The sequence below is a fragment of the Candidatus Binatia bacterium genome, assembly GCA_023150935.1.
Lineage (GTDB): Bacteria > Desulfobacterota > Binatia > HRBIN30 > HRBIN30 > JAKLJW01.
The window spans coordinates 1-107767 of sequence record JAKLJW010000013.1; the positions used below are offsets into that span (position 1 = coordinate 1).

Genomic DNA, 107767 nt, shown 5'->3' on the forward strand with positions numbered 1-107767 from the left:
AGTGCGTGTTACGAGGAGAGCGTGCTGAAGTGGCTGGCGAACCCCGAGCGACCCGAAGGGCCGCAGGGGACGATCGGATTTACGATCAGCGCCGACATGAGCCCGGAGCTGCGGACCGTGTGCGAGCAAGTCCGTGAGCCGCGATGGGAGGTCGTGGAGGAGCGTGCCGAGGAGACCGTGTGCTGGGCCGATGTGGAGTTCACGCCGGGGGACTGGCCGAAGGATGCCAGGCCGTTGCGGTATGTGGCGGTGCGCATTCGCAAGAAGCAGGGGCGGCTGTTTGCGGCCGGGAACGACACGAAGTATCTGGCCGTGGTCAGCAATCGCCGCGAGATGGCGGGGGCGCAGTTGCTGCGCTGGCACTGGGGGAAGGCCGGCACGATCGAGCACGTTCACGACGTGACGAAGAACGAGCTGGGCGGGGCGGTGCCGCCCTGCGGGCGGTTTGGGGCTAATGCGGCGTGGTACCGGCTGTGTCTGCTGACCTACAATGTGCTCAGTGCCATGAAGTCGCTGGTGTTGCCGGGGGAACTGAGCGCGGCGCGCCCGAAGCGGCTGCGGTTTCGGCTGTTCACGATCGCGGGGAGACTGATTTCGCACGCGGACAAGGTCATCGTGCGGATCAGTGCGGCGGCCGAGCGGTTTGCGGGTCTGGTCACGGCCCGCCTGCGGCTGGTGTCCCTGATGTCCGTGCCCGCGCCCGCCAGCTGAGCCGGCGCCTACCCAACCTCGCTACACTCGCCGGCTGCGGAACGCGGCAGGGCGCACGTACGCCCGAGGCGTGCACGCACCGCTCGGCAAAGTCGTTGGAACGTAGCGGTGGAGCGCCGGGAGGCGTTGTGGCCCCCCGGGCGAGATCCGTGGGCGACAATCTGGCAGGTGAATTCGCTTGCCCGCGGGGTTTATTGGCGCCCGTCGGTGGGCTTACCGCCGGATTAGGGGCGAACGTATTTTCTTGACGCCCGACTCCGGGACGCGCTACTGTCCCGCTATTCCACAGGGGGAGGACGGCATGGCACGCACGACCCCGGTCCGATTCGCCATTGCGTTTTCGATCGTCGTTGCGGTTGCTGCTCTGAGCTTTGCCGGGCCGGCTGGCGGCCAGTGTACGGAGCGCGATCAGGCCAGTGACGTCCGCGCCAGTATCAGCCGGGCAGTCCGCTGCAACGACCGCATCTTTCGCAGCGGGCCCGGTGTAACCTGCAGGCAGAGTGCGCCACCGGCTTGCGCCGGGACCCTCGTGACCGACGCCGTTGCGCTCGCCTACGGCGCCAACAACCCGCCGAGCGCCGAGGTGGATACGCGCACGCTTCGCACGCAGCTTGCCTGCCAGAGACAGATCGGGCGCGCGGTGTCGTACTACGTCAGCACCATGCTGCGCGATCGCATCAACGGACGCACGATCGCGGAAGCGGATGCCCGTGCGGTGCGGCAGCTCGATCGCCTTCCCGACCGCTGCGCGGTGACCGTCGCGCTCGATCCAACCAGCGTTGTCGTGCCCGCAGTCGGTCCACAGTGCGCCGCCGCAGTGGGTGCACCGGCGTCGCCAGTCAACGCTACCGACCTGCGCAACTGCCTGCACACGCTACTGCGGCTGTGGGCGGAACGCTTCGGCCCTGACCCGCAGCCGTTGCGACCAAACATTCTCTTCATTCTCAGTGACGATCAGCGCTGGGACACGACCGACGACACTCACTCGCCGGTGCCGGGGGAGGACATCATGCCCGGTTTACGCCGCGAGATTGGCGGCTCGGGCGTCGAACTCGTCAACGCCTTCATGAGCACCCCGCTGTGCTGCCCGAGCCGCGCCAGCATCCTCCGCGGTCAGTACGCCCACAACACCGGGGTGTATACCAATACCGGCACCCACGGCGGCGCTGACGACTTCGTACCGCTCGAATCCGAAACCGTGAGCACCTTGCTGCAAGCGGCAGGATACCGCACCGGCTACCTCGGCAAGTACCTCAACGGCTACAGCGCGCTCTGGCCCGATCAGCAAACACCCTACATCCCGGTCGGGTGGACTTTGTGGAGCGCCTTCCGCAATGTCGCGTACTTCAACTATGCCCTGGTCGAGAACGGCGTCCCGGTGAGCTATGGCAACGCCGAGGCGGACTACTCGACCGACGTATTGCGAGAGAAGGCAAAGCAGTTCATTAGCGATGCGGTAACGGCGAACCAGCCCTTCTTCCTGTATTTGGCGTTCAAGGCACCGCACGGACCATGGCAACCCGCCCCCCGGCACGTCGGCAAGTACGCAGGCGTCGCCCCGTGGCGACCGGCGAATTACAACGAGCCGGACGTTTCCGACAAGCCAACCTGGCTGCAGAACACCGCGCCGCTCGATGCACAGGAACAAGCCGATCTCGACGCCATCCGCATTGCCCAGCTAGAAATGATCCAGGCGGTCGACGAGGCCATCGGTGGCAGCACAACCTACGGCATTACGGGGATCATGCAGCACCTGCGCGACCTGGGAATCGCCGACAACACGATCGTGATCTACTTCTCCGACAACGGGTGGCACTGGGGCGAACATCGCACCCAGGCGAAGAACAAGCCCTACGAAGAGTCGATCCGGTCGCCCATGTTCGTGCGCTATCCACAACTCGCCCCCCTGCCCCGGGTCGAGACGAAGATGGCGCTCAACATCGACCTGTGCCCGACCTTTGTCGATCTCGTGCGCCGCAACACCGATCCGGCGCCGACGATTACGTTCGACGGTACGAGCCTGATTCGCCTCCTCGACGGGACCGCACCGGCGTGGCGTACGGACTTCGTCACCGAGGGCTGGCCGACCAATCACGTATGGGCGACCGTACGGGAGGAGCGCTGGAAGTACAGCGAACTGCCGATCACCCCGGGCGACCCGAACACGGCGTTCGAGCTGGAGCTCTACGACCTGCTTACGGACCCCTTAGAATTAAACAACGTTGCCGGCGATCCGGCGAACGCGAGTCGTGTGGCCACCATGGCCGCGCGGCTGCGCGAAATCCGAGAAAGCTGGCCGATCGATTCCGACAGTACGATCGAGGATCCGGACGAGTAACAAGTTCCTGCATCGCATCCGCGATCATGCCGACCAACGTGGCGACCGGAACACGCAGGCCCCGGATGCACGGAACTCCGTTCATCCGGTTCGGATCAACCGTAATACGTGCGAAGCGCATCGCCATCTCCTTTGGGCCCTGCCTACCGTAGCGCGGAAGCGACTCCGTTTGCACATTGCCAGAACTCGGGCGCCAGGGCGGCCACGTTGTTCTTGACACTTGCCCCCCGGCGACACGTTGAGGAGCGGGAAGCGAGAGGGGGGACACCTTGAGTATACCGTCCAACACCGACGGATCGAAGCGCGACGCCTTCCCCGGGCTGCGGTTCGTCAACACGGTCGAGGAGGGCGACTGAATGTCCGACGGCACTTTCCTGATCATCGGCAACGCCGGCGACTCCTGCTGCACGGGGGTCGCAGAGGCGCTTAGCCAACTCGGGCACGATGTCATCCGAACCACCGATCCGCTGACCGAGTCGTTTTCTCTATGCGTGCGCGACCTGGAGACATTGCTCGGTCACGTGCTGGCCCGCAAGCATCCCGGCGCCGAGGCGATCAAGAACTGGAAGATCGAGAAATGGGAGGGCTCGAAGCTCGAGAGCATCAAGTCGGATCTCGGCAAGTTTGAGCATGGCGAGCTGAAAGGCGGCTTCGAGTCGGGTCCCGACAGGACCTACACTTTGTGTGGCGCCATCTGGCCCCCCGGGGCCAATCGGAAAACGGTCGGCACGACGGCGACCGTAGGTCACCTGAGCCGAATATGCTAATCGGCTGGTCGTCGCGAACGAGGCAATGGAGAGAGAGCGGAGGACGACATGAAGGGAGCAGCCAAGAAGGTGTTGCAGGCGGCACGGGAGCTACCGGAACTCGAGCGCGTCGATCTGGTTGAAGAGCTGCTTGCGGATCTGGACGGCTCCGATGAAGAGGTCGACGCGGCCTGGGCGGTCGAGATCGACCGCCGCACGCGCGAGATAGACGAAGGCAAGGTCAAGCCGGTTTCCTGGGCCACGGTCAGGCGAAGGATCGCCCGGTAGGCCGGTGAAACCGGCTAGGCTGGTATTCCACCCTGACGCCGCCGACGAGTGCGTCGACGCGGCGCGGTGGTACGGCGAACGAAGCGCTTCGGTGCACATGACTCGTTCGTCGCCGAGATCGAGCGAGCGCTCAGGTTAATCGTTGCGTTCCCGAACCGCTGGCCGCGCTACGGACCGCGAAACCGCCGCGTGCTCGTGCGGCGGTTTCCTTACTCGGTGGTGTATCTGGAGAAGCGCGGCCGCCTTTGGGGCGTTGCGGTCGCCCATGCCAAACGGAAGCCGTTCTACTGGGTCAAGAGAGCGATTCCCTGAAGCGCAATAGAAACATGGGTCGTGGATAGGGATAGAGAAATACGAAGTTCGCGATTGAAGGGCCCAGGATGAGAGAGAAGCCGACGGTCATCCTTCTGCACGGCGCCGATCCGGCAAGGGTGCCCCAGCCTTCGTGAGTGCGGGTCGCCCATTTGACAGCGACTTATCGATCCCGATCGCGGTGGTAGCAAAATGCTAGCAAACGGGGGTTCTGGCCCCCGTCGCCGGATCGTCGCAACGCGCTAAGTAGTTGACTCTTGGTTGCGAAAGGGGGGACTTGAACCCAAGGCGGCGCTTGAAATAATTCGGCAATTTCACGCTAAGTGTCACGGTATGTGCCGCTTTGTGGCGTAGATTGGACCCCGGGGTCCAATTGAGAATGGGCACCGAGTGCCAGAGCGATGAGATGCAGCCGGATCGAGATCCGTTTCCGATTCCAACGGTCGGTGCTATTGAGGAGGCCATGACGGTGCAGGTCAATCTGACGCCCGAACTCGAAGAACGTCTGCGGCACGAAGCCGAGCGCAACGGTGTTCCCGAGGCCGAGTGTATTGTGCGCATCCTTGATGCCCATCTGCCGAGCGCTAGCCAGCGCGCGCAAGCGGTGGCGCTGCTGCAGTCGTGGCTCGATGGGAAGGATGCCGACGATCAGCGGGAGACGGGGGACTACCTGGTTCGCGCGCTCGATGAGGATCGGCTCTCCGACCGCAAGCTGTTTCCGCCGGAACTCAAGGGCCAGACCTGGTGAGCCAGGTCGTGTTACTCGACGCCGGTCCCCTCGGGCTCGCCACGAATCCGCGACGCTCGCCACAGAGTGCCGCATGCGCGGCATGGCTGCAGTCGCTCGTCACGGCAGGGGTGCGGGTCGTCATCCCTGAGATTGCAGACTACGAAGTCCGCCGCGAGCTGTTACGTGCCAGGAAGAGGTGCAAACGAGGCATCGGGTAGGGCGATGCGGGCGGTCGTGCTAGGGTAGCGGCAATTGAGGAACCGAGAATGAACGCCATCAAGCTGACAGTCGAAGTGAAGGAAGATCACGTTATCAAGCTTCCACCCGAAGTCCCCGTCGGACCAGCCGAGGTTATCGTGATTGCGCAGGCCTCTGCAAAGTCGGGGCAGCGGCCCATCGGGCTCGACGCAGGCAAGGGATTCTCGGTACCCGACGACTTCGACGATCCTCTGCCTCCTGACGTGCAGCGCCTGTTCAACGGCGAGGGTGCGTGAAGGTCCTCGTCGATACCCACTGCTGGCTCTGGTTCCTGATGACGCCGGACCGATTGTCCGCCGCCGCAGTCGATGCGCTGGCGGATGCGTCGAACGAGGTCTACGTGTCCGCCGCGGTTGCCTGGGAGATCGTGATCAAACAGGGACTGGGCAAACTATCCTTGCCAGTGCCTGCCGCGCAGTATGTGAGTGAGCGTCTTGCCGCGGTTGGACATCGCCCACTCGCGATTTCAGTCGAGCACGCCGTGGCGCTTGCCGACCTACCCGTACATCACAAGGACCCATTCGACCGGATTCTGATCGCGCAGGCTCAGGTGGAAGGGCTCACGTTGGTGACGGCCGACGAGAAGATCAAGGCGTACGCCGTGTCGATTCTGTGGGGCGCGCGGTAGGGTTGGGCACGACGCGTAAGGTTGAAGCCTTCGCGATCGGCTGTCGACGCTTGTGAACGCACGTGCTAGCGACGCCGCGCCCGCGCCGCGAGCAGTGACAAAGCAGCAACAACTGCCGATAGGTTCCAATCGGGGGATCCTGGCGCGCTACTCGCCCGTGCCCGGGAAAGACGTCCGGCTCACCCGGTTTCCCCAGCTGCGATACCGTTTCGAAATCTTCCCGCTTGCGTCCAGAATTCCCACTTCGCGCAGCAGCTCCTGCTTGCGCGCCCGCGAGGGCTTTTTCAGCGCGTCGAGCAGCTCACTCGGCGACCACACCGCATCGGCCGCCTGTCGCCCAACGCTGCTGCGAGCGCACCCTTCAACCTTCCGACGTTCACTTGTCTTTGCCATAGCGTCCATCTCACCGCAGCGGGGGCCAGGGAATCCGCCGCACCAGCGGGAGCGGCAGCAAGAGCGCCGGCCGCCGGCCCTCTAGAGCGTGATTTCCAATGGTTGTTGCTTCAGCGCACTCACCTTCAGCACGGAGAAGCCGAGAACGTTGCCGTCAGCGTCGACCTTTTCCATCACCTGATCGGACGATGTCCCCCGGAAGTAGCCTTCCCTTTGCTCGAACATGACTTCGAGGTAGTCACCTTCGGCGTCGTACCAGATCTTCACGTTTCGGCTGGCCATATTTGTTGCCCCTTCTTGATTGAGTCGGTGAGGTACGCGGTCAGCACGAAGGCGTCGCTTCCAACGACCTTCACAACCACGCACAGGTACTTGTCGCCGACCCGCGTACCCATATACCAACGATAGTACAAGCGCGCCTGCGCATCACTCAACGATTGCATGACGCGCAAGGGCCTCGCCACTGTTTCCACAATCGCCGGCTCAAGATCGGACATCTCGGGATGCTCTCGAATGTGGGCGAGACGTTCATCGGAGAGACGAATCGATCGTCCCTCGGGTAGTGTCGTGAGTCTGGTGGAAAATGGAAAAAGGCGTCATCCTCCGGCTGTTTAGAAACCAACAGCTGCGCCCGCTGGCCTGCGGGTGCCGAAGGAGGACGCCCATGGGCGAGAGTAGCAAGGCAGGTGGGGAAGACAAAGCGGCGGAGGTGAGGTTCGACCGCGACACGATCGAGCGAACGATCCGTGAACGGGTGCGGGACATCATCGAGGAGGTCGTGGAAGCGGAGCTCGAGGCGACGTTGGGGGCGCAGCGATCGGAACGGATTGGGGAACGGCGCCAGGGCTATCGGCACGGATACCGAGAGCGGACGCTGACGACCAGTACGGGGCCGACCACGTTTGCCATGCCGCGCGCGCGGTTGGATGCCGCAGGCGGCGGCAGCCACGAGTGGCAGAGTCAGACGGTGGCGCGCTACGAGCGGCGCAGCCGGCGGGTCGATGAAGCCATCGTGGGGGTGTACCTGGGCGGAGTGAACACGCGGCGGATCCGTGGGGCGCTGGCGCCGCTGCTCAAGGGGGCACCGTTGTCCAAGGATGCGGTGTCGCGGCTGGTGGGGCGGCTGAAGGGCGACTTCGAGCGCTGGCAGCAACGCGATCTGCAGGCCGACCAGATCAGCCACCTGTACATGGACGGCTGGTATCCGAAGGTGCGGGTCGACAAGAAACGGGTCCGGGTGCCGGTGTTGGTGACGTTGGGCACCCGGGCGAACGGGGAGCGCGTGGTGATTGATCTGCGCATCGCCGGCGAGGAAAGCAGCGCCGCATGGGGCGATGTGATCACGGCGTTGGTGAAGCGGCGCATCGGGGTGCCGGAGCTGGCGGTGATCGACGGGAACCCTGGGCTCGCGGACGCCCTGCAGGCGCAATGGAAGAACATCCGGATCCAACGCTGCACCAACCACAAGTTGCGCAATCTCCAGGCCAAGGTGCCGGCGCGGCTGCGCGAGGAGCTCGCCGAGGACTACCGCCGCATGATCTACGCCGCGAGTGTCGAGGAGGTCAAAAAGCAGCGGGAGAAATTCGAGAAGAAGTGGGCGCTCAAATGTCCGCCCGTGATCGGCAGCCTGAAGGAAGCGGGAGAAAATCTGTTTACCTTTACGCACTTCCCGCCCTCGCAGTGGAAGGCGCTGCGCACCACCAATGCGATCGAGCGCATCAACGAGGAGTTCCGCCGGCGCACCAAGACGCAAGCCAGCTTGCCGAACGACACGGCAGTCGTGCTCCTGATGTACGGACTGCTGTGCAGCGGCCAGATCCAGCTGCGGCGCATCGGCGGCTGGAAGGACCTGCCGAGAACGCCGCGCCCGGTGGCGATCGCCGAGGCCGCGTGAAGAACATCGACAGGCCGTGAGAGGAACGATGGTTACCCTTAACCGCTCTTCGATCATCGCTTATAGCGCCTCTGTGTGCGTCGGTTTCCGCGGCGATCGGGACGAAAGCCAAAGATTGGCGATTAAAGGGTGAGGAAGGTGGTCGGAGATGACGTCAGCCTTTTTCCACCACTTGACAGACACCACCACCCAAGGGTCTGCGCGCATACTCTCGACTTCCAAAAAGTTGATGTGCACTGCGTACCGCGCCGACTACGCAAACTCGCCGCCGACGTCGATGGTCCAACTCACGATCATCGCAAAGACGAAGCAGAAGGCGGCGAACTGATCTGCCCAGAAGCCGCGGTACGCGTTTGTCGGCAGCCATGACGCGCCTCAGAGCGCGGATCTCTACAGCCGCCGGGTTGGGCTCATGCGCGTCTTCAGCGTGTCGTTTGGCCCCCAACTTGGCCCCCGACGATTCGCAAGATGCTGGTCTTGCAGAAGAAGAAGAGTGCGAAAGGGGGGACTTGAACCCCCACGGGTGATTAGCCCACAGGATCCTGAATCCTGCGCGTCTGCCAATTCCGCCACTTTCGCACAGCGGCAGGAGCGAACTCTTAGCGTTTCGCGTTGCGTGCGGTCAAGGCGGGGCACGCGTGCGTGGTAGCGGCAGCGCCGGCGCCGGCCGGCGCCGAGCCGCTGGCCGCACGCAGCGCCTCACGGCGCGCCCTGAGCCAGCTCACCCAGCGCCCCAACCCCTGCCCCGTTCGCGCCGACACCTCGATCGCCGCCGTCGCCGGCATCACCCGGCTTAACGCCTCGACGATCACCTCCACCCGCACGTCAAGGTGCGGCAACAGGTCGACCTTCGACAAGACCACGAGATCCGCCCCCTTGAACATCACCGGATACTTCAACGGCTTGTCCTCCCCCTCCGTCACCGACAACACCACCACGTTCGCCCCCTGCCCGAGATCGTAGATCGCCGGACACACCAGATTCCCGACGTTCTCGATGAACACGCAGTCGACCTCGCCCCACCCCGCCCCGTGCAGCCCCTCGTGCACCAGCGCCGCATCCAGATGGCACGCCGCCCCCGTCGTGATCGATCGCGCCGGAATTCCCGCCGCCTGCAGGCGCTCCGCATCCCGCGCCGTCGCCAGATCGCCGCTCAAAGCCGCCAACCGCCAATCGCACAACAACCGCGCCGTCGCCTCCAACAACGCCGTCTTCCCCGACCCCGGCGACCCCATCATGTTCACCGCCAGCACCCCACGCCCGACGAAATGCTCGCGGTTGTGCGCCGCCACCCGATCGTTGCCAGCCAACAACCGCTCGTGCACGTCAACCCGTACGACCGCCGGATCGCCGCAGCCGCAAGTCTCGCACATCACGGCACCTCCAGCTCGACGCCCTCAAGTTCGATCTCGTCCCCACCCACCAACCGCGCCGGCACGCCGCATTCCGGACACCGCAACACGTCCCCGGCCGCAATGCCCCGCCCGCACCCCCTGCATGCCCACTGTATCGCTACCGTCTCGACATCCAGGACCGCGCCGGCACACACCGTCTCGTTCCTACAGACCTCGAACGCCGAAGCGAGCAACCCTGGGTCGATCCCGGCAAGCTCGCCGACGCGCAACTGCACGCGCCGCACCGCCGTCGCCCCATGCGCCTGCGCCGCTGCCGTCACACGCGCCAGGAGGCTTCTGACGATCGAGTACTCGTGCATTCAACAGATCCGCGGCATCGGCTCGCCCTCGAGCTCCGGCAACAACCGCCTGCCGACTCCGGTATCCAGAACGATCGTGCCCGGACGCTCGCCGGTACACACGCCAACCACCGCTGCCTCGCGCCCGAGAGGGTGCGCACGCAGCGCCGCGAGCACTGCCTCGACGGCTTCGGCCCGCACCCCGAGCAACGCCTTGCCCTCGTTTGCGACGTGCAAGGGATCGATACCCAGCAACTCCGCCGCTGCCCGCGCCGCGTCGTGCACCGGCACCGCCGCCTCCTCCAACACGATGCCCACACCGCTCTTCGTTGCCATCTCCGCCAACGCACTCGCCACCCCGCCGCGGGTAGGATCCTTCATCGCCACCACCGCGGCACCGCCCGCCGCCAGGGCCGCCCGCACCAACCCGTTCAGCGGCGCCACGTCGGAGCGCAGATCCCCTTCGAGCGCCAACCGGTGCCGCGCCGCCAGCACCGCCATCCCATGATCCCCGATGGCGCCGGTAACAACGATCCGATCGCCAACCGACAGGCCGCGGTCGGTAACCACACGATCCGTAAAGGCAACCCCGGCCGTATTGATGATGATGCCGTCGAGTTCGCCCTTCCCCATCACCTTGGTGTCGCCGGCGACAATCGCCGCACCGCACTCCCGACACGCCGCCGCCATCGAGCGCTGGACCGCCTGCAGGTCCGCGGTCGCAAAACCCTCCTCGATAACGAGTCCGCACGTCAGCCCGAACACCTCCGTAGCGCCCATCATCGCCAGATCGTTCACCGTTCCAGCCACCGCCAGTCGACCAATATCTCCCCCCGGAAAAAACACCGGCTGCACGACATGCGAGTCCGTCGTCATCACCAACCAGCGATCGCCGCAGCGCAGCGCCGCGCCGTCGTCCAGACTCGCCAGGCCAAAACCGTCCACCGGCAGCTCCGCCAAACCCGGCAACAACACCTGCTCGACGAGCCCCCTCATCGCACGCCCGCCGGCGCCATACTTGAGTCCAATGCGGGCATCTAAGAAACGGGGCATGCGGGTCCTGGGGTCCTGGGGTGTAATCGTAGCCGATCATCCCAAAGACCTCACCACCCCAAGACCTCAAGACCCCAGAACCTCAGGCAGGCCCTCCGCCGTAGTGGTGCCAGATGCGGCAGGTGCCCTCGCTACTCACCATACACGCACCAATCGGCGTCTCCGGCAGGCACTCGCGTCCGAACAATGCGCACTCCACCGGCGTTGCCAGGCCGGTCATGATGCGCCCACAAATGCAATCCTTCGCCAGCGCCGGCATCGGCGTATCGGACAGCGACGCGAGGTCGATCGTAAACCGCCGCCGGGCATCGACGTCGGCGTACGCTTCGCGCAAGCGCAGATTGCCGTCGGGAATGTCGGCGATGCCGCGCCACTGCCCGCCCGTGGTACGAAACACCTCCCACAACTGCGCCTGCGCGGCGCGGTTACCCTCGCGCGTCACGCAGCGCGGGTACATGTTGGCCACCGTCGCCTCGCCAGCGCCGATCAGCTCGATCAAGCGCACCAGACCGGCAAGAATATCGAGTGGTTCGAAGCCGGCCACAACCACCGGCAAGCCGTGCCGGGCGGCAAACGGTTCGAAGATCCCCCAGCCGGTGATCGTCGCCGCGTGCCCCGCGGCGAGAAACCCGGCCACGCGCGTCCCCGGCACGCGGGCCACGATCTCCATTGCCGGCGGGACGTACTTGTGCGCCGAGAGCACCGAGAAGTTCGCCGGCAGCGCGCCGCGCAGGACCGCAGCCGTCGCGACCGCCGTGGTCTCGAAACCCGTCGCGAAAAACACCACCTCCCCCGCCGTGCATCGCGCCAGATCGACCGCCTCGACCGCACCGTACACGACGTGCACCCGCGCACCCTCAGCCTGCGCGTCCGCCAGCGAGCACACGGTGCCCGGCACGCGCAGCATGTCCCCGAAGGTCGCGATGTGCACCCCCTGCCGCGCCAGCACCACCGCCTCGTCCACCTCGGGCATGTCGGTCACGCACACCGGACAGCCCGGTCCCATGACGACCCGCAATCCAGCCGGCAGCACCGCACGCAACCCGAAGCGCGCGATTGCCTGCTCGTGACTGCCGCAGACGTGCATGATCCACAGCTCGGAACGGTTCAGGGCCGCGAACCGCTCTGCCAGGGCCTCGGTCAACCGCCGCGCCTGCGCCGGATCGCGGAACTTGAGTTGCCCCACCTGCTCGTCGCGGCGCGAGGTCATCGATCCGCCTCGTCGTCCTCCGGCCGACCCATGTCGTGCCTCACCTCCGCCGCCAGCAGATCGCCCGCCGGCGCCTGCTCGAGAATCGCCTCGAACAGCGCCAGCGTCTCGCCAATCTCTTCCGGCGGAATGCGCCGAATGGCAAACCCGACGTGGTTCAGGACGTAATCGCCGGGCCTCACGTCGACATCGACGACGTCAAGACGCACGGGTTTCCACACGCCCCAGAAGTCGACGGTCGCCACCATCCCGTCGATGGAGATCACTTTGCCCGGAACGCCGAGACACATCGTTACTCCCGCGCCGTTCTGCCGCCGGCACGCTGTACCGCATCGGCAACCACCGCCTGCCCCAGCGCAATGCCGCCATCGCCGGCGGGAACTCGCGTCGGCAGGTAAACCGGGCCGCCGGCCGTCAGACCGGCAGTCAACTGCTCCGCCAGCCGCCGGTTCTGGAAGCACCCACCGGCCAGTACCACCGGCATGCGCCCGTACAACTCCGAAATGGCGTCCACGACCTCAATGGTAGCCCGAACGACGGTGGCGTGAAATCGCGCCGACACGACTCCCGCCGCCTGCCCGCCGAGCAGGTCGTCTACCAGGGCACGTCCCATCGGCCGCAGATCGACCGTCCATGGCGTCGTCGTCCTGTCGATCGCAAAGGGATACGGCTCGCCGGTGCCGCTCGCGACGAACTCGCACGCCATCGCCACCTGAGCTTCGTAGCGCGTCACCGCCTGCCCGAGCACGAGGGCACCCACGGCGTCGAAGTACCGTCCCACGCCGTGCGCCAACGGCGCGTTGAGTCCCTTGCGGATCATCTGCCGGACGACGCGCAAATGAACCGGCGCCATCTCGGCAAACAGCGGCAACCGCGACAACGGTGGCTCCCCGTCGAAAGCGTCGTCGAGAAACGCCACCGCCTGCCGCCATACTTGCCGGATCGCAACGTCGCCGCCGGCCAACGCCAGAGGACGGAAAGTCGCCACTCGAACGAAGTCGCGTCGCGTCGACACCAGAAATTCTCCGCCCCACATGGTGCCGTCCGTGCCGTGCCCGGTGCCGTCGAAAGCCACGCCGATCGCGGGCTCCTCGATCGCATGCTCGACCATCACGCTCACCACGTGCGCGTGGTGGTGCTGCACCTCGATGAGCGTTGCCCCGGCACGCTCGCGCGCGTAGGCGGTGGAGAGGTAGTCCGGGTGCAGATCGTGGGCCACGATTGTCGGATCCACGTCGAGAAAACGCTGCATCCGCTTCACTGCCCGCCGGTACGCGTCAGCGGTCGCCACACTGTCCAGATCGCCGACGTGAGGACCGAGATACGCCGCCTCGCCGACGCCGATGCAGAAGGTGTTCTTCAACTGCGCCCCGCACGCCAGCACCGGCTGAGCAAATCCGCCCGCCACGGCAATGCCGAGCGGGACGTACCCGCGAGCTCGCCGCAGCACTCTGGGCACGCCGGCGATCGCCCTTACCACCGAATCGTCGCACCGCGTGACGATCTGCCGATCGTGCAGCAGAAAACGATCGGCGACGTGTGCCAGCCGCGCCAGAGCCTCGTCGTTGCTCGCCGTGATCGGCTCTTCCGACAGATTGCCCGAGGTCATCACCAGCGGCCGTCCCACCGCCGCCAGCAGCAAGTGGTGCAACGGCGTGTACGGCATCATCACTCCGACCAGCGGGTTGTCGGGCGCGCACTCCGGCGCCAGAGCGCTGTCGCCCCGCCGAATCGCGAGCACAATCGGATGCTCCGGACCGGTCAGCTGCGCGACCTCGGACGGCTCCAACGCCGCTATCGCCGCGGCGGCTTCGAGATCGCGCACCATGACGGCAAGCGGCTTCTCGTCACGGCGCTTGCGCGCACGCAGCCGCCGCACCGCCGAGGGCGAGGTGGCGTCGCACGCCAGATGAAATCCGCCGATACCCTTGACCGCAACCGTTTCCCCGGCGATCAGCGCCGCCGCCGTCACCTCCACCGCATCGCCCGGAATCGACTCGCCGTCGGCGCGGACAACCCGCAGCTGCGGGCCGCACTCCGGGCAGGCGTTCGGCTGCGCGTGAAAGCGCCGATTGCCCACGTCGTCGTACTCTGTCTGACACGCGGAACACATAACGAACCGCGCCATGGTCGTTGCGCAGCGGTCGTACGGAATGTCCCTGGCAATCGTAAAGCGCGGACCGCAGTGCGTGCAGTTCGTGAACGCATACCGATAGCGCCGATCTTGCGGATCGTTTATCTCCGCGGCGCAGGCCGCACAGGTGGCGAGGTCGGGTGGAATCGAGACAATCCGGGCGCCGCCGTCCAGGCTGACCGCAATCGCAAAACCGCGCGCCGGCTCCGCGGCGATCGCCTCGCAAGCCAGGCGATCGATGCGCGCCGGCGCTGGCGGCGTACCCAGCGCCTGCACGAAGGCGTCGAGCAACGCCGACGGACCGAACGCTTCAATGGTCACGCCGCGCGCGTCGTTGCGAACGCGGCCGCCGATACCGTGCGCTTCCGCAAGTGCGTACACCCAGGGCCGGAATCCCACGCCCTGAACGACGCCGCGGATCGTGATCCGGCAGCCGCGCCACATTTCTCTGGAAGCCGATCGTTCCACAACCTGCCCAACCACCAACCTTCGCTCACGGCCACCCGGCGCCGGGAACGTCTACTCGCATCGTCTCGATGCGCGCCCCGCGCGCCGTTCGGCACGCCTCGCGCTCGAGACTCGGCGCCGTCAACACGAACAAAGTCAGCCGACCGTCTCCGCCGAGCATACAGGCGACCGGATGCTGCTCGAACTTGATACTGTGGCTCACGACGCCACCCTGCCGGACCCGCACGATCTCGTAGCTCAACGGCGACGCCACCCACACGGCACCCTCGGCATCGAGGCAAATGCCGTCCGGACCGACACCGTCCAGCGACGCCCAGACACGCCGATTCACAAGCGTGCCGTCGGCGGCGATGTCGAAGGCCGTCAGGCACGCACCGAAGGACTCGGCGACGATCAGGGTTCCGCCGTCGGGCGTTATGACCGTCCCGTTCGGAAACGACAGTCCGGCGGCGGCGCGCACCACCCGGCCGTCCGGATACACCAGAGCCAGCGCCACCGGCTGCGGCGTCTCCCGCACCTCCCAGTCGAACCCGAAATTGCCGACGTAGGCTCGCCCGACCGCGTCCACCACCATGTCGTTGCAGTGGTAGGTAGCGATCCCGTGAAGGTCGGCGTGTACACGAACGCCGTCGGGATCGCAGCGCAGCAACTGACGATTGACCATCGACACCACGAGCATGCGGCCGTCCGGCAACCAGCCCAGGCCGGACGGACGTTCAGGCACGTCCAGGACTACCTCGACCCTGCCCTCCTCATCCACCGCCACCACGCGGTCGGCGTGCATGTCCGAGACGAACAGCCTGCCTTCGTGCCACCGCGGACCTTCGAGGAAACAGAACCCCTCCGCCAGCACCTGCCGTCTTTCGTTCATAAGGCCACGTTCACCGACGCGCGGGTACGTGTCAAATGGGGGGCGGGGGGGAGTGAGGCGCGGGGAGCGGGAAGAGGAAATCGGGGGTGAGACGGGGCCGTCCACTCCCTCGGTATCGGGTTCGGTATCGGTATCGACGCCGATCTGAACCTCAAGCGTCAGCGCCGAGTACGCTGCGACTCCGGCGGGTCGATGCCGCATCCTGGGGGCCGCGGACATCGTCGCGCCCTGCACGGATCGGCACCAATTCGTAAGTCAGCGCGAGCTACCGCCCGCAACCCAATGCCCGCAACTTCCCGTTCGCCCCGGGTAGGAGTTCTTCCCCCGGGCTCCGTATCGAGGGGCGCGCCCCTGCCGAGCCTGTCCCTCGATACGCCGCCTGAGAAGACGGCTGCTACTCGGGACGAACGGCGGGGCACAGTCGCTCCATGGCCTGAGGATTTCTTCGCGCCGTGCGCGCAAACCCGGAATTCGTAAGTCAGGAGGTGCGCGCACGCAGGGTGCGCCGACCGGCGAACAGTGCACCGCCCGCGGCGAGGGCTGCGCCGAGGGCAATGAACGCCAGCGCCGACATGGTCGGCACCGGGCTGGTCACCGGTTGCGGCAGCGTCAGAAACAACGAGGCCGACACCGTCGCCGTCGCTCCCGGCGCGATCAGAATCGCCGAGTCCAAATTGTGCCCGAAGTAATAGAGGACGTCAGAATCGTTGGAGCCCAGCCCGACATCGGCAATGTTACGGTTCGGGTCGATCGTATAGTCGAACGCCGTGTCGTCGGAGAGCGGCCAGTCAGCGAACTTCAGCAGAGCGGGCTGCGTCGGTGGCGGGTATACCGTCGGCGGGCCGGTCACCGTGCCGAACACGTCGAACGTCGGCGGGTTCGGGTTCACGTCGTTGTCCTGCACCCGGTACGACTCGAAAGCGGGAAAGAAGTACTCGGTCTCGTCGACAAGTACCGGACCGAAGGGACTGCGCTGCATGAACGTCGGGCCGTCGTCATCGCCGATCTGGAAGTCCCACAGATAGCGGATACCGATCGCTACGGCCCCGTCCCCGGTGTTGGTCACGGACGTCGTGACCTCAACCGTCGAGTCCAGAAAAGCGAGGCCGTTGACGTTTACGTCCTGCACGATGGTCAGCGCGTCGGGAGTGGTCGGCGGGCCCGGGAGAGTGTAGGTGGCGCGGAAGCCGGTCGACCCGATGGGAGCGACCGCTCCGTACGGGGATAACAAAACGATCGGATTCGAAGACGACGTACCGCCGGTCTGTGGGTAGTCGGTGTTCGACGTGAAAGAACGCACGGTATTGAAAGTCGTTCCGGGAAAGCCATTGCCGTAGAGCACGTTCAGACCGGCCCCGGCCGGATGGTCCGGCCCGGTCGTGGCAGTGTAGAGCCCCAGGCCGCCGGACCCTGCATTGTCTTCGACGAACACCCGGTAGAAGGTGTTACCGGCCTCCTGCACCGACGCGGTTTGCAACCGCGCCTCCCCCTTACCGGTCGCGCGGATCGCCCCGGGCAATACCAGCGACACCGCCACCACCATCGTCAACCACCGAACCGCACCGGTCATACGACACCCTCCCATCGATGCAAAGGTCAAAAACAGCGACGCCCAGCCATTACCATAACCGGGTCGCGCGGTCACCAGACGAAACCGGCGTCTCGCCCGCGCCCCTACCTTACTGACCGGACGCCGCCGGCAGCGGCTCGAAGCCCGTAGCACCCCCGAAACGCGGAAGCCCGTCATCGACGCGTACCCAGTCGGCGCGATCGTCGAAGAAGACGTGCATCTCGGGCTCGCGATCCATCCGCCCCTGCAAGTTAGCGAGCACGACGTCGACCCGATGCGGATACTCCATCGACGTGAAGAAGAGACTGCTGCCGCACACGCCGCAGAAGCTGCGGGTCCCGTGCGTCGACGAGTGGTACTGCACTAACCGGTCGCCACCCGCGCCGAGCGCAAACTGCTCCTTGAACACACCGACCCAGGTCACGTAGCCGGCCCCGTGCGCGCGGCGGCACAGGGTGCAATGGCAGTGCGCGCAGAACAGCGTCGGGGGCGTGACCGTGAAACGCACGGCACCGCACAAGCAAGCACCGGGCACCGGAAGTTCGGCCATCGCTACACCTCATTCTCTCGGTCAGGATTCAACCGCTCGCATCCTCGCCGCTTCAATACCACACCGCGGCAACGCCCGTACGTTCGGCCCTGGTCCCGGTCGCGGGCACGAAGAACACCTGCCACAGCGGCGCCTGGCGATCGATGTCGCCAATGACCGCCGTCTCGCCGTCGCACCAGTAGTTGACGCGCAGGCCGGCGCTGACGCTGGTCGCACCGCTGAGCAACTGGCAGCGCGCGCCGTTGGCGAGCTCGATCGCCCACGGCAGCGCCCCGGTGAGGTTGGCCGGGTTGGCCTCGCCGCGCGGCGGCGCGTGGGTGGGCGTCAACAGCAGTGCGTGCTCGCTCCACGGCGTATCGACGCAAAGGAGCACCGTCCGCTCGTCCTGCGTGCCTTCGAAACACGGATCGTAGATGCGGTCCCCGCTGTTGCAGCGCCACGCATCCGGCCGCCCGGCGGTCGACAGCGAGCCGGCGAAACAGCGGCCGGGCGCCCTTTCCGAAACGGCGACCCCTTCACGCAGCCCGTTGACGTGAAACGGCAGAAAGATCGCCACCCGCGTCGCCGCCTCCGGCGCCCGCTCCGGCCGAGCCTCCGGCGGCGGCGGCGCCACAGCAGGCACCGATGGCACCGCGGCGGGAACCGTCGGCGTAGCCGGCCCCGGCTCCTGCCCGAGCGCAAGGCCGGCGACTACCGTCACCCCCGCGACGATCCGTGGCAATGCAGCGACAATCCGTTTCATCCTGACCTCCCACCGCGTCATATCCACGCTCCTCCGGGCGCCCGACTTGGTTCGCCGCGCCCGCTGGAGCATGATGCAGAGACGAGCCCGCCGGCGCCAGAGAGGAGCACATATGAAGTCCAAGGAATCGACACCCCGGGTGGTTCACGGTCGAGTCACCTTCGCCGCCTCGGGTCAACCGGTATCCGATGTGCGCGTATCGGCAATGGACGCCGACCTCTTCTTCGACGACCCCCTGGGCGGGGCGACGACCGATGCCGATGGTCACTACCGCATCGAATACACCACGGCACAGTTCCGCATGGTCTTCGAAAAAGCTCCCGATGTCTACGTAATCGTGCGCGACGCCGATGGTCGCCTGCTCGCCAACACGATGCAACACCCGGTGCGCAATGCCGCCGCGGACCTGCGACTCGACGTTACGGTCTGCGAGGCTGGCGACGACCGTGGCAGTGTCACGCCGGGCGACCGCGGCGCGGTGCGCATAGAACGGGACGGCCCCGTATTCACGGTGGTGTTGTCGCGTCCCGAACGGCGCAACGCGGTCGACCGTGACACGGCGCAGGCCCTGGCCGATGCGTTTCGCGAGTTCGACGCGGACCGCAACGCGCTGGTGGCAGTGCTTTTCGGTGCCGGCGGTACATTCTGTGCCGGAGCGGACCTCAAGGCCGTGGCCGAAGGCCGCGGCAATGTCGTTCGGGAGGACGGCGACGGCCCGATGGGTCCAACAAGGATGCGTCTGAGCAAACCCGTCATCGCGGCCGTTGCCGGCTACGCCGTGGCGGGCGGATTGGAACTCGCCGTTTGGTGCGACCTGCGCGTGGTGGAGCGGAGTGCACAGTTCGGGGTGTTCTGCCGCCGCTGGGGGGTGCCGCTTATCGACGGCGGCACGGTGCGGCTGCCGCGGATCGTCGGTATGGGCAGAGCCCTCGATATGATCCTTACCGGACGGCCCGTGGGCGCCGAAGAAGCGCTGCGGATCGGCCTTGCGGACCGCATCGTCGACGACGGCCAGGCCCGCATCGCCGCCGAGGCTTTGGCCCGCGAGGTCGCCGCCTTCCCCCAGCGTTGCATGCGCGCCGACCGGCTGTCGGCGTACGAACAGGCAGGCTTTACCGTCGACGAGGCTCTGCAAAACGAACTGCGCCGTGGCGTGCCGGTGCTGGCCAGCGGGGAATCGCAGGCCGGCGCAACGCGCTTCGCCGGCGGCGCCGGCCGGCACGGGAGTTTCGAATGAGGCGGCCGGTAACAACGGGATCGAGACTGCGGGCCGGCGAGCGCTGCCCGGCGATCCTGTTGGCGGCGTGTCTAATCCTGCGGGCGGCGCACCCCGCGTTTGCGGGTCCCGCAACGCCGACTTCGGGGCACCACCATCGTGACCACGCCACCGTGCGGCACTCGTTCGACGACGTGCGGCACTGGCAGTCGGTCTTCGACGATCCCGCCCGCGACGCATGGCAGAAGCCCGGCGAGCTGGTCGGCGCCCTGCAAATACGTCCGGGGATGACCGTCGCCGACATTGGCGCCGGCACCGGGTATTTCAGCCGTTATCTCGCTACCGCCGTCGGTGACGCCGGCACGGTGTTCGCCGTCGACCCCGAGCCGAGGCTGGTCGCGCACCTGCGAGAACGAGCCGAACAGGAGGGGACCGGTCAGGTCATCCCGGTGCTCGGCTCGCCGGACAATCCCCGGCTACCTGCCGGTGCGGTGGACCTGGTGCTGATCGTCAACACCCTGCACCACATCGACGGGCGTACCGACTATTTCCGGCGGCTGCAACGTGCGCTCAAACCGGGAGGGCGCATCGCCGTCGTCGACTTCAAGAAAGAGCCGCTGCCGGTCGGTCCACCCCCGGAACACAAGCTCGCTCCCGAACAGGCGATCGACGAATTCAGCCGGGCCGGCTATCAGCTCGTCGATCGCCCCGAACTATTACCGTACCAGTACGTTCTGGTGTTCGCCCCAACCGGATCGGCACTTCCGCCCCCGACGGCGGGAAGATAAGGACCCGCGGGGCCACCGCGCGAACTCGTGCCGGCAACCGGCGCGCCGAGCGCGCGCTCGTAGGCCCCGCATGTAGGTTGGGACCGCCGGAACGCGCCGGCTACGACTTGTGCGCGGCGATCTGCACGCTCACGACGAGCCGGGCCGCCTCGAGCAGATCCGGGACCGGCACGCTCCGGATCAGATCGCCAATGAACTCCGAGGCCATCGGATCGGAACAGCCCGCGGCCGCGCCTTCCGGAGAGGTCACTCCGAGCATGGCCGCGGCATTCTTCTCGCCGGCAAACTCGACGCGATCGAAGCCGGCGGCGTGCAGCATGCGCACGTAATCGTCCTTGAGGCTGACGCCGGCCACGCAGCCGACGTAAGCCGCCAGACTCGCGCGCACCGACTCCGGCAGCTCGCCGAGCGCGACCAGGTCCGAAATCGTCAACCGGCCGCCGGGACGAAGGACCCGAAAGGCTTCGGCGAACACCTTCGATTTCTCGGGCGATAGGTTGATTACGCAGTTCGAAATAATGATATCGACCGTGTCGTTCTCCACGGGCAGCGCCTCGATCGTACCCTGGCGGAACTCCACGTTGGCGGCACCCACGGTTGCGGCGTTACGCCGCGCTTTCTCGATCATCGCCGGCGTCATGTCGACACCGATCACGCGGCCCGACGGCCCCACCGCGCGCGCGGCCAGTAAGGCGTCGAACCCGGCACCCGAGCCGAGGTCGAGCACGACATCGCCGGGCCTGAGCGACGCCAACGCCACCGGGTTGCCGCACCCGAGGCCGAGGTTCGCGCCCTCCGGTACCGCGTTGAGGTCTGCCGTGTCGTAGCCGATCGAGCGCGCCAACCGCTCGGCCGCCGCGGGGGGACTTTGCCCTTCAGCGACTCCCGCGTATCGCTTCCGCACCGCCTCGCGCAGGGCTTCTCCGCCAGTTGCTTCAGTCGTGGTCATGTCGATCTCCTCTCTGTAGTAATCGCTCCTGGTTGGATACGGATTGCTCACCGTCCATTGCCGTTCGCCGACTCCCCACCGCCACCCCCCGTTCGTAACCGGCGCGCGATCCCTCACTCGCCCTTCACCGCCGCCGGCCGCAGCAAGCCACGGCAGCACTCGAATTTCGCAAAGAACAGCCCGCAGCACTTGCGCAGGGCGGCCGCATCGATGCGGTAGAACACTTCCTTGCCACGCTTCTCGCTGGCGACCAGACCGGCATCGCGAAGGATGCGCAGGTGATGCGACACCGACGGTTGCGCCATGTCGAATTCGCGCACCACGTCGCTCACGCAGAGCTCGCCGGCCCCTTCCAGCAGTCCCAGGATCTTCTGCCGCGCCGGATCCCCGAGAGCGCGGAACACGCGCACCGCCTCGTCCATACGCATCCACATATATCGATGCGTCTCCGCTTGTCAAGCTCCCGTTGCGCCGACCTGGAAAGCTGGCTTGGATGCCGGCATGCCGAGACTCCTCGCCAACCCTGCCTTCGTCCACGACTACGGCCACCGCCTTGCGGCCGTTTGCGCCGCTCACGGTCTCGATCTCGACCCGCTCAGCCTGCCTCCCGACCCGGAAGCAACGCTCGACGACGACACCCTGGCGACAATCGACGTGGCCTGCTGCACGGACGATTTCGTCGAGAACTCCCCCGCCACCCGTCGCTTCCTCGGTTGCGCCCTGCGGGCCCCGAACCTGCGCTGGATGCACCTTCCCAACGCCGGTGTCGACCACCCCGTGTTCGGCTGGTTCCTCGATCGAGGCGTTCGTCTCACCACCTCGTCGGGCGCTAACGCCGAACCTATCGCGCACACGGCAATCGCAGCCCTGTTGATGCTCGCCCGCGGGTTCCCGCACTGGCTTGGCGCCCAGCGCCGACACGCCTGGGCGCCGCACCCGGAGGCTAACCCGCCCCGCGATCTCCGCGGGCAGACTCTCGTCATCGTCGGCCTCGGCGCCATCGGCAATCGCGCTGCCCGCATCGCCCGCGCGCTCGGACTGCACGTCGTCGGTGTCCGCCGCCACCCCCGTACCGAGCACGATGCGGTCGACGAACTCCTCCCCCCGAACGCCCTGCCCGACCTGCTGCCACGCGCCGACTGGCTGCTGCTCACCTGTCCACTGACCGATGCCACCCGCGGCATCATCGACCGCGCCGCGCTCGCGCGCCTGCCCGCACACGCATGCGTGCTCAACGTCGCTCGCGGACCCGTGATCGACCAGCCGGCTCTGATCGCCGCGCTGCAAGCAGGTCGTCTCGGAGGGGCCTATCTGGACGTTTTCGAGACCGAACCGCTGCCCGCCGACTCCCCGTTGTGGGCAATGCCGAACGTTATTGTCACCCCGCACGATTCCTCGGTGTCCTCCGGCAACCGCGCTCGGGTCAGCGAGTTGTTCCTCGATAACCTCTCCCGCTGGGCGCGAAACGAACCGCTCGTCAACCAGGTGGGCGAACGGTAAGGACGCGGGCGATGTGAAGCTGCCAGTGCGACACAGCGGGAGAATCTCCTTCCCTCTCAACCGGTGTCCGTGCATCTCCATTGACCTCCATCACTCTCCCCATTCCCGTCCCTGCCCCACCGACGCCACCGGGCTGTCACTTGCTCGGACCCGCGGCGTGCGTCATGTTCCGGGGTAGCGATGCGCGTCCTCGTCGTCGAAGACGAACCGAAGGTCGCCAGCTTCCTGCAACGGGGGCTGGCTGCCGAAGGCTACGCGGTCGACGTCGCCGCCGACGGACACGCCGCCCTCTCCGCCGCCGGCGCCGGTTCCCACGACGTCCTCGTCGTCGACATCATGCTTCCGGGTCTTGACGGCATAGCCCTCACGCGGGCCTTGCGCGAGCGCGGCTGCCGGGTACCCATCCTCCTGCTCACGGCCCGCGACACGCTGGCCGACAAGGTTGCCGGGCTCGACAGCGGCGCCGACGACTACCTCACCAAGCCCTTCGCCTTCGAGGAACTCCTGGCGCGGGTGCGCGCCCTGTTGCGGCGAACGTCGCCGCCGGCGCCCGCGGTGATGACCGTCGCCGACCTGCGCCTCGATCCCGTGCGCCGCGAAGTCACCCGCAGCGGCCGGCGCATCGAACTCTCGCCGCGCGAGTTCGCGCTGCTGGAGTTCTTCCTGCGCCGCCCCGGTCAGGTGCTCAGCCGCGCGGTCATCGCGCAGCACGTCTGGGGCGTCGATTTCGACACGTTCACCAACGTCATCGACGTCTACGTCAATTACCTGCGCAAGAAGGTCGACGCCGACTTCGACCGCAAGCTACTGCACACCGTTCGCGGCGTCGGCTACGTACTGAAGGACTCGGGGCAGTGACCGTGTGGCCGCATTCGCTGCGGGCCCGTCTGGTCCTGTGGTACTCGGGAATCCTCACCGCCACCCTGGCCGTCCTCGGCGCGCTTGCCCTCGTGCTGTTGGATCGTACCCTGCGGTCGACCGTCGACGCCTCCCTGCAAGCGATGGCCGACACCATCGAACGGTCGGCCGGCAGCCCGTCGCCGTTCGGACCCGATCTCGACCGTTCGCTGGAAACGCTGCTCGGCCCCGCCCTGGCCGACCGTTTCTTCCGTCTTCTCGACCCGCTAGGGCGCCCCGACCCGCGCCTGGAGCCGCGCGGGCGTGTCCAGCTTCCGCTCACCATCGAGGCGTTGCGTAATGCCGAACGCGCGCGGCCAACGTACGAAACCCTGGCCTTGCTCGGCCCAGGAAGCGGACCGGTGCGGCTGCTCACCCAGCCGGTGGTGGAGCGCGGTCGCGTAGTCCGCGTCGTCCAGGTGGCGTTGCCCCTGGCGGCTACGGAGTTGGCGCGTTCCCGATTTCTGCTGATCCTGCTCGGACTCGCGCCCATCGCGCTGGTGGCGGCAGCACTCGGCGGCTGGTTTCTGGCGCGGCGAGCGCTGGCCCCGGTCGACGCGATGGTCGATGCGGCGCGGCGAATCGAGGCCGACGATCTTTCCCGGCGCCTGACCGCACCGCCAACCGACGACGAGCTAGGGCGGCTCGGCGCGGTGTTGAACGAAATGCTGGCTCGCCTGGAACGCTCTTTCCGCACGGTCCGGCAGTTCAGCGCCGATGCCGCGCACGAACTGCGCACTCCGCTCACCGTGCTCAAGGGCGAGCTCGAGGTTGGCTTACGAACCGTGGCGGGACAGGCTCCGAGTTCGCCGTCACGGCCGCGGGACGAAGAGTATCGTCGCGTGCTCGGCAGTTGTCTGGAAGAAGTCGACCGCCTCACCGGACTCGTCGACGATATGCTCCTGTTGGCGCGCGCCGACAGCGGCGCGATCGCCCTGCCGCGAGAGGCCGTCGACCTGAGCGCGTTGGTCGCCGACGCCGAACCGGGTTTGCGCGCGCTCGCGGCGGCCGCCGGTCTGACCCTGACCACGACGGCCCCGGCACCCGTGCTGGTCAGTGGCTACGCGCCCCTTCTGTTTCGCGTCGTCTTCAACCTCGGCGACAACGCCATCAAGTATACGCCGGCGGGCGGCCACGTGATTGTCGGCACCGAGGCCGATCCCGCAGGGGCGGTCATCTTCGTCGCCGATACAGGCCCGGGCATTGCGCCCGACCGGCAAGCGCACGTCTTCGACCGCTTCTACCGCGGCGATCCCGCCCACAGCCGCGGCGGCAGCGGCCTCGGCCTCGCCGTCGTCCAGGCCATCGTCGTTGCCCATGGCGGTAACGTCACGGTCGACTGCGCCCCGGAACGCGGCACGACCTTCAGGGTTTTGCTGCCGCCGGCGTAAGAGCGGTCGCTCGGGTGCGAGCGGCCCGGTCGCTGCGCTCCGGTCGCGTATGAGAGCTTTCTAATCCCGATCTCACGGCCGCTTCATCTTGTGGCGCTAGGCTGCCCTGCAAATACGTCCACCCGGAGGAGGATGGCATGAACAGGGCAAAGAAATTAGTGGCTGGAACCGCGGCCGCGGCTATTGTCGGATTCGGCGGATATGCGCTCGGGGAGTCGCACGGCGCCGGCCTGTACGCCGCGACCGACGGCACGGAGGCGGCCTCGGCGGTTCAGGCTGCGGAGGGCAGCCGGTCCGCACCCGGAGCGCTCCCGTCGTTTGCGACCCTGGCCGAACAGGTCGCCCCCAGTGTCGTGTTCATCAAGTCAGTCGGGGTTCAGCCGACCACGGGTCACGGACCCGGTCCGCACGCGCAACCCTTCGGCGAAAACGGGCCGTTCCCCGGTTTTCCGTTCCCGATGCCTCCGGGACCGCACGGGGGATTCAAGCGCCAGGGCACCGGCTCCGGTTTCATCGTCCGCGACGACGGCCTCGTGGTCACCAACAACCATGTCGTCGAGGGAGCCAAACAGATCACGGTGACGCTGAAGGACGGCACGGAGCACGAAGCGCGCATCGTCGGGCGGGACCCGAAGACGGACCTCGCGGTGTTGAAGATAGACCCCAAGGACAAGCTGCCGGCGGTGAGCCTCGGCGACTCCGACTCGTTGCGCGTCGGCGACTGGGTGATGGCCATCGGCAATCCCTTCGGCCTGAACAACACCGTCACCGCGGGCATCGTCAGCGCGAAGAGTCGCAGCATTGGCGCCGGCCCCTATGACGATTTCATCCAGACCGACGCCTCGATCAATCCCGGCAACTCCGGTGGCCCGCTGTTCAACGAACGCGGCGAAGCGGTCGGCATCAACACGGCAATATTCAGTCAGAGCGGCGGCAACATCGGCATCGGTTTCGCCATTCCCATCAACCTTGCCAGGGCGCTGCTCCCCGAACTCGAAGCGCACGGCCACGTGACCCGCGGATGGCTCGGGGTGACCATCCAACCGGTAACCCCCGACCTGGCGAAATCGCTCGATCTGGAGAAGCCCACGGGTGCGTTGGTGGCGGATGTCACGGCCGACGGTCCGGCCGCCGCTGCCGGCATCAAACGCGGTGACGTCATCGTCAGCTTCGGCGGCAAGAAGGTCGCCGAGTCGCGCGACCTGCCGTCGCTGGTGGCCGCCACGCCCGTCGGCAAGTCGGTTTCCGTCGGCATCGCGCGCGGCGGCAAGGAACAGACGGTCGAGGTCGCGGTGGCCAAGCTCGCCGACGACACGGTTGCCGAGGCCGACGCCCCCAGGGGTGCGAAGTGGGGCCTGGCGCTGCGCGACCTCACACCGGAGGAGCGCCGCCGCGCCGGGCTGGACGACGACGAAGGTGTCCTCGTCACCAATGTCGCCCCGGAGAGCCCCGCGGCCGAGGCCGGCGTCGAACCCGGCACGATCGTCTTGCAGGTCAACCAGACCCCGGTCGGTTCGGTCGAGGCGCTGAAGGCTGCCGTGGCCAGGAACGACGGCGATCGCCTCCTGCTGCTCCTCAAGCAGGGCGACCACAATCGCTTCGCGGCGTTGACCAGCGACGGCGGAAAGGGGTGAAGTAAGTGGGAGGGGAGTGGCGCGGGCTCGATCGCTATTAGCTGAAGGCTGACAGTGACGGGAGGGCGCGGCTCGGCGGGAGCCTCGCCCTCCCCATCTGAGTCCTTCGCGCCACGCAAGCAATCTAGGACCCGGTGGCTCAGCGCAGGCTCACACCCGCGACCCAGGATATGACCAAAGGTGCCCAGGTGGAGGGCGATCTGTTTCCCGGTCCGCCGGCAACCCGGGTGCAGGCGTTCGCTTGTCTCGCCGCGGCAGCGTGATATGCGCTGTTCGCGCGGTGAGGAGCCCCGATGAAGTTCGGTATCATGTACGCCAACGCCGGCCCGTTTGCCTTTCCCGAATCGCTCTTGAACCTGGCGCGCACCGCCGAAGAGGTCGGCGTGGAGTCGCTGTGGTCCGTGGAGCACGTTGTCATCCCGGTCGGGTACGCGTCCCGGTATCCCTACAACGAGAGCGGCAAGCTCCCCGGAGGCGAGGACATCCCGATTGCCGACCCCGTCTTGCCGCTTGCGTACGCGGCGGCAGTGACCCGAACTCTGCGCCTCGGCACCGGGATCATGATTCTCCCGCAGCGGCATCCCATTTACGTCGCCAAGGAGATGGCGACGCTCGATGTCCTTTCGAACGGCCGCGCCATGCTCGGTGTCGGCATCGGTTGGCTCGAAGAGGAGTTCCAATCGATCGGCGTACCGTTCAAACAGCGGGCCGCGCGCACGGAGGAGTCGATCCGTGCGATTCGTTCCCTGTGGAAACCCGAGCCCCAGCCCTTCGCCGGCAAGTATTACGCATGGGGACCGGTTCAATCCCAACCGAAGCCAATGCAGCAGCCCGGCGTCCCCATCGTTATCGGCGGCCACTCCGAAGGCGCAGCGCGGCGCGCCGCACGGTTCGGCGACGGCTTCTTCCCCGCCCGCGGCCCCCTCGACCGCCTTCGCACCCTGCTTGCCATCGTGCGCGACGAGTGCGCCGCCCTGGGCCGCGACCCGGCTACCATCGAGGTGACGGCCGCCGAGACGACCGCCGACCTTGACGCGGTGCGCCGCTATCAGGACCTCGGGGTCTCCCGCGTGGTCGTGGCGCCCCCCGCCTTCGACCCCGACGGTGTCCGCACCGGTCTGCACGAATTCGCCAACAAGGTAATCGCCCGTATCTGATCGCAATTACGCCGCTTCGATCGAAGCTCGCGGCGCCGTCACTGCCGCGACCACTGGATTTCCATATCCTCGCGACCGCCTAGCGCGCGTTTGAGCAGGTCGAGCAGGTCCCGATCGGCGCCCTGCTCTTCGAGCATGTCCAGCGTCGCCCTGTCGATGTAATAATCGTCGTCTTCCGGGGATTCCTCCTCGAGCTGATCGCGGAGGAACTCGAGTTGTTGGTCCGAAATCGTTCCCAGCGTACTGCCGCTTTCCTTGTCTCTAAGTTCGATCATGCATCCAATTTCTGCCGCTAACACGGCAGCTATTCAATAGGTCCGCGTCCGGCCTGACAGCTTCCTTCCAGTTCGATTTCCGGGGCAATCTCCTCCAACTCCAGCCGGGCGGTTTCGGGCACGCAGAAACCGATGATGAGCGGTGCAACCGGGGTGACCGCAAGCATCGCCGTGATTGCTGCCGCGTGGCTTCCCAGGCGCTCGTACAAAAAACCTTCAAGACTGAGTCCAGCGGCGGCTCCCAGAGTGCTGACCACGGCGCGGACACCGGAGGCCGTCGACCGGTACGACGTCGGAAACAGTTCGCTGCCGAGCGCCGCGAACAGCACGAGCACCATCGTCAGGGTGAGAAGCATCAATCCGAACACCGGCGGAATCCACGCGCCGTCGGTGTTGTAGAACACCGCGATCAGCGCGGCGTTGAGCAACAGGCCGACAATCATCGTGCGCTTACGGCCGAACCTGTCACCCAGACCGCCGGCGAGCACGTTGCCCACCGGCGCGAGCACGCCGAAAGACAGGTAGAGCATCGCCACCTGTCCCGGCGCGTAACCGTGCTCCTGCTGTAGCGATTTCGACACGAATATCAGCGAGGTCTCGAGGACGAACCCCATGGGGAACACCGCCGCCGATAGCGCCAGCAGGCGCCCCGGGTACATCTGCAACATGTGCCGCACCGGCCGCAGGGCGCCGCGCCATCCGCGCTCGGAATCCCCGGCGCGATACCGGGTGAACCGCTGCGTCTCCCCGAGCGAGCGGCGGAACCAGGCAAGCAGCAGCAGCGGCACGATACCGATCACGTACAACGCCCGCCAACCGAACGGCAGCACGTTGACCAACGCGAAAACGACCGACGCCAGTCCGTGACCGAGCGTACCCATGGCCGCCAGCATGCCGATGCCCCAACCGCGCACGTCCGCCCCGAACTCCTCGGCGATGACTACCACCGCCAGCATACTTTCTCCGGCAATGAACACGCGGGCCAGGAATTGTAGGAACGCAAACTCGCCCGCGGTCCGCGCGAACGACGTCAGGAACGTGCACAACGTAAAGCCGACGATCGTCACCAGCAGGATCCCGCGGCGGCCGAATCGATCCGCCAGAACTGTCAGGACCAGGGCAAAGATGACCCCGAGACGGATCGTCGCCGTAACGCCGCCCACCTCCGCTTCCGCAATGCCGAGACCGACCTGAATCTGCGGTAGCGCCAGACCGAGTATGGCGACGTCGTAACTGTCGATGAGATTGGCCGCGCCAAGAACACCCAGAACGTGCCACTGGTGCGGAGTAAGCGTGCGTCCGGCAGCGAGCAGGCCGCGCAGTCGCCGGCGCCACCCGGCCACGGCGGGCACCGCAGCCAGCGGTAAGCGATCGGCACCACCCGCGGCGTCGCGCTCCTGTCCGTCCATAGGCGCCCTGGAAGCAATCAGGGCGGCGCCGAAAAGGCAAGGCGGTCACCGCAACCGCCGTCGCGACGCCCCCGGCCAGCGTCGCCATCCCCTCGGGATGCCCGTGGGCCGGACGGAAAGGATTGGCCCTCTCCGTTAGCGCCCCGTTCCCGATCTCATTTCGATGGTCGCCGCCGGCGCATGTAGCCGATGCCGACCCCCGCGAGGGCCACGGCAAGTGCGACCACACCGGCCGACCGTGCGGTCGGAATCGGCAAGAAAGGCTCCGTCTGCACGTCGGCGCTGTTGTTATCCGGATTGGGATCCACGGTCGCGCTCGTCACCGTCACGTCGCAACCGAACGATTGCCCCGGCGCAACCAGGGGACTCACCCGCACGCAGATGATAAAGGTCGCCGTCCCGTTCACGGGCAGCGTCGGCAGCGTACAGGTCACCGTGCCGGTCTGTCCCACCGGCGGCGTCACGCAGTTCCATCCCGCCGGCGCCGACACCGCAACAAAGGTCGTCTCGGGCGGCAGGTTCTGCGTGACCACCACGTTCTGCGCGTCGCTCGGGCCGTTGTTCACCACGTCGATCGTGTAGAACAAGTTGCCGCCCGGCAGGACCGGGTCCGGCGTTCCCGCCTTGGTTATCGCCAGATCGGCGCGGGTAATGACCGTGGTCGTCGCCGTCGCCGAGTCGTTCGGGTTCGGGTTGGGGTCAGCACTGACAACGGTGGCGGTGTTCGAGAGGAGCGTACCATCCGGCGTGCTCGCCGGGACCGCAACTTCGAGCGTGAACACCATCACGTCGCCCGGCGGTGTGAAGTTCCGCGCGCACGACACGAGTCCGACGCCACCCACCGGCGGCGTCGTGCACGAAAAGCCGGCCGGCGCCGTGAGCGACACGAACGTCGTTCCGGCGGGTACGTTGTCGTCGACCTGCACCTGCAGAGCCGGGATGGTGTCGTTGTTGGTCGCGGTGATCGTGTAAATCAGGTTGGTGCCGGCGATGACCGGGTCGGGCGCGTCGGTCTTGGCGATCGACAGATCGACACCCGCAGTATTGGCCAGCTTATAGTCGTAGAAGATGGCCAGGCCGCCAGGCGCGGGCAGACCGGCCGGCGCCGTGGCGGAGGACCAGGCGTTGTAAATGCGCCCGGCCGCACAGGCGTTGCCGCTGTAATCGCCATACTTCGGGCAGCCGCCGCCGGTCTGGCAGGCCTCACCGGCCGGGCATCCGCCGGCCGAGAAGTCGCACCGGTTACCCGAGCCCTGGCCGGCCGGACACGTGCTCCCGGACAGCGCCACCTGGCAGCACACCCCCGCCAATTGCGGTTGGACGGTGCAGTTGTCCGAGTCGCCCGTCGCCCGCGGTGCGCACGGCCACCCGGAGGCACACTGCGGATCGGGGTTGTTGGTCAGGTTCGTCTCGACCCCGGCTGCAAGGCCGGCGCCGGAGCCAGTCGCGCTGCCGCAGTAGTAGTCCGTCAGATCGTTACTGACGCCGCCCACGGCCGCACGCCGGTCGTACCACGACACGCGCGCCGCCCCGCCGACGCTGCACACCCAGGGCATGAAGCGCACGCCGGTGACGTTCGCGTTGACGCGTACGGGCGCGGACCACGAACCGTTAGTCCCACCGGTAGTCGAATCGGTGACCATCACGTCCGCGTTACCGCCGCCCGTATCGTTCGCAAACGCCACGTACACGTGATTGGCGTTGGTGTCGTCCACGGCCACGGTATGACTCGAGAGCAGGTTCCCGTTGTTGCACCGGTCAAGCCCCGGCACCGGGCAAACGACGTCGGTCACCGCACTGACAGTGGCCGGAAATCCGGCCTGGAGCTGAAGCGGGGTCGCGGCGTTACAGGCGCTGAACTTGTCGAGCATGACGTTTCCGCCGCTGCGATAGACCACGTACACAAAGCCGTCCTGTCCGACGGTGACGCGCGGGAAATCGCCGGCGCCGCCGCCGACCAGCGCGGCCGACGGCCAGGTCGCGCCGCTGTCTCGCGAGCACACCAACGTCGGGATCACCGGCCCGGCAGTGGCGTTGCAGTTCCCGCCGCTGAAGTTACGCCACGTGGAGTACACCATGTCGCCGCCGACCGCAGCGTTCACCCGATCGGCGGCGATGTGTTCCTGATCGGGAAAGCAGGTCGTACCGGCGTTGTCGCACAGGGTGGCGTTCGAAAACGTCGTGAAGTTCATGCCGCCATCGGTGGACCGACCGACGGTCGTCGAACACTGCGTTGCGGCCCCGCCGGCCCCCTGCGGAAACCCGATAAACGCGTAATAAAAGGCCCCGCTCTGGCCCACGCCGAGCGACGGGTCGCCGTTCCTCGAGAAGAACCCCGGCGGGTTTGGCGTGCCGCCGCGGAACGAGAACGTGACCCCACCGTCGGTAGACGTCGAGAAGCCGCTGTTCGCCGCCATCACGATATTCTGCCCGTCCTGCGAAACGGCGACCTCGATTTCGCCCACGCCCGTCTGAAGCTGTTGCGCTACGCCCGGCGATGACGCGGCACTGTCCTCTGTGACCGCCGCTGCCGCCGCTTGCGCGCGGCGCGGCGCGAGCGCTCGCGGGGCCACCGGCTGGCGCAACAGTTCGAGCGCCCGATCGACCGCCGCCGGATCCGCGGGAACCGGGCACTCCAGACCACGACCGACGGCCAGCATCGCGTCGGCCGTCTCGTCCGGCATACCTGCCGGCACGGCGCCCTGCAGCCTCACCACATACCGGTCGACGGCCACTGCCGTCGTCACCCGGAGCGACAGCTCGGATCCGGCCGTCGCTTCGTCGCGGCCCGGCCGTTCCACGGGCACCAGGTACTTTCTTTCCAATCCCGGCCAACCGCACACCGCCAGCACCGCCGCCGTCGTCGTGCTCTCGGCCGCGATGGACTGGAGCCGCCGCACCGCGTCCTCGGCGGTCAGTCGATCTTCCACACTGACGATCAGCCGCGGCGTGACGGCGGTCGGCGCGGTGCCGGCGGGAACGTTGAAGATGTCATGGGCATTCGAGTAGCGGGCCGGGCCCGATGACCAATCCGCCGCAAGCCGTAACGCTATCCCGGAACCCAGGGCCAGCGTCTCCCCAGCGGCGGCGGCGTGGCACGGAACCAGCCCGACTACACCCAGTGCAACGACCGCATAGACAGCTACGAGACGTGAGCAAAATGCGCGCATGGCATCCCCTTTTTGGTCATGACATGGACCTGTTCACGGCCTGCCCTATCACGAAGGGAAGGGGGCCCTCAACGCACAAAAAAAAAGATGCCGGAACCTGCGCCGCCACACCTGCAAGCCCACCGCTGGGTTCCCGCGTGCGAGACTGTCGATAAACGGCCAAACCCGGCTTCGACAGGCTCAGCCTGAGCGGCGATGGAATTGATTTCATTGGGTTTCCCCGCTCACCCTGCGCTCATCGAAGGGTGAATGGGAGTTTACCGACAGTCTCGTGCGCGGGAATAACGAACTTTTCGTCTATGCTGCCACGGGCGGCCACCCATCAGGTTTTCGGTAACCCTCGCCCCGGGCTGGCAAGCACCTCTTAGCGACGGATCAAGGAGAACTCGCCCGTTGGGCGACCTCTCGCTGCGTCCAACTCATTACGATGACAGCGGATTCCGTGTATCGGCCCTGCTTGAAGCGGAGTTAAGGTAATGACCCGGCTCAGAGAGTGACCGGATCAACGACGCGCGTTCTGACGCTTGAGCCTGCCCTTCCAGCGCAGAATCGGCACGTCGGCGGTCACCAGGGTGGCGCCTTCCGCCAGGGCGTGGGGACGATCGGTTGCGCAAGGGGCGCCGGCTGGCCGACCGACGTGACCCGACGCCCCCCACCCAGTGCCCGTTCGGTCACACGCGCAACCCTACCGCGCGCATCAAGCCGAGGGCGTTGCTCTTCGTTACGACCCCCGGCTGCATGCGGTAGTCGAACACCATCCTTCCGTCCTCGAGGTGATCCTGAAAATGGACGTTGACGGCGTGCGGCGCGAGCGCTTCGGCGATGCGCGCCAGCGCCAGGTCGTGGGTCGTCACCAGACCGATCGCCCCGCGCGCCACCAACTCGCGCACGACCGCCTCGGCCCCGATGCGCCGATCGTGCGAGTTCGTACCGTGCAGGATTTCGTCGAGCAGGAATAGCACCGGCACCGTCCCGGCGGTCAGGTCCAGCAAATAGCGCAACCGGGTGATCTCGGCGTAAAAGTGCGACGCTCCTGCCTGCAACGAATCGACCACCCGCATCGACGCGCCCACCGCAAGCGGCGAGACGGTCAGACGCCGGGCCCGCACCGGCGCCCCAGCCAGGGCCAGCACTGTGTTCGTCCCGACCGTCCGCAGCAACGTGCTCTTACCGGACATGTTAGACCCGCTGACGATGAAGAGCTGCACCTCGTGATCGAGGCGGACGTCGTTACGGACACCGACCGACTCGGGCAGCAACGGGTGCCCCACGGCCTCGCCATGAAAGCACCGCCCGGATTCGAGCACTTCGGGAAAGGGATCGTCGGGATGCTCGGCGCTGTAGGCCGCCAGCGCACCCAGCGCTTCCAGCTCCCCGATCGCTGCCAGCCAGTCTCCGATCGCCGGACCCGACTTCTCCCGCCACGCCTCGATCGCCAGCGCGCACTGCGTGCTCCAGAGCAGGAGCGGCCCGATCGCGGCAAAGAACTGGTTGCGGCGCGCGTCGAGCAGGTCGACGCGGCGGCGCAGACGCGCAATCTGTCGTGACGGCGGCTCGCCGTCGACGTCGAGCTGACAACGCAGCTCGACCAACCGCGGCGCGGCAAAGCTTTCCCGCTCGAGACGCGCCAGCAACTCGGTCAGCAGCGCCAGATCGCGCGTCGGTCGTTCCACCGCGCGGATGACCCGCTGCACGCGTCGCCGCAGCGCCAGGCCAAGCGTACCCTCGGCGGCCAACGCCACGCCGAACGGCAACGGACCCGTCGAACCGCTCTGCCACGCCAGCAGAGCGAGAACCGTCAGTGTCACCGCGGCCAGAGCCGCCGGGCGCGCCCACCGCACCGGCAACATCGACGGCGCCGTTCCCCACGCGGTCAGGGCCTCGGGTTCGACGCCGACACGCACGTCGCTGCCGAGCACCGCGAGGTCCTCGCGCAAGTCGAGCCGTGGTCGCAGCTCCGTCACCGCCGCGTGACGCGCCCGCACGACGTTCGGCAGGGCCGGGGCGAGCAGCCAATTCGCCAGCCGTTCCTCGCCGGCGCGCGTGCGTGCCGTACACAGGAGATCGAAGAGCGAGCCGTGACCGAACACGTCGAGGTCGCCGGCATAAGGGTGCGCCGCATCCGCGAACCCCTCGCCGGTCGCACCCGTCCCCGCCCAACGACCCGCAAGCCGCGCCACGCCCCGCTCGTAAAACCCGGCAGCCCGCTGCGCACGCTGCCGGGCCCGGATAACGTTCTCGTGCAGCACGACGAGGCCGACGAAAACGACGACTGGTACCGCCAGCCACCCCGCCGACACCCAGTGCGCATCCAGAACGATCCAGGCCAACCCCACCGCCGCCACAAACGTCGCCAGCCGGGCCCGCGAGATAGCCCGTTCACGCCCGCTCAAAACGGCGGCGGTGGCCTGCCGCTGGGCCAGACGTTCAGCGTAAATCGCGGCCGGATCTTCCATTCAGAGCACCGCCTCGATCAGATGCGGCCCCGGCTCGCCGAGCGCCCGGCGCAAAGCCGCCACCAGCGCTTCCGCCGTCTCCACGCGCACCGACGGCACGCCGAGGCCACGGCCGAGCAGCACCCAGTCGAGCGCCGGCGACGAGAGATCCGTCAACGCCCTCGCCTGCGGCCCCGGCTCGGCGATCCCTGCCCGCATCAGCTCGAACTGCAGGATTCGGTAGCAACGGTTGGCGCACACCAGCGTCGTTACGTTCAGCCCTTCGCGCGCCTGCGTCCAGAGCGCTTGCAGCGTATACATGCCGCTGCCGTCGGCCTGGAAGTCGATCACGGGCCGATCGGGACACGCCAGTGCGGCGCCGGTGGCGCACGGCGGCCCCTGGCCGATGGCGCCGCCGGTGAGCGTCAACAACGTGTGCGCCGGTGCGGCGGCGGAGACCGCATAGTACGCCGCACTCGTCGTCGCGGCTTCGTCGACGACGATGGCCCGCTCCGGCTGCACCGACGCCAGCGCCGCCGCTATGGTGCCGGGGGCGAGCGGGCCGGCCGGTAGTGCGGGACGTTCCGTATGACCGAGCGCCGGGCCTTCCGGCGGCGCGCCGAGGGCGTCCGCCAGAGCCTCCAGCATCGCACCGGCATCGGCCTCCGTACCCGGCGGCCGATGCTCGTCGGCCACCGCGAGCGGAACGACGGTCTGCTGCGCCGTCACCAGCCGGCTCGGCATGCCGGCATAGCCGAAAAACGCCACCGGCTCGCGCGCCCCTGCCAGTACGAGAGTCCGGTAAGGCGCCAGCACCTCCATGACGTGCTCGGGAAAATACGGCAGCCGGTCAATGCGCGGCAGTCCGGCGCCACGATCGAGACGCGCCGGAAACTGCTCGACGAACAGATGCGCACCCGTGGCCGCGGCAACCCGCGCCGCGGCCCGCTGCCCGCGCGCCAGCAGGGCCGTGCCTCCGAGCAGCAGGGCCGCCGGCTGGCCGCCCTCACGCAAGGCTACCGCAGCGCGGTCGACTGCCGCGGCGTCCACCGGCGCTGCCGGCAGCGGACGCGGCGCCATCGCCCCGTGCGCCGCGTCGTACTGGGCGTCGTGCGCCACAATCAATGTCGCCACACGCCCCGGGGCGCTCCCCGCGGCGGCAAGCGCATCGGCCATGTCCCCGGCCAGCTCGGCGGCGTGCCGGTTGCGCCGCACCCAGTGCGATACCGGACGTGCCAGCGACTCGATGTCTGAGGTCAGCGGCGCGTCCACCGCGAGATGCCAGGACGCATGGTCACCGATGACGTTGACGACGGCCGAGCGCGCCCGCCGCGCGTTGTGAAGATTGGCGATACCGTTCGCAAATCCCGGCCCGAGGTGGAGCAGGGTCAGCGCCGGCTTCTCGGCCATCCGCGCGTACCCGTCCGCGGCCCCGGTGCAGACGCCCTCGAACAGGCCCAGCACCGCTCGCATTCCCGGCACCCGGTCGAACATCGCCACCAGCGGCATTTCGGTGGTGCCGGGGTTGGCAAGGCACAGCTCCACCCCGGCGGCTACGGCCGTACGCAACATGCTCTCCGCCCCGTTCATCGCTTCTCTCCCTTCGCCGGCGGGCGTGACAGAGTATAGGACGGCAGTCAACGGGAGTGGTTGGGGGCTTAGGGTCGTCGAGATTCCTGGCGCCTTGACACTGCTGGCTGGGGCCAACTATGCGGTTCTCACGTGAAGGTGCCGGGGGGCGTGATCGAGTCGTGGCCGTGCGAGGATGCGACTACAGGTTCCGAGAGGCTTGTGTGGTTCACGCGCGAAATCGAGTGCCCACGCAGGCGGGCCGTGACGCGGCGTCCGCTGGGGCGGGAGCGGCGGCAGTGGCCGTGGGGCTGAACGCTGCGTAGCCGCCGATGCCGCGCGCCCGCCGGACAACGCGAGTCCCGCGCAAGGTAGGGTACCATCACGGCGACCTGCGCCACGCGCTGATCGAGGCAGCGCTGGCGGTAGTCGAGCGGAAAGGCGTGGCTGGACTCACGTTGCGCGAGGCGGCGGAACGCGCCGGCGTAACGCACGCCGCAACCTACCGGCACTTTCCCGACAAGGCGGCGCTGGTTGCGGCACTCGCCGAGCGCGGCTTTCGCCGCCTGCGCGAGATCATGGAGGAGGCGATCGAGCGGACGGCCGCGGATCCGGTGGCGCGGCTCCTTGCTCTGGGCACGGCGTACATGCGCCTTGCCGACGAGCATCCCGCGGTCTTCCGTCTCATGTTCGGCTCCGAGATCGCCGATCGGTCGAAATACCCGTCGCTCCGCACCGCCGACGATGTCGCGTTCGCCGAGCTGCGCGAGGCGATCGCCGCCTGTCAGGCGGCGGGTGTCGTGCGCGAGGGGAATCCCGTGCGCCTCGCCATGGTCGCCTGGGCGATGACACATGGCATCGCTGTCGGCTGGCTCGACGGGCAGTTTCAGCGCCGCGGCTGGCACGACACGACGGCGGAAGAGGTCTTCCTTCGCGCCGCGACGGTGATCTTTGGCGGGCTTTTCAGCGGCGGCGCGGCGCCGCCCGCGCCACAAGGCGCCCGTGCGAGACCGCCGGGAACATCGCCTTCTGCAGCCGACCCGCCGCCGCCAGGGCCGCCTCCGGCGCCCGCGGGTACCGCGCCCCACGTACGCCGGAAACGCCCGCGTGGCTAACGACCTATTTCCCCGTGACCGAAACCTCCACCGAGATCTCGGGGGTGTCGAGATCGGTAGTCCGCACGACGAGGACGTCGGCAAACTCGCCCGTGACGGTCGGCGCAAACTCGATTTCGATCGGGTGTAGCTCCCCGGGTTCGAGGGAGAACGGCTCCTCTCCGGCAGCCACCGCGAACGGCGGCGACAGCGAGCCAATGCGGCCGGCGAGCACCGTGTCCCCGCGGTTCTTGACCCAGAGCTTCCGGGTGCGCACCGCGCCGACGGAGACCCTGGTCGCCAGGCGCGCCCGCGCCCGCGACAGCCGGACATCGCCGCTCCCGGCACCCGTCGCGCGGTTGCGAACGAAAACCGTCTCGGTGTCCTCGCCGTCGCGCCGATCGCTCCACATGACGTGCGGCGACCCGTCGGGCCCGACGCCCATGCCGGGGAAGCGCGCCTCTACCGCGCCGGCGTCGGTCGCGAACTCGAGCGGACTCCAGGTCGTGCCGCCGTCGAGCGAGTAGCGCAGAGCGACGTCGGAGCGGATGTCGTCACTCGGCGGCGGAAGCGCGTCGCGCTCGTCTTTCCACCACAGCCAGAGGACGCCACGCCACGGATCCGAAGCCCAGGAGGAGAGCTTGCTTCGCGCCTCGGAGACGGTGGTCTCGGCCTCCCAGGTGACGCCCAGATCCGGCGAGCGGGCATAGCGCACGCTCGGCGGCGCGCCGCTGGCGGTGTCGAAGACCGTCCACGTGAGGTGCAGGGGCCCAAGCGGATCGACGAGCACGTCCGGGTCCCAGTCGCGCGCGTCGGTGGCAATCGCCGCGCGTTCGACGAACGTCTCACCGCCGTCGCTGGACACTGCCAGGTATACGTCCCAATCGGGCCGGCGCCGCTGGTCGCGCCAGACAACGGCGACCACCTCGCCGCTCGTCCCGTCGACGCTGAACCGAGGCCAGGCCGCGTGCTCGGTCGTGACGGTGCTCAAACGCATCGGCTCAGAGAACGTCTCGCCGCCGTCGGTCGAGCGCGCGTAGTACACCTGCGCCTTGGGCGTAGTTTGATCGGGATTGCCGTGGTGCCAGGCGACATGGACCCGGCCCTGCAGGTCGACGCTCAGGCTCGGCGCAGCCGGATCCGCATCCGCCGCGCCGCTCACATCGTTGGGCTCGTCCGTCCAGGTGTCGCCACGGTCGCAGGAGCGCCGGTAGAAGATCCGCGACGTGCCGCCCAGGCGGCGGTCGTTCCAGGCGACGTGCACCGTGTCGTCCGGTCCGACCGCGAGATTCCCGCCGAGCGCGGGCAGCCGGTTCGTCTCGTTGCCGCCGATGTCCACCCCCTCGCTCCAGGTTGCGCCGCCGTCGTCGGAGTGGGCGTAGAGAATGCGGTACCAGGACCCCTGCTGGTCGGCCCACACCAGATGGAGCCGGCCCGTGGAATCGGCCGCGATCTTTCGCCCCACGCTGCCGGCCGAGCGCAGCCCGGAGGCCGTAACCTGCACCTCGGGACCCCACGCCTCCCCGACGCCGTGAGTAGGCACAGGGTCGGCGGCATACGCGTAGGCGGGGGCCAGGAGGCCGCCCGCGACGGCCGCGGCCAGGGCGAGATTCCGAGCGCGACGAAGCGCGGCGGTGCCCGTGACGGCGCTGCCGCCGCCGGTGGTGGTTGCTTTCTGCATGGCATTCTCCTTTCGCGCGCCCGCCGGCGCGTTCGCCCGCACCGCCACGGGAAGCCTGTTCACCCCCGCATGTTACTCACGGTAACATCGGCGTAAGAGCAATGCCAGAACAATCTTCGCGGGTACGTTCCCCTCTTTCTCTCCTCGTCACCGTTGGCCTGCCCATGGCGGTCTGGTCTCTGTTCGGACAAACGGAGAACGGCATGAAGATCCGTCCGCTGGCGGAGGACAAGGCCGGGTTGTGAGCCAACTGGTCGCCCGTGGAACCGAGCAGACGGCGTCCCCATCGATACGCAGCAGCAGGCACCTTCCCGCCGTTACAGCGCTCGCCCCCGCCTGACAACCCGTGCTCGCCACAGACGCCGAGAAACCTACCGCTCTCGGCTACGGGGCCTCGGCGCATCTGGGGGGAAACGCTCGGTCCGGTTGCGGCTGGAGGCTCTGGACTGGCGGGAGTCTCGCCCTTCCCGGCGCTTTCTAGTCTCCCTGGCGCGCGTCGAGCTGTAACAGCGCGCGCGCCTCGGCGGAGGCCGGCGCCGATAACACCGCCTCCGCCGGCCCGTCCTCCACAACCCGACCCGCCACCAGCACCACCGCACGGTGCGCAACCCGCCGCGCGAACGGTACGTGGTGCGTGACGATCAACAACGTCAGCCCCGTCGCCGCGAGGTCGCTCACGACCGCCAACACCTCACCCACCAGCCCCGGGTCCAACGCCGACGTCGGCTCGTCGAACAATAGCACCTCGGGCCGCACCGCCAGCGCCCGCGCAATCGCCACCCGCTGCTGCTGGCCGCCCGACAAAGTTGCCGGATACGCCCCCGCCTGCCGCTCCAGACCGACTCGCGCCAGTAGCCGCAGCGCCTCCGCACGGGCCGCCTCCAACGACTCCCCCAGAACGTGCCGCGGCGCCGCCATGACGTTCCCCAACGCCGTCAGGTGCGGGAACAGGTGCAGACTCTGAAACACCATGCCCACCCGCCGGCGCAACGCGCACAGCAGCCCCGCATCCGCTCGCTCCGACAAACCGGGCCGCAGCGCACAGCCGGCTACTTGCACCTCCCCCGCCGTGAACGGCGTCAGGTAGTTCAATCCGCGCAACAGCGTCGTCTTGCCCGCCCCCGAAGGTCCCAGAATCGCCACCACCTCCCCCCGCCCGACCTCGAGGTCGACTCCCCGCACGACCTCCGCACCGCCGATAACCGTGCGCAAACCGCGCACCCTCACCATCGCCTCGCTCATCTCGCCGCCGGCGCCAGATAACGTTCCAACCGCCGCGCCCCGCGCGACAACGGGTAACTCATCGCCAGATACAAACCCGCGCACAAAATACCCGGCCCCAGCCAACTGTGCACGTCAACCGCCGTAATCGTCATCTGTTTGGTCAACTCGACTACCGTGATCACCGACACCAACGACGAGTCCTTCAACATCGCAATGAAATCGTTCGCCATCCCGGGCAACGCCGTGCGCAACGCCTGCGGAAACACCACCCGCCAGAACGCCGTCCAGCGCGACATTCCCAGCGCCAGCGCCGCCTCGCTCTGCCCGGCCGGCACGGCCGCCAGACCGGCTCGGTATATCTCCGCCTCGTACGCGGCGTAGTTCATGCCCAGACCCAGCACCGCGGCAACCATGGCATTCAACGCCATCAGCGGCGCCAACCCGTAGTACAGCACATAAAGTTGCAAGAGCAGCGGCGTGCCGCGGAACACCTCTACGTACGTCGCCGCCACCGACCGCGTCAGCCCGCCGCCGTAACGCCTCGCAGTACTGAGCGCCAATCCGCCCGTGACAGCCACCGCCATAGCCAGCAACGACACCACCACGGTCACCCCGGCGGCGCGCACGAAGAGCACCGTCTGCGCCGAGGTCCACCGCGTCGTCCGCGCTGCGCCCGCCGACGGCACCGCAGCCACCGTCGCCTGCCGATCGTCCCACAGATCCCAGCGGCTGAGTATCGTCTTCAGAGTCCCGTCACGACGCAGCTCGTCAAGCGCGGCGTCGATGGCGTTCGCCAGCGCGGTCTCGTCGGGACGCAGTCCGATGACGTAAACGCCGGTGCCCACGGTCGCCGCGGCACGCAACTCCGGCCGCACGAGGCCGTAACGAGCGGCAATGACGTTGTCGAGCAGGACCGCATCGAGCCGGCCCTCGGCGAGGTCGATGTACGGCTCCTCCACCCCCTCGTACAGCACCGCCTCGATGTCCGGACTCCGGCGCAGCAGCTCGTGCGCGAACGAATGCGCCAGCGTACCCACCCGCCGGCCCCGCAGGTCGCTCAGATCGTGCACATCGCGCTCGCCGGCGCGGACCACCAGGGTCTCGGCAAACACATAGTAAGGCGCGCTCAACTCGAGCCGGGTGCGGCGCGACGGCGTCGCTTCCAGCCCGTTCATGATGACGTCGAAGTCGCCGCGCTCCAGTGCGGGCACCAGCGCCGACCAGTCCGTCTGCACGAATTCGGCCCGCACGCCGAGCCGCGCCGCCAGCGCCGCCGCCAGCTCGACTTCGAAACCGACGAGCCGCGTCGCGTCGGCGGGGTCCTGGAAGACGTACGGCTCGCCGCCCTGCACATCGCCGCCCCAGCGCAGGACACCGCGCCGGCGCACGCGCTCGTGACTGTCGGCGGCGGCGGCGCCGCTCGCCCAGGCGAGCAGCGCGATCGTCACGACGGTCGCAGCGACGCGCCACCATCCCGAGCGGCGCGCGACCGCCTCGACCCGCACCGTCACCGGCGCGCTCCCCTCCCCCTCGCTCCGCTCTCTTCCGCGAAGGCGCGAGCGGGCGGGCGGGCATACCCCGGTAACGCAACCGGCTCTTTCACTGCACTGCGAGGTCAACTCTGCCGTGCCGCCGCGGCGCGGGTGCCGACCGCGGCGTCGAACGCGGTATGCATGGCGCTGACCAGTTCCGGCCGGCAGAGCACGTCGAGCGCGGTCATGGCCAGGGCCTTGGCGCCATCGATCGCCGCGTGATGGCCGGTGTCGGACGCCGCCCAGCGCGCGAATTCCACCGAGTGGATCGCCACGCCCGGCGGAGCCGCCGCGATCATCGGGTGAATTGCCGGCACTATCTTGCTCACGTTTCCCATATCGGTGCTGCCCGCCACCGCGGCGCCGATCCCCGCCGGGCTCAGGAGCGACCGGCCCAGGCTGGCGAGATTGCGCGCGTAGGCCTCGACGAGCGGCTGATTGGTGATCATGTCCGAGTAATCCTCGCCCACCGTCCGCAAGCTCAGCTCCGCGCCGCTGGCCGCCGCCCCGGCCCGGAAACACTCGGTGACCCGCTCCTTCAGGCGCTGCAGGTGCGCCTCGGTCCCGGCGCGAATGTAGAACAGGCCGGCAGCGCGCTCCGGCACGATGTTGGGCGCCTGCCCGCCGTCGGTGACGATGCCGTGGATGCGCTCGGTAGGGCGTATGTGCTGGCGCAGGTGCGCGATCGCCGTGTAGGCGGTCACCAGGCCGTCGAGTGCGTTAATGCCGCGATGCGGCGCCGCCGAGGCGTGCGCGGCGCGGCCGCTGTACACGGCCTCCACCTGACTGATCGCCAGCACGTGCATCGACGACAGGTCGGCGCCCGCCGGGTGTACCATCATCGCCGCATCGAGGCCGGCAAACGCGCCCTGACGGGCCATGACGATCTTCCCGCCCCCGCCCTCTTCGGCGGGCGTACCGAGCACCACGACACTGCCCCCCGCTTCCGCAATGACCTCGGCCACCGCCGCGCCGGCGCCGGCACCGGCGGCGGCAATGATGTTGTGGCCACAGCCGTGCCCGATTCCCGGCAAGGCGTCGTACTCGCAAACGATCGCCACGTGCGGCCTGCCCTGACCGAGCCGGGCCGCGAAGGCCGTCGGCAACCCAAAGGCCCCCGCTTCGACCTCGAAACCGTTGGCGCCCAGGTACTCCGCCAACCACGCCGCAGCCCGGTACTCCTCGAACTTGAGCTCCGGGTGCGCGTGGATGCGCATACTGAGGTTGAGGAGGCGTTCCCGCTCGGCCTCCACGCGCATGCACGCCCGTTGCTTCAGGGCGGGGAGCAGGCTCATCGTGCCGCCGTCAGAACTCCACGACCGCGTCGGGCGCGTCGCTCAAGTGAATGGTGTCGACGAACCGCACCACGCGCTGCCGCGCCGAGATCAACAGCGAGCTGGTACGGTCGCCGTGCCCGAAGAAGCGCACCCCGCGCAGCAGCGTTCCGTCGGTCACACCGCTGGCGGCAAAGATTATCTCCGGTCCGGGCGCCAGGTCGCGCTCCGTGTAGACGCGGTTCGGATCCGCAATGCCCATCCTGGCGAGCCGGTTCTCGAACTTCTTGCGCTCCTCGGGCCCGGGCTTGGCCTGCACGAGACGACCTTCCATACTGCCGTTCAGGCAGCGCAGCGCGGCGGCGGTCAGAACCCCTTCAGGCGCGCCGCCGATGCCCATGACGGCGTGGACCCCGGTGCCGCGGATCGCCGCCGAGATCCCCGCCGACAGGTCGCCGTCGGAAATCAGGCGGATGCGCGCCCCGGCGGCGCGGATCTCCTCGATGAGCTTCTCGTGCCGGGGCCGGTCGAGGACGACGACGACGAGGTCCTGCACCGCGCGCCGCAGCCGCGCCGCGATCGCCTCCAGGTTGTCCTTCACGCAAGCGTCGATGTGTACCGCGCCCTTGGCCGCCGGACCGACGATCACCTTCTCCATGTAGCAGTCGGGGGCATTGAGGAGGCCGCCCTTGTTGGAGGCGGCCAGCACGGCGATGGCGCCCGGCGACCCGGTCGCGCACAGGTTGGTACCCTCGAGCGGGTCGACGGCGATCGACACCTCGGGATCGGTGGCGTTTCCGCGGCCGACCGACTCGCCGATAAACAGCATCGGCGCTTCGTCCCGCTCGCCCTCCCCGATCACGATCGTGCCGCGCATCGGCAGCCCGTCCATGGCTTGCCGCATCGCCTCGACAGCGACGCGATCGGAGTTGTGGCGGTCCCCTTCCCCCATGGTCCGCGCCGACGCTATCGCCGCCTCTTCGACGACACGAAGGAATTCGCGGGTCAACGTTTGCTCGATCGACATCGGGTTCGTCCTTTCCCTGTGGCTCCGAGTCGGGCCTCGCAGCCCTTGCGGCGGCTGTATCACGGACCCGAACGAATTCTCAAATGCGGCGTGCGCGACGCCGTCGTGCCGTGCGATAAGAGGGCATGCGGACGGCGACCCCGACCCCACCGCACTCGCCGCTCGCGGTCACCCGGATCGTGCCGGGCGCCGGGGCCGTGAAATTCTGCCTCGCTGCGGGCGGCCCCCCGGACGCGCCGCTCGAAGCGGAGGCGGTACTCATGCGCATGGCCGGCTACGGCGGCACGCAGTGGTACACGCTGTGCGTCTCGTCGCAGATCGGCTGCGGAGTGGGTTGTCCGTTCTGCGAGACCGGCCGGATGGGCCGGCGCGGGGACCTCGGCGCCGAGGCCATCGTCGCTCAGTACCTGGCCGCCCGCCGCTGGCTGGAGCCCCAGGGGGAGAGCATCCGCAATGTCGTGTTCATGGGTATGGGCGAGCCGCTGGATAACCTCGATGCGGTCCTCGGCGCACTGACCACGCTCGGCGATCCGAAGGGCATCGCGTTGCCGCTGTCGCGGGTCACCCTCTCGACCGTGGGTCGTCGCGCCGGTCTGGCGCGGCTGGCCGAACTCGCCCGGCAGCCGCCGTGGGCGGATCTGCGGCTGGCGATATCCCTGCACGCGGTCACCGACGGGTTGCGTAACCGATTGGTCCCAGCGAACCGGGCCATGCCGCTGCCGGAGCTGCGGGAGGCGCTTCGTGCCTATCCGTTGAAGCGACGGGGCCGTCTGCTGCTCCAGTACACCCTGCTCGGCGGGGTCAACGACGCCGTCGCCGATGCCGAGGCGCTGGCCGAGTGGTGCCGGTCGCTGCGTTGCACGGTCAACGTGATCCCGTACAACCCGCAGCGCGACCCGCGATGGGTAACGCCGTCCGCGGCCACGATCGGGGTCTTTCTCGACCGGTTGCGGCGCGCCGGGGTGCGCGCAAAGTGCCGCCGGACCCACGGTGCCGAGGTCTTCGCCGCCTGCGGACAACTCGGTACCCGGCAAGGCAAATCGGGGCTTCAAAAAGATCTGGAATTCGGCCTAAGATCGGTCGACAGTAGGCACATACCCTCCGAATAGAAAGGCTTGTCCGTGCACTGGCTAATCCTCATCCCTTGCTACTTCTTCGGCGCCATGAGTCTGCTCGCTTTGTTCATGTTGTGCAGCCGGCTGTTGCGGCTCAGGCTGCCCATCGACTGGCTGGTCGGCATCGCCATTGCCGTTGCGGCGGTGGCCGTCGTTGCGCCACTGGCGCTGGGCGTGGTCGATCTGCACGCGGTGTCCGGCCGGGCGGTGCTGGTCGTCGGGCTGGCGTCGTTCGTCCTGACCGGCATCGACGTGGCGGTGGCGCGCCTGCTGCCGTTGCCGCTCGACCGCGACATCGAACGTCTGTAGAAATGCCCGCCGCCGCAAGTCGCGGCGGGTACCGGAGCACACGATAACGGATCGTTCCGGGCCCTGTGCCGGGCCCGGAACGGGTAGGTGTCGTGCCCCGTATCAGCGACCGGAACATGGGACGGGCAGCCGAACGTGGGCCGGGCAACCGCGAGGGTTGCCCCAGCCGGAGGGCGAGATGGACCGCAGGCGCAGTTTCTGGGGCTGGGGTTGGGAGGACGAGGCGCTGTCGGCCGAGGCGCAACAGCGTCTGGGTGCACTGGTCGCGGCGCGCCTCGGGCTCGGCGAACTCACCGCCACCCCGCCGCCGCGTCTCGAAGAGCTGACGCTGCGCGCGCCGCGCATCGCACCGCCGGCGGCCCTGGCGTCGATCTGCTCGACGACGCCGGCCGACCGCGCCGGGCACACTTACGGCAAATCATTTCGCGACATCGTCCGTGGCCTGCGTCGTCTCTATCCCAACCCACCCGACTTCGTCGCCTTCCCGCGCTCGGAGGACGAGATCGCCGGGCTGCTCGAATGGTGCACGGCGCGCAATGTGGCGGCTATACCCTACGGCGGCGGATCGAGCGTCGTCGGCGGCGTCGAGGCGCCGCCCGATGCGGCCTGCGCCGGCGTGGTCTCGATCGATTTGCGGCATTTCGACCGCGTCCTCGCCATCGACCCGGTAGCGCGCGCCGCCCGCATTCAGGCCGGCGTGTACGGCCCCGCCCTCGAAGATCAGTTGCGCCCGCACGGCTTCACGCTGCGCCACTTCCCACAGTCGTTCGAGCTGTCCACGTTGGGCGGCTGGATCGCGACGCGGTCCGGCGGCCATTACGCGACCCTGTACACGCACATCGACGACTTCGTCGAATCGCTGCGCGTCGTAACCCCGCGCGGGGTGGTCGAGTCGAGACGGCTGCCGGGCTCGGGCGCGGGTCCCAGTCCCGACCGGCTGTTCATCGGCTCCGAAGGCATTCTCGGCATCATCACCGAGGCCTGGATGCGGCTGCAGGCGCGGCCCCGCTTCCGCAGTGCCGTATCGGTCCCCTTTCCCGACTTCGCCGCCGGCGTCGACGCGACCCGGGCCATCTCGCAGGCGGGACTCTATCCGGCCAACTGCCGTCTGCTCGACGCCGGCGAAGCGCTCACTGCGGGAGTCGGTACCGATACCGTCCTGCTGCTCGCCTTCGAATTTGCGGACCACGCACCGGATGCGTGGATGGCGCGGGCGCTCGAGTGCTGTCGCGACCACGGCGGAGTTGTTCCCGCAGGCGCCGGACGGACACGCACGGCCGGCGCGGGCGGAGCGGACGAAACCGCGGGGGCCTGGCGGCGATCGTTTCTGCAGATGCCGTACTTGCGCGACGCACTGGTCGGTCTGGGCATGATCAGCGAGACCTTCGAGACGGCGATCACGTGGGATCGTTTCGCGGCGTTCCACGCGGGCGTCAGCGCCGCGGTCGAGGACGTCCTGCGGCGCGTTTGCAAGGGCGGCCAGATGACCTGCCGGTTCACGCACGTCTACCCCGACGGCCCCGCACCTTACTTCACGGTGGTGGCGCCGAGTCGCCCCGAAGCGCAGCTCGAACACTGGGACATCGTCAAGTCGGCGGCCGCCGACGCGATCGTCAGGCTGGGCGGAACGATCACGCACCACCATGCGGTGGGACGCGATCATCGCCCGTGGTACGACCGCCAGCGGCCGCCCCTGTTCGCCGCGGCACTGGCGGCCGCCAAGCGCGTGCTCGACCCCGGCGCGGTCCTCAATCCGGGGGTTCTCATCGACCCCACGCGGGAGTGCCCATGACCTGGCGGTCGTCTCACGACGACGAAAACGCGGTCCCCCCGGCGGGGTCGGGGTCGGAATCGTTATCGGGATCGAGGGAATCGGATCGATACCGATACCGATGCCGATACCGACGCCGATGGCTGCCCGCCATTGCGCTTGCCCCCCGGTCCCCATCCACCCCGATCTTCGAAGGAGGCGGACACCAACCCCCGGAGGGGCACCGAGCCGGCTTCGTGACTGGAGCCGGCGGCCGATTCCGCTTATGGTGCGGGCGGTCGCCGGCGACAGCGGGCGGCAACGAGACGGGAGCGAAGCGATGGCCAGGGAGACTTTGACGGTTACGGACAACCGCACCGGGCGAAACTACGAACTGCAGATCCGGGACGGTGCAATAACGGCGGGGGAGCTGGCGCAGATCAAGGCCGGCGCCGACGACGCCGGGCTGCTGAGCTTCGATCCGGCCTTGCGCAACACGGCCACCTGCCGCAGTGCGATCACGTATCAGGACGGCACCACGGGTATCCTGCGCCATCGCGGCTATGCGATCGAGGACCTGGCCGCCCACTCGACCTATCTCGAGGTTGCCTATCTCATTTTCCACGGCGAGTTGCCGACCGCCGCGCAGTTCCGCGCCTGGCAGACGGAAATTGCCGAAAACTACCTGATCCACGAGAACGTGGCCCGGTTCCTCGACGGCTTCCGCTACGACGCGCACCCGATGGGCGTGCTGGTCAGCACCGTGGCGGCACTGTCGACTTTCTTCCCCGAGGGACAGATCATCGACGATCCGGCGGTACGCCGCCGGCAGGCGATACGGCTGCTGGGCCAGGTGCCCACCCTCGCCGCCTTCGCTCACCGCCGCCGCCTCGGCATGCCCTACGCGTACCCGGACATGGAGCTGTCGTACATCGGCAACTTCCTGAACATGATGTTCCGCATGACCGAATTGCGTTACGAGCCCGACCCGGTGGTCGAGCGGGCCCTGGACGTCCTGTTCATCCTGCACGCCGACCACGGCCAGGCCTGTTCGACGACGACAATGCGGTGCGTGGGCAGTGCCCGAACCGATCCGTACTGCTCGGCGGCGGCGGCCGCCGCGGCGCTTTACGGGCGATTCCACGGCGAGGGCTTCGATGCGGTGATCGCGATGCTCGAAGGAATCGGCACGCCGAGCGGCATCGACGCGTTCGTCGAAGGGGTCAAGGCGCGCCGCGAGGAGCCGCCGGGCTTTGGCCACCGCCTTTACAGAACGTACGACCCGCGCGCCCGCATATTGCGCCAGGAGGCCGAGAAGGTGTTCGCAGTCACCGGCCGTCCGGCGATTTTCGACATCGCCCTGCGACTCGACGATCGCGCGCAGACGGATCCCTACTTTGCGGAGCAGTCTCTTTATCCGATCGTCGACTACTACGAGGCCATCATCTACCACGCCATCGGGTTCCCAGCCGAGGTCTTTCCCGTGCTCTTTGCCCTGCCGCGCTTCGTCGGCTGGGTGTCGCAGTGGGACGAGATGCTCGCCGACCCGAGCCACAAGACGTATCGTCCGCGGCAGATCTACACGGGAGCCGGGGAGCGGTCGTACGTGCCGCTCGGCGCGCGCCGGGAGTGAGGGCGAGCCATGCGCAACCACCCGCCCTGTTGCATCGGCGCCGCGGCCGGGGCATTTACGTCGCGCGGTCGACCGACACCGTGGCCATCGACCAGGAGCTGACGTGACCAGCACAAAGCAACAGACGAAGCGTAAACCGGCACCGACGAAGCCGAAGACGCGCTCGGCGCGCCGTCGGCCCCAGCCCCAACCGGTTCGGGTGCCGCTGTTGCAGGCCGACGATATTCGCACCATTCTCATGGATATCGCCTCGACGGTCGCGCCCGGCGACGTTATCGAGCTGCTCGGCCATGCCGACGAACTGAGAACCCGCGCCGCCGAGATGAACGCCCCGCACGTCGATTTGTTCCGGGCGCAGCTCGACCTCGCCCTCGCGTGCCTCACCGACCACATCGCCGGCGACTGCCCGCAGATCCCGTACTCCACCATCGGCCTGCTTGCTGGCGCCGTATGCTACTTCTCCGACCAGCTCGATGTGATCCCCGACTTCCTTCCGAACGTGGGGCAGCTCGACGACGCCGTGGTCCTGGCGATGGCTTTCCACATGGGCGAGGCCGGCCTGCGCCGCTACTGCGACTGGAAGGGCATCGACCTCGAACCGCTGCGCCACACCGATCCGATTCCGGCGTACCGCTGACGAGCCGCGCGCCCGGCTCGATCGAACCCCGACTTGCCCGTGGCCGGGGAGGCGGTGTATAGGGCACTCGACGTACTCGCACCGTTCGTGTGCGCGTCCCGCCAACGGCGAGCGGCGCGCCCGCCGCGGTAACCAGCAAAGGTAGGGAATCGGATGAAGCGGAAGAAAATCGCCTTGATCGGGGCCGGCATGATCGGCGGCACGCTCGCCCATCTCTGTGCGCTCAAACGCCTCGGGGACGTCGTCCTGTTCGACGTCGTCGAGGGCATGCCCCAGGGCAAGGCCCTCGATCTTCTCGAAAGCGGCCCCATCGAGGGCTTCGATTGCAGCATCGTCGGCACCAACAACTACACCGATATCGCCGGGGCGGACGTCTGCATCGTCACGGCTGGCCTGGCGCGAAAACCCGGCATGAGCCGCGACGACCTGCTGGCCGTGAACACCAAGATCATGGTCGACGTCGCCACCAACATCCGCACCCATGCCCCGGAGGCGTTTGTCATCGTGATCACCAATCCGCTCGACGCCATGGTGACGGCGATGAAGCGGGTTACCGGCTTTCCCAAGCACCGCGTCGTCGGTCAGGCCGGCGTGCTCGACTCGGCCCGTTATCGCACCTTTATCGCCATGGAACTCGGCGTGTCCGTGCAGAGCGTCACGGCCATCGTACTCGGCGGCCACGGCGACGACATGGTCCCCGTCCGCAGCTACTGCCATGTCGGCGGCGTACCGGTGGAAAAGCTCATCGCACCCGAACGGCTCGAAGCCATCGAACACCGGGTGCGTCAGGCCGGCGGCGAAATCGTCAACCTGATGAAGTCCTCGGCATTCTACTCCCCGGCCCATGCCGCAATTCAGATGGCCGAGGCTTATCTGTTCGACCGCCAGCAGATACTGCCGTGCGCCGCGCTGTTGGAGGGCGAATTCGGGGTCGACGGCTTCTACGTCGGCGTGCCGGTACTCATCGGCGGTGGCGGCGTCGAACGGGTCGTCGAACTCGCCCTGACGGCTGCCGAACAACAGGCCCTCAACGAGTCGGTCAGCCACGTGCGCGAACTGGTCGCGGCCGCCGCCAAGTTTCTGCCCGCATGAAAGCCGGGCACCGATTTCGCCTATGCGCTGCTAACGAACTGAGGACCCGAGCAACCCGCCGCTCGAGACCCCGGCGGCTCGGCACACCAAGAACCCACCTTCGCCCTTCGGACCCGGAGTGCGGCCGCTTGCGGCGGCCGCGGGTAAGCGGGGCGGCGGGCAGGAGATCCGGATGAACGTACACGAGTTTCAAGCGAAAGGGCTGCTGCGCAAGTACGGCGTCGCCGTTCCCGAAGGCCGTGAGGCCACCAGCGCCGCGGAGGTCGAAGCGCTGGCCCGCGAACTGGGTTGCCCCTGTGTCGTCAAGGCACAGATCCACGCCGGCGGCCGCGGCAAGGCCGGCGGGGTGAAGGTGTGCAAGAGCCCGGAAGAAGCCCGCACGTTCGCCGGCGGATTGATCGGCAAGACTCTGGTCACGCACCAGACCGGCCCTGCGGGGCGGGAGGTGCGCCGGGTCCTGGTCGAGCAGGGGTGCGACATCGCGCGGGAACTCTATCTCGGCGTGGTGATCGACCGGGCGACGAGCCGCGTCACGCTGATGGCAAGCTCGGAAGGGGGCGTCGAGATCGAGGAGGTGGCGGCGCGCTCGCCGGAGAAGATTCTGCGCGAGATTGTCGATCCCGCCGTCGGCCTGCAGGCCTTCCAGGCTCGCAAGATCGCGTTCGGCCTCGGCTTGCCGAAGCCGAGCACCAATAAGGCGGTAGCGTTCATCACCGCGCTCTACCGGGCGTTCGTCGAGTGCGATGCGTCGCTCGCCGAGATCAATCCGCTGGTGGTCACGGGCAGCGGCGACCTGCTCGCTCTCGACGCCAAGATGGGCTTCGACGACAATGCCCTGTTTCGCCATCCGGAAGTGCGGGAGCTGCGCGATATCCACGAGGAAGACCCGAAGGAGGTCGAGGCGTCGCGGTTCGACCTCAGCTACATCTCGCTCGACGGCAATATCGGCTGCATGGTGAACGGTGCCGGGCTGGCGATGTCGACCATGGACATCATCAAGCAGTACGGGGGCAGCCCCGCCAACTTCCTCGACGTCGGCGGCGGCGCCACGACCGAGAAGGTCACGGCGGCATTCAAGATCATTCTGGCCGACCCGAACGTAAAGGGCGTGCTGGTCAACATCTTCGGCGGCATCATGAAGTGCGACGTCATCGCCACCGGGGTGGTCGAGGCGGCGCGCGAGGTGCATCTCGCGGTGCCGCTGGTCGTGCGGCTCGAAGGCACGAACGTCGACCTCGGCAAACGGATTCTCGAGGATTCGGGCCTCAACATCGAGTCGGCCTCGGACATGGCCGATGCCGCCCGCAGGATCGTTGCGGCCACCGCTCGCACCGCCTGACCCCTCGACCCACAGGCTACTGTGGAAAACCTGTGAACAGCGAACTTCCGGGCCACCGGCAACGCGGCCCGCTTTGGAATGCCCGCCAAACGGGCACACCCCTAAGCCCCGAATCCGGCTGTTATCCTGCGGCCTTACCGCCCGGATGTGGAGCGGATTCTGGCTTCGGTTCACCAAACGTTCACATAACGACCGGAAAAGCCGCCGTGTTGATAACCCAGGCCCGGCCGGGTGGTCAGAGATCCTTGCGGACCACAACGTCCTCGGTACCGGCGGCGACGGATTCCTGCTTGCCGTCGATGTAGAGGCGGGCAACCAGCTCGTTGCTGTTGGTACTGCGGAACACGGCGCTGACGGCCTCCTGCGGCTTCTGCAGGAAGTAGATGCTGGGCGTGGTCGGGACCGGATCGGCAGCGGAGCGCTGCCCGAGCTGGTGGGTGGTATCGATGTCGCCCATGGTCCCGCTGAACTGAATGCCGAACGTGCCCGGCTGCTCGTCGTCCACGTAACAGCTAAAGACCCCGGGCACCGGTGCGCAGACGTCGAAGCGTACCTCCGGATCGGGCGGGCGCAGCGCCGGCGGATTATTGGCTGCGGTCTGCAGCGTAATCGTGCTGCCCGGTCCGTCGCTGATCCGGAACAGATCCGCGCCGCCCCCGGTTACCACCAGCCGCACGCGAATCGCGCCCTCGCCGACTTGCTTGAAGCGGCCGCTGTACGGCGGACCGGCGCCTTCGAGGACGAAGTTGAACACGGACGTCGCGGTAAAGACGGTGCCCGCCAGCGACGTGTACTCGATCTGCCCGCCGGCCAGCGACTCCACTTCGAAGGTCGCCGTGCCCTCCAGCGGCTCCACCTGATAACGGACTTCCGGGTAGGTGGCAGGGTTGCTGCCGCCTTCGCCGCATGCGCTCGCGCCGGCGAGCAGCAGGACCAGTACACACGCCAGCGCGGCCCTTTTCATCGCCGTTCTTGTCGCAGCAACGCCGCGGAGCGTCAAGGCGCGCACACGGCGCCGGTCGCCGCGGCACCGCTCCGAACGCGGCCGAGGGTGGCTGGACAAGCGGGCGTTGCATAGGGCAAAATCCGTGATCAATCCGTCAGCATCGAGGAGGCGTAAACGCGGAGGCAAACCATGGCCGCACGTGTATTGATCATTCATCCCGCTCCGTATCGCGCGAAGGACGACCGGCGCGTCGTCAAACTGAAAAGCCGCCGCCTCGTCCCGCTCACCCTACCCTACCTTGCCGCTCTGACCCCCCGGGAATACGACGTCACCCTCGTCGACGAAGCGCTCGAGGACGTCGACCTCAACGTCCCGACCGATCTCGTCGGCATCACGGCATGGACGGTCAACTCGCTGCGCGCATACGACATCGCCGCGGCTTTCCGACGGCGCGGCATACCGGTCGTCATCGGCGGGCCGCATTCCTTCTTTCACCCGGACGAGGTCGCCGCGCACGCCGATGCGGTAGCCGTCGGCGAAGCGGAAGCGATCTGGCCGCGAGTTCTGGCCGACGCGGCGGCCGGACGCTTGCAAAGCCGATACGACGCGCCGCCGATGACCGATCTGAGCAACCTCCCGCACCCGCGTTACGACTTGCTCGACCTCAAGCGCTACGGACGCATTCGCACCTTCGCGGTTCAGCCCTCGCGGGGCTGTCCGTTCAAGTGCGATTTCTGTTCCGAGCGGCTGTTCCTGGGCGAAGGCTTCCGGGTTCGCCCCGTCGACGACATAGTCGAGGAAGCGAAGCGCTGCCGGTCACGGTTCGTGTTCTTCGCCACCAGCAACTTCGCCGGCAAGCGGGCCCACGCCATGGAACTCATGGAAAAGCTCGTGCCCCTGAAGCTGCGCTGGTCGACGCTGTGGACCCTGCACCTGTGCAACGATCGCGAGTTCATGAATCTCGCCGCCCGCAGCGGTCTCTTGCACGTCAACATCGGCATGGAGAGCATCGACCCGGTTACCCTCAAGTCGATGAACAAGAAGCAGAACAAGGCGGCGCAGTACGGCGAAATGCTCGACGGTTTGCGGCACCGCGGAATCTCCTACTCGCTGAATTTCATCTTCGGTTGGGAGAGCGAGTCAGCCGGCGTGTTCGACGCCACCCTCGATTTCCTCCAGCGCCACAAGGTGCCCGCCGCCTACTTCAACATCCTGACACCCCACCCGGGCAGTCCGTTCCACGCCCGCCTGCGGGCGGAAGGGCGTCTCCTTCGCGCCGAGGAAATCGGTCGATACCCCGGCATGGAATGCCACATCACGCCGCCGTACTGCACCCCCGAGGAGCTGATGGAGCGCGTGCGCGACATGTACCGGAATTTCTACAGCCTGCCGTCGATCGCCCGCCGGCTACCGCCTCCGGTAACGCTGGCGAACCTCACCTCGTGGATGATCAACCTGTCGCAGCGCCGGCTCACCAGGAATCCCGACCAGGAGGACAACTTCAGCGACTTCTAGGCGTCCATCGGCGTCCGCTCCGGGGCGGGCGCTCAGGCGCCGACGGCCTTCTTGAGCGCGGCGCTCTTCGTGGCGATCCGTTCCATCAGGTCGTTCCACGACTTCACGAACGCGTCGGCCCCCTCGCGCTGCAACTGCGCGGCGAGGGCGTGCGGGTCGATCCCCGCACGCACGAAGCCCGCCAGGACGGCCTCGGCGTTGCCGCCGTCGACCGGCAGCGACTCGCCCACCGCGCCGTGGTCGACGAAGGCGTGCAGTGTCTGCTCGGGCATCGTATTGACGGTGTTGGGCGCCGAAAGATTCTCCACGTACAGGATGTCCGACGCCTTCGGATCCTTGGTGCCCGTGCTGGCGAACAGCAGGCGCTGCGGGCGCGCGCCGGCATTGGCGAGCCGCTGAAAGCGCGACGACGACAGCACGGAGCGGTAAGCGGCGTACGCGGTCGTGGCAATCGCGATCCCCAGTCGGTCCCTGAGCGCGACCGGCACTTTGTCGGACACCGCCTTGTCCCAGCGGCTGACGAACAGCGATGCCACCGAGGCCACGTTCAAGGGCAGGCCCGCCGCAAGGCGGCGCTCGAGACCGCGCAGATAGGCATCGGCCGCCGCCAGGTAGTGCGACCGGGAAAACAGCAGCGTCACGTTGACCGGCACGCCGGCGAAGATGGTCTCCTCGATCGCCGGCAGCCCCTCGGGCGTACCGGGTATCTTGATGAAGAGATTCGGGCGCGCCGCCCGGGCGTGCAGATCGCGCGCCGCCTTAATGGTGGTCGCCGTGTCGTACGCGAGTACCGGCGACACTTCGAGCGAGACGAAGCCGTCCACGCCGCTCGTCCGGTCGAACACCGGGCGGAACAAGTCCGCCGCCTGAGTCAGATCTTCCAGGGCCAGCTCGAAGAAGAGCGCCTCGCCGGCCAGCCCCTTTTCGGTCTTGGTCCGGATCGCGGCGTCATAATCGTCACTGCCCTTGATGGCGAGATCGAAAATCGTCGGATTGGATGTGAGGCCGGTGACGCTGTACTCGTCGATGTAGCGTTTCAGCGTCCCGCCGGTCAGCAAGCCGCGAGTAATGTTGTCGAGCCACAGGCTCTGACCGCTGTCGTGCAGGGCGCGCGTGTGTGCGTTCATGCTACCTCCTCGCCTGGGGCCCGCGGGCGTTGCCTCCCCGGGTCGCTCCTCGCCGTCACAGATCGCTTTCTCTGCCATCCTATACGGGCCGACCCACCCCTCTCAAGTCGCGTTTGCCGCGCGCTCTTCGAGCGGACGATGCTTCCTTCCTCCTTTCGCGCCTGCAGTTTCGACTACCGGATTGCATCCGGCCCCGCGTGCGCCGGGATCGGCAACTCAGCGCGGCCTTCGCCCGTAAACCCTGGCCTGACCACCCATGCCTTCGTGAGGGCGAGGCTCCCGCCGAGCCACCCAAAGGGCTCCCGCCGAGCCACCCAAAGCGAACAACCAGCCCGTTCGCCCCGAGTAGGAGCCCTTCCCCTGGGCTCCGTATCGAGGGGCGCGCCCCTGCCGAGCCTGTCCCTCGATACGCCGCCTGAGAAGACGGCTGCTACTCGGGACGAACGGCGGGGCACAGCCGCTCCATGGCCTGAGGATTTCGTCGCACCGTGCGCGCGGAAACTCGGAAATCGTAGAACAGGGCGCTGGGACCCGCTCACACTTCGCGCCGTTCCAGCAACGCCAATGCCCGCTCGTAGGCCGCGGAAAACGCATCCTCCTGGGTTCTCCCCGCCACCGGCGCAGGCACCCGGGCGAGCAGGAAGTACACGCTTTGCACGAGCAGAAAGCTCCACAGACTCAGCGCCCATCCGGCTGGCGTGCCCGGTCCCACCGAGCGCGCAAAGAGCAGGCCGCCGCCCACCAGGGCGGCCTCGACGAGTAAGGCACGGGTGCGCCGAGCCCCGAAGATCGCCCCGCTGCGCACCACCGCGAGCACGACGGCCAGAATCACGGCAATGTCGCCGACCGAACGCAAGCACGCCGTTGCGATCAGGCCGATCGCCAGCGTCGCCGCGCACACAGCCTGGCGCCGCGTGTCTCCGCTTACCAGGCCGCGCAGATACACGGCCGCCACGGCGACCAGGTACAAACCCAAACCCGTGTGCGCACCGGGCCACGGCGTCAGCGCCAGCACCGCCGGCACCAGGCCGGCGGCGGCCACGGCGGCAAACACGAGGGTCCCAGCGAACGTGTTCCAGCGCATCATTGCCCCCCCGGCGCGGCGCGGCGCCGCCGCAAGAGCTCGAGCTCCACCTCTTCCTCGGCCGCCACCGCCCCGACCGCCCACGGCGCCGGCGCCTCGACGCCCTGACTCAGCTCGACGCGCACCCGTGTCCGCAGCGCCTCGAACTGGGACTGCTGCCGCTCCACCCGCTCCGCCAGCGCCTGCACCTCCGAGGCCCGGGTCGCCAACTGCGCGCGCAACGCCTCGACCTCCTTCCGCCGCGGAAGCAACTGTCGGATGGCGAAGCGCGCCAGCTCTTCTTTGTCCCCGGCCAGGGCAAGGGTGACATCTTCGTCGAGCGCGACGCATTCCGCCTCCCGCTGGCGCAGCGCGTCGCGCAGCCGCCTCTCCTCTTCGCGTAACGCCTCCAACCGCGCCCGCTTGCGGCCGAGGTCGATCTCCGCCTCCCGCACGTACTGCTTGAGCAGCAGCGAGCGCTCCTCCAACGACTCGACGAGGCCGTGCGCGTCGGCGCGGACCAGCGTAGCAACTCGTTCCAGCAATCGGATGTTCATGGTCGCCTCCTTCACTCGCTCACGGTCAACGCTTGGCCCCGGCCCGACGCTCATCGTGGGCGCCGGCGCTTAGTTCCTTGCTGATTTCGTTCCGCACCCTGGCCCGATCGGGTCCCGCAAAACCGCGCGTAACGTGCTGCTCGAGCGCCGGCAGACTGTCCAGCGTCGCTTGCACGGGAGGGGCCTGCACGCGCGCATTCATTTCGCCGACGAGCCGCCGGTACCGCGAGATCGCGCCAAGGGCGTCGTCCCGCTCGCCCGCTTTGACCGCGCGGGCCACCTCGTCTTTCATCCGGTTGTATCCGTCGACGACGACACCCTGCGCCCACGCCGACACGTCGAGGCGACGCAGCATTTCCGCCTCGTCGCTAACGCGCGCAACGCGGAACTCGCCGGCCAGCGGCAGCGCGGTACGCACACCGCCCGCCGTGTAGGCGACGCTGACCCGCCCCACTTCGTCCTCCCCCACCGACGCGTTGGGCACCGCAAAGGTGAGCCACACCGAACGCCGTTGCCCGTCGAACAGCGAGCCCGGCCGAAAGCTCACCGTGTCGCCGCGGCGTTCCAACGGATACCCGGCCGCGTCGACCACCCGTACCCCCGCCCCCGGCTCGATCGTCACTTCCAGTCCGGATGCCACCGTTGCCCGCGCACCGTCGAGCTCCCCGGCGAACACCGACTCCAGATCCGATGCGTGCCGCAGGTAGTAGTAGTTACCGGTTCCGGCATCGGCGAGCGCGGTCATCAGGTACTCGTTGAAGTCGCCGCCAACGCCGACCGTCGTGAGCATGTACTCCGCGCGCGCCGCTCGCCGGCCGCGCTCGACCAAACCGTCATGACTCGTGTCGCCCTCGTTGGCGAGTCCGTCGGAGATCAGGATCACACGCGGCATGCGCCCGCTGCGGCGCGCCGTCTCCACCATACCCTGCCCCAGATCCAGTCCCGCCGCGATGTTCGTACCCCCTCCGGCCCCAATACCGTCCACCGTCGCCCGCCAGCCCGCCCCGGCACCGTCTCCGATCCCCGCGAGCGGGATGGCCACCCACGCGGCATTCGAATAGGCCACCAACCCGAACCGGTCCTGCGGCTGGAGCCGTCCAATCAGTTCCTGCACGGCCGCCTTTGCATAGTCGAGCTTTGCGCCGGCCATCGAGCCGGACCGATCGAGGATGACGACCAGGTCGGTCGGCACGCGCACCGCCGGGCTTCCGTCCGGCGCCCTTCCACCCAACACCAACTCCATGCGCACTATCGGATCGCCGCCGATGCGCACGGCGGTCCGATCCAGCCTGCCGGCAACCGATAAAGGCCCACCGTTCCCCGCCGCAATCGCCGCCCCCGACTTCCCGCCGCCATCCGGCGCCGCCCATAGGGTTTCGCGCGCCACCGCCCCGCTGACCACTGTCGCCGCCAGCAGTCCGCCGACCGCCAACCATCGCGCACGTCCCGGCATCGATCGTTCCCACTGTTCTTTCATCTCCGTCTCCTTTCGCGAGCGAACCGTGTAATTCGTCATGCTCAGTATGACGACGGAAAGCGCGGAAAGTCACCGCGGGTTCGGTAAAAGGACGGTAAAAGGCCGGCTCGGGAATCTACACGCGGTTCAGATTTGCACCGAAAGGCCGTACACTGTCGTCGTGGAAGGGAAGCTGCCGATTCTGGTCGTCGAAGACGAACCCGCGATCCGCGCCGGGCTGTGCGACGTGCTCGCCTACCACGGCTACTCGCCGCTCGGCGTGGAGTCCGGCGAGGAGGGTTTGCGGGGCGCGGCGGCCGACGACTACGCCCTGGTCATCCTCGACATCATGCTGCCCGGCATGAGCGGGTTAGATGTGTGCCGGGAACTGCGGAACCGAAATCCCGAGCAGGCCATCCTCGTGCTCACCGCGCGCGGGTCCGAGGAGGACGTCCTCGAGGGCTTCCGTTGCGGCGCCGACGACTACGTCACCAAGCCGTTCTCGGTTTCCGAGCTGGTGGCGCGCGTCGGGGCATTGCTGCGGCGCAGCGGCCGCCTCGATCCAGCCGCGACGTTGCCGTTCCAGTTCGGCCCGTGGTCGATCGACACCGCGGCGCGCTTGGCCGCCAACGGCCGCACGACCGTACCGCTTTCGCGCCGCGAACTGGACATGCTCAGGCTGTTCGCGCGCGAGCGCGGCCGGATTGTCAGCCGCCGCACATTGCTCAAGGACGTCTGGGGCATGCGGCACGTCGAGCACATTCACACGCGCACCGTCGACATGCACATCGTCAAGTTGCGCCGCAAGCTCGGGATGACCGACGGGGCCCCGCTCGAAACCATCCGCGGCGAGGGATACCGTTTCCTCGGGTGACCCGTGCGACGCTTCCGCATCCTTTTCGCGCTCGGTTCGCTGGTCTTGCTCGTGCCGATCGCCCTGCTGGTACACCGGGCCCTCGACAGCGCCGCGGTCGAGCGGCGCATGCGGCATCAGGTCGTGGCCGAGCGGCTTTTCGACGAAATGGAACGTGCCCTGACCGTTTTCGTGCTGCGCGAGGAAGAACGCCCCTTCGACCAATACCGCTTCGCGCCCCCGCGCCCGGACCGCCCCGATGCACCCGAGCGCTCGCCTCTCGCTTACGGACCCGAGTGGCCTTTCGTCATCGGCCATTTCCAGATCGATCCGGACGGCACCGTGCATACCCCGCACGAGCCACGCGCCGGCGAGTTGCCGGCCGGCGCGTCGAGCTACCGGCCGTCGGAAGAGATGCAGGAGGCCATCCGCCGGATTCGCGCCGCCGTCGCGGCCGACCCGGGCACCGATGACAGGGACAGGGCTCAACCAGAGACCCCGCCCGGGCAACAGCCCGGATCCACCCGGCAACTGCGCCCCAGGACGACCGGCCGACTCGCCGAGGCTAACGAAGCGGAGTCGCCGGCCAAGCAAGCGGCACCGTCGGTCTACGATGCGCTGCGCGCACTGAACACCGGCGTCGAACAGCGGGCTCCGCGGGCGGCCGTCGCCGTACCGAGGGCCCGCGGTCTATCGGCGCCGGTCGAGGTCGGCGGTGGCCCGCCCCCGGACGCCGCTGGAAAGGCCGAGTTCGGGGCCGCTGCGGGCGCCCGATCGCCGGCACCGGCACGGAGCGAACCGCCGACCAGGGCGGACGAGTTCGACCGTACACCACTGGTGGGCCGGCGCCTCGACGCACGCCGCTTGCTGCTCTACCGAACCGTCGTCAGCGAGCAGCGCGGCTACCGGCAGGGTTTGCTAGTCGACGTGGATCGACTCGGCGAGTGGCTGCGCGAGCAGTCGCTCGGCGCGACCGATCTGGCGCCGTCGGCACGGGTGGAGTTCGCCGCGCCATCGGCGCCGGCCCCGAACGCCGACCGGGCCTTCACTTACGTCCATCGCTTTGCGGAGCCCTTCGACGCCCTCGGCGCGTGGCTTCGCCTGCAGCCGCTGCCGGGGGTCGGCGACGGCACGACCCTCTCGGCACTCGCCGCACTGCTCGTGGTCGCCACGCTGCTGGGTCTCGCCGCGCTCTATCGCATGGTGACGGTGGTCCTGCGCTACGCGGAGCAACGCAACAGCTTCGTGGCGGCGGTGACCCACGAGCTGAAGACGCCGCTGACGGCGATCCGCATGTACGGAGAGATGCTGCGCGACGGCATCGTTCCGTCGGCCGCCAAGCGCGACGAGTACCACCGTCACATCACCACGGAGTCGGAGCGTCTGACGCGCCTCGTCAACAACGTGCTCGAGTTCGCACGCCTCGAACAGCGGACGCGAACGCTCACGCTGGAACACGGGCCGCCGGGCCCAGTGGTGCAGAACGTGGCCACGATGCTGCGCCCGCACGTCGAAGGCGCCGGGTTCGTCCTGAGCATCGACGTCGCCCCCGATCTGCCGCCCATCGACTACGACCGCGACGCGCTCACGCAGGTGCTCTTCAATCTCGTCGATAACGCGGTGAAGTATGCGGCGAGCGGCAGTGGCCGCGAAATCACGTTACGCGCCTGGCACGACGGTACGCAGGTGCGACTCGCCGTCCGCGACCGCGGTCCCGGTGTCGCCCCCGGACATATGCGACGCATCTTTCAGCCGTTCTACCGCGCCGATACCGAGGCAACCCGCCGCAGCAAGGGCACGGGTCTCGGGTTGGCGCTCGTGCGCGGCCTTGTCGAACGCATGGGCGCGCGAGTGACGGGGGAAAACATGCCGGACGGCGGCTTCGCCGTCACCATCGCGTTTGCTCCGGCACCGACACAAGCTTCACCGCCGGCACGGTAGTCCGCGACCGCGCGCAGAAACGCGCCAGGCCTCCGAGTCGCCACGAACGACGCCGCATCCCGATTCACTTGTCGGCGCCGCTCAGCAGGAACTTCCCGACGCCCGACACGACGGGCTTCTCCGGCGACTCCTGCCACGCGACGACATGGACCACCGCAATGCGCCGCCCGAGCTTGAAGATGTTCGCCCGGGCCCGCGTTGTCGCCGGACCCGCCGACCGCAGGTAGTCGACCGCGAAGTTGATCGGCTTGGGCAACCGTGCGACGCCGCTCTCGTCGATCAGTCGCAGCGTTGCCGTCAGCTCGAGAAACGCGCCCAGCACGCCGCCGTGGATCGCCGGCAGGCGCGGATTGCCGACCAGGTCCGGCTTGAAGGGCAGCACGCACACGAAGCCGTCTTCGGTGCGATCGATCGTGACGCCGAGAAAGCCGGCGTACGGTATCGCGGCGAGCACGCGGCTCACGACTTCTCCCCCTGCACCGGCGCTTCGACCACCCGATCGAACGCACTGCCGAAGGCATGGGCGCCGAGCATGAACGTGCCCAGGCAGCTCGCGAACGGGTCGCCGACCTCGTGCTCGTACGCCACCACCCGCACGAAGGCCACGCTCCGTGTCGTTCGATAACACTCGGCCCGCGCGTAGAGGTCGCAGCCGGGTTTGGCGGCGCGCAAGTAGTCGACTCGCAAGTCGACGGTCGCAATGGCCCGCATGGTTTCGAGCGAACAGGCCACGGCAATCCCGCACGCCTGATCGATCAATGTGGTGATGACGCCGCCGAAGATCACCTTGCGCAGCGGATCGCCGACGAGATGCTCCTGGTAAGGCAGCATCAGGACCGCAAACCGCGGTCCGGTTTCGATCACCTTCATGCCGAGCGCGGCGGCGTGCGGTACGTAGCCGATCATCTCGTCGCGGCCGGGTCCAAAGATCGACGCAAGCGCGTAGGTCTGGGAGTCGGACATCGCCACGGATTGTACTCGGCGCGCAGTGCCGACCCAAGCCGGGTTACCGGCTTACGGCCGAACGACTCCGATCGCCTGTTCGGCCAGTACGGTCGCGTTGCGCGCGGTCAGCGCGTAGATCGTCAGTTGCGGATTGACGCCGAGGCTGGTGGGTAACACCGACCCGTCGAAGACACAGAGGTTGCGCACCTGGTGGTGGCGGCCGAACGGGTCGACGACCGCGGTCCGCGGATCGGGTCCCATCGCGCAGCCGCCCAGCGGATGCGTCGAATTCAGGAACACGTTGGGCGAACGCAGGGGCAGGTTTCCGATCTCCGTGCGGGCCTCCTGCCAGCTCCGGTACCACGCGGCGTCGCTGCACGCGGGGTGTACGCTCGAGGCGCCGGCGGCGAACTGACATTCGGCCATCGCCAGATACGAGCTGCGCACCCCGTCCCAGAACCAATCGTTGAGCCGATAGTCGAGCACGCCATCGCCGTCGTCGCCGAGCGCTACCGTTCCCCCTTCGCTCTCCGGGTGAAAGCCGTCGCGGATCTGCGAAACCAGGACGTGCAGGTAGCGGAACTGCCGCGCGAAGTCGGCCATCTCGGCGCCGATCGCCTTCCAGAAGTTCATGCTGACGACGGGCTGTGCGCCCGCCGCCTCCATGTTGAACCCGGCGCGCCCGTCGACACCGTCGCGCCAGGTGAGCTGATCCATGTAAATCGATTGCTGCACTCCGGCGAACCCGTCGACCAGTTCCGGCATCATCGCCAACGAGTAGTTGTGTGTCTGCAGGAACGTACGTTTGCCGGCCCGTCGGTACGGATCGGGCACCTGCGAACGGAGCAGCAGGGCGGGGCTGTTGATGGCCCCGGCCGCCACCACCACCCACGGGGCGTGCAGGCGCACTCGACGGCCGGTCGGCCGCACGCCGCTGCCGTCCAGCGCCAGCCCCTCCACCGCGGTCGCTCGATCGCCGGCAAGGCGAAGACGGTCGACCCGTACTCTTGTGACCAGGGCCGCGCCGCGGTCGAGCGCGGCGGGAATGGCGGTCACGTCCATGCTCTGCTTGGCCCCCGTCGGACAGCCGAGCCCGCAGTAGCCAAGGTTCGCGCAGCCGCTAACGTTGCGGCGAATTGCCCCGTGGCGCCACCCCAGTCGCTCCGCACCCCGAGCGAGAAGTCGATTGCTGAGGTTGTGCCGGGTCCACGGGGCGACCTGCAGCCGTTCCTCCAGCCGCGCGAACCACGGTGCCAGTTCGTCCACGCCGAGGCCGGCAATTCCAAGGCGCTCGCGCCAGTACCGCAGCGTCGGTTCGGGCGTCCGGAACGTGCTCGTCCAATTGACCGTCGTCGAGCCACCGACCGTCCGGCCCTGCACGACGGCAATCGCCCCATCCCGGGTCGGCCGCACGCCGCCGTCCCGATAGAGGCGCGCCAGCGCGGGAACTTCCCGCAGCGTGAACTCCGCCGGTGTCCGATAGGCGCCCTGTTCGACCATCACGATGCGCATCCCGGCGGCGGACAGGATGTCGGCGGTGACGCCGCCCCCGGCGCCCGTCCCGATCACAACGACGTCCCCGGCAAGCTCGAGGTCCCCATCGAGACGGCTACCGTCGTATATCTCGCGTTGGCTCATACCTGACCACCGAAGTTATCCGGTCGCTGGATCGGCGGGCCGGGATACCCGATGGCCGGCCAGGCGGCCGGCTGATCGAACCAGGCGAGCACCGCCATCGACTGGAGGAAGACGTACACACGGCGCAACAAGTCGAACCGGCTATCGCGCGCCGAGCGCAGGAACGCGGCGATCGTCTCCGGCGACATGTCGCGCCAGTTGCTCACCGTGCCCACGAGGATCACGCGCGCCGGCCAGAGGTCGAGCATCCGAAAGACGTTCGCGGCTTCCGCCTGCAACGGCAACGAGAGACTGGCCACGTAGGCATCGAGCGTGGCCACACCGGCATCGAGGGCGCGGGTGCGTTCCGGTTCCGTCGCCGGCAGCAGCGAACCCAGGACCACCGGCATGATCGCTCGGACGATGTCCGCACCGGCCGCCGGCAGCGCAACTCGGGAAGCGGCGGCCACGGCTGCCGGCGCCCGTCGGGCAGCAAGACCGACTATCCCGCCGGCCCAGACGACGGCGGAACCGAACAAGCCTGCCTGCAGGAGGCCGCGGCGCGTCAGGAGTGTCGGACGATCCATTGCCGGCGATCGCGCTACGCCGCCGCCGAGGCGTTGCGGCCGAGGTAGGACAATGCCTCCAGCACGGCCCGGCGGGCGCCCTCGTCGCCGAGCGCCGCCAGGGTTTCGCTCACCAGGGCGCGGTAGAACTCGACTTCGCGCCGGAAGGCCGTCTCGCCCTTGCGGGTAAGCTGCAGCACCGTGGCCCGGCGATCGCTCGGATGCCGTTCGCGCCGAATGAACCCCTGATCTTCGAGCCGGTCGACCATACCCGTCATGGTCGACGGGGTCAGGCCGAGTTGCTGGCCGAGGGCGGCGATAGGCCGGCCGCCGCCGAGACCGAGGGCCTGGATAACCAGTCGTTGTCTGACATTGAGTTCCAGGGTCGCGCGCTCCGGCGTGCCGGCCGTCGCAAGATGAATGAGACGCATGATGGCCAGGGCTTGCTGTTCGTTGGCGTGATCCGGGGGGGTCTTCGGTGCGTTCTTCATGAATCGCTCGCTACCGCGGGGGGCGGTCCCTGCTCCGCGTACAGCGCGTCGATCGCCGCCGCGTACTTGTCCGCGATCGGGCGGCGCCGCGTCTTACCGGTCGGTGTCAGCTCGTCGCCCCCGAGTGTCCAGGTTTCGTCGAGGATCCGGTAGCGCTTGATCTGCTCGACCCGCGCAAGTTTGGCGTTGCCGCGGGCCACGGCTTCGGCCACTGCCCCGACGATCTCGGGGTCCGTGGCGGCGCGGCCGCCCGCGGCGCCGGTATCCAGGGTTATCAAGGCGACGTTGTACGGCCGGCGGTCGCCGAAGACGACGACGTGACCGATCCACGGGCACTCCGACTTGATCGCCGCCTCGATTGCCGCCGGCGACATGTTCTTGCCCGCGGCGTTGATGATGATGTCCTTCTTGCGGTCGACGATGGTCAGATAGCCGTCGGCGTCGAAGCGGCCGACGTCGCCGGTGTGCAGCCAGCCGGCGGCGTCGATCGCCGCCGCCGTCGCCTGCGGATCCCCGCGGTAACCCTTCATCAGCACCGGCCCGCGCACCAGCAGTTCGCCGTCATCCGCGAGCCGCATCTCGATTCCCGGCAGCGGTTTGCCGACCGTTCCCGGCCGAATCCCGCCGGGCGGGTTGATCGTGCTGTTGCCGGTGCACTCCGAAGCTCCCCACATTTCGACGATGTCGATACCGACGGCGCCAAAGAACTCCAGTACGTCGACCGGCATCGGGGCCGCACCGACGCCGAAGAACTCGCACCGATCGAGGCCGAGCATCGCCCGCAGTTTGGCAAAGACCCGTTCGTCGGCGGCACGCCAACGTCGTTCGAGCGCCTCGGGCACATGGCCGGCGCGGCGCGCCCGCACACGTTCCACACCGATCGCCAGAGCCTCCGAAAACCGCTGCCGCCGTTCGGCGTCGCCGGCCAGCCCGCTCTCGATCGCAGCCTTGAGCTTCTCCCAGATGCGCGGCACCCCGCCCCATCCGGTCGGGCGCACGTCGGCGGAACAGGCAAAGAGCTGGGCGGCGTCGGGCAGGCAATACACCGTCTGGCCGGAGAGCATCGGGAAGTACTGGTTGTTCCAGCGGTCGGCGATGTGCGCGCGGGGCAGGAAGCTGATGGTACGGCCGCCGGGCCGCAGGGGGTAGACCGCATCGAACGCGCACAGCTTCGCCAGCATGTTGCGATGCGTGAGTTCGACGCACTTCGGCGCACCGGTAGAGCCCGACGTAAAGATGAGGGTCAACACGTCCTCGGGCTCCACCTTGCGCCACGTCGAATCGAAATCGAACGAGGCCGCGGCCGCGTGCTCGACGTCGGCTATCGACAGCACGCTGGCCGGCGCCGCGCCGTCGACGACAATGACGTGCGTCACCGCCGGCACACGTTCGCGCAGTGTAAGCGCCCGTCCGAGATAGGCCTGCTCGGTCACCAGCACGCGGCCACCGGCAATCTCGAGCGCCGCGGCCATCTGGGCCGGCGCCGACGTGTTGTACAGCGACCACCCCGGCGCACCCAGGTGCATGGCCGCCGTATCGAAGAGATGAAATTCGGGCCGGTTCGCGAGCAGCGTCGCTACCGGCTCGCCGCCGGCCACGCCGAGTCCGGCCAGGCCCGCCGCCAGCCGCCGCACCGTGGCGGCGTAGTCTTCCCATGTCCATTGACGCTCGCTGCCGAACAGACACAACGCGGGCCGCGAGGCCCACGCCGCCGCGGTGAGCTGAAAAGCCTCGCACATGGTCGCCGCGGCGAACGCCGCCGGGCGGGACGACGCGGTCATCGTGCTAGCCCGGCAGACGCTGATCGAAGCGGCGACCGAACACGGCGGAGGCGACGATCAGGCGCTGAATCTGCAGCGTACCCCCGGCTATCGGCCAGCCCCGACTGTCGCGCAGCATACGTTCGACCGGGTACTCGGCGCTGTACCCGACGGCGCCGAGGATCTCCATCGCCTTGTCGGTAACGAACTTCGCGGTCTCGTTGGCGAACAACTTCGCCATCGAGGTCTCCTTCATGCCGGCGACCCCCTGACCCGCATTGGCCGCCGCCCGGTACACCAGCAGGCGCGCCGCTTCCACCCGCGTCGCCATGTCCGCGACCATTTCCTGAATGACGCCGCGTTCGCAGATCGGCCGCCCGAAGGTCTTACGTTCCAGCGCGTATCCGGCGGCGACCTCGAGCGCTCCGGTGGCAATGCCGAGGGCCATCGTCGCATTCCCGCAACGCTCGATGTTAAAGCAGTCCATCAGCGTCCCGAAGCCGCCCGCCGGAACGACCAGGTTCTCCTCCGGCACGATGCAGTCCTCGAAGAACAACGCGCTGCTCGGGAAGCCGCGCAGGCCCATGTAACGCTCCTGCGGACCGCAGGTGAAACCCGGCGTCCCCTTCTCGACGAGAATGCCGGCAATGCCCTTCGGGCCGGGCCGGTCGCCCATGCGGCAATACACGAGATAGGCGCGGCTATGTCCGCCCCCCGTGCACCATGCCTTCGCGCCGTCGATCTTGTATCCGCCCTCGACTTTCTCGGCCCTGGTCCGCAGGTCGGTAAGTGCGCTGCCGGCTTCCGGCTCGCTCATCCCGATCGAGATCTCGACCTCGCCGCGGCATACCGCCGGCAACCAGCGTCGCTTCTGCGCCTCGGTGCCGAAGCGCTCGACGACACGGACCGGACCGACGCTGCTCTCGAACACGCCGGCCGCGCACAGGGGCGACACCCGCGCCAGGTGCTCGATGCACAACACGGCATCGAGGAGCTCGCGTCCCCCGCCGCCGTACTGCTCCGGCAGAGTGAGACCGTACAAACCGAGCGCGATCAGCTTCTCCTCGAAGCTGCGTTCCGGGACTCGGTTCTCGCGATCCCACACGGCAGCCAGGGGCGCGCACTCCTTGTCCGCAAAGGTCCTGACCATGGCCTGCAAGGCGAGCTGTTCGTCAGTAAGTCGAAAATCCATCCGGACGTTCCCATCCCTTGACAGATAGTTGGGTTTTCGTAATTTCTGCCTTTCGCAATGTCAAGCGAACTTCCTCCCATGTTGCTGGTGGTGAACCCGACCAGTGGGGCTCCGGCGGCGGCAACTTCTCTTCGCGGGGTCGTCGACGGACTGGCCGGCCGCACCGTGGGTTTCTTCAGCAACAACAAGCCCAACGCCGCGGCGGTCCTCGAACGTATCGAAGAGCTGCTGACCGCCCGCTTCGGGATCGTCGGCCGGCGTTACGTCAAGTTCGTCCCGTCGCTTGCGGCCGATGCCGGGCTCCTGGATGAAATCGCCCGCGACTGCGACGCCGCGGTCGTCGCCGGTTTCGATTGAGGGTCGTGCTCGTCGTGGAGTTGCCACGACATGATCGAGCTGGCGACGCGGGGGCTGCCCGTCGTCGGCCTCGCCACGGACCAGTTCGACCGCTTCTCGCGCGAGGTGCTGCGCCAGCGCAACACCGGCGATCTACCGCTGGTGGTCATACGGCATCCGCTGGGCGGTATTCCGGCGCAGGATGCCCAGGAGAAAGTCACGCCCGCGGTCGTCGACGCCGTCATCAGCGCGCTCACCCTGCCCGACACCTGCATGGCGGAGAGCGCATGATCGCCCGCCCCCGGCCGGGTTCGGACGCGATCGTTCTGCGTCTCGACGGCGACGAGCACGAGGTCGCCGAGCAGTTCCTCGCCTGGGGATGGACCGACGGTTTGCCGATTGTGGTACCGACGGTCGAGCGGGTCGAGCGCATGTGCGCCGGTTCCGCATCCGGCGCCGATCGCGTTCTCGGTCACCTCGCGCCGCGCGGGGCGCCGCTGACCGTCCGTCACCTGGCCGCAAACGCCGTCATGGCCGGATGCCTGCCCGGCTATATGCCCGTCCTCGAAGCGGCCGTCGCCGCCATGCAGGAGGACATGTTCAACCTCTTCGGCATGCAGACGACCACCCATCCCTGCGCGCTGCTGATCGTCGTCCACGGACCCATCGCCGAAGCTCTCGAAATGAATAGCGGCGCCGGGTGTTTCGGTCCGGGCAACCGCGCCAACGCGACCATCGGTCGTGCCGTGCGGCTGCTCATGACGAATGTCGGCGGCGCCCTGCCCGGCGACACCGACCGGGCCACACAGGGTTCGCCGGCAAAGTACACCTGGTGTTTCGCGGAGGACGAAGCCGCCAGCCCGTGGCCGCCGTACCGGACGCTGTTCGGCATCGCGGGCGACGACAGTGCCGTGACCGTCGCCGCGGTCGAGGGCCCGCACAACATCAACGATCACGGCTCCGACAGCGGCGAGGACATCCTGCGCACGGTCGCCGGCACGATGACGACGGTCGGATCGAACACCCTCTATCGCGGGGGCGACCACTTCGTCGTGTTTGGGCCCGAGCACGCCGCCGCCATCGCCGGCTCCGGATTCGCGCGGGCCGGCGTGCAGGCCTTCCTTTACGAGCAGGCGCGCGTGCCCGTCGATCGCATCCCGCCCAGGAAGCTCGCCGAAGCGGCGAGTTGGGGGGATTACGCGGGGCTATTGGAAGAATGGGGCGGCCGCATCCCGCTGGCTCGCGCGCCCGAGGAGATCCGCATCCTTGTCGCCGGCGGCGCGGGCAAGCACTCGTCGTGGATTCCGACTTTCGGACCCACCTACAGCCAGACCCGCCGCATCGCGGCGACCTCGTCGCGTTCCGAGCAGGCGGCAGGCCGGGCGGGCAAGGGCCCGACGCCGCAACCGGCGCCGTAGCGAAGAACGCCCGTGGCCAGTGTTGCAGTCACCCTGGTTACCGGTGCGAACGGCTTTCTCGGCCGGCACCTGGTCGCGGAACTCGTCGCGCAGGGCACCAGGGTGCGGGCCGCCGTACTGCCGTCGGACGATGCACACGGGCTCCTCGGGTATGGGGTCGAGGTGGTCCGCGCCGACCTGACCCGGGTGGAAACGCTCCCGCCGCTGTTCGACGGCGGAGTCGAGACAGTCTTCCATCTCGGCGCGATCTGTAACTTCTCGACCCCTTATGCGGTCCTCCGCCGCGTTAACGTCGACGGCGTCGACGCCATCGCCAGACTGGCGCACGCCGCCGGCGTCCGGGTCTTCGTGCACATGAGTTCGACGAGCGTCTACGGCCCGTACCGGGGAGTGCCGTTCGTCGAGGACTCGCCGCGGCAGCCGCAGGACGATTACGGCCGCAGCAAGCGCGACGGCGAAGACATCGTATGGCAACGCGAGCGCAAGGGCCTGCCGGCCGTCATCCTGCGACCGTGCACGGTGTACGGTCCGGGTTGCACCGACGGGGCGGGCAAGGCGTTCTCGCGTCCGACGGCAATCGCAGCGATTCCCGGCACCGGGCGGCAGCGCCTCGCCAACGTCCGCGTCGAGGATGTTGCCGGAGCGGCCGTGTACCTGTCGACCCGCGCGGAAGCCTGCGGGCGTGCCTTCAACGTCGCCGACGACAGTCGCCCGACTCTCGGGGAGGCGCTGGCCCTCGCCGCGCAGGCGTTCGGGCGCCGCGCTCCGCGGCACCACCTCCCTCTGGCACTGGTGCGGGCGGCGGCAGCCGTGCAGGGCGTTGTCGCCCGGCGTCGACGGGCCATCCCGGATCTCGAGTCGGACGCCGTGCGTTACCTGAGCGGCGACTACATCGTCGACAACGCCAGGCTGAAGGCGACCGGGTATAGCCTGCGCCACCCGGATTTCGCGGCATCGATGCAGGAGCTGGGGCGCCGACTCGCGGGCGGCGATTTCGCTCGCGTGTGAGCCAACGGAGGTACCCATGCAACAGGTGGTGGTCATCACGGGCGTGGCGCAGGGGATGGGGCGCGAGGTGGCGCTGCGGCTGGCGGTCGGCGGGGACGTGGTCGCGGGCTTCGATGTCGATGCCGCGGGCATCGCATCCTTAGGGGCTGAGTTGCGCGCGCGGGGCGGTGCGCCGGTGCTGGCGACTCTGGACGTCTGCGATCGGCCCGGCATTCTTGCGTTTCGCGACGCGGTGCTGAAGGCGCACGGGCACGTCGATACGGTGCTCTCCAACGTCGGCATCGGGTTCTTCGGCCCATTCGAGGAGGTCGACCTCGAGCGGGCCAGCCGTTGCCTGGAAATCAACGTCATGGGCACGGCAGCGATCCTGCAGGCGTTTCTCCCGGGCATGCGCGAACGCCGGCGCGGCAAGCTGATCGCCGTCTCGTCGCTCGTGGGCCAGATCCCGTTCCCATTCGAGTCGATCTATTCGGCGACGAAGTTCGCCGTCGAAGGGCTGGTACTCTCGTTGCGGTACGAGGTGGAGCCGTTCGGGATTCGGGTCGCTCTCATCGAGCCGTCGCAGGTCTCGACGCATTTCGCGGCCAAGATCCACGTTCTGCCCCCGGAGGGCTCGCCCTATCTGGAACGGGTGCGGCGTTTCATCGCCCGCGACGAGGAGCTGATCCGAACGGCGATCGACCCGGCGAGCGCGGCCGAGAGGATCGTGCAGATCGTGCGCAGCCCCGCCCCGGGGCTGCACAACACGCTGGACGCGAAAAGCAGGGTATTTATGGCGCTCAACCGCTATCTTCCGCGCGCGCTGCGCGACGCGATCCTGTTGCGCCAGATGGATATCGCCTGACTCCGAAACCGCCCGGCCAGCGGACGCCCTCAACTCGTCGAGGAGCGCGCCCGGCCGAGGATCCCGACGCCGCCGAGAACCAGAACAAGCGCACCAAGAAACAGCGTCGACATCGCCGGTGCAGGCGTCGGCACGGCAACGAGCACGGCCGGACCCACCAGGCTGTTGCAGGTGTCGACCGCGTAGATCCGCTGGCCGGGGATTAGCGGCGGCGACACGGTAACGACGAAGTGTCCCTGCGCGTCCGCGTCGCCGGTGCCGATGGGGGTGTCGGTTGCCGGGTCGCAGATTTCGTCGGTGCCGCAGTCATAGATCGTGATGCAGTGATTGCCCGGGGTCGCGTTGGGGATACTGCTGCCCGAAACCGTCGTGGACCCTGTCTCCGCGCCCCCGGTGATCTGCGGTGGGGGCGGCGTCGGAGTCGGGGTGATTGTTGCCGTTGAAGTAGGAGTGCGGGTAAGCGTGGGAGTCGACGTCGACGTCCGCGTCGGCGTCTGGGAGGGGGTCGAAGTTATCGTCGGGGTGCCGCTTGCGGTTCTCGTCGGGGTCTGTGTGGGTGACGACGTTGGGCTATTAGTCACCGTTATCGTTGGGCTCACCGTCGGCGTGCCCGTGGTTGTGCCGGTCGGTGTCTGAGTCGGGCTGAGGGTTGGCGATCCGGTGGCCGTCACCGTCGGGGTGTTGGTCGGCGTGCCGCTCGGCGTCGGCGCGACCGTCGGGGCCTCGGTGGGAGTTAAGGTGGGCGGCTGGGTCGGTCCGGGCGTCGGTGTATCGGTTGGCAATGGGCTTATTGTCGGCGTATCCGTCGGCCGCTCGGTGGGGGGTAGGGTCGGGGTTTCGGTCGGCACCGGCGTCGGTGTCACCGTGGGCGTGTCGGTGGGGCTGGAGGTGACCGTCGGCGTGGGAACGACGGGCGGATTACCCGCGCAGCCACCCGCGCAGGTGCCGCCGACGGCGAAGTCGTTCATCGTGCAGTAGTACGGCGGCTGGGAGCAGGCCGTCGTGCAGGCATCGAAGTCCACCGCGTCCGTACACACCGGCGACGGAACTTGCTCGCACCCCTTACAGTAACAGCAGCCGAGCGTGTCGGCGGCCCGCGCATGCCCAGCCGCAGCCATCGACAGCAGCGCCAGCGCGAGAAGCCACACGGCGCCCTGGGGCCTGCCTACCCTGAGGCTTAGCATGCTCCACCTCCACCGCTTCGCGTCGTCGAACATATGTGCCGGCACTTACTGCCCGATTCTCGAGGGAATGCAAATCATTTTTGGCGATTTGACCATCACCTGAGGGGAACCAATGCGGTTGCGCACCTGGACGCTCCGGCTCTCGAACCTTGGCGAATTGTCGCCGAGTTCGTAGCAGAGGAGCTTGTCGTATGGGTTCCGTACGGGCACCGGCGTCTTGCTCGGCTCCTCCACCTTAACGGGATCGCAGAAAAAAGCCGGCTTCGCGCCAGCGCTGGTGAAGGTCTCGACATCGCCGAAGTGGACGTCGGTGAGTTTGGCGCCGAAGCGGATTTCCGAGGCCTTCGCCTTGTAGCATCGGAAATGATCGATGGCGTAGTCCGCCGGGATTGTCGGGGTCAAAGTGGGCGTCGAGGTGGGCACGCGTGTGGGTGCATAAGTCACACAGCGATCGTTGATACACGCCGCTTCGGCGATCGGCGTCCCGTGCGGAACGTGTTTGATGCAGTTAGGGGGCGAGGAAGTCACTTCCCAGGGATCGAGCTCGTCGCAGTTCGTCTGATACTGGCAGCACCATCTCGTGGTCGGGGTGGGGATGGGCGTGGGGGTCACCGTCGGCGTCACGGTCGGCGTAAGGGTCGGGATCGGCGCGTGCGACGCACAGCCGCCCCCGCAGGATTGATTGGTACCGAACTGCGGTTGACAGCCGAAGGCGTGCTGTCGGCAGAAACTCACGCAGGCAGAGAAGCTCACCGCGTCGAAGCAAAACGGCTCCGGCTGATACGCTCCGCAGCCCGCGCAGAAACAACATCCCGACTGGGCCAGGGCGACACCCGGCAAGCTGTTCAATGCACCCGCAACGACAACGGTCACGAGGATCTTCGCGATGCTCCCGCGGACACCCCTCCCGCCACCCGGAAACCCGGGCGCCAGGCTATTCGATCGACCGGCCGTATTCCCGAACATACCACCCCCTGCGTTTCATCCAACCGGCACGCGCCCCCACCCTTGCCACTCCACTGATCGCGCCGTAAACGTGGCCGCACGGGCCTCGGTTCATCTGTCCGTAACAGACCCGCAATCGCAATGTCAACGCAATTTCTTGCCGCTGTCGGAGGTGAGTCAGAATCCCCGGGGCGCCGGCATCCGAAGACTCCGTGTTCTCAGCCGTATGCTCGGCCCTTCCACCCGGCGCCCGCACCGCGGTGATGACGCCAGGCAGACGACACCGTCATGCCGGCGTAGAGCGCCGCCGCCACCGGCAACATGAGCGCCCACGGCCGCGACACACCGAGGTACTCGACCATCGGCAGATATGTGCGCACCATCGCGGCATAGCCGAGCAACCCGAACAGGCGCATCGCCCCTTGGCCGCACAGCAGTGCCGCCGGCGGCACGAAGAACACCAGCGCCAGACCGGCGACACACCCGACCAGTGCCAGCGGATTGCGCCCGAGCTGGGTGTACGCCGTTCGCGCCACCATGCCCCACACACCGGCGAGGGTGTCATAACCGCGGATCGAATTGACCCCCGCGTCGTAACCGAGCCACAACCTCGCCCCCACTGCCTTGCACGCCCGCGCCAGCGATACGTCGTCAATGACGGCGTCGCGCACGGCCCCCAACCCCCCGATCCGGTCGAGGACCTCGGTACGGATCAACATGCACCCGCCTGCCGCCGCGGCCGTCGCCGCCCGTTCGTCCGCGACCCGCGCAAACGAATAAATACCCGCGAAGAAGTACGTGAAAGCCGGGATCAGCAGCCGCTCCCAGCCGGTTTCACAGCGCAGCCGCGCCATCACCGAAACGAAATCGCGCCGTTCGTGAGCGGCGGTCGTTAGCAGCCGCTCCAGCACTTCCGGCTCGTGGCGGATGTCGGCGTCGGTCAACCACACCCACTCGGGCCGTAATGCCCTGGCCGCTTCGAAACCGTACTGTTGCGCCCAGACCTTACCCGTCCACCCCGCCGGCAACGGGGGTGGCGTCATGACGTGGAGCCGCTCCGAGGCCCCGGTCGCCGCCGCCAGACGACGCGCCACGTCCGCCGTCCCGTCGGCGGAATGGTCGTCGACCAGGACTACCTGCAAAGTCCCGTTTCCCTGTTGCAACAACTGCGGCAGCGTCAGCGGCAACTCCGCCGCCTCGTTGCGTGCCGGCACGATCGCCACCACGCGCGCCGGCGCTACCCCGTCCTGCGGCGCGCTCAACCGCGGCGCGATGAACCAGCGCCGCCCCCGCAGCGCATAAACGCTCCAGACCAGTGCCGCCACCACGACGATCCGAACCATCCCCGTGTCTCCGCTCCCGCCCCCGCCCGCCTCGGCGAACCGGGTTCACTTGAAGTGGTCGATCGCCGCCCAGACGTCCTCGTCCGGCGGGTCCTCGTCGTCGTCGCGCCGCCGCTTCGGCGTCTCTCGATCCGTCGACCTGACGGACCGCAGCAGGAACACCACCAGACCGATCACCACCAGCAGCCAGAGCAGCCTCACCGCAGCCCTCGGCAGGTCAACATCCGGCCCCGATCAATAGCACTTCACGTCGGTGCGGCTGCTGGATACGCGCCACGAGCACGTGCCCACGCTGGTCCGGAACAACGTGCCGCACGCATCGCCGATGGTCACGCTCAACGGCGGCGTCACCACCGGGGCCGTGGTACCCGCCTGCGGGATGCGCACCTTGCCAATCACGGTAGCGCGGCCGCCTTCGCCGAACACGAAACGCAGGCGGTCCTTGTCGCGATACGTGTCGTGCCCACCCGGGCAGCCGCCCGCGTTCACCCCCGGCGCCGTCAGCGTCCTGGCGAGCACGAGTCCGGCCGCATCGCTAACCGTCACCGCCACCGGCGGCTCCGACACCAGTTCGCCGTCGCCCGCCAGGCCGCACGCCGGGATGGCCGGGCAGTTCGTCGCCGACACGGCCAGTCGGATCGCCCCGGGGTCCTTCGCGGTCCACGTCACGAGCAACTTCTTCGCACCGGCGCAAAGCTCCGGAACTGCTCTTGCCGTACACGTCGGCGTCGGGGTCGCCGTCGGCAGTCCCGGCGTGGGCGTCGGGGTCTGAGCCGCCGCAGGCATGCCTGTGAGCAGCACCGCCACGGCCAGCCACCACATCTTCTCGTCCATTGCTGTGCGCATGAAATCCCCTCCTGAACTCCTCGCCGCACGCTACCACTCCTGAATCGTCGGGAAAAGGACCTTGCACGGCCCACCATGCCGGGCAACGCCGACTTGCACGCTCCTTTCTCTACCCTCCGGGTCCGGAACGTGGCACAAGTGCCGGTAACACTCCCTCCGAAAGGAACCGAACCGTGGCCGGAGACAGCATCGACAGCCTGCACACACGCCGCACCCTGACCGTGGAAGGGCACGCATACTCTTACTTCAGCCTCGAGGCCGCCGCGGCAGCCGGCCTCGGCGACGTGAGTCGCCTCCCCTACTCGCTCAAGGTGCTCCTGGAAAATCTGCTGCGCCACGAGAACGGGTGCACTGTCGACCTCGACCAGATCAAGGCCGTCGCCGCGTGGCTGAGCAACCGGCGATCGGAGCGCGAAATCGCTTTCTTCCCGGCGCGCGTGCTCATGCAGGACTTCACCGGCGTTCCCGCCGTGGTCGACCTCGCCGCCATGCGCGACGCCATCGCCGCTCTCGGCGGCGATCCGCGCCGCATCAACCCCATCAAGCCCGTCGATCTGGTGATCGATCACTCGGTCATGGTCGACGCCTTCGGCAATTCGCAGGCCTTCGCGCGCAACGTCGAACTGGAATTCGCCCGCAACGGCGAACGTTACGCTTTCCTGCGCTGGGGCCAGCAAGCCTTCGACAACTTCCGGGTCGTGCCCCCCGGCACCGGGATATGCCACCAGGTGAATCTCGAGTACCTCGCGCAGGTGGTGTGGACCGACGCCGGCAACGGGAGTCCGACCGCGTACCCCGACACGGTTCTCGGCACGGACAGTCATACGACGATGATCAACGGCCTCGCCGTGCTCGGCTGGGGCGTCGGCGGCATCGAGGCGGAAGCGGCCATGCTGGGCCAGCCGCTTTCCATGCTGGTTCCCGAGGTAGTGGGCTTCAAGCTGCACGGCCTCCTCAAGGAGGGGGCAACCGCCACCGACATAGTGCTCACCGTAACCCAGATGCTGCGCGCCCACGGGGTGGTGGGGAAGTTCGTCGAGTTCTTCGGACCCGGCCTCGATCAGCTCTCGCTTCCGGACCGCGCCACCATCGCCAACATGGCTCCGGAGTACGGCGCCACCTGCGGCTTCTTCCCGATCGACGCCGAGACCGTGCGCTTCCTTCGCTTCAGCGGCCGGGCCGCCGCACGCGCCGCTCTCGTCGAAGCATACGCCAAAGCCCAGGGCCTCTGGCGCGGCGCCGACACTCCTGCGCCGGCGTTCAGCGCGACGCTGGAACTCGACCTCGGCAAAGTGGAGCCGTCGATCGCCGGTCCCAGGCGGCCGCAAGACCGCGTGCGCCTCGCCGATGGGGCCGCCGAATTCGAACGCCAACTCCCGGCCATGCTCGGCATCGATCCGACCGCCGAAGACGCACGCCTGCGGCAGCGCGCACCGGTGACGGGAACCGACTACGCCCTGACGCACGGCGACGTGGTCATCGCCGCGATCACCAGTTGCACCAACACCTCGAATCCGTCCGTGATGCTCGCCGCCGGCCTGTTGGCTCGTAACGGCCTGGCGCGCGGACTGCGCGCCAAGCCGTGGGTCAAGACGTCGCTGGCGCCGGGTTCGCAGGTGGTAACGGACTATCTCCGTGCCGCCGGCCTCGATCGAGATCTGGGGGCGCTCGGGTTCGATCTCGTCGGCTACGGGTGTACCACGTGTATCGGCAACTCGGGGCCGCTGCCCGAGCCGGTCGCGCAGGCGGTCGAGGCCGGCGACCTCGTGGTCTGCGCCGTGCTCTCGGGCAATCGCAACTTCGAGGGCCGCGTTCACTCGCAGGTGCGGGCCAACTACCTCGCCTCGCCGCCGCTGGTCGTTGCCTACGCTCTGGCGGGCTCGATTCGTCGCGATCTGACCAGCACCCCGCTCGGCATGGGCGCCGACGGGACGCCCGTTTATCTGCGCGACATCTGGCCGTCCAACCGCGAGATCCGGGAGACCGTCGATCGCGTGCTGTCGGCCGACATGTTCCGCCGTCGCTACGCCGACGTCTTCACGGGCGATCCGCACTGGCAGGCCATCGCCATGTCGGCGGGACTGACGTACGGGTGGGACGGCACCAGCACCTACGTCAAGCGGCCGCCTTACTTCGACGGCATGCCGCCGGCCCCGGGCGCACTCGACGACATTGCCGGCGCCCGTCCCCTGGCAATCCTCGGAGACAGCGTCACGACCGACCACATCTCCCCGGCCGGCAGCATCAAAGCGGACAGCCCCGCCGGCCGGTATCTGATCGAGCACGGCGTGCAGCCGGCAGACTTCAACTCCTACGGTGCGCGGCGCGGGAATCACGAAGTAATGATGCGCGGCACCTTCGCGAACATCCGCTTGCGCAACGAGATGGCCCCCGGCACCACGGGCGGGGTGACGCGGTACATGCCCGACGGGGCGCCGATGAGCATTTACGATGCGGCGATGCGTTACAAAGCCGCGGGCGTACCTCTGGTGGTGGTCGCCGGCAAGGAGTACGGAACGGGATCGTCCCGCGACTGGGCAGCCAAGGGGACCCTCCTGCTCGGCGTGCGCGCCGTTCTGGTCGAGAGCTTCGAGCGGATCCATCGCTCGAACCTCGTCGGCATGGGGGTGCTGCCGCTGCAATTCCGCGACGGCGCGACGCGCCGAACCCTGGGTCTCGACGGCAGCGAGGTCTTCGACATCGCCGGGATCGCCGGCGGCATCACCCCGCGCATGGACGTGAGCGTGCGGATCGCGCGAGCCGACGGCAGGGTCGAAACGATTGTCGTCCGCTGCCGTATCGATACGCTCGACGAGGTCGAGTACTACCGCCACGGCGGCATCCTGCAGTGCGTCTTGCGCACGCTATCCCGCGCGGGATAGCCCGGTTGGCAAACGGGGGGAATCCCAGCGCTGCCGTCCTCGCCCCCATCGACTCGCGGCACCAGCGAAAGCGGCGCGCGGCAAGGCCCTGGGCCGCCAGGCCGCCGCCGGGGCCTTGCCGCGCGTCGTCACCAGTCTAACGGCCCCTCCTCTTCCTCAAGGCGCCACGTTCCTCGCCAGGAATGCCGCCAGCGGCGCCAGTACGTTATTGTCGGAGGTGTCCTCGGCCGTCAGCACGTCCACATGCGCGAAGCCTTCGCTGAGGTGTACCTCGCAACCGCCGGCGACATTCCCGAAGGTCGGAAAGGCCTCGCTTGGTAACGTCGGATCGACCACCCGCGGGGTACCCCCCGAACAACTGGGCGCCGAGCACGGGCCGATGCTTTGCGCAAACGCCACAAAGCGCCCGGGCACCGTAACCAGTCCGTTCGTCGCCCCGAAGCCGATGACTGGAATGCCGATGCTCGCAGCCTGCGTCAGGTTCTCGATGTCGCGCCGTCCCCTGCCCACCGACAGCGCCGTCGAGTCGAGACTTATCGACTGCGAGCAATCCGTGTTCGCCGAACAGGTCGCCCCGACGTTGCCCACCGTGCAAGTGCCCGCCGTACACGTGCCCGACACACTGGTCGTCGACGGGCCGGCAGTCGGATAGTACCAGTCGGTGAAATTGCTTCCGCCGTCGTAGAAAGTCGTAAGAAAGCGATCGAAGCGCGTGACTTCCTTTTCCTGCCCCCAGCGGGCGCTCGTCACTGTCGTCGGGGCCGGTCCGTTGTTGGGAGTTGCCGTCGCCGGGAAGCCCCCCTCCGTCACGTCGAGCCACGTTTGCAATCCGCCTAGCGTCGGCCCCGGGGCACCCACCGACGTCGCCACGAAGGCCGCCACGCCGGCGATGAATCCGTCGTCGTCTACAAACCCACCCAATCCCCCCTGCACGGTCCCACTCGGGAGCACCGACAGTCCCCCCAGGTCGGGCACCACGGCAACGGCGTTATTGCCCGGCGCACCCTGGTCGACCTGCAGGATGATCCGTCCGCCGTCAGGATCGGTAGCCCCTTGAATCGCCACCGGCTCTACCGCCGCGAGTATGCGGGCGTTGAGAAGCGGGTTAACCGCGTACGCCGGCACCGGTTCTGTACACTTCGTCGACGGCAATCCCGCACAGTCCGTCGCCTCGGTCGCAATCGTGCAAGGAGTGGCGCCGTCAACGCAACGTGCGGCGCCGTCGCGAACTGCCCCAAACAGGCCCCCGTCGAACTTGGCTTCGATACGATCCAGCGTATCGGCGGTCAGGGGCGATCCCGCCGTCGATCCGCCCGTGCCCTCGATAAGCACCAGGCCCCGAAGACGAGCGTGGCCCGGGTCGGCGGGACCGATGCCGGACAAGTTGAAGTCCGTCGCCGCATATCGCGCCGCGAAACCCGTTCCCGCCGAGTGGCCTCCGAGGAAGATATTGCCGTTCGGCACGACTGCGGCAGCCGCGGTTACGACCGCGTCTATATCCCGCGTGAAGACGAGATTGGTCCAGTTGGCAAGGAAGGGAACATCGTCGGACGGATTGTAAAAGACCGCCCGCCGGTTCGGACCCGCCGCCAGGACCGGATGCAGTGTGAGACCCAGCTCGGCGCCGAACAACCAGTCGAGTGCGACATCGGCATCGAGCAATCCCTCAGCAAGATCGAGCCCGACGAGGTCCTCGAGCTGGTTGGTGCGGCGATCGAAGGCCCACACCTCCACTACCAGGCCGTGGTCTTCCAGGGCGCGAGGCAGAAGGTTCTCGGCCAGCAGCTTGAAATCGTTGGCACCACCCTCGAAACCTGGAACCAGAATCAGTATCGCTTCCGGCCCGAGCGCCGGGACGTCCCAGTGGAAACGCACGAAGCGCGCGTTGTTGAGGCTGAAGCTCGTGCCGCCGAACTGGGTGATCAGCCTGGGGTTGGTAACGGTAACGCCAGGAGAACCGGGCGTGTTCGGCGGTTGCGCGCCGCTCGGTATGTCCGTGGTCACACCCACCACCGGCGGACACGTGCAGTCCGGATTGCACAGGCCCGGACACGCGCCGAGCAAGCCTTCGCACTGTTCCACCGGCTGTTCCACGCTGCCATTGCCGCAGACCGCGCACTGGCAGTTGCCCAGACATTTCCCCGGGCAAGCGGCGTCGGCCGCGCCGTCGCACTGCTCGCGTCCGCTCTGAACCGTTCCGTTCCCGCAACTGCCGCAGGCCCCGGAATCAGCAGTGGTAATCAATAGATCTCCGTCCGAATCCGCCGCATCGATGCAAAAGTCGAAACTCGGGCAGGCAATCCGAGTCTCGTCCACCCGGCGCTGGACACACGCACCGGCCTTCTGGATACCGCAGGAAACGCGGCCCGATGCGGCACGCTTCCGCACACAGGCAACGAACTCGTTCCCGGGCGTGGACGGGTACCCGCACGTCGACTTGCGCACCATGCGACGCAATTCGGCGGCACATTGATGGCGCACTGCGGTCGCCGCCCTTTGGGCGCCAATCACCCCACGGGCACAGCGCAGATACGTTCCGCGGTCACCAGCGCCGGCACACGGACAGGCCGCCTCGATCGCGGCCCGCGCCGCGGCAACCTCCGCCGCGTCACCGGCTCCGGTAGCTCCGCTCACCGCCGAGCTCCCGGTCAGACATCGGTCCGCAGCGTACGCGGCCAACGGCGCGCCGATCCCTATCGACAGCACCATCGCCAGTACCGGTGCCCACGGCAGCGGTCTTACATCGGTCATGACTTTCTCCCTTCGGCAAACGCCACGACGGCTCGCCTTCCCACGCGGGCAACGAACGCACTCGGCTCTGCCGCCCGTCCTTCGATCAAATTACGGCTGACTGCTCTCGACCATACGGGGCAGACGCGGGTGGGTCAACGAGTTCGTCCAGCGTTTTCTGTAGCCGACAAGCCGCGGTGCGGGCTTTGCCTTCGAACCCGGCGACGCGCTATGCACAGCCGATGCCGGTTTCCATGCGGCGCCATGGAGGGACGTGATGGAGGCGAGGCCTGCCGACCCGAGCCTGGCGGGTTCGCTGCGCGCCCTCCGCGACGCTCTCGATCCGCTGTCACCCGGGCTCCCCGAAGCCGCGGCAGCAATCGATCTCCTGCAGCGCGACCTCCTGCCCCGCACGGCGGGGGGCGAACCTTACCTGGTGGTTGGCATCGTCGGACCCAACAACGCCGGCAAGTCCGCCCTGCTCAACGCCCTGGTCGGACGGGACGTCAGTCCGTCGCTGCCCGCCGGTGGGGTAACGCGCCGCCTCGTGGGCGCAGCACACCCGGACCTCCTTCGACGACTCACGACCGAGCCCGCACTGGCGCGCTTTCGCTTCCGGCCCGTCCCGCCGGGCGCAACGACAACCGTGGCAGATGTCGCGGTCGGAGCGGACCCGACGGAGCTGCTGGTGGCCACCGAACCGGGCCTGCCGCCGACCTTGCTCCCGATCGACGCCCCTGACTTCGACAGCATACTGGCGGACAACCGGCTGGTGAGCGAGTCGTTACTTGCCGTCGCCGACCTGATCGTCGCCGTCGTCACGCGACATTCCTATCAAAACCGCGAGGTGGTCCTGTTTCTCGAGCGCTGGCTGGCGCACGGGCGCCCCTGGCTGCTGGTCTACAACGAATCCATAGACGACGACGTCACCCGAGCCCATGCCGCCAAACTGGCTGCCGATCTCGGCACGGCGCCGCTCGCCCTGTTCGCGGCCGCGCACGACCTGGCCATCCAGCGTGGCACGGCCCGCCTTCACCCGGTGGAAATCGGTCTCGACCAGGCGAGCGGGACGCGACGCACCCTGCGCCAGTACCTTGGTGCGCTCGAAACCGTCGCCACCCTCAAGGCAAGTGCGTTTCGCGCGGCGCTGGAGCGACTGCACGAACGCGTCGGCGCGGTGGTTGCCGCCCTGACCGCCGGCACCCGCCGGGCTCAGGCACTTCTCGACGCCGCCGGCGAACACACTTTCGGCGCCGGCAGCCGCATTGCGGCCGCCGCCATGCCGGCGGGTCCCTTCATCGAAGCCTTTCGCGCCGTCCTCGATCGGCGCAGCAACCCTTTGAGCCGTTCGTGGCGCAACGGATTGCGCCAGTTGCGCCTTGCCGTCGAGAGCGTTCCGGCCTGGTTGCGCGGCACGCGGCACACGGGGACGGAAAACATGACGCAGGCTCTCGCCGCTTGCGAGCGTGAGGAGTTGCGGCGCGTCTGGCCGGGCTTCTGGGAGGAACTCGTACGCGATCTGGGTCCCGAGGCGCGGCACCCGGCTCGGCGGGGCCTCCCGGCCGCGGTCGGCGAGCTCCTCGACGCGGACCTTGCCGACGGACGGAGCGGCGCCGCCTGCACGCAGGCGGACGATGAACTGCTGACCGCGCCGGTCGACACCGCGGCCTTTCAGTCGGCGTGCGAGGGGCTCGTCGAAACCGCGATCGCGGAGCGCGGCTTCGATCTCGACATTCAGGTCGCGGCGGACATCGCAACCGTGCTGCCGCTGGCGCTGGCGGCAGCGGTTATCGTCAAGACCGGGGGCCTGGGCACCGACCTCGCCGCCGCCGGCGGCGGCGCTCTCAGCACGTTCGTCATGGAGAAGTACGCCCACGTGCTCGGTAGCGGCGTAATGGCCGATGCCCGCCGGCGTTGGGCCGAGATGCGCGGGCGTCAACTCTCCAACTTGATTGCGGCGGCCGCCCTCCCGGCAACCGTGCCGCGGCTACGCGCCGCCGCCGAGCGCGACGGCAAGACTGCCTTGCAGATCGAGGCCCTGGCGGCGCAGTGCAGACTGCAAGCTACAGAGGGAGTAGAAACGTGACCGATCTCGCCCCGCCGGCACTTCTCCCCACGCTGCGCGGTCTGCGCGACAGGGTTCACGCCGACGTCGATCGCGTAACCGGACTGCGGGCCGTCGTCGGCCGCCGCCCGGAGATCGACGACCTGCTCACCGACATCGATCGCCAGCTCGAACGGCTCGACGACGTGGCCGTGATTACACTGGTCGGGGCGACGGGAGCCGGGAAGTCCACTTTACTCAACGCGCTCGCCGGTCGGACCATCGCCGAAGAGGGTGTGGATCGACCGACGACGCGGCGGCCTACCATATACGCCCCCGCGGAAGCCGACGTCGGCAGGCTGCTCGCCGCGGCGGCAGCGGCTGCCCCGGAAATCGGTGTCGACCGTGTCGCTCAGATCGTGCGGCACCAGTCGCCGGGCCCGTGGGCTGCGCATGTGCTCGTGGACGCGCCCGACATCAACGGCCTCGACCGTTCACACCGTGCCGTCGTCAACGCGCTGGCCCAGCGCAGCGACGTCCTGCTGGTCGTGCTGCATCATCAATCGGTCGTCGAAGCCGCCGCCGTGTCGTTTCTCGACGCCTTCGCAGAGCGGCGGCGCATGGTGTTCATATTGAACCGCAGCGACGAGCTGACCCCGGAGGCACGCGCCGCACTGCTCGAACAGGTGCGGACCTTGGCCACTGCGCGCTTCGCCGTTCCGGAGGCCCAGGTCGTGGCTCTGAGCGCTAGAGACGCAAGAAACACGCCTGGCACAACGGAGTGGGTCGCCTTCCGCGCCGTTCTCGATCGACTGACGCGGGAACCGGCGGTGCGCACGGCACGACGACTCAATGCACTCGGAGGCGCCGCGCGGCTGGCGCGGGTCTTCGACGCCGCACGTGACGACGTCGCGCCGGATCTGGCGGCACTGCCGGACGAAGTCGCCGACGGGCTCGGCGCTATCGCCCGCCGCGCCGGGGACGAAGTCTCTGTCCGCGCCGAACTGCAACGCTCCGATCTCACCGCCCTGCTCTGCCTCGAAGTCGCCCGTCGCTGGGACGGGCCGGTCGGCTGGGCGCTGCGAACGGGAGGTCCGACCGCCCTCGGACTCGGCACGGCGGGACTCCTGTTGCGACGGCATCCCCTCGCTGCGGCGGGCGCAGCCGCGGGGGCCCTCGCCGCCGGGCGCGCCGACACGGCGCGCCGCAACGAAAGGCTGGCCGACGCGCGCCCACTGACCCCGGCGCCGCTGGACCTGGAAACCTGGTACATCGAGGCCCTGGCACCGGCGCGCCTGCGCAGCGCTCGGCTCACCGGCACCCCCAACGCCTTTGCCCTGCCGCCGCTGGCCACGGTCCGGAACCGCATAGCCGCGGCGGTCGAGCACGCGTGGACGCAGGTCGTAGACGTCAACCTTCCCACCCTGGCAGCGCACCCGGCGTGGCGCCTGGCGCGCTGGCCACTGGACGCACCGGTCTATGCGTTCCTGGCGTGGATGCTTTACCGGGTCGGCGCCGGGTTCGTCGCCGGCACGTACGCCGGCGTCGATTTTCTCCTGAACGCCGCTCTCCTTCTGGCCGCCTATCTGCTGGCCGTACGCGCGGGTACCCGCGCCGCGCTCGGCCGCCGGGCTGCCAGCCTCGCCAGGCACGTCGCCGGCCGGGCGCGCTCGGCGCTGGACGCCGACGCCGCACAGGCTCGCAGTGCCACGCGGGAGCGGGTCGGCGAGGCGAGAGCGGCCCTCGACCGGCTTTGCAGCTTACCCGAGCTCTGGCGGGCCGAACTCGGTAGCGGGTGAGCAAACGCGAAATAGATACACTTCGGACTGGACGTATCTGCCGAAAATATGGCAATGGATCGTCTGCGGGGGCGCGTGCGGTGCACGTCGCAGCCAGGCAAATTGAACGAGGGGAGGGGGTTTTTATGAGGCAGTTGCAGAACTTCGGACGAATCGTACGCAGGGTTGGGATGGGTGCGGCCGCCGCGGCCGCGCTGGCGTTCGCTCTGGCTGGCGGCGGTTGCGGCGGCGACGACGAACCGCCCGTCGACAACCAGTGCCTGGCCGAGTTCGAGGTCAGTCCCGAGACCTGCGAGCAGATGCAGGTCTTCCTGAACTGCGGCAAACGCAGTTGGACTGCACCTAACAACTGCAGTCTATCCAAGTGCGACTGCGCCACGGGTACGAACTGCAACTACGTTTTCGAGCTGGCCAACCAGAACGACTGCGGCGGCGTCTGGCTGACCTTAATGTGCCTCACGCAGAAATGGGAGCAGAACCAGGGCCGGCAGGATGGCACCTGCACCATGACGCAGTGCCTCTGTTTCACGCCGCCGCCGACTCCGGTGCCGACGCGGACCCCGACGCCGCAGCCCTGAACGGCGGCGCCCGCCGTTCGGCTCAGGCGGCCATCGGCGGGCGGGCCGGGACATCGCCGCAACGACTCGCGCGGGTGGTACGAACGGCGCACCTAGCGCGCGAGTCGATGTAGCGGCACGCCTGTACGACACCCGGGGCGGGCTCGCGAGCCCGCCCCTTCATCTGTGCCCCGGTCTTTACCCGCGTCTTGTCTTGCTGGACACGGAAGCAGTCACGCAACTCGATCGATCCGGTTCGCCCCTGATTTACAATCTCCGAGTTTGCGCGCACGGCGCGAAGAAGTCGGATGGGCATGGCCGATCGGGCCATGGGTTGCGGCCGACGGTCGGTCGGGCCGGGTATCTTGCTGCCTCTAGTCGGACTTGTCTTTGAACTGCTCGAACGAGTTCCTGGTCGCCGGACTGCTGAAACGACTTTCCCAGCACGCTCCGCCCGGTAAGTCGTTCACGAGTTGGACGACCACGCGGGGATCCTGCGCAAAGATGCTGCCGTTGGTCTGGGGCGGCAAGCCGAGCACTGGGCCACGGGCGGAGACCTGCAGGCGCGCTCGCCCCGCGGTGCCGGCCCGCATCAGCACTTTGTGCACCCCGTCCGGGGTCAGCGCCGCATCGGAGTATTTGAAGCCGTCGTCGCCGATCGCCCGCCAGCACAGGCGACCTCCGCAGTCGCCGCTCGCAGGGATCCGCAGAGTCATCCGCAACGCCTCCACACCCGCCGTCGTGTCGTAGACGCACACGGCATAGTTGGTAGCGGTCAATGGGTCGCCGAAATCCGCGACCGTCGTCGCCGTCCCCTTACTCCACTTCCACTTGAAGTGATCGCCCAGGGTGCCGCTGCGGTCCCTGACGAAGATGCTCCCCTTCTCCGCCGCGATCGACCCGCGGCAGTCACTGCGCGGCGTCGGTCCACAGAGTCCTGGCGGTGTCGCCGTTGCCGTCGGTGTCGGCGTTGCCGAAGGCGGTACCGGAGTCGGCGTCGCGGACGGCACGCCCGACACGGTTGGGGTCGCCGTCGGCACAGGGGGACCTTCCTCGGTCGGCGTCGCGGTTGCGCTCGGCGTGGCCGTCATCGCCGCGGTGGCCGTCGCGGTCGGTACCGGCGGCGCTCCGACCGCATCGGCGAAGACCTGCAACAGACCCGCTCCGTAGGCCACCGCCTCGGGATACAGAAGTCGCCCGTAAAGCCGCAACATCGTTTCGGCGGCCGTATTCGGGACCGCCTTGAAGACAACCGGCACCGGCTCGGCGGAATTGCCACCGGTGTTCTCCACGTACGCAAAGCCGCGCAACCGGCGTGCACCGCCGCGGCCGCTGTTGTCCTCGACCATGTTCTCGTCGACCACCCACCAGCCGTCATTGCAAAAGACGCCGTTGCCGTAGCAATCGAAGGTCCCGATGCGATCGACCTCCCACACGTCGTCGCCCCAGAAACCGCCGTCCTCCCAATGCAGAGAGGGAAACATGTCCTTGTACTCGCTCGCCGGCTGCGCGCCCTCGTCCTCGTCGATGTCCACCTGGTACAAGGTCATGTCGTAAGCGAGGCGGGCGATCTCTTTCACGAAACCCTCGGCGGTCAGCACCGCCGCATATTTCGGCGCCACGGCCGAATAATCGTAATCGAAGAAGTGGTTCGGACCCCAGCCTTCGAAGTCCTCGTCGTCGGTGGCGTGCTGGTCGTCGTGCACGTGGGCCGGCGAGGTCATGTCCTGAATGAAGTGCAGTGCCCGGCCCATGCGATGGAACGCCGCGTCGGTCCCGACGAGATTATTGTTGTTGTACTCGGTGAGCGCGGCGTTGAACTGGTCCTGACTGTTTTGCCATGCCGGGCCCGAGCCGAGGGCAAACCACGGCGCGCTGTCGGTTTCCGGGTTGTAGAAGTGCCCGAGCGACCGGGTAGCCGGAACGTCCTCGGCGTAAGACCCTTCGCCCACTTCGGTCAGGTAGGGCAGTAAGAACGGGTTATTGAGCCGGCGAACCGATTCCTCACCCATGCCCCGGTGCACGACCACGTTATCGTGGGCAAGTGCCGGGGCACTCGCACCGAGCATCGTTAACAACACCGCCGCGGCGGAGACGCGGACCGAAATCCGCCTGGCCTGCGCATGCAACGTCGTCACCTCACCGCCCTCCTCTGGTACGCAGCCTGACGACGGCGCGCTGCCCAGCCCGTCCGGAACGGCCGGCAAGCCGTTCCAAAGCGGCGTCCGCCTCGGGCCCCGGGGTGTCGGCCAGACGATCCATGGCCCAGTGCGCCACGATCCGGTCCGTTCCGCGGGCAAGCCGCTCGAAGGCTGCGGCCTGTGCCGCCGGGGTCTGCACGGCGGCATCCATCTGCGCCATGCCCATTGCGGCATAGCTCTTCCAGCGCCCGCGCGGGTCGGCGAGGATATCCGCGAGCCTGGCACGCGCGGTCGCGGTGCCAACGAAACCGAGGGCGTAAGTCGCGTTCTTCTGTGCCCGGGCATCATCGCCGTCGATGGCCGCGAGCAACACCGCTTCCGCCTCGGGGCTGCCCAGCATGGCCAGCGAACCCGCCGCGATAACTCTTACGGAAATGTCCGGATCGGTCAGACGGGAACGCACGATGACCTGGTCGGCGTCCGCGCCCACTTCGGCGAGCGCCGCCATGGCACGTTTCAAGACGGCCCGGTCGGCCGCACCGCGTACCAGCTCCCGCAAACGGGGTGCCGCCGCGGGGTCGCGGAGAATGCGCAGCGCGGTCACCGCGTGCGCCTGCACGGCCGGTTCGGCATCGTGGGTCGCAGCCAGCAGTGCCGGCAGGGACGCGCGGTCGCGCATCTCACCGAGGAGCCTGCAGGCCGCCGCGCGCGTCGGCGCGTCGCCAGCGACCACCGCCGCCCGCAAAGCCAGGGTGGCGTTGGCCCGATCGTCGAGCAGCGCCGCCATCAGCGCCAGACGCTCCGCCGGCACGGCCGACTGCCACGCCCCGAGGATCGCCGGGCCGTGCTTCGTGTCCACGGGCACCTGCCCCTGAGCGGCACCGGTCCCCAAAAGTCCGACCAGAACGAGCCCGACTGCCACCGGGCAGCGGGCCGACTGACTGCGCATCATCTCACACCTTCCCCCGACCGGTTTTCGCGGGCCCCGCCGGTCGCGGGCCCTTCACAGGCCCGGCGCAATTTTTCGTCGCCACCTCTCCGTACACGACGGAACAAACATCAGGTACTCTGTCAGCCCCCATGGCGTCAAGCAAGACCTATCGCGCGGAGGCACCTTGCGAGACCCGCGTCGGGCGTGTACCCGTGCCGGCATGGCCTCCGTCGACTCGTTCCCCCGGTTCGCCCCGACGCCCGAGACGGCGCCGTTCTGGGAGGGCGTTCGCAACCGCGTTCTGCGCCTGCCCCGGTGCCGTACCTGTAATGCGTATCACTTCTACCCGCGACCCCTGTGCCCGTATTGCTGGTCGCGCGATCTCGAGTGGGTGACCGTCGGGGGCCGCGGCCGGTTGCACAGCTTTGTGATCAACCAGCGGCCGCCGAAGCACGTCGGTCCCGGGCCGATCGTCCTGGCGATGGTCGAGCTCGACGAAGGACCTCGCCTGATGACGGAGCTAGTCGGGATCGACCCGGACCCGGCCCGGTTGCGCTGCGATATGCCGGTTGAAGTGGTCTTCGAGGCGGCCGGCGAGGGAGTGGTTCTACCGAAGTTCAGGCCACGAGGGGCGCGATGATTCGTGACAGTCAGGCCCTGCGCGGCACAGTGGCGATCGTCGGCGTCGCGGAGTCCGACGAACTCGGCAAGTTGCCGCACAAGTCGGCGTTGCAGTTACACCTGGAAGCCGCGGCCAACGCGATCGCCGATGCCGGCGTCGCCCGCGAGGACATCGACGCCGTGTTCACTTCCGGGCGCAACATGGCCTGCGACGTGCCGGAATACCTGGGTCTGCAGCCGCGGTTCGTCGGCGGCACGCAGGTCGGGGGCTGCTCCTTCCTGCTGCACGTCGAACACGCAATGGCGGCGATCGCCGCCGGTCTTTGCGAGGTAGCCCTGATCACGCACGGCGAAAGCGGGGCCTCGCGCGTCGGCATGCCGGCGATGCGCCGTGGCGACGATTCCGTCAACGCGCAGTTCGAGCTTCCGTACGGGCACGTGGGACCGGTGACCGGCTACGGCCTGATGGCAAGCCGGCACATGTACGAGTTCGGCACCACTCACGAGCAACTGGCCGAAGTCGCCGTGGCAACGCGCAAATGGGCGGCATTGAACCCCCGGGCACTCATGCGCGATCGGCTGACGATCGCCGAGGTACTGGCCTCGCGATGGGTGTCATGGCCGTTCCACCTGCTCGACTGTTGCCTGGTCACCGACGGTGGCGGCGCCGTCGTCATCACTGCGGCCGAACGGGCCGTCGACCTTCGCAAGCCTCCCGTCTACGTGCTCGGCACGGGAACATGCGCGACGCACCAGATGGTCAGTCAGATGCCGTCTTTTTCCCGCTGGATTGCGGCCGAGGTCGCCGGGGCCCGGGCCTTCCGCATGGCCGGCGTGAGCCATGCCGACATCGACGTTGCCGAACTGTACGACGCCTTCACGATCACGCCGATCCTCGCCCTCGAGGCCCTCGGCTTCTGCGAACGCGGCGAGGGTGGGCCCTTCGTCAGCGGACAGCGCACGGCACCGGGCGGCGAGTTCCCGATGAACACCAACGGCGGCGGCCTCTCGTACACCCACACGGGCATGTACGGTATTTTCACACTCATCGAGGCGGTGCACCAGTTACGCGGCGAGTGCGGGCCGCGCCAGGTTCCGGACGCCCGCATCGCCCTTTGCCACGGCACCGGCGGCATCTGGAGCGCCGCCGCGACGGCAATTCTGGCCCGGGAAAAGTAGGGCGACGGCCGCGCGGTCAACCGCCCGGCCCCTGCTCATTTATCGACCGCCTCGTTTCACGCGGGGAACAGCACGCTGACGCTCTCGCGCTGATGGATGCGCCGGATCGCTTCGGCGAACAGCGGGGCAACCGAGACCACCTCGATCTTGTCCGCAAAGCGCACCGGTTGCGTCTCGATCGAGTCCGTCACCAGCAAGCGCCGAATCGGGCTCGCATCGAGACGCTCCATCGACCCGGGCGCGAAAACCCCGTGGGTCACCATCGCATACACGGCGTCGGCCCCCCGTTCGACCAGCAGGGTCGCGGCGGAGGTCAGCGTGTGGGCCGAGATGGTGAAGTCGTCGACGATCACCGCCGTGCGTCCCTGTACGTCCCCGATGATTTCCAGTGCCTCGGCGCGCTCGTTGTGATTCCGGCGCTCCTTGTCGACGATGGCGATCGAGGTATCGAGGAACGCGGCGTACTTGCGGGCTTGCTTGGCGAAGCCGATATCGGGCGAGACAACCACGAGATCGGGGAGGGCCTTGGTCCGCAGCGCCGCACACAACACCGGCAGGCCGTAGAGGACGTCGACCGGCACTCGAAAGAACCCCTGGATCTGAGGCGCGTGCAGATCCAGCGTGACAACCCGGTCCGCCCCCGCCGCCTCGATGGCGTCGGCGCACACGCGCGCCCGGATCGACACGCGCGGCTCGTCTTTCTTGTCGCCCTTGGCGTAGCTGAAGTACGGCATGACGACGGTGACGGACTCGGCGCTGGCGCGCTTGAGTGCGTCGATCCAGAACAGCAGTTCCATGAAGTTGTCGTTGGTCGGAAAGACGGTCGACTGCACAATGAAAACCTCGCGCCCGCGCACGTTCTCCTTGACGTGCACGAAGAGGTTCCCTTCGGAAAAGCGGCGCAGCTCTCCGGCGGCAACCGCGACGCCGAGATCGGCGCATATCCGACCCGTCAACCGCGGGCTGGCACTGCCGGCAAACACGAGCATTTCGCCCTCGTTCACGACGCCGCCTCGGCCGCGCTCAGTCCGTAAGGGCGCACCGCGGCCCCGCGCCTGCCCAGGGACTCCATGAAATCGGTCTCCAGCGCAAACGGCGCTCCGGGCACCAGCACGGTGTCGTGCCGCCACGCCGCGTCGTCGCGCTTCGGATGGTCGATGTTGTAGTGCAAGCCGCGGCTTTCCTTGCGCGTGATCGCCGACTTGACGATCAGCTCGGCGACCAGGGCGATATTGCGCAGTTCGATCAGATCGCCGGTGATGAGGAAGTCCCAGTAGTAGTCGCGGATCTCCTCCTGCAGGAGGGTGATGCGCGTCAGCGCGCGCGCCAGCCGCCGATTCGACCGCACGATGCCGACGTAGTTCCACATAACGCGCCGGATCTCGTCCCAGTTCTGCGATACGACCACGGACTCGTCGCTGTCGACGGCCTGGCCGGGGTTCCACGGTGGCAGCGTCGGCGGCAGGGTGCGTTCGGCGGCGAGCAGGGCAACGGCGGCGGCCGCGGCGCGGTGGCCGAAAACGACCGCTTCGAGGAGCGAGTTGGACGCCAGGCGGTTGGCGCCGTGCAGGCCGGTCATCGCCACCTCGCCGGCGGCGAACAGACGGCGTACTGCCGTTGCGCCCCGGGCGTCGGTAACGGCGCCGCCGCAGCAGTAATGCGCCGCCGGCACGACGGGAATGGGCTGGCGGGTGATGTCGATGCCGTAGGTAAGGCAGCGTTCGTATATGTGCGGGAAGCGCTGCCGGACGAAGTCGGCGCCGCGGTGCGTGATGTCGAGGTAGACGTGCTCGTAGCCGTGCACCTTCATCTCGTTGTCGATGGCCCGGGCGACGATATCGCGCGGCGCCAACTCGGCATCGGGATGATAGCGGCGCATGAACGGCTCGCCTTCCGGACGGCGCAAGACGGCGCCCTCGCCGCGCATGGCCTCGGTAACCAGGAACGACTTCGCCTGTGGGTGGAAGAGGCAAGTCGGGTGGAACTGGATGAACTCCATGTTGGCAACCGGGACGCCGGCGCGGTAGGCCATGGCGATGCCGTCGCCGGAGGCAATGTCGGGGTTGCTGGTGTACAGGTAGACTTTGCCCGCACCGCCGGTCGCCAGCAGGGTCGCGCGCGCCGACATCGTGACTACCTGTCCGGTTTCCACGTCGAGGAGGTAGGCCCCCCAGCAAGTCGGCGTGGCGATCGCCGGATCGAGCCTGGCATCGACGATCAGATCGACGGCGAGATGGCGTTCGCGCACTGCGATGTTCGGCTCGCGGCGCACGGCCTCGGCAAGGGCGCGCATTATCTCCGAACCGGTGACGTCGGAAGCGTGCAGGACGCGGCGGTAGCTATGGCCGCCTTCGCGGCCGAGGTCGTAACCGCCTTCACCGGCGGCATCGTCAGAGCCGGGGCGCAGCGAAAACCTGGTGCCCAGAGCGATCAGGTCGCGGATGCGGTCCGGCCCCTCGCGAACAACGAGGTCGACAACGTCGGAGTGGCAGAGGTCGGCACCGGCGCGCATCGTATCGCGGCCGTGCGCGTCGAACGAGTCCTCCGGGCTCCACACCGCCGCGATGCCGCCCTGAGCGTACTGGGTGGCGCTTTCGAGAAGCCGGTCCTTGGTGACCACGGTGACCCGGCCGTGTCGCGCCGCCTGCAGGGCGAAGGTCAACCCGGCAAGCCCACTGCCGATGACGAGGAAATCGCTCTCCATGCTTTTTGTCGCATAGCACAGGCCTGCGCAGGCTCGCCACGCAGCGAAATACGAATTGACGAACCGCGCCATCCACAGTAGCGTGCGCAACGATGCCGGTGCGGAGAGTCTGGCAAGCGGTTGCCGTACTTGCGTTGCTCGCGTCGGGCGTGGCGGCCCGCGCCGACGTGTATATGTACAAGGACCGGCGCGGGGTCCTGCATTTCACGAACGTGCCGAGCGACCCGCGCTACAACTACTACATGCCCGAGGTTTCCTCCTGGAACGCGGTACGAACCTGGCGGGCGTGGGGCTCGGGGCGCCTCGGGCGCATTGACGGAGCACGCCGCCGGGCCTTCGACGGTATCATTCACGAGGTTTCGAAACGGCACGGAGTCGACACGGCGCTCGTCAAGGCGGTGATTCGTGCGGAGTCGGATTTCTCCCCCCACGCGGTATCGCCGAAGGGGGCACGAGGGCTGATGCAGCTCATGCCGGGCACGGCGCGGATGCACAACGTCTGGCGCAGCTTCGAACCCCGGCAGAACGTCGAGGGCGGAGTCAGGCACCTGCGCTACCTGCTCGATCGCTATGGCGGCAATTTGCGGCTGGCGCTGGCGGCCTACAATGCCGGCGAGGGCGCGGTGGACCGCAACGGCGGCGTGCCGCCCTATCCGGAAACGTGGCAGTACCTGAGCCGTGTCCTGCGTTTCCGCGACCTTTATTTGCGCGAGCAATGGCACGCGGGCGGCTAGTGCCGCCGACGATTTCGGACGTGCGCCCGCCGACGCAGACCCCTGTGGTATCGTTTGTCGGCCTGGCCAACCTGCCGAATCTGCTCACGGTCATCCGTATTCTCCTCATCCCGCTGCTGGTGGTGCTGCTGATGCACCCGGGGCGCGCGGCGAGTCTGGCGGCGGCGGCAACCTTCTTCGTGGCCTGCTGGTCCGACTTCTTCGACGGTTACCTGGCGCGACGCTGGAACATCACAACGACGTTCGGCAAGCTGCTCGACCCGATGGCGGACAAGCTGCTGGTGGCGGCGGCGCTAGTCATGCTCGTCGGTATGGATCGGCAGCCGGCGGTTCCGGCATGGATGGTGGTGGTGATCGTCGGCCGGGAGATCGCGGTAACCGGCCTGCGTGCCATCGCGGTCGGCGAGGGAGTGGTGCTGGCGGCGGAGGAGCTGGGCAAGTACAAGACGGTCTTCCAGATGCTGGCGGTGCACGGGTTGCTGCTGCACTACGACTTCCTCGGCATCGATTTCTACGCCGCGGGCATGTACTTCCTGTGGTTCTCGCTGGCGATCGGCCTGTGGTCGGGCATCGACTACCACGTCAAGGTGATTCGGCAGATGGTGCGCGGGTGAGGTGCGTTCGAGGTGTCAGGGTGTTACGCGCTCAAGCGAAGGCCGGAACAGCCCGGGGGCGTCCCCTGCCCTTGCCCGCCGTGCTTCTTGCGCCAGCCGCGGTCGCGTGGTACCTCACCAGTCCCCCCGGCGATACGCGCCCTTAGCTCAGGTGGATAGAGCGCTTGGCTACGAACCAAGAGGTCGCATGTTCGAATCATGCAGGGCGCGCTCGATTTTCAATCACAGGTCGCCGCCCCCCCCCGGATGCGGGACGCGACGTTGTGTGTCAGTCGCGGCGGCGCTCCTTCGAGCGCCGCCGGCCAGCCCTGGAGGAAGGGCGGCAAGAGGCCGGCCGCGAACTTCCGTTCCGCCGATATCGCAGCCAGAGCCTTCTAGCGGCCGAGGACAGTCCAGCCGAGCGAACGCGCCGCCTGTGCCTGGCGGAGGTCGTACGTGACGAACGGCAGCGCCGAGCCCCCGGCGCGCTCGGCTGCGGCGAGGTGCAGCGCATCGAGCGTGCGGACCTGGAGCGTCTCTGCCATCTCGCCGGCCCGCCGGCACGTCGTGTCGTCGAGCTCGATGACGTGGAAGCGCAACCAGTCGGCGGCGAAGGTCTTCTTCATGCGCGTGCGGTCGGAACCGGCGAGTAACCTGGCAAGATTGCGGACGACCTCCACCCAGGTGTGTCGGGCCGTGATCCAAGAGGGGTCGCCCAGCAGAATGCGCTCGCAGGCGTCGCTCTCGTCCTCGCTGATGTAACGCTTGAGCAAGGCGCTCGTGTCGACGTACAGGCTCACTCCCCACGGTCCTCGGCCAGCACGTCGTCGGTTCGCACCGCTGCGCGGGCGCGGCGCACGTGCCCCGCGCGGGCACGTGACGTGGGCGCCGCGATCCAGCCCTCGGCAAGACCCCGGTCGAGGCGAACGGCACCGGGGACCGGCCCGAGGATCGCCTTGGGGAGGCCGCGATCGGTCACCCGAATCGTCTCACCGCGGGCGGCGCGCTCGAGATAGGCGGAGAGGTTCTGTTTGAGTTCCCGTACCCCGACGTCCATGTGGCCACATTATCTTCCTCACGTGGATACTTCAAGCCGTGGATTTCTCCGGTGAGGTTTGAGGTGGAAGGCGCGGCGCCCAGGGCGATACACTGAGAAATCGCGGTGGTCGAGCGTGAAGACGACGGTCGTGCGCAAGTGCTCGGCCAACACAACCACAGTGGCGTCCGCGAAGTCCATTGGGAGATCCGCGTAACGTTCCATCAGTGCCGCCGCCCGCGACACCTGGGCGCCGCCGAACTCAGCGATCTCGACAGCGCCGCTCGCCACAAAGGCGAGCAGTGCGCGCTGCGCGGGCCCGGAAAATCCCAGCAAGTAGACCGCCTCGGTCACCACCGCCAAGGACGTCACCCGCCGGCATCGCCGTAACTGTGCGGAACCCCGCGATGGCATCGACGTAACGGCTCAGAGTGCGCAGGCGGTCGGATATCTTCATCGCGAGCATCGCGTCGACGAGGCTATCGTCCACGGAGCCGTTGAACGCGACGAGTTCGGGAATTTCGGCAGGGACGGGCTCCACCGCAGGACCTTGCCGCTCGCTCACTTCTTTCGAATCGCCGTCCACGACTGCACTTTTTCACGGTCCGACGACCATCACAAGGACGACGTCATCGCATCGATCCGTTGCCCGGTGTACCCGACCGACGGACTCGATGGCTGCTCGGTGGACCTCAAGCCGCGCGCGGCCGAAGTTCATGCCGTTATCGATTCCGATGCCGATTCCGACCACGACCCAATCGCCCAGGCCGAACAGGCGTTATGGAAAGCGTCGGATTATGTAGAGCTGCCACGCGGGCTTCCCTGCCCTGTATCCCGACGACGAGATCGCTGTTCCTGCAAGAAGCCGGCTCCATGAGCCCCGCGCTCGCGCGGTCCGTGAGCAAGCGAAGGCGAGGGACACGCTCAATGCATACGCGGAGTTCATGCGAGGGGATGATCGCGTCGCTATTTGGCAGGTGCGAACACCGACAGATCCGTGGCGTCGCTCGCTTCCCGCGCGGCGAAACGATAAAGCGCCCGTCGCGCTGCCTCGCGATCGGTCCCCAATGACGCAAAAGCCGCGTCGAGCGCCGCACTACGCAGAGCCAGCATCGCAGCCAACACGTGGCTTTCCTCCACCACCGCGCTCGCATCCAGCTCCGCCTGCGTTCGCGCTCCGGCCAGCACCTCCAGATAATGCCGACTGGGTGGTGCGCCGGCGGACCCCCGCGGGAGCCCCGCCCGCAGGCTTTCGATCGCCGCCGTCGCATCGCCGGCGAGCCCGAGCACGCGACACGCCAAGCCGTCCGCATCGGCGAGCAACCCGATCAGCAGCGGCACCGTCGCCAGCCTGGTCTCCGCAGCCAGCGCCAGCGCCCGTGCCCGCGCCATCGCCCCGGCCACCGCCGCGCTCCATGGCGGCTCGCGCCGCAACGATACCGACCGCACACCGTCGCCGCGCGCGGCGGCTACGTCAATCGCACTGACCAGGGCATGCTCGCGCAGGCACCGTCTCGCCGCCTCGCCCGCTCCCGCCACCGTTGCGCGGCATGACGGATCGCGTGTACACCCGGTCGGATCGAACCATATCGCCCGCCGTAGCAGACGCCCTGCATCGTCGACTAGCGGCTCCAGACGCGTCCCCGGTCGCTCCCAACACCCCACGAGCGCATGCCACGTCCGGCCCAGATCGACGAGCGCAATCAGAGGCTGAACCCCAAGGTACTCGAGGCAGCCGGCCATCAGCACGGCGAGATCAACGCACGTCCCCTCCCCTTGCCGGCTCGCCACATCGACCAGCACTTGGTCCGGCAACCGTAACCGCTGACTCACCATCCCCGTGCCCGGCAGCTCGCCGCGGTAGTCCAGATGCCAGTCATCGGCAAGATACCGATACACGGCGGCTAATACATCGCCGGGCGGCATCGCGGCCGGACACCCCGCCGTGGCTGCCCGCGCCACCTGCCCCACCAGCGGGTGGTGCGGCAAGACGAACGCCGCCAGAGCGATGCGGTGCTCCGGAGCCCGCGACCACGCATCGTGAGACAGAAGCCATAATCCGGCATCGTCGCGACGCACCAGCTCGCCGTCCACGCCGACGGTCACCGCCTGCCACGCGGGTGTACCCTGAACGGCCAGCGCACCGACTGCGATATCCAGCGGCGGGATCGGCAGCAACCGCCCCTCGCCGGGATCCAGCGGCGGAATGGCCGCCTCGCAACCGCCAACCGCCCCCAACCCGATCTCCAACCGCGCCTCCGACGTGCGGCAGTCCCCCACGTTCGTCACGTAAAGCCGGTTCACCGCCGCACCTTTGGCGCAAAGAACCGCCTCGTTCAGCGCCGGGCTCAGACCGACGTCGATTGCGAACCGGCAGGCGAGGAACCGGAACCAGTGCGGCGCAAACAGAGCGAGGGTCGTCCTGCCCAGAACGACAGGGACGCCCGGTTCGCACCAGAGTGGCACGTCTCCCGCCAGCCGCACGTGACCGAGCATCGTCCCGTACCGGCTCCCGAGATCCTGCAACCACCACCGCCGATCCGCAAACCGCAAAAGCGCGTGCCGGCGCGAAACCCGCCGATCCGGCGAAAGATCGACGTCCACCGCGCCGTCCGGCGAAGCGCGACCGACGACCGTTTCCCGATCGACGCGCAACGGCCATTCCGCACCCGCGCGCGCGCCACGCAGGCAGACGAGGCGGAAGGGGCTGGCGGTTTGACTCTTAAGGTTGGAGGATCGCACGCTGTCGAAGAACGCGTCCAAGATGCTTTCGAAACCTCGGCACGGACGAAACGCAGCTACCCCTCCGTTGGTTCCAGAGCTTCCATCGGCTCCAGAGCCACCACGTAGTCCCCGGGAGGCAGATCCTCGAACCGCGCCACCGCATACGACGTGTCCGGTTGACGCTCGAGCGCGGCCACCCGCACCGCCGGCACAGCCGCAGCGGAATCGACGAGTAGCACGATGGGCAACGGCGCCCCCGGCGGCGCATCGTCAACGCGAACCGCGATCTCGCCCTCGTCGCCGCCGATCACCGCGACCCGCGCCCGCAGCCCACCTGCCGACACCGGCGTCGTTAGCACAGCGGAGTCCGTCGTCTCGTCGGTTGCGCCGCGGACGGGAACCGCCTGCGGCTCCGGACTGAAATGCCAGTCGCTCCCGGGTCGCGACAGCGCATCGAGACCGACGGCGAGAACCCTCCCCGCCGCGGCCGTGCCCTCGATGACGACGCGTGCCGCGGCCTCCGCCGCATCCGACCAACGGCGGTGCCAGCGCTCGAGCCGGCCGGACCACGCCGTACCCGGCTGTGCCGCGGTATCCGCGAGCGCCCGCGCAAACACTGCCCGCAACTGGGCTCGTCCGTGTTTGCCGGCGGTCCACCCGCCAACGACGATTTCTCCCGCGTATACCTGCCGGGCCAGGCGCGTACACTCGGCACACTCCGCAATATGCTCTTCCACAGCGCGCTCCCGCTGGTCAGCCAGGCGCGCCTCGAAGAGGTCGAGCAAGTCGTCTAGCGACGCGTGGAATGGGGGATCGGTCACCGCCGTACCCTCCGCTGCGACTTCGTGGGTTAGCTTCTCCGCGGTCCAATGATAATCGAGTCACTCGCCATTGGCACTAAGCCATTCGAACAGGTTACCGTGACCGTCGCGTACAGTCTCGGCGATCACCGACCGTTGCACAGAGTGCCACCAGTGAACTATCGCCGCCTCCGGGTCGCGCACCGCGGCGGCAGAAAAATACTCGCGCAGCGCGGTTGTCTCCACGACACGGTCCAGCAGCGCCGCACACAGGGCGCGCGTGCGCGGGTCGCGCACGACCTCCCCCAGCGTACGGCTCAGTTTGTTCCGCAGCGGCGCAAACGCCTGATGTACGGCGGGCACCGCCGTGGCGGCCGCATACTCCCGCTCCAAACGCGCGGCGAGCACGCCCATGGGCAAGTCGGCAAGCTCGGACACCACGTCACCCGGCTTCCAACCCAGCTTGTTGAAACCGAAGACGATCACTTCGTGAGGCGGCCGCGCACACCGCGCGACACGGGACAGCAACTCGGCGAATGCCGCCGCGCACTGCACCGCGTGCTCCACCCCACCCCGACTGCCGCCCACCGTAGGACCGACCATCGTCCCCGACACCATCGTCGCATTCGTCGAGGCGTCGGGGTCGCCGAGCGTTACCGGCACGCGCTCCTCGGCGCGATGTTTCCGTTCGACGCTCAGCGCTGTGCCGTGACGTTTGAAGACGAAGTCGGCCCAGATGCGCGTAAACGTCCAGAACCCGCCACGGTGAGGATCGAAGGTGTCGGCGCGTCGCCACACCTCAATCCAGGTCTCCTGGGCAAGGTCCCGAGCGACACTGTCGTCGCGCACACGCCCGAGGAAATACCCGTAGAGCCGTTGTTGGTGGGTCGCGATCAGATCGCCGACCGCCTCACCCTGCGGCACCATCCAATTCCCCCGTCGACCCGGCCCGTAGACCCGAGCGCCAGACCGAAGTTTCCCACCGTCCACCGCTGCCCCCGCTCCGTGTCTTGCCCGATATCCGAGTCGGAAGGCGGACGCAAGGAATGCGCGGGCCGCGGCGGAGCGCGGCGCACCGAAGGAACCGGTTTCCGGAGGATGGGTCAGTAAGGAAGTCATGAGCCTGTGCAATACGGGGGAGGGACAGCCGGCTCGCACCGGCTATCCCTCACTCGCCGCCTGCCTTACCGCATGCGGTAGCCTTCGGCCGTCGACTGCCCTTCGCAGGACACTTGCACACCCGAAATGTTGGCGCGTGCCAGCCCCGTACCCATCATGCTCAGGTTCGAACCTTTCACCTCGCCGTCGATGACCGTGATGTTCGGCTTGAAGCGCACACCGGGGTCGGTCGACATCAGGAACCGGCCAACGAGCCGCATCCGGTTGCCGACGATCTTACCCGATCTGGTCATATTCGTCTCCGGCACCGTGTAGCTCACTTCACACCCCTTCTGCTCGAACGACACCGTCCCGCCGCCGCTCTCGTCCATGTCGAAGCTCTCGCCCCTCGCCGTACAGGTCGCCATGACCTCCTCGGTCAGGTACCACTCGCCGGCCACATCGGCGCATCCCCCGGCATACGCGGCCCGCCCGCAGGAGATGGTGGAAGCGCCGGATCCACCCAACCCTGCACACCGGCTGCCCTCGTTACCGCAATTCGACAGGCACGGCTGACAGTAGAGCCCATCTTCGCAATCGGCGTTCGACACGCAGGCCTCGCAAACGCCCGAAGGTTCCTGCGACGGCGCCCCACCGTCGCCGTCGCCACCCCCGCCGCAGCCCGACAGGCCGATTCCGACCGCCAACGCCACGCATGACCATGTCTTCTTCATGTCCACGAACCCCCTCTCGTCGGTTGGTGCCGGCCGGAGAATTTCCGCCGGCAAGTTGTCGATGTGGAGCACATCTCGTCACCAAGTACCGCCCTCGCCCGCAGTTCTCGCAACTCGAACCCTTTTGTTCGCCCCGCCTCGATCGTTCGGCTGCACGGCGAGGGGGGATCGGCTCGCTTGCCAAGTCCGCGGTTGAATGGCAGACACGTCAGCCGCAGGCTCGGCAGCGTGCGGCGAGCGGTGCGAATCAGACGGTCATGCCGGGCAACCCGAGGGGGATCATGATCAAGTCGAGATCGGCAGGACGCGGCAGCACCAGGGTCCTCGCACTTGTCTTGCTCGTCGCAGCGGGATCCCTCGCGGAGGCGCAGACCCCCAGCCAGTACGGCGGCCAGGAACGCGCCGACGCGGCGCAACAGCTCATCGTGCTGGCCGTGCAACAGAGCATCTCCTCCCTGCCGCCGATGGCCGGACAGGCGTTCAGCTACGAGTACGACAGCGAGACGGACACGTACACGCGCAGCAGCCTGCTGGGACCGACGGCGTTGCGCTCACCGCGTCCGATCGGCGCCGGCCGGCTGGGACTGCGGTTCGCCGGCTCGTTCTTCGACCTCGGTCAGTCGTTCGGGCCGCTGGTCTATTACATCGAGCCCCAGGATGGATCGGAACCCGGACCGCGCGGATACGCCGGCTTCGGCGCACAGGTCGAGGCCACCGTCGGGGTAATGAATCTCGCGGCGACGTACGGCGTGACCAATCGTATCGACGTCAGCATGGTCCTGCCCATCGTCATCGTGAGCGCCGGCGCCTCGCAGTCGTTCACGACCCGCGCCAGCACCCTCAACGTCCCGCCGCGGGACGCGATGCTGAGCGGGGCGCCCACCCGCGAGGCACTGGCGGAACTGCTCCGCCGGGGGACCCTCGTGTACCGGCGCGAGACCTTCACCGCACTCGATATTGCGTTCAACGACGGCACCCACGCCGGCGTAGGCCGCATTACGCTCGCCGGTCGTGGTTCCATGTATGCCAGCGAGCACCTGCGCCTGGCCTTCGCGACCGACCTCTACTTGCCCAGCCCTAACGAAGACCAGTTCGCCGGCTCGGCCACTACCTCGATCCTGCCGCGGGTCATCGGCGAGGTCACGGCCATGGACCATCTGCGCCTGCTCGCCGATGTCGGCTACGACTACGACTTTAATACGGCGGAGCTGAGGCGATTCGTGGGCAACGGCGGCCTGTTGGTCCCGTACAAGCGCTGGAGCGTCGACCTCGGAGTAAGCGGCTCGATCTACGACACGCCGATCGCCTGGTCGCCTTCGGTCGCGTACGGTCAGGGAGGCGACGGCATCCCGCCCACGGTTCTCTATGCGCAGGGCGACAGCACCGTCGGCAGCAACTACGTCGACTTCGTGGCTGGCGTGCGCGGCAAGCTCACGGACAGTCTCATGCTCAACGGCGCCGTCACCGTCCCGCTAAACGACGCCGGAGTCCGTCCGGACGCCGCCGGCACCGTAGCGCTGGAGGCGTGGTTCTGACGCGCAACGAACTCTGTCTTACGATTTCCGCCGATGCGCGTGCGGCGCGAAGAAATCGGATTGGGAGGGCGAGGCTCCTGCCGAGCCGCGACGGTCCGATGACGGCTCGGCGGGAACCTCGCCCTCCCAGAGACACGTCCGGTCAGGTCATGGGTTGCGGGCACCCGCCCGCGCTGGCTTACTGACGACTGTCGACTCCCGACTCGATCGCCGATTTCGGACGACGGTCAGTTCTCCGCGGCGAACTTCCACTGCCCTCCGGTCTGGACGAGAAAGCGGGTCAGGCGGACTTCGAGGATCATCGGCTCGCCCGTTTCACTGTCGACGAACCGATCGGTGCGGGTGTAGGCGACGACGACGTCGTGCTGGCGGGGTTGAATCGCGACATCCGTCAGTTCGACACGCAGGTTGCGGACGTTCTTCGCGTAGGCTGCAACCGCCCGTCGCTGGCTTTCCGGAAACGCGACGTAGAGGGCAGCCAGGCGATCGAGATCGCCCGTCTCGTGGGCGCGCCGGTATTCTTCCAGGACTTCACGGGCTGCATCGGTCGCCGCCGCCGGCACATCCTGAGCCAGGGCAACGCCGACCAGCCAGGCCGCAAGCGCCCGCGACACACCTGGCAGGCTCGACTGCGGACCCCCGGAAGCTGCACCCGGCTGCCCGGCTCTCCCGGTCACCCCTTCGGCCTCGAGGAGCATCCGGTACTTGTCGACCTGGGCGCTGCTGGGGCGGCTTAACGACTCTGTCTGGGCGGGGCTCAGTTGCACGTTGAAGCTGCGCAGCATGGCCAGCGTGAGGTCGCGCTGCAACTCGAAGAACCGTTCGAACTTGCCCTCGACCTTCTCGGCCACCTCCTGCACGCCCTGGGAGGTTTCGACGACGCGCGCGTCGATGCGGATGACATCTCCGACCACGGCGAACGATCCGGTCACGAAACGCCGCACCCCGAGTCGGCGCGCGGCGGCCATGCGATCGAGCCCGACTTCCTGGGCGGTCTGTTCGATGATCTCTTCGGCAAGCACGGACACCTGCGGGATCTTACTGAGTTCGGTGTTGAAAGCCGTCTGCAGAGCCTTGCGGTACCAGTCGTTCTTCGGATCGTCGCCGCGTTGATTCTCGAACTCCATGACCGCAATCGTGTTAGCGGCCACGCCGGCGGAACCGGGGGTCGCGAGCTGCGTCACCCGGCCTGCGATCGGGCTGTCGGGCCGGGCTGCCCAGAACCCGAGTCCGACGGCTACCGCTAACCCCACAGCGACAGCGACGGCGCGGCGCGTAGACCTGCGTTCGGTTACCGCGGCTGACGGCATGCTCTCGGGCAGGCGGTCGGTCGCGTCGAGCGACCCCGACCACCACCCCGCCCCCGCCGAGTTCGACGGCACAGGCTCGCGGGGCGCGCTCAGCGCGGCAACGAACTCTGCCGCGGTTGCGAAGCGTTTCTCCGGTTCCTTCTCCAGTGCCCGCTCGACCGCTCGTGCCACGGCTGGTGGGACAGCCGGAATCAGCCCGGCAAGCGATCGCGGCGAGTCGCGGACCACGAGCGAGAGGACCTCGTGCACGTCCCGACCGGGGAAGGCCGGCTGGCCGGTCAGCATCTCGTACAGCACGGCCCCAAGAGCGAATATGTCGCTGCGCTGATCGACGAGGTCACTGTGACCTCGCGCCTGCTCGGGCGACATGTAGCGCGGGGTGCCGATGAACGAATCGGGAAGCGTGCGGACGGTATCCGAGCCGCGGACTTTCGAAATACCGAAGTCGAGCACCTTCACCTGATGGCCGGCGATATCGCCGCCACCCGCCGGGCAGAGAAAGATGTTCTCGGGTTTGAGATCGCGATGAACGATGCCGGCACGGTGGGCGGCGTCGAGCGCCGAGCCGATCTGCCGTGCGATAGCCACGGCAGCCTCCACAGGCATGCGGCCGCGCTGCAACGCCGCACGCAACATCTCGCCGCCGAGCAACTCGAGAACCATGTACGGGGTCCCGCCCGGCAGCTCGTTGAAGTCGAATACCTGAACGATGTTGGGGTGGCCGAGGCGTGAGATAATCTCCGCTTCGTGGCGAAAGCGGGCCACGGCTCCGTCGCTCGGCCGGATGTCGAGTAGAAGCTTGATCGCAACTTCGCGGGCCGGGAGGCGCACGTGCCGGGCCGCCCACACCTCGCTCAGGCCGCCATGACCGAGGTGCCGGGTCACCTCGTAAGAGCCGCCGACTATCGTCCCGACGTCGACGCGATCGACAGGCGACGTGACCATACGCTCGGTGACATATACCCGACCGCCGCGCGAAAGCCACGAGTCAGGTTGCGATTGGAGACGGCCATCGTGACACCGTACGGCAAGCCGGTGGGCATACGACCACAACGCCCGAGAGCAACCACACGCGCTGGCCCCCCCTGCGTCTCGGCCGCTAACGCCGCCGCTCCGCCCGGTGCTGCCACCCGCGCCGCAAGCTCGTGCCTTACCCACCATCCCGCCGCAGCCGCCGCCGCAAAGCCAACCGCGATCAAGGCCAAACCTTTCATGTTCCTTCCCCCAAGAAACCGACCGACGACCGACGAATCACCGCCACCTGTCACGCCGCGTAGGTCTGCACCCACTCGAAGAGGTCGCCACGGCCAATCCGCAACGTCTCGGCAACCAGCGAACGCCGTACCGAATGCCACCAGTGGACGACGGCAGCTTCAGCCTGCCGTTCCGACGCGGCCGGGAAATAGTCGCGCAGCGTCGTCGTGCCCGCGGTGCGGGCCAGCAAGTCAGCGTAAAGGCGGCGCGTGCGGGGATCCCGTATCGAGTCGACCAGCGGACGCCGGAGCCGCGCGTGAAGCGGTGCAAACGGCTGTACCGCAAACGCCTCCCCGAAGGTACACTCCCGCTCCAGGCGCGCAGCCAGAGCCCTCAGGGGCTTATCGCCAAGTTCGCACACGACGTCCCGCGGCTTCCACCCGAGCTTGCAGAACCCGAAGACAATCACCTCGTGCGGAGGACGCCGACTGCGACCGAGGCGATCGAGCAGCTCGCCCCAGGCCCGTCGTGTTGCCATCCTCCGGTCGGGAGCCGCAAGCACGGCCGGCAGCTCGGTCCAGTCGACTACCCCGCGGTCTCGCACGCACCGGCCGCCGGCACCCCTTCTCTCACACTCCCGCAGCCCGGCTCCCGGACACCCGGCGCAGCACTCGCCCCGGCTCGCGGCCCAGTACCGTCGAAGCACTTAATCCGCCCATATTCGAGTGAACCGCCAGAAGCCGGCACGCTCGGCGTCGAAGGTATCCAGCCGCCCCCAGACCTCAAGCCAGGTTTACTGTGCAAGGTCTTCGGCCGCACTCTTGTCGGCAACGAACCGCTCGATATACGCATGCAGGCGCGACCGATTCGCTTCGATCAGACCGCGCGGAGCACTTCCGGTTAAAGCCATGTACCCCCCTTGGTTACACCACCCACTGGCCCTAACCGACCAACGGAAGAGCCGTCTCCATGCGCGTACCACACCGGCCGAGACGCTGACAAGCGATTTTCGCCGCCTGGTCGTGATCCTTTCGCGCCTTTTGCGAGAACTCGCTTGCCCTCGCGTAGAGTAAGGGTGTGGACCAGCGCGGCCAAGGGGGTCGGTGTCGTGTCGACTTGCGGTAACCGAGTAGCAACAACTGGTACGCGAGCCCCACCTTGACCGCGGTCGGAGACCGGAACGTTCCGCCAACCGCAACCCGAAACGCACGAACACGGAGGGGACAAATCATGCTCTCGACAACGATGCTTCGCGCCCTGCTTCTCGGCCTGACGCTCACCGCGGCGGCCTGCGGCGGGGGGGACAGCGAGTGCGACGAGTGCAGCAGCGACAAGGACTGCGACAGCGGCCAGTATTGCGCCAGCACGACCCTCGGCGACCGCTGTCTGAAGAACAACAAGTCAAGCTGCGAAGTCGGCTTAGGCCAGCTCTAGCAAGGCGCGGGACCGCACCGGAGGGGCGAGCCTCACCCAGCGGGAGCCTCGCGAGACGGCCTCCGCATAAGGATGCCGCCTTCACCGCGCGGGCTGGCTCCGGCATCCAGTTGGCCTGACCAGCCATGCCTCTGGGAGGGCGAGGCTCCCGCCGAGACACAACGGTCTGACGACGGCTCGGCGGGAGCCTCGCCCTCCCCATCCGTTTTCTTCGCGCCGCACGCGCATCCGCGCAAATCGTAAAACAGCGCCGGCTACCACCCGTAACCCGATGCCCGCAACTCCCCGTTCGCCCCGAGTAGGACCCGTTTGTTCAGGGGCCGTACCGAGGGGTCACACCGGACGTGC

General features: G+C 67.8%; 97 protein-coding genes, 2 tRNA genes and 2 pseudogenes. 44 read left to right on the forward strand and 57 right to left on the reverse strand.

All coding sequences use genetic code 11. From position 1 onward, the window contains the following. Together L6Q96_09665 and L6Q96_09670 are read left to right on the forward strand one after the other, a co-directional pair. On the forward strand, positions 1-711 hold a 711-nt coding region (locus tag L6Q96_09665; GenBank protein ID MCK6554832.1), incomplete at its 5' end, for a transposase. A 301-nt stretch (positions 712-1012) separates the two neighbouring features. Next, the gene (locus L6Q96_09670) at positions 1013-3049 is read left to right on the forward strand and encodes a sulfatase (protein MCK6554833.1); all 2037 of its coding nucleotides are present in this window, start codon (positions 1013-1015) and stop codon (positions 3047-3049) included. Positions 3050-3053: 4 nt separating this feature from the next. Here the strand turns inward: L6Q96_09670 and L6Q96_09675 are convergent. Next, positions 3054-3170: pseudogene (locus tag L6Q96_09675) on the reverse strand (DUF433 domain-containing protein). Between the two features lie 235 nt (positions 3171-3405). Between L6Q96_09675 and L6Q96_09680 the strand changes: the two are divergent. From L6Q96_09680 to L6Q96_09710, 7 genes and pseudogenes are all read left to right on the forward strand, one after another. Continuing rightward, positions 3406-3816: a hypothetical protein gene (locus L6Q96_09680; protein MCK6554834.1), complete on the forward strand. Its 411-nt coding sequence runs from the start codon at positions 3406-3408 to the stop codon at positions 3814-3816. 48 nt (positions 3817-3864) lie between these two features. Further along, positions 3865-4083, forward strand: coding sequence for an addiction module protein (locus tag L6Q96_09685; protein ID MCK6554835.1), 219 nt, complete (start codon positions 3865-3867; stop codon positions 4081-4083). A gap of 66 nt (positions 4084-4149) precedes the next feature. Continuing rightward, positions 4150-4395, forward strand: coding sequence for a type II toxin-antitoxin system RelE/ParE family toxin (locus L6Q96_09690; GenBank protein MCK6554836.1), 246 nt, complete (start codon positions 4150-4152; stop codon positions 4393-4395). Between the two features lie 463 nt (positions 4396-4858). Further along, a complete protein-coding gene (locus tag L6Q96_09695) occupies positions 4859-5143 on the forward strand; it encodes a hypothetical protein (protein MCK6554837.1) in 285 nt (94 codons plus the stop codon). Continuing rightward, a pseudogene (locus tag L6Q96_09700) lies at positions 5140-5319 on the forward strand (hypothetical protein). The gene L6Q96_09695 and the pseudogene L6Q96_09700 overlap by 4 nt, the downstream one beginning before the upstream one ends. Before the next feature lie 72 nt (positions 5320-5391). Next, positions 5392-5619 carry a hypothetical protein gene (locus tag L6Q96_09705; protein ID MCK6554838.1) on the forward strand — a complete coding sequence of 76 codons (228 nt, stop codon included), beginning with the start codon at positions 5392-5394 and terminating at the stop codon, positions 5617-5619. Further along, complete coding sequence (locus L6Q96_09710; GenBank protein MCK6554839.1) at positions 5616-6011, forward strand: type II toxin-antitoxin system VapC family toxin; 396 nt, start codon at positions 5616-5618, stop codon at positions 6009-6011. The genes L6Q96_09705 and L6Q96_09710 overlap by 4 nt, the downstream gene beginning before the upstream one ends. A 474-nt stretch (positions 6012-6485) precedes the next feature. Here L6Q96_09710 and L6Q96_09715 read toward each other — a convergent pair whose 3' ends face one another. Both L6Q96_09715 and L6Q96_09720 read right to left on the reverse strand, forming a co-directional pair. Continuing rightward, on the reverse strand, positions 6486-6686 hold the full coding sequence (locus L6Q96_09715) for a DUF2283 domain-containing protein (protein ID MCK6554840.1): 201 nt from the start codon (positions 6684-6686) through the stop codon (positions 6486-6488). Next, complete coding sequence (locus tag L6Q96_09720; GenBank protein ID MCK6554841.1) at positions 6668-6901, reverse strand: hypothetical protein; 234 nt, start codon at positions 6899-6901, stop codon at positions 6668-6670. Before L6Q96_09720 ends, L6Q96_09715 begins: the two co-directional genes overlap by 19 nt. Before the next feature lie 167 nt (positions 6902-7068). Here L6Q96_09720 and L6Q96_09725 point away from each other — a divergent pair, with 167 nt between their 5' ends. Continuing rightward, positions 7069-8298: an IS256 family transposase gene (locus L6Q96_09725; GenBank protein MCK6554842.1), complete on the forward strand. Its 1230-nt coding sequence runs from the start codon at positions 7069-7071 to the stop codon at positions 8296-8298. 494 nt (positions 8299-8792) lie between these two features. Here L6Q96_09725 and L6Q96_09730 read toward each other — a convergent pair. The 11 genes from L6Q96_09730 to L6Q96_09780 form a co-directional block, all read right to left on the reverse strand. Then, positions 8793-8877, reverse strand: a tRNA-Leu gene (locus L6Q96_09730). A 20-nt stretch (positions 8878-8897) separates the two neighbouring features. Next, a complete protein-coding gene (hypB, locus tag L6Q96_09735) occupies positions 8898-9671 on the reverse strand; it encodes a hydrogenase nickel incorporation protein HypB (protein MCK6554843.1) in 774 nt (257 codons plus the stop codon). Next, positions 9671-10012, reverse strand: coding sequence for a hydrogenase maturation nickel metallochaperone HypA (locus L6Q96_09740; protein MCK6554844.1), 342 nt, complete (start codon positions 10010-10012; stop codon positions 9671-9673). The genes hypB and L6Q96_09740 overlap by 1 nt, the downstream gene beginning before the upstream one ends. Then, entirely contained in the window at positions 10013-11044 is a 1032-nt protein-coding gene (hypE, locus tag L6Q96_09745) for a hydrogenase expression/formation protein HypE (protein ID MCK6554845.1), read from the reverse strand. Between the two features lie 82 nt (positions 11045-11126). Next, complete coding sequence (hypD, locus tag L6Q96_09750) at positions 11127-12254, reverse strand: hydrogenase formation protein HypD (protein MCK6554846.1); 1128 nt, start codon at positions 12252-12254, stop codon at positions 11127-11129. Beyond that, positions 12251-12544, reverse strand: coding sequence for a HypC/HybG/HupF family hydrogenase formation chaperone (locus tag L6Q96_09755; GenBank protein MCK6554847.1), 294 nt, complete (start codon positions 12542-12544; stop codon positions 12251-12253). Before L6Q96_09755 ends, hypD begins: the two co-directional genes overlap by 4 nt. Before the next feature lie 2 nt (positions 12545-12546). Continuing rightward, positions 12547-14856, reverse strand: a complete 2310-nt coding sequence (gene hypF / locus L6Q96_09760; protein ID MCK6554848.1) for a carbamoyltransferase HypF — start codon at positions 14854-14856, stop codon at positions 12547-12549. Positions 14857-14881: 25 nt separating this feature from the next. Further along, the gene (locus L6Q96_09765; GenBank protein MCK6554849.1) at positions 14882-15727 is read right to left on the reverse strand and encodes an SMP-30/gluconolactonase/LRE family protein; all 846 of its coding nucleotides are present in this window, start codon (positions 15725-15727) and stop codon (positions 14882-14884) included. A 478-nt stretch (positions 15728-16205) separates the two neighbouring features. Continuing rightward, the gene (locus L6Q96_09770) at positions 16206-17297 is read right to left on the reverse strand and encodes a hypothetical protein (protein ID MCK6554850.1); all 1092 of its coding nucleotides are present in this window, start codon (positions 17295-17297) and stop codon (positions 16206-16208) included. 109 nt (positions 17298-17406) lie between these two features. Next, positions 17407-17847 (reverse strand): GFA family protein, encoded by a 441-nt coding sequence (locus L6Q96_09775; protein MCK6554851.1) that lies wholly within the window; start codon positions 17845-17847, stop codon positions 17407-17409. A gap of 52 nt (positions 17848-17899) precedes the next feature. Continuing rightward, positions 17900-18610, reverse strand: a complete 711-nt coding sequence (locus L6Q96_09780) for a hypothetical protein (GenBank protein MCK6554852.1) — start codon at positions 18608-18610, stop codon at positions 17900-17902. Positions 18611-19067: 457 nt separating this feature from the next. Between L6Q96_09780 and L6Q96_09785 the strand changes: the two genes are divergently transcribed. Together L6Q96_09785 and L6Q96_09790 are read left to right on the forward strand one after the other, a co-directional pair. After that, positions 19068-19826 carry a crotonase/enoyl-CoA hydratase family protein gene (locus L6Q96_09785; protein ID MCK6554853.1) on the forward strand — a complete coding sequence of 253 codons (759 nt, stop codon included), beginning with the start codon at positions 19068-19070 and terminating at the stop codon, positions 19824-19826. Beyond that, the gene (locus L6Q96_09790) at positions 19823-20593 is read left to right on the forward strand and encodes a methyltransferase domain-containing protein (GenBank protein MCK6554854.1); all 771 of its coding nucleotides are present in this window, start codon (positions 19823-19825) and stop codon (positions 20591-20593) included. The genes L6Q96_09785 and L6Q96_09790 overlap by 4 nt, the downstream gene beginning before the upstream one ends. 100 nt (positions 20594-20693) lie before the next feature. On the opposite strand, the gene arsM is transcribed toward L6Q96_09790, so the two are convergent. Then, positions 20694-21542, reverse strand: a complete 849-nt coding sequence (gene arsM, locus L6Q96_09795) for an arsenite methyltransferase (GenBank protein ID MCK6554855.1) — start codon at positions 21540-21542, stop codon at positions 20694-20696. Positions 21543-21655: 113 nt separating this feature from the next. Further along, positions 21656-21976, reverse strand: a complete 321-nt coding sequence (locus L6Q96_09800) for a metalloregulator ArsR/SmtB family transcription factor (GenBank protein MCK6554856.1) — start codon at positions 21974-21976, stop codon at positions 21656-21658. Between the two features lie 67 nt (positions 21977-22043). Between L6Q96_09800 and L6Q96_09805 the strand changes: the two genes are divergently transcribed. The 5 genes from L6Q96_09805 to L6Q96_09825 all read left to right on the forward strand — a co-directional run bounded on the left by L6Q96_09805 (position 22044) and on the right by L6Q96_09825 (position 28121). Then, positions 22044-23042 carry a D-2-hydroxyacid dehydrogenase gene (locus L6Q96_09805; protein ID MCK6554857.1) on the forward strand — a complete coding sequence of 333 codons (999 nt, stop codon included), beginning with the start codon at positions 22044-22046 and terminating at the stop codon, positions 23040-23042. A gap of 180 nt (positions 23043-23222) precedes the next feature. Then, entirely contained in the window at positions 23223-23900 is a 678-nt protein-coding gene (locus L6Q96_09810) for a response regulator transcription factor (GenBank protein ID MCK6554858.1), read from the forward strand. Further along, complete coding sequence (locus tag L6Q96_09815; protein MCK6554859.1) at positions 23897-25330, forward strand: ATP-binding protein; 1434 nt, start codon at positions 23897-23899, stop codon at positions 25328-25330. The genes L6Q96_09810 and L6Q96_09815 overlap by 4 nt, the downstream gene beginning before the upstream one ends. Positions 25331-25467: 137 nt before the next feature. Then, a complete protein-coding gene (locus L6Q96_09820) occupies positions 25468-26964 on the forward strand; it encodes a DegQ family serine endoprotease (protein ID MCK6554860.1) in 1497 nt (498 codons plus the stop codon). 293 nt (positions 26965-27257) lie between these two features. Continuing rightward, positions 27258-28121, forward strand: a complete 864-nt coding sequence (locus L6Q96_09825; protein ID MCK6554861.1) for an LLM class F420-dependent oxidoreductase — start codon at positions 27258-27260, stop codon at positions 28119-28121. 38 nt (positions 28122-28159) lie between these two features. Here L6Q96_09825 and L6Q96_09830 read toward each other — a convergent pair whose 3' ends face one another. From L6Q96_09830 to L6Q96_09850, 5 genes are all read right to left on the reverse strand, one after another. After that, complete coding sequence (locus L6Q96_09830) at positions 28160-28396, reverse strand: galactosyldiacylglycerol synthase (protein MCK6554862.1); 237 nt, start codon at positions 28394-28396, stop codon at positions 28160-28162. A gap of 29 nt (positions 28397-28425) precedes the next feature. Next, on the reverse strand, positions 28426-29805 hold the full coding sequence (locus L6Q96_09835) for an MFS transporter (GenBank protein ID MCK6554863.1): 1380 nt from the start codon (positions 29803-29805) through the stop codon (positions 28426-28428). Between the two features lie 155 nt (positions 29806-29960). After that, complete coding sequence (locus tag L6Q96_09840) at positions 29961-32975, reverse strand: DUF11 domain-containing protein (GenBank protein ID MCK6554864.1); 3015 nt, start codon at positions 32973-32975, stop codon at positions 29961-29963. A 671-nt stretch (positions 32976-33646) separates the two neighbouring features. Continuing rightward, a complete protein-coding gene (locus L6Q96_09845) occupies positions 33647-35431 on the reverse strand; it encodes a DNA mismatch repair protein MutS (protein ID MCK6554865.1) in 1785 nt (594 codons plus the stop codon). After that, positions 35432-37000: an acetolactate synthase large subunit gene (locus L6Q96_09850; protein MCK6554866.1), complete on the reverse strand. Its 1569-nt coding sequence runs from the start codon at positions 36998-37000 to the stop codon at positions 35432-35434. A 311-nt stretch (positions 37001-37311) separates the two neighbouring features. Here L6Q96_09850 and L6Q96_09855 point away from each other — a divergent pair, with 311 nt between their 5' ends. Next, the gene (locus tag L6Q96_09855) at positions 37312-38094 is read left to right on the forward strand and encodes a TetR/AcrR family transcriptional regulator (protein ID MCK6554867.1); all 783 of its coding nucleotides are present in this window, start codon (positions 37312-37314) and stop codon (positions 38092-38094) included. Between the two features lie 4 nt (positions 38095-38098). On the opposite strand, the gene L6Q96_09860 is transcribed toward L6Q96_09855, so the two are convergent. The 5 genes from L6Q96_09860 to glpX form a co-directional block, all read right to left on the reverse strand. Beyond that, positions 38099-39754, reverse strand: coding sequence for an exo-alpha-sialidase (locus L6Q96_09860; protein MCK6554868.1), 1656 nt, complete (start codon positions 39752-39754; stop codon positions 38099-38101). Positions 39755-40231: 477 nt separating this feature from the next. Then, complete coding sequence (locus tag L6Q96_09865) at positions 40232-40984, reverse strand: amino acid ABC transporter ATP-binding protein (GenBank protein ID MCK6554869.1); 753 nt, start codon at positions 40982-40984, stop codon at positions 40232-40234. An 8-nt stretch (positions 40985-40992) separates the two neighbouring features. After that, entirely contained in the window at positions 40993-42489 is a 1497-nt protein-coding gene (locus L6Q96_09870) for an ABC transporter substrate-binding protein/permease (protein MCK6554870.1), read from the reverse strand. A 104-nt stretch (positions 42490-42593) separates the two neighbouring features. Beyond that, positions 42594-43805: a M20 family metallopeptidase gene (locus tag L6Q96_09875; protein ID MCK6554871.1), complete on the reverse strand. Its 1212-nt coding sequence runs from the start codon at positions 43803-43805 to the stop codon at positions 42594-42596. A gap of 10 nt (positions 43806-43815) precedes the next feature. After that, complete coding sequence (gene glpX / locus L6Q96_09880; GenBank protein ID MCK6554872.1) at positions 43816-44811, reverse strand: class II fructose-bisphosphatase; 996 nt, start codon at positions 44809-44811, stop codon at positions 43816-43818. A 125-nt stretch (positions 44812-44936) separates the two neighbouring features. Here glpX and L6Q96_09885 point away from each other — a divergent pair, with 125 nt between their 5' ends. From L6Q96_09885 to sucC, 7 genes are all read left to right on the forward strand, one after another. Next, a complete protein-coding gene (locus tag L6Q96_09885; protein MCK6554873.1) occupies positions 44937-45920 on the forward strand; it encodes a 23S rRNA (adenine(2503)-C(2))-methyltransferase RlmN in 984 nt (327 codons plus the stop codon). A 12-nt stretch (positions 45921-45932) separates the two neighbouring features. Beyond that, positions 45933-46235 carry a hypothetical protein gene (locus tag L6Q96_09890; GenBank protein ID MCK6554874.1) on the forward strand — a complete coding sequence of 101 codons (303 nt, stop codon included), beginning with the start codon at positions 45933-45935 and terminating at the stop codon, positions 46233-46235. Between the two features lie 178 nt (positions 46236-46413). After that, positions 46414-48027 (forward strand): FAD-binding oxidoreductase, encoded by a 1614-nt coding sequence (locus tag L6Q96_09895; GenBank protein ID MCK6554875.1) that lies wholly within the window; start codon positions 46414-46416, stop codon positions 48025-48027. Between the two features lie 244 nt (positions 48028-48271). After that, positions 48272-49618: a citrate (Si)-synthase gene (locus L6Q96_09900; GenBank protein MCK6554876.1), complete on the forward strand. Its 1347-nt coding sequence runs from the start codon at positions 48272-48274 to the stop codon at positions 49616-49618. A gap of 103 nt (positions 49619-49721) precedes the next feature. Next, complete coding sequence (locus L6Q96_09905) at positions 49722-50255, forward strand: DUF1232 domain-containing protein (protein ID MCK6554877.1); 534 nt, start codon at positions 49722-49724, stop codon at positions 50253-50255. Between the two features lie 153 nt (positions 50256-50408). After that, positions 50409-51347, forward strand: a complete 939-nt coding sequence (gene mdh / locus L6Q96_09910; GenBank protein MCK6554878.1) for a malate dehydrogenase — start codon at positions 50409-50411, stop codon at positions 51345-51347. A 172-nt stretch (positions 51348-51519) separates the two neighbouring features. Next, a complete protein-coding gene (sucC, locus tag L6Q96_09915) occupies positions 51520-52686 on the forward strand; it encodes an ADP-forming succinate--CoA ligase subunit beta (protein ID MCK6554879.1) in 1167 nt (388 codons plus the stop codon). A 235-nt stretch (positions 52687-52921) separates the two neighbouring features. Here the strand turns inward: sucC and L6Q96_09920 are convergent, their stop codons facing one another. Then, complete coding sequence (locus L6Q96_09920) at positions 52922-53650, reverse strand: hypothetical protein (protein MCK6554880.1); 729 nt, start codon at positions 53648-53650, stop codon at positions 52922-52924. 171 nt (positions 53651-53821) lie between these two features. Between L6Q96_09920 and L6Q96_09925 the strand changes: the two genes are divergently transcribed. Continuing rightward, positions 53822-55147 (forward strand): radical SAM protein, encoded by a 1326-nt coding sequence (locus L6Q96_09925; GenBank protein ID MCK6554881.1) that lies wholly within the window; start codon positions 53822-53824, stop codon positions 55145-55147. Positions 55148-55179: 32 nt separating this feature from the next. Here L6Q96_09925 and tal read toward each other — a convergent pair whose 3' ends face one another. From tal to L6Q96_09945, 4 genes are all read right to left on the reverse strand, one after another. Further along, positions 55180-56274 (reverse strand): transaldolase, encoded by a 1095-nt coding sequence (gene tal / locus L6Q96_09930; protein MCK6554882.1) that lies wholly within the window; start codon positions 56272-56274, stop codon positions 55180-55182. Positions 56275-56809: 535 nt separating this feature from the next. Continuing rightward, positions 56810-57361: a hypothetical protein gene (locus L6Q96_09935; protein ID MCK6554883.1), complete on the reverse strand. Its 552-nt coding sequence runs from the start codon at positions 57359-57361 to the stop codon at positions 56810-56812. After that, entirely contained in the window at positions 57358-57894 is a 537-nt protein-coding gene (locus tag L6Q96_09940; protein MCK6554884.1) for a PspA/IM30 family protein, read from the reverse strand. Before L6Q96_09940 ends, L6Q96_09935 begins: the two co-directional genes overlap by 4 nt. A gap of 25 nt (positions 57895-57919) precedes the next feature. Further along, on the reverse strand, positions 57920-59371 hold the full coding sequence (locus L6Q96_09945) for a VWA domain-containing protein (GenBank protein MCK6554885.1): 1452 nt from the start codon (positions 59369-59371) through the stop codon (positions 57920-57922). 160 nt (positions 59372-59531) lie between these two features. Here L6Q96_09945 and L6Q96_09950 point away from each other — a divergent pair, with 160 nt between their 5' ends. Together L6Q96_09950 and L6Q96_09955 are read left to right on the forward strand one after the other, a co-directional pair. Beyond that, positions 59532-60224, forward strand: coding sequence for a response regulator transcription factor (locus L6Q96_09950; GenBank protein ID MCK6554886.1), 693 nt, complete (start codon positions 59532-59534; stop codon positions 60222-60224). A gap of 3 nt (positions 60225-60227) precedes the next feature. Next, the gene (locus L6Q96_09955) at positions 60228-62144 is read left to right on the forward strand and encodes an ATP-binding protein (GenBank protein MCK6554887.1); all 1917 of its coding nucleotides are present in this window, start codon (positions 60228-60230) and stop codon (positions 62142-62144) included. Between the two features lie 64 nt (positions 62145-62208). Here L6Q96_09955 and L6Q96_09960 read toward each other — a convergent pair whose 3' ends face one another. From L6Q96_09960 to L6Q96_09990, 7 genes are read right to left on the reverse strand one after another with little or no spacing between them, the layout of a single operon-like run. Then, a complete protein-coding gene (locus tag L6Q96_09960) occupies positions 62209-62607 on the reverse strand; it encodes a PaaI family thioesterase (GenBank protein ID MCK6554888.1) in 399 nt (132 codons plus the stop codon). Then, positions 62604-63107 carry a PaaI family thioesterase gene (locus L6Q96_09965; protein ID MCK6554889.1) on the reverse strand — a complete coding sequence of 168 codons (504 nt, stop codon included), beginning with the start codon at positions 63105-63107 and terminating at the stop codon, positions 62604-62606. The genes L6Q96_09960 and L6Q96_09965 overlap by 4 nt, the downstream gene beginning before the upstream one ends. Before the next feature lie 51 nt (positions 63108-63158). Next, positions 63159-64727, reverse strand: coding sequence for a GMC family oxidoreductase (locus L6Q96_09970; GenBank protein ID MCK6554890.1), 1569 nt, complete (start codon positions 64725-64727; stop codon positions 63159-63161). Then, complete coding sequence (locus tag L6Q96_09975; protein ID MCK6554891.1) at positions 64724-65293, reverse strand: hypothetical protein; 570 nt, start codon at positions 65291-65293, stop codon at positions 64724-64726. The genes L6Q96_09970 and L6Q96_09975 overlap by 4 nt, the downstream gene beginning before the upstream one ends. A gap of 14 nt (positions 65294-65307) precedes the next feature. Next, on the reverse strand, positions 65308-65763 hold the full coding sequence (locus L6Q96_09980) for a MarR family winged helix-turn-helix transcriptional regulator (GenBank protein ID MCK6554892.1): 456 nt from the start codon (positions 65761-65763) through the stop codon (positions 65308-65310). Beyond that, positions 65760-67544: an AMP-binding protein gene (locus tag L6Q96_09985; protein ID MCK6554893.1), complete on the reverse strand. Its 1785-nt coding sequence runs from the start codon at positions 67542-67544 to the stop codon at positions 65760-65762. The genes L6Q96_09980 and L6Q96_09985 overlap by 4 nt, the downstream gene beginning before the upstream one ends. Positions 67545-67548: 4 nt before the next feature. Next, a complete protein-coding gene (locus L6Q96_09990; protein ID MCK6554894.1) occupies positions 67549-68715 on the reverse strand; it encodes an acyl-CoA dehydrogenase family protein in 1167 nt (388 codons plus the stop codon). Between the two features lie 78 nt (positions 68716-68793). On the opposite strand from L6Q96_09990, the gene L6Q96_09995 reads away from it, so the two are divergent. From L6Q96_09995 to L6Q96_10015, 5 genes are all read left to right on the forward strand, one after another. Further along, positions 68794-69072, forward strand: coding sequence for a hypothetical protein (locus L6Q96_09995; GenBank protein MCK6554895.1), 279 nt, complete (start codon positions 68794-68796; stop codon positions 69070-69072). A gap of 30 nt (positions 69073-69102) precedes the next feature. Next, the gene (locus tag L6Q96_10000) at positions 69103-69342 is read left to right on the forward strand and encodes a hypothetical protein (GenBank protein ID MCK6554896.1); all 240 of its coding nucleotides are present in this window, start codon (positions 69103-69105) and stop codon (positions 69340-69342) included. Continuing rightward, the gene (locus tag L6Q96_10005; GenBank protein MCK6554897.1) at positions 69339-70469 is read left to right on the forward strand and encodes a hypothetical protein; all 1131 of its coding nucleotides are present in this window, start codon (positions 69339-69341) and stop codon (positions 70467-70469) included. The genes L6Q96_10000 and L6Q96_10005 overlap by 4 nt, the downstream gene beginning before the upstream one ends. Positions 70470-70481: 12 nt before the next feature. Then, positions 70482-71477, forward strand: coding sequence for an NAD-dependent epimerase/dehydratase family protein (locus tag L6Q96_10010; GenBank protein MCK6554898.1), 996 nt, complete (start codon positions 70482-70484; stop codon positions 71475-71477). A gap of 67 nt (positions 71478-71544) precedes the next feature. After that, on the forward strand, positions 71545-72321 hold the full coding sequence (locus L6Q96_10015) for an SDR family NAD(P)-dependent oxidoreductase (GenBank protein MCK6554899.1): 777 nt from the start codon (positions 71545-71547) through the stop codon (positions 72319-72321). 29 nt (positions 72322-72350) lie between these two features. On the opposite strand, the gene L6Q96_10020 is transcribed toward L6Q96_10015, so the two are convergent. The 5 genes from L6Q96_10020 to L6Q96_10040 all read right to left on the reverse strand — a co-directional run bounded on the left by L6Q96_10020 (position 72351) and on the right by L6Q96_10040 (position 76639). Next, positions 72351-73289, reverse strand: coding sequence for a hypothetical protein (locus L6Q96_10020; GenBank protein MCK6554900.1), 939 nt, complete (start codon positions 73287-73289; stop codon positions 72351-72353). 261 nt (positions 73290-73550) lie between these two features. Further along, positions 73551-74378, reverse strand: coding sequence for a hypothetical protein (locus L6Q96_10025; protein ID MCK6554901.1), 828 nt, complete (start codon positions 74376-74378; stop codon positions 73551-73553). A 290-nt stretch (positions 74379-74668) separates the two neighbouring features. After that, positions 74669-75793, reverse strand: coding sequence for a glycosyltransferase (locus L6Q96_10030; protein ID MCK6554902.1), 1125 nt, complete (start codon positions 75791-75793; stop codon positions 74669-74671). A gap of 45 nt (positions 75794-75838) precedes the next feature. Continuing rightward, positions 75839-75994 (reverse strand): hypothetical protein, encoded by a 156-nt coding sequence (locus L6Q96_10035; GenBank protein ID MCK6554903.1) that lies wholly within the window; start codon positions 75992-75994, stop codon positions 75839-75841. Between the two features lie 33 nt (positions 75995-76027). Further along, on the reverse strand, positions 76028-76639 hold the full coding sequence (locus L6Q96_10040) for a hypothetical protein (protein ID MCK6554904.1): 612 nt from the start codon (positions 76637-76639) through the stop codon (positions 76028-76030). A 215-nt stretch (positions 76640-76854) separates the two neighbouring features. Here L6Q96_10040 and acnA point away from each other — a divergent pair, with 215 nt between their 5' ends. Continuing rightward, the gene (acnA, locus tag L6Q96_10045) at positions 76855-79521 is read left to right on the forward strand and encodes an aconitate hydratase AcnA (protein ID MCK6554905.1); all 2667 of its coding nucleotides are present in this window, start codon (positions 76855-76857) and stop codon (positions 79519-79521) included. A gap of 156 nt (positions 79522-79677) precedes the next feature. On the opposite strand, the gene L6Q96_10050 is transcribed toward acnA, so the two are convergent. Continuing rightward, complete coding sequence (locus L6Q96_10050) at positions 79678-82272, reverse strand: hypothetical protein (GenBank protein ID MCK6554906.1); 2595 nt, start codon at positions 82270-82272, stop codon at positions 79678-79680. A gap of 256 nt (positions 82273-82528) precedes the next feature. Here L6Q96_10050 and L6Q96_10055 point away from each other — a divergent pair, with 256 nt between their 5' ends. From L6Q96_10055 to L6Q96_10065, 3 genes are all read left to right on the forward strand, one after another. Continuing rightward, positions 82529-84337 carry a dynamin family protein gene (locus tag L6Q96_10055; GenBank protein MCK6554907.1) on the forward strand — a complete coding sequence of 603 codons (1809 nt, stop codon included), beginning with the start codon at positions 82529-82531 and terminating at the stop codon, positions 84335-84337. Next, positions 84334-86094 carry a dynamin family protein gene (locus L6Q96_10060; GenBank protein MCK6554908.1) on the forward strand — a complete coding sequence of 587 codons (1761 nt, stop codon included), beginning with the start codon at positions 84334-84336 and terminating at the stop codon, positions 86092-86094. The genes L6Q96_10055 and L6Q96_10060 overlap by 4 nt, the downstream gene beginning before the upstream one ends. 125 nt (positions 86095-86219) lie before the next feature. After that, on the forward strand, positions 86220-86672 hold the full coding sequence (locus tag L6Q96_10065; GenBank protein MCK6554909.1) for a hypothetical protein: 453 nt from the start codon (positions 86220-86222) through the stop codon (positions 86670-86672). Positions 86673-87025: 353 nt separating this feature from the next. Here L6Q96_10065 and L6Q96_10070 read toward each other — a convergent pair whose 3' ends face one another. After that, positions 87026-88789, reverse strand: coding sequence for a hypothetical protein (locus L6Q96_10070; protein MCK6554910.1), 1764 nt, complete (start codon positions 88787-88789; stop codon positions 87026-87028). Between the two features lies 1 nt (position 88790). After that, on the reverse strand, positions 88791-89744 hold the full coding sequence (locus tag L6Q96_10075) for a HEAT repeat domain-containing protein (GenBank protein MCK6554911.1): 954 nt from the start codon (positions 89742-89744) through the stop codon (positions 88791-88793). A gap of 199 nt (positions 89745-89943) precedes the next feature. Between L6Q96_10075 and L6Q96_10080 the strand changes: the two genes are divergently transcribed. Then, on the forward strand, positions 89944-90363 hold the full coding sequence (locus tag L6Q96_10080) for an OB-fold domain-containing protein (GenBank protein ID MCK6554912.1): 420 nt from the start codon (positions 89944-89946) through the stop codon (positions 90361-90363). Then, positions 90360-91523 (forward strand): acetyl-CoA acetyltransferase, encoded by a 1164-nt coding sequence (locus tag L6Q96_10085; GenBank protein MCK6554913.1) that lies wholly within the window; start codon positions 90360-90362, stop codon positions 91521-91523. Before L6Q96_10080 ends, L6Q96_10085 begins: the two co-directional genes overlap by 4 nt. A 56-nt stretch (positions 91524-91579) precedes the next feature. Here L6Q96_10085 and L6Q96_10090 read toward each other — a convergent pair whose 3' ends face one another. After that, on the reverse strand, positions 91580-92527 hold the full coding sequence (locus L6Q96_10090) for a ribose-phosphate pyrophosphokinase (protein MCK6554914.1): 948 nt from the start codon (positions 92525-92527) through the stop codon (positions 91580-91582). Continuing rightward, on the reverse strand, positions 92524-94227 hold the full coding sequence (nadB, locus tag L6Q96_10095; GenBank protein MCK6554915.1) for an L-aspartate oxidase: 1704 nt from the start codon (positions 94225-94227) through the stop codon (positions 92524-92526). Before nadB ends, L6Q96_10090 begins: the two co-directional genes overlap by 4 nt. 92 nt (positions 94228-94319) lie before the next feature. Between nadB and L6Q96_10100 the strand changes: the two genes are divergently transcribed. The 3 genes from L6Q96_10100 to L6Q96_10110 all read left to right on the forward strand — a co-directional run bounded on the left by L6Q96_10100 (position 94320) and on the right by L6Q96_10110 (position 95785). Next, positions 94320-94961, forward strand: a complete 642-nt coding sequence (locus L6Q96_10100; GenBank protein ID MCK6554916.1) for a lytic transglycosylase domain-containing protein — start codon at positions 94320-94322, stop codon at positions 94959-94961. Between the two features lie 20 nt (positions 94962-94981). Next, positions 94982-95575 carry a CDP-diacylglycerol--glycerol-3-phosphate 3-phosphatidyltransferase gene (gene pgsA / locus L6Q96_10105; protein ID MCK6554917.1) on the forward strand — a complete coding sequence of 198 codons (594 nt, stop codon included), beginning with the start codon at positions 94982-94984 and terminating at the stop codon, positions 95573-95575. Positions 95576-95711: 136 nt separating this feature from the next. Then, positions 95712-95785 (forward strand) — tRNA-Arg (locus L6Q96_10110). 164 nt (positions 95786-95949) lie between these two features. On the opposite strand, the gene L6Q96_10115 is transcribed toward L6Q96_10110, so the two are convergent. From L6Q96_10115 to L6Q96_10145, 7 genes are all read right to left on the reverse strand, one after another. Beyond that, positions 95950-96354, reverse strand: a complete 405-nt coding sequence (locus tag L6Q96_10115; GenBank protein ID MCK6554918.1) for a type II toxin-antitoxin system VapC family toxin — start codon at positions 96352-96354, stop codon at positions 95950-95952. Then, a complete protein-coding gene (locus L6Q96_10120; GenBank protein MCK6554919.1) occupies positions 96351-96611 on the reverse strand; it encodes a type II toxin-antitoxin system prevent-host-death family antitoxin in 261 nt (86 codons plus the stop codon). The genes L6Q96_10115 and L6Q96_10120 overlap by 4 nt, the downstream gene beginning before the upstream one ends. A gap of 18 nt (positions 96612-96629) precedes the next feature. Beyond that, on the reverse strand, positions 96630-96962 hold the full coding sequence (locus tag L6Q96_10125; protein ID MCK6554920.1) for a PIN domain-containing protein: 333 nt from the start codon (positions 96960-96962) through the stop codon (positions 96630-96632). 594 nt (positions 96963-97556) lie between these two features. Next, positions 97557-99353 (reverse strand): FHA domain-containing protein, encoded by a 1797-nt coding sequence (locus L6Q96_10130; protein ID MCK6554921.1) that lies wholly within the window; start codon positions 99351-99353, stop codon positions 97557-97559. A gap of 35 nt (positions 99354-99388) precedes the next feature. Then, a complete protein-coding gene (locus L6Q96_10135) occupies positions 99389-100135 on the reverse strand; it encodes a hypothetical protein (GenBank protein MCK6554922.1) in 747 nt (248 codons plus the stop codon). Positions 100136-100195: 60 nt separating this feature from the next. After that, the gene (locus L6Q96_10140; GenBank protein ID MCK6554923.1) at positions 100196-101041 is read right to left on the reverse strand and encodes a sigma-70 family RNA polymerase sigma factor; all 846 of its coding nucleotides are present in this window, start codon (positions 101039-101041) and stop codon (positions 100196-100198) included. A gap of 257 nt (positions 101042-101298) precedes the next feature. Beyond that, entirely contained in the window at positions 101299-101946 is a 648-nt protein-coding gene (locus L6Q96_10145) for a hypothetical protein (GenBank protein MCK6554924.1), read from the reverse strand. A gap of 281 nt (positions 101947-102227) precedes the next feature. On the opposite strand from L6Q96_10145, the gene L6Q96_10150 reads away from it, so the two are divergent. Then, the gene (locus L6Q96_10150) at positions 102228-103481 is read left to right on the forward strand and encodes a hypothetical protein (protein ID MCK6554925.1); all 1254 of its coding nucleotides are present in this window, start codon (positions 102228-102230) and stop codon (positions 103479-103481) included. Between the two features lie 227 nt (positions 103482-103708). On the opposite strand, the gene L6Q96_10155 is transcribed toward L6Q96_10150, so the two are convergent. Together L6Q96_10155 and L6Q96_10160 are read right to left on the reverse strand one after the other, a co-directional pair. Further along, positions 103709-105736: a protein kinase gene (locus tag L6Q96_10155; GenBank protein ID MCK6554926.1), complete on the reverse strand. Its 2028-nt coding sequence runs from the start codon at positions 105734-105736 to the stop codon at positions 103709-103711. A gap of 319 nt (positions 105737-106055) precedes the next feature. Then, a complete protein-coding gene (locus L6Q96_10160; GenBank protein MCK6554927.1) occupies positions 106056-106523 on the reverse strand; it encodes a hypothetical protein in 468 nt (155 codons plus the stop codon). Positions 106524-107215: 692 nt separating this feature from the next. Between L6Q96_10160 and L6Q96_10165 the strand changes: the two genes are divergently transcribed. Beyond that, positions 107216-107419: a hypothetical protein gene (locus L6Q96_10165; protein MCK6554928.1), complete on the forward strand. Its 204-nt coding sequence runs from the start codon at positions 107216-107218 to the stop codon at positions 107417-107419. The last annotated feature ends 348 nt before the right edge of the window (positions 107420-107767 follow it).

What these genes read in the sequence shown, in the direction of transcription:
- nadB (MCK6554915.1), bottom strand. Translation starts at nt 94,227, where the DNA reads ATGGAGAGCGATTTCCTCGTCATCGGCAGTGGGCTTGCCGGGTTGACC.
- L6Q96_09885 (MCK6554873.1), top strand. Translation starts at nt 44,937, where the DNA reads ATGCGGACGGCGACCCCGACCCCACCGCACTCGCCGCTCGCGGTCACC.
- L6Q96_10165 (MCK6554928.1), top strand. Translation starts at nt 107,216, where the DNA reads ATGCTCTCGACAACGATGCTTCGCGCCCTGCTTCTCGGCCTGACGCTC.
- L6Q96_09805 (MCK6554857.1), top strand. Translation starts at nt 22,044, where the DNA reads ATGCCGAGACTCCTCGCCAACCCTGCCTTCGTCCACGACTACGGCCAC.
- L6Q96_09810 (MCK6554858.1), top strand. Translation starts at nt 23,223, where the DNA reads ATGCGCGTCCTCGTCGTCGAAGACGAACCGAAGGTCGCCAGCTTCCTG.
- L6Q96_09720 (MCK6554841.1), bottom strand. Translation starts at nt 6,901, where the DNA reads ATGTCCGATCTTGAGCCGGCGATTGTGGAAACAGTGGCGAGGCCCTTG.
- L6Q96_09765 (MCK6554849.1), bottom strand. Translation starts at nt 15,727, where the DNA reads ATGAACGAAAGACGGCAGGTGCTGGCGGAGGGGTTCTGTTTCCTCGAA.
- L6Q96_10120 (MCK6554919.1), bottom strand. Translation starts at nt 96,611, where the DNA reads ATGGACGTCGGGGTACGGGAACTCAAACAGAACCTCTCCGCCTATCTC.
- mdh (MCK6554878.1), top strand. Translation starts at nt 50,409, where the DNA reads ATGAAGCGGAAGAAAATCGCCTTGATCGGGGCCGGCATGATCGGCGGC.
- L6Q96_10065 (MCK6554909.1), top strand. Translation starts at nt 86,220, where the DNA reads ATGAGGCAGTTGCAGAACTTCGGACGAATCGTACGCAGGGTTGGGATG.
- L6Q96_09990 (MCK6554894.1), bottom strand. Translation starts at nt 68,715, where the DNA reads ATGGATTTTCGACTTACTGACGAACAGCTCGCCTTGCAGGCCATGGTC.
- L6Q96_09900 (MCK6554876.1), top strand. Translation starts at nt 48,272, where the DNA reads ATGGTGCGGGCGGTCGCCGGCGACAGCGGGCGGCAACGAGACGGGAGC.
- L6Q96_09670 (MCK6554833.1), top strand. Translation starts at nt 1,013, where the DNA reads ATGGCACGCACGACCCCGGTCCGATTCGCCATTGCGTTTTCGATCGTC.
- L6Q96_09940 (MCK6554884.1), bottom strand. Translation starts at nt 57,894, where the DNA reads ATGAACATCCGATTGCTGGAACGAGTTGCTACGCTGGTCCGCGCCGAC.
- L6Q96_09755 (MCK6554847.1), bottom strand. Translation starts at nt 12,544, where the DNA reads ATGTGTCTCGGCGTTCCGGGCAAAGTGATCTCCATCGACGGGATGGTG.
- L6Q96_09715 (MCK6554840.1), bottom strand. Translation starts at nt 6,686, where the DNA reads ATGGCCAGCCGAAACGTGAAGATCTGGTACGACGCCGAAGGTGACTAC.
- L6Q96_09845 (MCK6554865.1), bottom strand. Translation starts at nt 35,431, where the DNA reads ATGGAAGATCCGGCCGCGATTTACGCTGAACGTCTGGCCCAGCGGCAG.
- L6Q96_10050 (MCK6554906.1), bottom strand. Translation starts at nt 82,272, where the DNA reads ATGACCGATGTAAGACCGCTGCCGTGGGCACCGGTACTGGCGATGGTG.
- L6Q96_10155 (MCK6554926.1), bottom strand. Translation starts at nt 105,736, where the DNA reads ATGGTCACGTCGCCTGTCGATCGCGTCGACGTCGGGACGATAGTCGGC.
- L6Q96_09825 (MCK6554861.1), top strand. Translation starts at nt 27,258, where the DNA reads ATGAAGTTCGGTATCATGTACGCCAACGCCGGCCCGTTTGCCTTTCCC.
- L6Q96_10140 (MCK6554923.1), bottom strand. Translation starts at nt 101,041, where the DNA reads ATGGTGCCGCAGGGTGAGGCGGTCGGCGATCTGATCGCGACCCACCAA.
- L6Q96_09860 (MCK6554868.1), bottom strand. Translation starts at nt 39,754, where the DNA reads ATGCAGAAAGCAACCACCACCGGCGGCGGCAGCGCCGTCACGGGCACC.
- L6Q96_09800 (MCK6554856.1), bottom strand. Translation starts at nt 21,976, where the DNA reads ATGTGGATGCGTATGGACGAGGCGGTGCGCGTGTTCCGCGCTCTCGGG.
- L6Q96_09830 (MCK6554862.1), bottom strand. Translation starts at nt 28,396, where the DNA reads ATGATCGAACTTAGAGACAAGGAAAGCGGCAGTACGCTGGGAACGATT.
- L6Q96_10085 (MCK6554913.1), top strand. Translation starts at nt 90,360, where the DNA reads ATGATTCGTGACAGTCAGGCCCTGCGCGGCACAGTGGCGATCGTCGGC.
- sucC (MCK6554879.1), top strand. Translation starts at nt 51,520, where the DNA reads ATGAACGTACACGAGTTTCAAGCGAAAGGGCTGCTGCGCAAGTACGGC.
- L6Q96_09920 (MCK6554880.1), bottom strand. Translation starts at nt 53,650, where the DNA reads ATGAAAAGGGCCGCGCTGGCGTGTGTACTGGTCCTGCTGCTCGCCGGC.
- L6Q96_10100 (MCK6554916.1), top strand. Translation starts at nt 94,320, where the DNA reads ATGCCGGTGCGGAGAGTCTGGCAAGCGGTTGCCGTACTTGCGTTGCTC.
- L6Q96_10080 (MCK6554912.1), top strand. Translation starts at nt 89,944, where the DNA reads ATGGCCTCCGTCGACTCGTTCCCCCGGTTCGCCCCGACGCCCGAGACG.
- L6Q96_09970 (MCK6554890.1), bottom strand. Translation starts at nt 64,727, where the DNA reads ATGAGCCAACGCGAGATATACGACGGTAGCCGTCTCGATGGGGACCTC.
- L6Q96_09975 (MCK6554891.1), bottom strand. Translation starts at nt 65,293, where the DNA reads ATGGATCGTCCGACACTCCTGACGCGCCGCGGCCTCCTGCAGGCAGGC.
- hypD (MCK6554846.1), bottom strand. Translation starts at nt 12,254, where the DNA reads ATGACCTCGCGCCGCGACGAGCAGGTGGGGCAACTCAAGTTCCGCGAT.
- L6Q96_09770 (MCK6554850.1), bottom strand. Translation starts at nt 17,297, where the DNA reads ATGACCGGTGCGGTTCGGTGGTTGACGATGGTGGTGGCGGTGTCGCTG.
- arsM (MCK6554855.1), bottom strand. Translation starts at nt 21,542, where the DNA reads ATGACCACGACTGAAGCAACTGGCGGAGAAGCCCTGCGCGAGGCGGTG.
- tal (MCK6554882.1), bottom strand. Translation starts at nt 56,274, where the DNA reads ATGAACGCACACACGCGCGCCCTGCACGACAGCGGTCAGAGCCTGTGG.
- L6Q96_09895 (MCK6554875.1), top strand. Translation starts at nt 46,414, where the DNA reads ATGGACCGCAGGCGCAGTTTCTGGGGCTGGGGTTGGGAGGACGAGGCG.
- L6Q96_09995 (MCK6554895.1), top strand. Translation starts at nt 68,794, where the DNA reads ATGTTGCTGGTGGTGAACCCGACCAGTGGGGCTCCGGCGGCGGCAACT.
- L6Q96_10040 (MCK6554904.1), bottom strand. Translation starts at nt 76,639, where the DNA reads ATGCGCACAGCAATGGACGAGAAGATGTGGTGGCTGGCCGTGGCGGTG.
- L6Q96_09855 (MCK6554867.1), top strand. Translation starts at nt 37,312, where the DNA reads ATGCCGCGCGCCCGCCGGACAACGCGAGTCCCGCGCAAGGTAGGGTAC.
- L6Q96_10005 (MCK6554897.1), top strand. Translation starts at nt 69,339, where the DNA reads ATGATCGCCCGCCCCCGGCCGGGTTCGGACGCGATCGTTCTGCGTCTC.
- L6Q96_09820 (MCK6554860.1), top strand. Translation starts at nt 25,468, where the DNA reads ATGAACAGGGCAAAGAAATTAGTGGCTGGAACCGCGGCCGCGGCTATT.
- hypB (MCK6554843.1), bottom strand. Translation starts at nt 9,671, where the DNA reads ATGTGCGAGACTTGCGGCTGCGGCGATCCGGCGGTCGTACGGGTTGAC.
- L6Q96_09775 (MCK6554851.1), bottom strand. Translation starts at nt 17,847, where the DNA reads ATGGCCGAACTTCCGGTGCCCGGTGCTTGCTTGTGCGGTGCCGTGCGT.
- L6Q96_09865 (MCK6554869.1), bottom strand. Translation starts at nt 40,984, where the DNA reads ATGGTGAGGGTGCGCGGTTTGCGCACGGTTATCGGCGGTGCGGAGGTC.
- L6Q96_09695 (MCK6554837.1), top strand. Translation starts at nt 4,859, where the DNA reads ATGACGGTGCAGGTCAATCTGACGCCCGAACTCGAAGAACGTCTGCGG.
- hypE (MCK6554845.1), bottom strand. Translation starts at nt 11,044, where the DNA reads ATGCCCCGTTTCTTAGATGCCCGCATTGGACTCAAGTATGGCGCCGGC.
- L6Q96_10020 (MCK6554900.1), bottom strand. Translation starts at nt 73,289, where the DNA reads ATGAACGACTTCGCCGTCGGCGGCACCTGCGCGGGTGGCTGCGCGGGT.
- L6Q96_09705 (MCK6554838.1), top strand. Translation starts at nt 5,392, where the DNA reads ATGAACGCCATCAAGCTGACAGTCGAAGTGAAGGAAGATCACGTTATC.
- L6Q96_10000 (MCK6554896.1), top strand. Translation starts at nt 69,103, where the DNA reads ATGATCGAGCTGGCGACGCGGGGGCTGCCCGTCGTCGGCCTCGCCACG.
- L6Q96_09985 (MCK6554893.1), bottom strand. Translation starts at nt 67,544, where the DNA reads ATGACCGCGTCGTCCCGCCCGGCGGCGTTCGCCGCGGCGACCATGTGC.
- L6Q96_09875 (MCK6554871.1), bottom strand. Translation starts at nt 43,805, where the DNA reads ATGAGCCTGCTCCCCGCCCTGAAGCAACGGGCGTGCATGCGCGTGGAG.
- glpX (MCK6554872.1), bottom strand. Translation starts at nt 44,811, where the DNA reads ATGTCGATCGAGCAAACGTTGACCCGCGAATTCCTTCGTGTCGTCGAA.
- L6Q96_10055 (MCK6554907.1), top strand. Translation starts at nt 82,529, where the DNA reads ATGGAGGCGAGGCCTGCCGACCCGAGCCTGGCGGGTTCGCTGCGCGCC.
- L6Q96_09725 (MCK6554842.1), top strand. Translation starts at nt 7,069, where the DNA reads ATGGGCGAGAGTAGCAAGGCAGGTGGGGAAGACAAAGCGGCGGAGGTG.
- L6Q96_09780 (MCK6554852.1), bottom strand. Translation starts at nt 18,610, where the DNA reads ATGACGCGGTGGGAGGTCAGGATGAAACGGATTGTCGCTGCATTGCCA.
- L6Q96_10160 (MCK6554927.1), bottom strand. Translation starts at nt 106,523, where the DNA reads ATGGCAACACGACGGGCCTGGGGCGAGCTGCTCGATCGCCTCGGTCGC.
- L6Q96_10145 (MCK6554924.1), bottom strand. Translation starts at nt 101,946, where the DNA reads ATGAAGAAGACATGGTCATGCGTGGCGTTGGCGGTCGGAATCGGCCTG.
- L6Q96_09740 (MCK6554844.1), bottom strand. Translation starts at nt 10,012, where the DNA reads ATGCACGAGTACTCGATCGTCAGAAGCCTCCTGGCGCGTGTGACGGCA.
- L6Q96_09835 (MCK6554863.1), bottom strand. Translation starts at nt 29,805, where the DNA reads ATGGACGGACAGGAGCGCGACGCCGCGGGTGGTGCCGATCGCTTACCG.
- L6Q96_09840 (MCK6554864.1), bottom strand. Translation starts at nt 32,975, where the DNA reads ATGCGCGCATTTTGCTCACGTCTCGTAGCTGTCTATGCGGTCGTTGCA.
- L6Q96_09850 (MCK6554866.1), bottom strand. Translation starts at nt 37,000, where the DNA reads ATGAACGGGGCGGAGAGCATGTTGCGTACGGCCGTAGCCGCCGGGGTG.
- L6Q96_10075 (MCK6554911.1), bottom strand. Translation starts at nt 89,744, where the DNA reads ATGATGCGCAGTCAGTCGGCCCGCTGCCCGGTGGCAGTCGGGCTCGTT.
- L6Q96_09935 (MCK6554883.1), bottom strand. Translation starts at nt 57,361, where the DNA reads ATGATGCGCTGGAACACGTTCGCTGGGACCCTCGTGTTTGCCGCCGTG.
- L6Q96_10150 (MCK6554925.1), top strand. Translation starts at nt 102,228, where the DNA reads ATGATCAAGTCGAGATCGGCAGGACGCGGCAGCACCAGGGTCCTCGCA.
- L6Q96_09965 (MCK6554889.1), bottom strand. Translation starts at nt 63,107, where the DNA reads ATGTCCGACTCCCAGACCTACGCGCTTGCGTCGATCTTTGGACCCGGC.
- L6Q96_09680 (MCK6554834.1), top strand. Translation starts at nt 3,406, where the DNA reads ATGTCCGACGGCACTTTCCTGATCATCGGCAACGCCGGCGACTCCTGC.
- L6Q96_09685 (MCK6554835.1), top strand. Translation starts at nt 3,865, where the DNA reads ATGAAGGGAGCAGCCAAGAAGGTGTTGCAGGCGGCACGGGAGCTACCG.
- L6Q96_09945 (MCK6554885.1), bottom strand. Translation starts at nt 59,371, where the DNA reads ATGAAAGAACAGTGGGAACGATCGATGCCGGGACGTGCGCGATGGTTG.
- L6Q96_09980 (MCK6554892.1), bottom strand. Translation starts at nt 65,763, where the DNA reads ATGAAGAACGCACCGAAGACCCCCCCGGATCACGCCAACGAACAGCAA.
- L6Q96_10030 (MCK6554902.1), bottom strand. Translation starts at nt 75,793, where the DNA reads ATGGTTCGGATCGTCGTGGTGGCGGCACTGGTCTGGAGCGTTTATGCG.
- L6Q96_09790 (MCK6554854.1), top strand. Translation starts at nt 19,823, where the DNA reads ATGAGGCGGCCGGTAACAACGGGATCGAGACTGCGGGCCGGCGAGCGC.
- L6Q96_09925 (MCK6554881.1), top strand. Translation starts at nt 53,822, where the DNA reads ATGGCCGCACGTGTATTGATCATTCATCCCGCTCCGTATCGCGCGAAG.